Here is a 91754-nt window from a genome sequence, read left to right as displayed (position 1 = left end):
CCATCGCGGCACGGCTGCGGGCCGAGGCGGCGAAGGATGCGGCGAGGCTGGCGAAGAAGGCTGGCAGCGGTGTCTCGTCTCGGTCTCCGTCGGCGATAGCGCGGCGGCCGAACTCTACGTCCGGAACCAGCGGAAAAGTGCCGAGAGCGCCGGTGGTGGTCGGTCGCTCAAACATCGTCGGAAAGCCGATGGCACAACTGCTCCTGGGAGACAGCTGCACGGTAACGATTGCCCATTCGCGGACGAAAAATCTGGCGGACGTGGTGCGTCGCGCGGACATCGTGGTAGCGGCCGTTGGCCGGCCCGAGATGATCAAGGGGGACTGGATCAAGGCCGGCGCCACGGTCATCGATGTGGGCATCAATCGGGTGGCGGCGCCGGAAAAGGGCGATGGCGAGATGCGCCTCGTCGGCGATGTCGACTTCGCCAGCGCCGCCCAGGTCGCCGGTGCGATCACGCCGGTGCCGGGGGGCGTCGGGCCGATGACCATCGCCTGCCTGTTGTCCAATACGCTGACCGCCTGCTGCCGCGCCAACCCCCACGCCCAAGCGGCGTAGCGCGGCGGCCTATGCGTTGGCGCCTCTGCGCGCCAGATCGGACAGGATCGCCAGCGCATCACGGGCGATGGCGGCGACAATTTCTCCCGCCGGCTCGATCTTCTCGATCCGGCCGACGACCTGACCGGCGAACATCGCAAGGCGCTCGAGATCGCCGCTCATCGATTGAAGCGGCGAATCGGTGCTGAAGAGATAGATGGGACGGTGGTCCTCCATCGCGATCGCCTCGCGTGGCAGATCCTCGACCTTGTAGCCGAACAGCCGCTCGCCGAGAGTTTCGGTAAGGTCGCTGGCGATGACACGGACCGGCGAGTTCGGCGGCCAGTTGATGGCGAAGGCGTCGGTATGGATCGTTTCCTCGCAAGATGCCGCCACGACCCGGCGCTTGTGCAGATCATGCGCGAAGGATTCCTGCGTCGCCAGGAAAGCGGTGCCGCAGTGGATGCCCTGTGCGCCGAGGGCCAGTGCCGCGACGAGGCTGGCCCCGGAGGAAAATCCTCCCGATCCGACCACCGGGATTCGCAAAGCACCAGCGACCTGCGGCAGCAACACCAGCGACGAGACGCTGCCGTGAACATGGCCGCCCGCCTCGACCCCCTGGACGATCACCGCATCCGCACCGGCGGCTTCGGCAGCTCGCGCTGCGGCGAGTGATCCGACCTGGTAGAGCACACGGCACCCGGCCCGCTTCGCCGTCTCGATGGCCTCCGGGACAACGTCCCAGAAGAAAATCATCGCCCGGACCTTGGCATCGAGGCAGACCGCCAGCTCTTCCTCGAACAGCACCGGATCCGTCGCCGCCGGAATCAGGTTGACGCTGAACGGCCGGTCAGTGCGCGAGCGGACGGAAGCGATCTCGCGCGCGATCAGCTCCGGCGGCTCGCGCACCATGCCGAGACAGCCGAAGCCGCCCGCCGTCGATACCGCCGCAGCAAGCTCCGATCGCGCGACACCACCCATGCCGGCCTGCAGGATCGGATAGCGGCAACTGATGAGGTCGCAAAGCGGCGTCCGGAGCGCCACTTCGTCTTGGGATATTGCTCGCGAATGGCTCATCTTTCGGCTCCCGAATGGTGGTTTTCCAAGGGCCGCCTAAACCGAACGTTCCTTGCGGGTCTGGCGCCACACAAGATATCCGAGCGCGGTGATGTCGCGTGGCCCGACCCTATGCCGAGCGACGAGTGGATGAACGGCATCCTGAGCCAAAGTGGCGGCGAATGGTACCTCGGGAAGCGCGGTTTCGCGGACACGTTCCTCTACGTGCTGAAACGCTGGATCGAGCAGACACCTTTGTCGATCGAGGGCTATCGGGCACTGAAGGAGCATCGCGCGCGCATGGAGGCCGACGAGGGTGTGCGTCTGGCGCTTAAACGTCAGGACTTGGAGCCAAACGGATGATGCAGGCGGACGATAGGACCAGCTGGGCACCGCTGCCCTATGCCGAACGGTCGGACCTCCGCCCACGATCCGGTCAACGGCAGTCTGCCCAAGGGCTGGAGTCTCGCCGAATGGGAGGAGAGGCGCGAACGCGATCCGAAGGCGGTACGGGTGCGGCCAAGGCGTCGATGGCATAGCACGTCCGGGCCATGCTGGAGTTCCACCGGATGGGCGTGCCGACGGTCGGCTATGGCAACAACATCCGCCAGATGGCGCTGGAGGAGGGCGTCTCCGACGCGTTCGATTTCCCCGGCTTCGTTCCGGCCTACATCCCGCCGCCGCCGTAATCTACGGCGGGAACGAGGCGCTGCGCAACCATCTCGTTAACGCCGAAAGCTTGGGCGAAAAATTGCCCAGTCCTGTTCAGGAGTGGCGCACCCGACAGGATTCGAACCTGTGACCTCTGCCTTCGGAGAGCGTTTCTAGCACCCCGCCGACTGTTCGCTACGATATCCGACAGTACGACAACTAACTGATATAACAGAAGTTATTGTGTTAAGCTTTCCTCTTTGATACGATCCTCCTCGTCACAGCTTTCGATTTTTTGGTGAGTTTTTGGTGAGTTTTCTCGGAGGGCGTCCATGCCGAAGTTGACCAAAACGATCGTCGATCGCGCGGAACCGCAAGCCAAGCAGGTGACGATCTGGTGTAGCGAGTTGAAGGGCTTCGGCATTTTCATTCAGCCGAGCGGTACACGGACCTACTTCGTCGATTACCGTAACGCGGAGGATGTCCGCCGTCGGATGACCATCGGCCGACACGGCATGGTGACATGTGAAGAAGCGCGTAAATTGGCGATCGCCAAACTTGGAGCCGTGGTCAAGGGCGAGGATCCCGCTGGCGAACGCATCACGCGCCGTCAATCGCTGACGGTTCGGGAACTCTGCAAGAAGTACCTCGTAGCTTGCGATATGGGCGTGATCCTGGGCAAGGGGAACCGGCCCAAGAAGGCCAGCACGCTTTATACCGACAAGGGACGGATCAATGGCCATATCATCCCCCTCCTCGGATCGCGCCGCGTCATCGATCTGAAACCGGCGGACATCAAGCGGTTCGTCAAGGATGTGGCGAGCGGGAAAACGGCCAAGATTCGAAAGACCGGTAAGGTTCGCGGGAAATCGATCGTGCGCGGCGGCAACGGCACCGCAACGCGTACGACCGGGCTGCTGGGTGGGATTCTCTCCTATGCTTATGACGAGGGAATCATCGAGAGGAACCCCGCCGAAAACGTGAAGCGGCCGGCGGGCACAAAGAAGACCAGGCGTCTCACCCCGAGCGAGTACCGTCAGCTCGGCGTCGCGCTCGCGACGGCGAAGGCTGAAGGCGAGACGCAACAGCTGCTCGACGGCATCCGACTGCTCGCCCTCACAGGCTGCCGCTTGGGCGAGATCGTCAATCTGAAATGGACAGAAGTGGATGAGGCTGCCGGCGCGCTACGCTTCGATGACAGCAAAGAAGGTGCGTCAGTTCGGCCGGCGGGGAGCGCCGTGTTCGAGGCGTTATCTGCGGTCAAACGCGAGATGGATTGTCCGACGGTCCTGACTCCAGCCAGGCAGGGGCAGTGCTTCGGTGGAATGTCGAAGGGCTGGAAGCGCATCGCCGAACGAGCGGGGTTCGAGGATGTAACTCTTCATACTCTACGGCATTCGTTTGCTTCGGTGGCGGGCGACCTGCATTACACGGAACCGACGATCGCGGCGATGCTCGGCCATGCCGCTGGATCTGTAACGGGACGTTACATCCATCACCTGGACAGCGTTCTGATCGCCGCAGCGGACAAAGTAGCCATCGCCATCGCCGGTTTCATGAACGGAGAAACCCCAGCCACGAAGGAGGAGAACGACGGAGACATTGTACCCCACGCTTTGGCCGAGCGCACATTCGGAAAGGCGGCGTAGTCCGGGGATATTGCCCGACGGCTTCGTTCAAGATCAATGGAATTGCCCGCAGCTTGGCGGCACGCTGACAGGCACAGAGGCACCCGTAGCTCAGCGGGATAGAGCGCCACCCTCCGAAGGCGATGGCCACAGGTTCGAATCCTGTCGGGTGCACCCGCTGCCGCGCGTTCGCAGGCTCCTCTTCCATCCGCCGCAGCTCTCCAGCCCCGCAGAATGCCGCAGTCTCGTGCGGCCTCCCCCATCACCACAGAAATAACTCAGGCTGGTAGGGCGAACAGTGCTTCTATAGAGGGTCTCGACCCTCAACCGCAGGGCCACGATAACATTCTCGACAAAGATCGACCGGGTTCCGCATGATGCGGCCGGCCCTCACGGTACGACTAGCGCACTTTCCCCCTGCGACACGGTCCGTCAGAGCGATTGGAATCTTCGTCCCCCCAATATAGGTCTAGACGACTTTCAGATAGACGCGAGCGGGGAAGCCCCTTTTGAAGAAACAGCGGCGAGAGACCGGCGACCCGAAAGCTCTACCCCCGTCGAGCCTGATCGATCGGATGCGCCAGGAACTTCCGACCATGAAGCGCGCCGACAGGGCTGTTGCCAATGCTATGTTGGAGAACATCGACGCCGCGACCCGCAGCAGCGTGAAAGCGCTGGCCGGTCGGGCCGGTGTCAGCGAACCGAGCGTCATCCGCTTCGCACGTCACATGGGCTGCGACGGGTTCAGCGACTTCAAGATTCGGCTCGCTCAGGATTATGCCATAGGTCGCATGTATCTCTCGGCCGACTACCAGCACCCAGCAAAGACGGGCAGTGACGTTGCCGGCCACGTCTACGAGGCGACAAGCCAGGCCCTTGCCAGCGCCTTCGCCCAGCGGGACCCCGCCGCTCTCGATCGGGCCGCCGATCTTATCGACGGATCTCGACGCGTTTTCTGTTTCGGCGTCGGCGGCAGCTCGGCCAATGTGGCAGCGGAAGCCGAAAACCGGCTTTTCCGACTGGATCTGGCGGCCAGCGCAACCGCGGATGCCTACAAGCAGCGCATTACCGCAGCCACCGCCGGCAAAAACGACGTCTTTCTGATGTTCTCGGTGACCGGTCGTCCGCGCTCGTTGATCGAGAGCGCTCGCTCGGCGAAGCAATGCGGTGCCTCGATCATCGCCGTGACCGCTGCCGGCACGCCATTGGCGGTCGAGGCTGATGTCCTGATCCCGCTCATTGCCTTCGATGAAGAGAAATTCTTCTACATGCCAAACCGTGGGAGATACGGTCAGCTGTTCATCCTGGACTGCCTCGCAACGCTCCTCGGTGGCCGTCGGATGAAGCACATCTCTTCCAAATTGTGGAACGCCCGCACGATGCTAGCCGACCTGAACGGCGAGAGTGAGAACCAGCCCGTCGGCGATTGAAAATGTAGCAATCCGAAAATAGTAACTCCACGACAGGCTGAAATAGCGCCTGGATCAGCTGAAATTTGGTGATTACATACTCGCATTGACAAAGGATGTAGTTTTGGTACAAATTTCGTCTGAACGCAGACGGAGACCTTCGTGGACGGCATCGCTTCGCGCCAGGCGCACATTATCGGCTTCGAGTTTGACGAGGTCATCGTTCCGGCCCACCCCGGCGTCATTAACTCCGAAACTCTCGCCAAGCCGCTGCATATGCTTCCTGTCGGCGGCAAGGAAAGCTGGAGCGTGCAGTTCGACGAACTGCCCAAGCTGATTCTCCGCCTGCATCTTTCCGACGGCACGATCGGTCTCGGCGAGTTCTACCGCGACCATGAATGGACGCGTGTCGAACAGATCGCCGACAATCTCATGGGGCGCTCGCTCGACGAGCTGATCCTGCAGAAGCTGCCGATCCCGCTTTGCCGTGAATATGACGGGTTCGAATGCGCGATCTGGGACGCCTACGCCAAGCAGCTCGGTGTTCCCCTGCATCGCCTTCTCGGTGGCGCATTGCGCGACAAGATCGCAGTCAGCGCCTGGTCCAGTCATCGCACGCAGGACGAGATCGGTCCGTGGGTCCGCCAGTATCAGGATCAGGGCTTCAAGGTCATCAAGTTCAAATGCGACCTCGAGGACGACGTGCCGGGCTGGTGCGCGAGAATTGCCGAGCACGCGCCGGGCATGAAGATCATCTTCGATCCGAACCAGCGCTGGGAAAACCCGGGTAACGCGAGGCCGATCATCCGCGAGATCGAGAAAATCGGCAACGTCCTCGTCCTCGAGGATCCGATCCCGCGCTGGATGATGCTCGACTACAAGGAACTGCGGCGCTTCTCGTCGATCCCGATCGCGCTGCACGTATCGCTCCCGTACATCTATCAAGGGCAGCGCCCCTATGAGGCGATCAACGCCATCGCCCACGGCGCCGTCGACGGGTTCAACTTCAACGGCGGACTGGCAGGGTTCCAGCAGCTCGACCACATCGCCCGTACGGCCGGCCTTTACTGCTGGCACGGTTCCGAGGTCGATCTCGGCATCCTCGAGGCCATGTACGTCCACCAGTGCTCGGCCGCCGCGAGCTGTGTCTGGCCCGGCGATATCTTCGGCCGGATGATCCGGTCGCACGATCTTCTCGATACACCGCTTAAGGTCGAGGCTCCCTTCATCCATGTCCCGGCCGACGGGCCAGGGCTCGGCGTCAAGCTGAGCGAAGCCGCCCTCGAACGCTTCGGCGTCTCCAAGCGCAGGATCGATTGATCGAATGCGCTGGGAACGTCTGACCACACGCGAAATCCAGGACCTGCCGCGAACCATGCCGGTGATCGTTAATGTCGCGGCGATCGAGCAGCACGGCCCGCATCTGCCGCTCGACACCGATGTGGTGATCGGCGGCGCGTTTCTCGACGCACTGGAAAACCAAGCCAGCGACGAGGTGCTGATCCTGCCGCAGGTGAAGGTCTGCTGCTCCGAGCATCACATGGACTTTTCCGGCACTCTTAGCATCGGGCATCGCAGCTTTCTCGACTATGTCGGCGCGATCCTCCAATCCGTCGTCCGACACGGCTTCCGCAATCTGGTGATTTTCAACAGCCATGGCGGCAACCAGGCCATCGGCCAGGTTCTGCTTGAGGAGTTTGGCGCCTCCCATCGTGATTGCCGCATCGCGATGCTGACCTGGTGGCGGCTTGCCGGTCCCGAGATCGCGCAGATCCGCGAAAGCGCCTTTGCCGGTGCCAATCACGCCTGCGAACTCGAGACCTCGCTGATGCTGCATATTGACCCGGAGGCAGTCCGCCAGCCCGACCATCTTCCGGCCATGAGCTACGTTCCGACCCATGACTGGGCCAATGCGGATATGGTCCTGCCGGCCCGCGGCGCGCTGTTCCGCTCCATGGCCGAAATGTCCGACGGGCTGGGCGCCGTCGGCGACGCATCCCTGGCGACGGCGGCCAAGGGCCAGGCGATCATCGAAGCGGTCACCGAACAACTCCTTGCAGTCGTCCGTGACCTGTCGGTCGCGTCTTCCACAGCAGATCTGAAAACCGAAGGAGACTGAGACATGTTGAAGGCATTGGCAAAAACCTGCCTTGCGGCGACGATGGCGTTTGGCGGGCTCGCCGCCTCCGGCGCGGCAGTGATGGCGCAGGACAAGCCCGGCGGCATCATCACGGTCGCGACGATCGGCGAGCCGAACACGCTCGATCCGATGGCCGCGACGGGCGACCTTCTGGGCATGGTCACCCAGCATTTCCTCGAGACGCTCTACACCTTCGACAAGGAATGGAACGTCACCCCGCTGCTGGCGGCCGACATGCCCGAAATTTCCGACGACGGAAAGACGGTGACGATCCCCCTGCGCGAGGGCATCAAATTCCACAACGGCAAGACGATGACCGCGGACGATGTCGTGGCGTCGCTGGAGCGCTGGCTCAAGATCGCATCGCGCGGAAAACTCGTTGCCGACAAGGTGGAGAAGGTCGAGGCGATGGACGCCAACACCGTCAAGATTTCGCTGAGCGCCCCCTTTGGTCCCCTGCCGGCGTTGCTCGCCTTCAACAATTCGGCCGCCGTCGTCCTGCCGAAGGAAACCCTGGCCGAACCGCTGACCGAATTCATCGGGACCGGGCCTTTCATGCTGAAGGAGCGGCGCCCCGATCAGTACATCCAGTTGGTGAGCTTTCCAGACTACAAGCCGCTGGACGGTGAGGCAGACGGCTTCGGTGGCCGCAGGGAGGCACTTCTCGACGAGGTGCGGTTCGTGCCGGTTCCCGACGCCAACACCCGCGTGGAAGGTGCTGTCGCCGGCCAATACGATTTCGCCGAGTTGCTCCCCGTCGAATCCTACGACCGACTGACCGGCCAGACCGAGCCGATGCTGACGGAATCCTTCGGTTGGCCGATGTTCATCATGAACACCAAACAGGGGGTCATGACGGATCAGGACATGCGCAAGGCCGTCCAGGCTCTGCAGAACTCCGACGATTTGATGCTGGCAGCCTTTGGCGAGGAGCGCTTCTTCAAGGTCGACGGTGCGATGTACCCGGAAGGCTATGTCTGGCGCAACGAGGCGGGAGTCGAGGCCTATAACCAGGGCGACGTGGAAAAGGCCAAGAGCCTTGCGGAAAAGGCCGGTTACAAAGGCGAGCCGATCCGCATTCTCACGAGCCGGCAGTATGAGTTCCACTACAAGATGGCCCAGGTCCTGGACGCCTATCTGAAGTCCGCCGGCCTCAATTCCCAGCTGGACGTGGTCGATTGGGCGACTCTCGTGCAACGGCGTGCCGATCCGGCGCTGTGGGACATCTTCATCACCCACAGCCCCTTCCTGCCGGATCCGGCGCTCATCGCGCCGCTGCCGGCAAGCTATCCAGGCTGGTGGTCGACGCCGGAAAAGGAAAAGCTCCTCACGGCGCTCAACACCGAGACGGACCTGGCGAAGCGGCAGACGATCTGGTCCGACATCCAGGGCCTCATCTACGAACAGGCGCCCTTCTACAAGGTCGGCGACTTCGCCGCCCTTGCGGCCAAGTCGCCGAAGGTAAAGGGCTTCGAGGCATCGCCCTGGCCCTATTTCTGGAACGTGTCGATCTCGAAGTAAGCCGACCCCGGCGGATGCCTAGCGTCCGCCGGGTCCTTCCCGATTTCACCGGAAAGCGCGATGGCCAGCTACGTCTTCAAACGGTTCACCGGGATGATCGTCGTCCTCTTCGTCGTGGCGACCATCGTCTTCGTGATCGTGCGCATCGCACCGGGCGACCCGGCAGCCGTCATGCTTGGCCCGGACGCGACGCCTGCCGACATCGCGGCGCTACGCGACCGGCTCGGTCTCAACAGTCCTCTCCTCGTCCAGTTCGGCGTTTATCTCGGCCAGATCCTCACCGGTAATCTCGGTGATTCCATCTTTCTCAACATGCCGGTGCTGACCGCCCTCGGCCAACGCGCCGAGCCGACCTTCTTCCTCACCCTATTCTCGATTCTTATTGCCACTGTCATTGCCCTGCCCATCGGCATCCTGTCGGCCTACCATCGCGGCAGCCTTTTCGATCAGGCCTCGACGACGCTGGCCATGTTCGCGGCAAGCATTCCGAGCTTCTGGCTCGCGCTCATCCTGATCCAGGTGTTTGCGGTGCGTCTGGGCTGGTTCCCCGTCGCCGGCTATGGCGGTCCCGATACGACCCTGTTCGAGCGGCTGCATCACCTGGTCCTGCCGGCTGTGACGCTCGGCGTCGTAAGCTCGGCGCTGATCCTGCGCTTTACCCGTGCCTCGATGCTCGATGTCCTCGATGACGACTACATCCGCACCGCGCGATCAAAGGGCATGGCCGAAACGCCCGTCATCCTCAAGCACGCCTTCAAGAACGCATTGATTCCGATCCTGACGGTCATCGGCATCACCGCCGCCCTTCTGATCTCCGGGGCGATCGTGACGGAAACGGTGTTCGGCCTTCCCGGTGTCGGCAATCTCGTCGTGTCAGCCGTCATGCGCCGGGACTATCCGGTGATCCAGGGTGCGCTTCTCGTCGTCGCCGCGCTCTACGTCCTCATCAATTTCGCCATCGACATGCTGTATCTCGTCATTGATCCCAGGGTGCGATTCTGATGGCCGTTACCGTCGCCGCACGAGGCACCCGAACCGCCGGCATTGCGAAAATCCTGCGCGAGCGCAAACCCCTCGCCCTTGGTGCGGCGCTCCTCCTGATCATCGTCATCCTGTGCGTGTTCGCTCCGGTGTTCGCGCCTTACGATCCCAACAAGCTGTCGATCGCCAATCGCCTGATCGCACCGGGAGCGGACCATCTCTTCGGCACCGATGAATTTGGCCGCGACGTGTTCACGCGGGCGATCTATGCCGGCCGGACCTCCCTGATGATCGGCGCGACTGCGACGATCTTCGCCTCTGTGATCGGCATCGCTCTCGGGCTCGTGGCGGGCTTCTTCCGCCGCACCGATGTCGTCATCGCCCGGGTCATCGACGCGATGATGGCCTTTCCCGACATCCTGCTTGCCATCGCGCTCGTTGCGGCCCTCGGGCCCTCGGCCGCGACCGTCATCGTCGCTCTCGGCATCGTCTACACGCCGCGCCTGGCCCGCATCGTACGCGCCTCCACCTTCGTCATCCGCGAACTGCCCTATGTGGAGGCCGCCCGCGCCCTTGGCGTGCCGACCTGGCGCATCCTCTATCGTCATGTTCTGCGCAACCTGTTGTCCGTCATCATGGTCCAGGCGACCTTCATCTTTGCCTATGCGATGCTGGCGGAGGCAAGCCTGACCTTCCTCGGTGTCGGTGTCAGCCCAGACATCCCCACATGGGGCACGATGATCTCGGCGGGCCGGCAGTATGTCGGTCAGGCCGACTGGATGACCGTCTTCCCGGGCCTTGCCATCATCCTGTCCGTGATGTCGCTCCAACTCGTCGGCGACGGCCTGCGCGACCTTCTCGACCCTCGCCTGCGCAAGGATCTCTGACATGACGCAGATGAACGCGGAACCGATGAACTCGGGACCGGCGCCGGCGTCTTCGGATGCCGTCACGCTGAAGGTAACTGGCTTGAAGACCCATTTCCGGATCGGGTCGACCATTGCGAAGGCCGTGGACGACGTCGACCTGACGGTGCGCCAGGGCAAGACCCTGGCGGTCGTCGGCGAGTCCGGCTCCGGCAAGTCGGTGACCAGTCTGTCGATCATGCGGCTGCTCGCCCCTTCGGCAAGGATCGTCGACGGGACCATGATCTTCAAGCGACGCGACGGCAGCGTCGTTGATCTGGCCAAAGCCAACAATCGCGTGATGCGCAAGATCCGTGGCGGGGAGATCGCGATGATCTTTCAGGAGCCGATGACGAGCCTCAATCCGCTTTACACCGTCGGCGACCAGATCATCGAGATGATCCGCCTGCATGAGACGATCTCGCGTGCCGATGCCCGCGGCCGCGCCCGCCGCATGCTCGAACTTGTCGAGATCGCCTCCCCCGAACGGCGTCTCGACGACTATCCACACTCCATGTCGGGCGGCATGCGTCAGCGGGTAATGATCGCCCTGGCCCTCGCCTGCAACCCGTTCCTGCTGATCGCGGACGAGCCGACGACCGCCCTCGACGTGACGATCCAGGCGCAGATCCTCGAACTGCTGAGTCGGCTGCAGCAAGAGATGGGCATGAGCATCCTGTTCGTGACCCACAATCTCGGCGTCGTGGCGGAGATCGCCGATGACGTCGCGGTGATGTATGCCGGCAAGGTGGTCGAGCAGGCGCCGGTCAGATCACTCTTCAAGACCCCGCGCCATCCTTATACGAAAGGGCTGATCGCATGTATCCCTGACCCGGCACGCGACCGGGACGCAACGGGACAGCGACGTTTGCTCAGCCCGATCCCCGGATCCGTTCCCAGCGTGACCAATCTTCCCCCGGGCTGCGCCTATGCCGATCGCTGCCCGCTGACCATCGAAAAATGCCGCGTGGAGAGCCCGCCGCTGATTGCGGTGGAAGCGCTTCATTCCACCCGCTGCTGGAGGCACGAGGACGTATGAGCGAGACCGATCGGACGAACGGGACGCTCCTGTCGGTGCGCAACCTCGTCAAGACGTTTCACGGCGGGAAGGGGCCCGTACAGGCCATCGCCGACGTCTCCTTCGACGTCAGTCGAGGCAGAACCACCGGGATCGTCGGCGAGTCCGGATCGGGCAAGACGACGATCGGTCGGTGCATCATGCGCCTCGTCGAGCCGACGGGCGGCGAAGCGCTGTTTGAGGGAGAGGATCTCTTCCAGGCCTCGAGCAAGCGCCTGCGTGACCTTCGCAAGCGCCTGCAATTCATTTTCCAGGACCCTTATTCCAGCCTGAACCCGAAAATGAAGGTCGCCGACATCATCGGCGAGGCGATCGACACTCACAGGATAGCCAAGGGCAGCGCCAGGCAACAGATGATCGGCGATCTTCTCGAACGCGTCGGGCTCGACCGCGACCATGATCGCCGCTTCCCGCACGAATTCTCCGGTGGCCAGCGCCAGCGCATCGGCATCGCCCGGGCGCTTGCGGTGCAGCCCGACCTGATCGTCGCCGATGAGCCGATCTCGGCCCTCGACGTGTCCGTTCAGGCGCAGATCCTCAATCTGTTCCAGTCACTTCAGACCGAACTGGGACTGACGCTGGTGTTCATCTCGCACGATCTGACCGTCGTCGAATATCTCTGCGACGACGTGGTCGTCCTCTATCTCGGCCGCGTCATGGAAAGTGGCCGGGCCGAGGACATTTACGGCAATCCGCGTCACCCCTACACGCGGGCGCTGCTGTCGAGCTCGCCGCTTCCCGATCCCCAACGTCGCCGCGAGCGCATCGTCCTGAAGGGCGACATTCCCAGCCCGCTCTCGCCGCCGTCGGGCTGTGTCTTCCGCACGCGCTGTCCCGACGCGATCGACGCCTGCGCAGAGGCGGTTCCGCCGATCGAGGAAGTCGGGGAGCACCATACCGTCGCCTGCATCAGGCATCGAGAGCTGCCTGCCTGGCGGCCTGCACAGAACCAAACGAAGGAAATCGCATGACGCCCGAAGAAAAGCTCGCCGAACTCGGCTTCACCCTCCCGCCTGTGGCCGCGCCGATCGCCAATTTCATTACTCATGTCGAAGAGGGTTCGCTTCTCTATTTGTCGGGTCAGGGCCCGCGCAATCACGAGGGCCAGTTGGCGATCGGAAAGGTCGGCGCAGGCGTTTCCGTCGAGGAGGCCTATGCGCATGCGCAACTGACAGGCCTCAATCTCCTCGCCGTGATGAAGCATGCCCTCGGCGATCTCGGCCGCGTGGAACGCGTGGTCAAGCTTCTGGGCATGGTCAATGCCGACCCGCTCTTCTCGGACCACCCGAAAGTCATCAACGGATGCTCCGATCTGATGGTCGATGTCTTCGGCGACAAAGGGCGGCACGCCCGGTCCGCGGTCGGCTTCGGATCGCTTCCGGGGCAGATCACCGTAGAGATCGAGGCAATTATCAGATTCAGGAAAGACTAAAGTCAGCGTCTTCGAAGCAAAAACCGGCCGGACAACAAGCCGAAGCGACCGGCGTAATCCAACTCTTCAAGCCGATCGGGACACTGCAGCAATGCCGTCAGTCGCCATGGTGCCGCCACCTGAGGGTGAATGGCTACTCGAAACGACGCCCACTCCCTCGACGACGCCTCATTTGTGAATAGGCACCGATGAGGACCCCGTCTTAAATGATTTCAATGCATTGATGTGAATACTATAATTTCATTTCAACTGGGGTCCCCATCGGCGTCGATTTTGAACTTTCCGAAGTTATGTCAACGCGTTGGGGTCATCGGAGGCGGGGTCCCGGTTCCTCGCTTATCCACAATGTGAGTTCATTCTCGACGGTCGCTCCTACCTGACAACAACGCAATGCGATCGGAGCCGGGCACAAATCGATCTGGCTGAGCTTTTTGGGCGATGCGCACGAGGTCGACAAGCGCCGAACGGAGAAAGGGCCAGGGGAACTCCGGACATTCAGCGGAGCTTTCTCCCTCGCGTAAGATGACATCGAGCTTGCCCGCAATGCCGGCAAGTGATGTGGCAGATGCACTCATCAGCGCATCAACCAGCTGTTGTTCGCGGAAGGCTGCGGCCTCTTCGGCCTCTTTGGCGACGGAGTATCCCAACTCGCCATCTGCGGCATCCCAGCGAGCCTGGTGTGCCGTGAGCTCAACTTCCGCGATTGCCCACGTCGCGGCCATCGCCGGATCGCCGCCGAAGGTCTCTTCGATCTGATCAAGGGTATGCACGAAGATCGATCTGCCCTCGTCAGGCAGATCGACCTCTGCACGAGGAAAGCCAATCGTTTCGACCAATCGGGTCTCCAGCTTCTGCTGCTTGCAGCAAGCCTCATAAGTGCGAAGGTGAGCGTCGTTCCATTCGTGCCAGAGCGGCAATGCGACATCCGGCTCGCCGCTATCCCTTGCTGGCGATCTCCTCAATGGATTGGTCGTCCATGCCGCTGCGATCAATGCGGTGCCGGCTAGCAGCATGCGACGGGTGACGGTAGACAGACTCGTGCTAGTCTCAGAATCAGCCATGATCCGAGCTCCCTACAGCTTGGCGAGTGGTCAGGTCGGCTGAAGTGTTGGCGCACTTCGGTCGGCCGCTATCCGTGCAATGAAATTGCAAAGCACGTGCATAGTTATGAACCTGCCGGGATGGAAATTCAAGCCGTAGAGTTGCGATGACCAAGAAGCCATTCACAACACGCCTCGATCCTTCAATATTGGCGTTGGCTCAGCAGCTTGCCGAGACTGAGCGGCGCTCGATCACATCCGTAATCGAATTGGCATTGATTGAGTACGCAGAACGGCGCGGCGTGGAAATCAGTGCGAACAAAAGCGAATAAAGAATGCGCGACAATCTCGTGGCGCTCGGGGCGGAAATCGCGACGCGATCCGAAACCGATATCTTTCTGGCGGCCGGCAGCGCCCGTCCGTGCATCGTCGCCGAGGCGCAGTTGTCGGCTTCGATCTGCGAATTGGTGGCAAACAGGGCGGGCGTGTCGATCGTCGAGCCGGTAACGGCCGCCAATTTCGCGGCGGCCGGAAGGGTCGTCGCGCGGCCCCTGCATCCCGAACAACCGTTCCGTTACGACTTGCTCTTGCCGGCGCTGTGCGAACCCTCGCGTGTGGCGGCGCGGTTTCAGGAACTGGTCGAGGGGCGATTTGCTGCGCTGCTCAGTCACTGAACCATATCCGTTTGCGCATCGCCGATGTCGATTTGACCGCATGCAATGTCATAGGCCCGCTGGTCCAGCGCCAGTTGTCGGGTCAGCCCTGTAATGGCGTTGTTCGGCCGTGGTGTCGGCTACCGCTCCCTCACCGGGATCGAGATAGACGGAGAGGCGCTGCTTCTTCGGTGGCTTCATGCCGGACCACGCGCGTCTTGATGACGGCGATACGCGAACGGCCGGCGAGCCAGCGATTGGCCTGGATGCTGGCGCGCTTGCCCCGCCCTAAATAGGTGCGACGGCCAAACGTGATCCTGCCCGAACGGGAGACGTGCCCGCTGGCTGGAGGATGATCGGATGCGCCCGGGCCGGCTGCGGAACTCGTCTTCGTCGCTCATGTCGGCAATCCCGCACATCGCGCGAAGGCGTTGAATTCACGGCGAAAACGGGAGTATCGCAGGCTGCGCAGAATGCACGCACATCGCGAAATCGTCGCGTAAGTCCCTGAAAATGCTTCCCACAACCGAGGGGCACATCGCGCCCTTTTATCTCGCCATCGTTCGGTTGTGTTGCCTGCTCCTCCTCCCCGGACCGCCATCTGTCCGCCAGAGCACGCCATGCCCCGATCCCGTGCGAACGCTGTCATCGCGGGCCTCCGGATGTATTGCGAGCAACGAATAGCCCCTCGGTGCGTGGCGCAATCACGGTTTGATCGCGCTCCGGGGCTGGCGTTGCTGCGGTATCAGGCGCGCGTTCAGGCTGCGCTGGAGTGACCGTTCTGCTGCTCGCTGACTGCACGACGAAGAGCGGCGCATGGGTCCAGGCGCGCGGATCGGCGGCCGCCACCACGACAGGGGAGACCATTTCACCGCCGACAATCGGAGCGAGCATGGCGACATAGGCGCGCCTTTCTGCGGGCAGCGATCGGCCCGCGAGGGACTCTTCGTAGCGACCGGGACCGGCATTGTAGGCCGCGAGGAAGCCCGGCGAACCGTAGCGGTCGTGCATCTCGCGCAGATACGCCGCGCCGGCCAGGATGTTGTCGCGCGGATCGTAAGGGTTTGATCCGAGCCGATGCCGGACGCGCAGTTCCGCCCAGGTTCCGGGCATGACCTGCATCAGCCCCATAGCGCCAGCCGACGAGATGGCGCGCACCTCACTGCGGCTTTCGACGCGCATCACCGCCCGAAGCCACGCCTCGGGAATGCCGAACCGTTGCGCGGCCTCTGCGATGAATGCGGCATAGGAATCGACGCGTGAAGGGCGTTCGACGGGCACCTCCTGTGCGCTCGCCGAGTGGCAAACCGGCGCGACGAGGAGCAGGCCGGAAAGGAGAAGGGAGGCTGTGCATCGGACGATGATCCTCCCTCCGACGACAGGTTGCGAGCGAATGGCGGGCATCGCTCAGTCCCGCTCGCCGCGCGGTTCCAGTGCAGGCCCCAGGCGGATTTATCGTCGGCCGACTGGAAGAGGTTGGCGCGGATCGGATGACCGAAGGTCGGATCGTCGATCTGCAGCGAGACGTAGTCGCCGGCCTTCTCGCCGGTGCGCTTCCAGGCGGCACCGACTTCCGGGCCGACCGCTGGCCGATCGTCGTCGGAGCCGAGATGGATGCGGAAGTCCGGCGCATTCTCGGCGTCGGAATTGTCAGCCGGCACGAGCACAAGCTCGGCGTCGATGGTGAGCGTGCGGACGCGGCCTGCGTAGCCGCTCTTGGTGCGGCTGAATTGACCGATCAGGGACATGGGTTTCTTCTCAGGTTTGCGGCGGACAAGGTCATGGGCGTGCCGTCACCGCGTCGGCGCGCGCCAGACGAAGCGGCCATCGCCGTCCTCGTCGGTGTAGAGAGGGGTGGCCCGGCCGATCACCGAGCTGGCGGGAAGCGGGCCGAAGTAACGGCCATCCAGGCTGTCGCGGACTTCCCAGTTCATGAGGAGCAGCTCGCCGTCCGCGACCACGCGGCAGCCTTGCCATATCCGCAGTGGTCGCCCGCGACTGTCGTGATCGAGCGCGTCTCCCATCGCGACACCATCGACGATGATCGCGTAGCCCGTCCGGCAGACACGCTGCCCAGGGAGCGCGGCGACGTGTTTCAGAAGTGGGACGCCACGCGGCAGATATCCGCCATCGGAAAGGAATGTGGCGAGGGGTTGGGGGGCTTTCACCGCGACCAGATCGGTCAGGTCGAGTGGCCCGGGAGCGCCTATCGCGTAGAGGCCGACCGGAGTGCTTGCCGGCGCATTCCAGATGAGCTTCGGCGCGAATGAGGCGATCGACACGACGCCGAGCAGCGACAATGGCCAAAATTCTCACCTTCCGATCAAGCAGAATTCAGCCGCTGACTGTGCACAGTGGTTCGAAACACCGTGTCACCATCAAAATTCTTGACGAATGGAAGCCGCGCCAAACCCGTATGATTATGCAGGTCTCGATCTCCGATGCCGCGAGTTTCAAGGCTTTGAACGGCTTTACAGATGCCGCGGTCGCCAACGGCTACGTCCACAAATTCTCAGTCGGACGGACAGTTCTTCTGCGACGCTTCATTGCCGATACGACCGATCTGGTCAGCGATGGGCTCGTCGCCATCAAAGTCGATGGCGCGATGGTGCGGCCGCGCATCAAGAAGAACGCGAAAAAGGTGACCGGGGCCGCTCGGCCGGCCCCGGTCACCTTACTCAGCCGCGATCAGGTCTGACGCGTCCATATCAGCCTCAGTCACTTCCTCATCGTCAACGGCGAGGAAATCCGGCAACGTCGGAGCGTCATCGGCGTCAGGCTGATCGGTAAGATTGGCCAAACGCAGCGGTTCGGGCAGCCAGCCGCTGTCGGCGAGGAGCCGCTCGGCCTCTTTGGCCATGTCGCCCTTCTTGAGATGGTCGATGAGCTGCACCGTCTGCTCGCCCTTGGCCTCGCGCACCGCTTCGAGAATACGCGGCTTGGTATCCCGGGCAAGATAGTTGTCGACCGTCGGCCGCCATCCCTCGTCCACCATGTCCAGCCCGACGGCGCGTGCGAGACGGTCGGCCTGGGCGATCCGTCGCTCGAGCCCCTGTTGCGACAGGCCGCCACCATAGCGGTCAACCTTCTCGTAGAGCGCGTTCACGCTATAGGAGACGCATTGCGCCAGCAGCGCGGAACGACTGGCATCGTCGAGCGCCGCGAGGGTATCCCACAGTGCATTGTCGTCGCTCGGCAAGTCGATGCGCCACGCCTCCTGCCGCTCGGCGATGGCCGCTGCTGATGCGCTGTCCTTCAGATCGGCCGACTGGACCGGAAAGAAGACGTGGCGGACCGACGCCTCCATGCAGCCTGGGCTGCTGTTATGCTGGAAGGTGTCGAACACCAGCTTGTGCAGCAAGGCGGTCATGGCGACATGCGGGTTTCGCGCCACCGCGTCGCGGAGCGCCAGCGTCCGGTGCGCGGTCAGCTCGGTGACGAGGCGGTCCGGCAACGGTCGGATGACATTCTCCTCATCCTCCTCGGCCTCGGCCTGGCCGCCGACGGTGATCACCGCACCCTGGGTGCCGGAAGCGGACTGGTCCGATCCGTCCGGGCCCATGTTGCCCGAGGGATCGGTCTCATCGCCTTCGGGTCCATCGACGGCGGACGCCTCATCTTCGGCCCGGACATAGCCACGATCGACGCGCGGATTGCCGGAGGCATCGACGGAGACGAACGCCCCGGCGCGCGCGACCTCGGCCGCATCATAGAGCGTCGGCCTGCCGTCGAATTCCTCGATCGCGGTCTCGATATCGGCCAGGCGCGCATCGACCTCATCGGCGAGGTCTTCATCTCCTTCATGCTCGGCGTAGAGCCGGTCGAGTTCCTCGACCAAAGCGTCACGAGTGGCTTGCTCTTCGTCGGACAGGCGCGGTGCCACGCCGGTCAGCGGGCGCAATTCCGACGTGTGGCCCGTAAGGGAAGTCGGTCGCGGTCTCGACCCATTTCCAGCCCTCGCCGCCAATCGCCTCGGCCGCTTCGCGGAGTTTCTCGGCAACGAGCATGTCGACCAGACCGACATCCTGCAGCGAACCGCCATCATCGCCCTGGAACAGGTCGCGCAGGATCACCCCGCCGGCCTCCTCATAGGCGGCCAGGCCGATGAACTGCGCGCGGCGGTCGGACGCCCGCACGCTGCTCTCGGTCAGCGCCCGGCGGATCTGATAGGGCTCCTGATAATAGGACTTGGCCAGGCTCTCCCAGACCTGCTCCTGCCGCTCATGGTCGCCGGTGACGGAAAAGGCCATGAGCTGTTCCAGACTCATGCGGTCCTCAGCATAGATCTCGTGCAGCTTCGGAGAAACCGAAGCCAGCCGCAGCCGCTGCTTGACGACCTGCACACCGACATTGCGGGCAACGGCGATCTCGTCTTCGTCGAGACCCTTCATCCGCAGTGTCTGAAACGCCCGGAACTGGTCGAGCGGATGCAGTGGCGCGCGCTGCTCGTTTTCCTCCAGCGAGTCGTCCTCCGGCGTGGTGTTGGCGTCGGCGGCGCGGACCACGCAGGGCACCGGCTGAGCCTTGGTCACGCGCTTCTGTTTGGCGAGAAGTTCGAGCGCGCGGTAGCGCCGCCCGCCCGCGGGCACCTCGAACATGCCGGTTTCAACGCCCTCGGCGTCCAGCACCGGCCTGACGTTGAGGCTCCGCAGGAGGCCACGCCGGGCGATCGACTCGGCGAGTTCCTCGATCGAGACGCCGGCCTTCACGCGCCGGACGTTGGGCTGGGACAGGATGAGTTTGTTGAACGGGATGTCGCGCGCGGTATTGAGCGCGACCTTCTGAACGGCGGTTGCCATGTCGGGATATTCCGCGACGGGCGGCCGAGAGACTCTCTCTCGACCTCCAACCCGTCACGAAATTCCCGACCCTCCTCTTGCTCTACTGGGCCGAAACCCAAGTCACGCGGCTTCCCGGTCGGTCTCGCGCGGGCCAGCCTCACCGGACTTCCCGCCGAGTTGGAAGTCGAGGATGAAGTCCGCCGCCTTGGACGCTGCGCTGGCGGCGCGCGCGATGGCGCGATCGTCCTCGCGCAGTACGGTGAGCCACGAGCCGGTATAGTCAGCATGGCGCACGGTCGGCACAATGCCGAGCGAGGCGCAGCAGAACGCGGCCGTCACCTCGGCGATCAACTCCTCGAACGCGTATTTCTTTGATCCGAACGAACCGCTGAGGTCGCGATCGAGTCGGGAGACATGGCCGCTGGCATGACCCAGTTCATGAAGCGCCGTGCGGTGCCAGTTGATCGGCTCGATATAGGCCTGTGGCGGCGGCACATGCACATAATCATGGGTGGGATCGTAGAAGGCCCGCGCGCCGCCGATGCGGAAATCAATGCCGGTCGCGCGGATCAAGGCTTCGATCTCCGGTTCGATGAGGCCGGGCGGAGGTGGCGGCGCAGCGGTCGCCATATTGTCGGGAAGGCCGTCGCATTGGTCGGTATTGAACACGGTGAAGCGTTTAAGGAAAGGGATCGCGCCGGGCGTCTCGCCGGATTCGGCCGCCCGGCGGCGCTCGTCGTCTGGTGTGAAGCGGTCGGCATAGACGACGGTGGTGCCGCGCTCGCCCTTGCGGACGTTGCCGCCGAGCCCGAGCGTCTGGTGGAAGGTCAGCCAGCTCTGTCCGGTAAAGCCGTGTTCGATAACCGCGCCCCAGAGGATCAGCACGTTGATCCCCGAGTATCGCCGCTGGGTCGAGGCGTTATGCGGCATCGCAAGCGGCGCCTTCGCCGCTGCGGTTCCCCAAGACTGGACCCAGGGGATGCGGCCGGCCTCCAGCTCGGCGATGATCTTGTCGGTGATTTCGGTATAGAGGCTCACCCTGCCCTGGCCGGGACGAGCGCGAGCGGTGGTTCTGGACATCGCGGATCTCTGCGACGGGCGCCGGGAGCCTTTCTCACAGCCCTCAACCCGTCACGGAAAACCCGTCCGCACTCTCACTCTCGATCGACCGACGTCGGCGGGGCGTTGCGGGGCGACAGCCCCGCAGAAGGGGTCGGACGAGACCTTGGCTCGACCGCAGGGGAAGGCTTTCCCCTCCACGTTTCGGAAGGTTCTCGTCAACTCGTCGAAGGAAGGGGAGCCGTTCCCTCGCTGAGGATTGCGAGGTAGCGGCGGTAGCTGAAGACGCGGCCCCGTTTCCGGCCGGTGACTTCTTCCAGGACGCCCATGCGTTCCAGATCGGCAAGCGCCGCGTTCACCGTTGGAGCGGACAGCCCCGTGCGATGAACGATCTGGTTGCCTGTGAGATAGGGGGTCTGCTGGAAAAGGTCGTGGACCCGAAGCGCCGAGCCGACGCGATCGCTATCGGCGGTTATGCGTTCGCGGTCTTGCTTGAACAGCTCGACGATGCGGGTGGCGGCATCGAACGCCTGGTTGGCGGTGTCGGCGACGCCGGTGAGAAAGAATTCGAGCCAGGCCTCCCACGCGCCGTTCTCACGCACCTCCTGAAGCAGCCGGTAATAATCGGCGCGGTGGGTTTTCAGGTAGAGGCTCAGGTAGAGCAGCGGCTTGCGCAGGACGCCGTTGACGCAGAGGTAGAGCGTCACCAGCAGACGGCCGATACGGCCATTGCCATCGAGGAACGGATGGATCGTCTCAAACTGGACGTGCAGAAGGCCGGCCTTGATCAGCGCGGGCAACGGGGATTCTTCCTCGTGCATGAAATGCTCAAGGGCATCGAGACAGACGTCCAGTTCGGTCGGCGGCGGCGGCACGAAAAGCGCGTTGCCCGGACGCGTGCCGCCGATCCAGTTTTGCGATCGCCTGAACTCGCCGGGGTTCTTGGTGCCGCCTCGGCCGCTCTGCAGGAGCCGTTCGTGCATTTCGCGGACGAGACGGAGGGACAGGGGCAGAGCCTCCAACCGCTCCAGGCCGTACATCATGGCGTCGACATAGTTGGAGACTTCGCGGATATCGTCGATCGGCTGACCGGCCTGCGCCTCAGTCTCAAATCGGAGCAGGTCCGAGAGGGTCGATTGGGTGCCCTCGATCTGGGACGAAAGGACCGCCTCCTTCCTCACATACATGTAGAGGAAGAGTTCTTGGCGGGGCAGCAGCATGGTGATGCCGTCGAGACGTCCCAACGCTCGCTCGGCCAGGCTCAAGCGGTCCAGCAGCGTGAGCACGTCGATGGGCGGCACCGGCGGTAACGGCGGCGGAACGAAGGCTCTCACCGTTTCGCCCGCGACGGGCGTCTCGACGAAGCGGCCCAGCCGCGGATTGGGTTCGGGATCGGCCATGTGGGCTATTATGGCGGGAGACTTTATTTAAGCAACTGGCACTTGGCTTAAATAATAAATGGGCTAAGGTAAGCCTACTTAAATAGGAGGTCGAAAGCAAAATGGAGGGGCATGCTCGGCGAGGTCAGGAAGGCCGACGTTCTCTGACGTTCCCCTCTTGTTCCCATCCAGTAGCGAGCGTAGCTGGACCATACGACCAGGATGGAGCTTTACGTGTGGGCCGATAATGAAACGACTCGGGATTTCCTGAACTTCTCCGGGGTCGCCGACACGGTGGCGGAGATCATCGTGCAAACACGCGGACGCCCGATCTCAATTGGAGTATCGGGCGCCTGGGGTATCGGCAAGTCGTCGTTGATCAAGCTTACCCAAGCGTCCTTGGCTGCGCGGCCGCTAAAAGAAGGCGAGCGCGAGTTCATCTTCGTCGAGTTCAATGCGTGGCTCTATCAAGGCTATGACGACGCGCGCGCTGCGCTCATGGACGTGATCGCCACTAAGCTGGAGAAGGAGGCTGAAAAGCGCAAAACCGCCCTCGACAAAGTGGCGGCAATCATGAAGCGGGTACGTTGGCTGCGCGGCGCCAAACTTGTGGCTGGTGACGCTGCAGCGCTCGCATTCGGCCTGCCGCCGGTTGGGATGCTCGGCGGTATGTGGGGTCTTGGCCAGCGCGCGCTAACCGGTGTTGACGAAAGCCTGTTGGACGACGCCCAGAAGAAGGCGCATGATGCGGCAAAAGCAGCCGAGGGGCTGCTCGATCCCAGGACCGAAACGTCTCCACCCAAGGAGATCCAGGCTCTGCGCGACAGCTTCGAGGAGGCGCTTGAGGAACTCAATGTCACCTTGGTCGTGCTCATCGATGATCTTGATCGGTGCTTACCGCCGACGACGATCTCGACCTTGGAGGCGATTCGGCTCTTCCTGTTCCTGAAGCACACGGCCTTCGTGATCGCGGCCGATAACGAGATGATCAAGCATGCGGTCCGCAAGCACTTTGAAGGGGTAACAGACGATCTTCTCGTCACCAATTACTTTGACAAGCTGATCCAGGTGCCTATCCGCGTGCCTGCGCTGGGAACGCAAGAAGTGCGGGCCTATCTGATGCTGCTCTTCGTCGAGAACAGTGATCTAGATGAGAATGTCAAAGAGACGATCCGTGCCGCCGTGTGCCAGCAACTCCGACAAACTTGGCAGGGCAAGCGCGTCGATCGCGCCTTCGTCCAGTCGTTGCACACCCATTTCTCGGACGAACTGGTGGGTAAACTCGATACCGCAGACCGGTTGGCCCCCTTGATGACCACAGCGTCGGGGATTTCCGGCAACCCCCGGCTGATCAAGCGCTTCCTAAACGCCTTGGCGATCCGCATGACGATCTCCAAGGCGCAAGGGGTTGGGGTAGATGAGGCGGTTCTGGCAAAGCTCCTGCTGTTCGAGCGCCTCGGCAATCCAAAGGCCTACGCCGAGCTGATCGCCGCGGCGAGCGCAAGCGACACGGGCCGGCCGGCATTTTTGGCCGAGTGGGAGGTCAAGGCTAACGCTGGCGCGGAACTCACTCTGCAGCCGCCTTGGGACGATCCCTTCGTGCTCGAGTGGCTGACACTTCCCCCCGCGCTTGGCGAATTGGATCTCCGCGGTGCGCTCTACGTCTCCCGCGAACATGCCCCACTCATCACCCCCGAGGACCGCCTATCATCCGAGGCGGCCGAATTGCTTGCCGCCTTGCTGGAGCATCCCGACATGGCGAGCGCCCTGAAGGACCGCCTTGTGCGTGTCCCCAGGGCGGAGACCACGGTGATGATGGACCGATTGCTCGACAGGGCGCGGCAGGAGCAATCCTGGGGCGTCCCACCGATTTTGGAGGCGTGCCTTGCCATGGCTGATGCGGATCCCGCGCAAGGTGCGCGTCTTGCCGCGTTCCTGCGCGACCGGCCGGCGGCGCAGATCGAGCCGAACATCGTTCCCAAGTTGAGTGATCAGCCGTGGGCGGCGGGCCTGTTTAAGGCTTGGGACGGTGGTGATGTGAGCAAGCCCGTGAAGACCGCCATCAAGAAGCGGAGGAATGATGGGAACGTCTCAGTCTAGCGGAGGCCCTGGTGCGGGCGTCCCCATGGTGCCGTCCTGGGTGGATAGCCCACCGCCTGAAGCGCCAAGCGGAGACCCGCCGGCGGAGGGGGATGAAGCGCCCGGTCCGCCAGCAGCCCCGCCGCCGCCCGCACCGCTCGCCCCCGATCGTCGTTTTCTAGGCGTCAGCCGTAGCCTCGGCGAATATGCTAAGACGGGCGACACTCGCGCGATGCGGCGCGGGTTTGGCCATTATGCTCGAAGTGGGTACGGCGGTGCGCGTACCGCCGCACGGCGCATGGGCGGCACCGCGTCGACCGCGGGCGCGCTTGGCGGTGCGCTGGCCAGCCTCGCTGCGGGGCAAGCCGCCACGCCAGGAAGCCCGCTCGATCCGGCACTGCTCGCCGGCCGCTCGGCAGACGAGATTATGGATGCGGTCGTCGAGGCCGTTCGCCCAGTCGACGGCACCCAAGACGCGGAGGCCTCGCGCGCGGCAATCCGCGATGCTCTGTCCGAACTCCTTACGCGCTTTCCGGATGCCGACCTGTTGAAGTTAGTCCCTGAGCAGCGTGAGTTCGCTATTGAGCGTTTTACCGCACACGACGTGTTTCGGCGATTTGACCTCGATGTCGGTCAGAAGATTAGAGAGAAAGCGCCAAGCGCAACCACGGCTCTATCGCGGCTGAAGCAAGCGCGTGATTATGTGAAGGAAACCGTTGCGGCCTCCTTCCGCAAGCTGCGCGATGCTGGGCGGGCCCTGACGGCGGGCCGAATCAGCGAGGTGGTCCGTGACGCCCTGCGGGAGACCTTCGAGGTTTTCGAGGGATACGCTGAATGAGGCTGATCTGCGCGCCAGAGGATTATGCGTTCGCCGAAAGCGATGCGTTGAACGTCGTGCTGTACGGCCAAGCCGGTGCCGCAGAAGAAGGCCGTTCGCCTCGCGGAAGCGCGGGTCAGGCTGCGAAGACCGCGTTTCTGCGCGCACGGTTAGAGGCCGCCCCACGCGCCTGGGACTTTCTGTCCATTGCGCTTGCAGTCGTCACGGCCGACCTCGCCGACTGGCGATCAGAAAGCGCTGATGGCTGGACCCGAGAGTTAGACTTGACGGTAGCCGTCACCGACCCGGTCTTCTGGAACAGCCAGGCTGCGGCGCTAGAAACGGCGCTGAAGTTCCTGTCTACCGACCGGTGGCGGCTGACCTTCGTCGGGGGTGGCATTCAGCCGGCGCCGCCGGGCGACGCGGCGCGGCCGAAGGAAGACTGTGTCGTGCTCCTGTCGGGCGGACTGGACAGTCTGATTGGAGCCATCGATCTTGCCAAAGCGGGGCGCAAGCCTCTCGCGGTCAGCAACATCGTCCGGGGCGACGGCGATAATCAGGCGGCATTTGCCACAGCCATCGGCGGCGGGCTGCGGCACCTCGCACTGAATCATAACGCTACGCCACCTTGGGCGAAGGAACCCTCCCAGAGGGCGCGGTCCCTAATCTTCATCGCCTTCGGTGTGCTCGCCGCCACGGCGCTCGTCGAGTACCATAATGGTGGCGAGGTTCCGTTCTATGTGTGTGAGAACGGCTTTATCGCGATCAACCCATCTCTAACTGGCGCGCGGTTGGGAAGCCTCAGCACGCGAACGGCGCATCCAGAGTTCTTGAACCGGATTCGGGACGTGCTCTCGGCGGCGGGTTTGCGAGTCCGGATAATCAATCCCTACGAAAGCAAGACCAAGGGGGAGATGATGCAGGATTGCTCCGATCAGACCCTTCTCGGAGCGCACGCCATGCAATCAGTGAGCTGCGGTCGCTACAGGGTATTCAACTACAAGCACTGCGGTCGTTGCGTGCCCTGCCAGGTCCGGCGCGCAGCCTTTTTGGCGTGGGGCAAGGCCGACACCACCTATTACAAGTTCGCCGCGCTTGGAAAGAACGACGCCGACCACGCCAACTTTGATGACGTACGGTCCCTGGCCATGGCGATCCAAGAGGTCGGCGCGGATGGCCTGGACGCCTGGCTAGGCTCGGCGCTCGCCTATCCGAGGATGGGCGATCCAAAGCCAATACGTGACCTCGTCGATCGTGGGCTCAAGGAGCTTGCGGCGCTCCACCAGCAGCACGGCGTAAAGTGATCGATTTCCACTGCCACCTCGATCTCTATCCGGATCCGCACGGCGTCGCGCGCGCTTGCTCGGACCGTGGACTTTACGTGCTCTCGGTCACGACTACGCCGTCCGCTTGGTCGGGAACCGCAGCGCTTGCGAAGGACTCCCCCCGGATTCGCACGGCGCTTGGCTTGCACCCGCAGCTTGCACATCAACGCAAGGGCGAGCTGCCCCTCTTCGAGCAGTTGATCGACGAGACGCGTTATGTGGGCGAAATCGGGCTCGATGGAACGCCAGAATTCAAGCGGCACTGGGACGACCAGATGGACGTGTTTGTGCGTGCCCTCAATGTCTGCCGGGCCGCCGGCGGGCGTGTGCTGTCAATCCACAGCCGTCGGGCGGCTACCGCTGTTCTGGATGCGATCGCGGCGAAGCCAGGCGTCGGTACGCCGATCTTGCACTGGTTCTCCGGCAGTAAGCGCGAACTCGCTCGGGCGGTCGATTTGGGCTGCTGGTTCAGCGTGGGGCCAAGCATGCTGCGCGGCCAGAAAGGGCGGGAACTCGCCGCCCAGATGCCGAAAGATCGCCTTCTAACCGAATCGGATGGCCCTTTCGCTCAGATCGACGGCCGTTCGGCTTGGCCTTGGGAGGCGGGCGAAGCGGTCGTGGAAGTTGGCAAACTCTGGGATGAGCCTCCGGAGGCGGTGGAACGGCAGCTGATGGCAAATCTGGCCGAGCTCGGCCGCGCCGCCAGCGCATCGGCAGACATTTGAACTCGCCGGGGTTCTCGGTGCTACGACGGCCGTTTTGCAGGAGCCGTTCGTGCATTCCCCCGAGACTTCACAGATATCGTTGATCGGCTGGCCGGCCTGCGCCTCGGTCTCGAAAGCGAAGCAGGTCGGCAAAGGTCGATTGGGTGCCCCTTATCTGGGACGCGTAAATTAGTCTAGCGAGTTTCAAATCGGTAGCGGACCGACCCGCTTCGCACCACTTTAAAGCGATCGCGCGTTTCTGATGCGGCAGGATTTGACAATGGCATCACGCGCCACCGCGACGGATCAAAAACGAACGGCACATACAGAATGCGGTAGCGCCGCTTGCGCTCCAAGCTCGCGCTGCCGGCGACCTCCAGTTCTCGCGCGCTGAACTCGAACTCGCCACCCTCGTCCAGCGCCGACTTCACCTCGTAGAGCCACTCATTGCGGGTTGTCACGACTTTGAAGTCGTAGCCATGACCATCATAGCCCTCGTCACCCGAGCAGAATGCTGCGCGATTCGACGAAACCCAACACTCATCGCTCATCTCACGCGGATGACGCCGCCTCAGATATTCGCGCGCGAGCCATTCGCTCGCGATCCCCATAGCTTTACGGATCGACTCGGGCGGCTGGTTCTGCCAAGCTTGGCCTTTGCCACCGCCGCCGCCGATTTTCCCCGGTCCGCTGGCACCATCGCGCTGCTCCTGCTTGATCAGCCTCGGCGGTCGACTGCGAGCGTACCACTCTGGCCCGTTCGCAAGGGCAGCATCGGCCAGCCCCTCGAAGAGGTGCGCGAAGTCATCGCCACCGGTATCCAGCGGCATCCCGGCGAACTTGATAGTACGACGATCGACGTCCGCCTTTCGCTTCACCTCGCGTGCCTCGCGCTCCTCATGTTCGAGGTCCGCTGGTTCCAGGCTAAGGGCGGCGAGTTCTTCGCTGGCTGGCATGCCATCGGGCCACGCGGAGATGCGCCTGTAGAGCGCCGGCAACATCCCGGTTTTTAGAATCTCAAAGTCGAGATACCCGGCACCGTCGAGAACACGGACGAGGGGCTGAGGATCAGCCGCGTCCATCAACGATGGCCGATCACGCCCGTTTTTGCGACACCAAGCGCGTATCAACCCTGCCAAGCGTGAATGGCGGGTGTGTATGAGCTTCCGGTTCGAGGCCGAGGTGGGTTCGAGATCTGGGATCGTCACCGAAGGATCGTCAGGACCTAGCGAAGCATCGGCTGCCGTAGAGACGCGAGCGACGACGGTCTCGCGATCAAGCGTCTCAAGCTGCTGCGGCCAGGCGGGGTCGAACGAGATGAACTCCAACCGGCGCAAGGCGACATAGTCCGCAAGGTCCAGACCTTGGTGCCAAGTGCTCGCGTAACGGCGACGGAGACGGTCAAGGAGGGCAGGACGCAATTCCGCTAGGTAGACTTGAAACAGTCGGTAAAAATCTGCTTCGTCGTTGAGCGGCGGGTAGCCGAGCGCGGCGAGCGTTAACCCGTAGGCAGCGAAATCGAAATTCATGCGCCGTCGGATCATGACCTGATCGTCGATATCCTCGACCGCGGCCAAGCATTGCTCGGCCAACTCCGGGCCAAGTTCGCCAGCCAGCCAAGCCCGCAAGTTTAACGACGAACCTAGGCGATCATAGCGCTCGATCAGTCGCTCGGCGGCAACGCGACTGGCGATGTGAGCGATGACAGGGACGAGCGCGTGCACTCGGCGTTCGATTCCACCGCGCGTTGCCGCGAAGTGATCCCGCACAATTGCTACATCACGTCGTATCGCTCTAGCATACTGCTCCTCGCTCGGTCCCGTGGCACCGCCGACAAAACCTTCGCGCATCAGCCTCCCAAGCATCTGCTCAAGAGTGTTTCGTCGTGCGCCCATCAGCTTTGTGAGCGCCGGCGCCGCTTCAATAAGAAGATCTAAGTCTAAATCCCCACCGCCGACTACGACGAGCGTGGGCCATTTTGCATGTGCGACCGGTTGGACGCGGTCGTCACCGCGTGCGGGCACCTCATGGTCGGCGATGACAAGGACGAACCGACCGCATCGTCGCAGGCGCACTTGCCGAAGCCGGCGCTCGAGCTCGTCGGGTGGGAGGGTGCGTAGCTCAAGCGCATCGCCGAGATACTCGTGCGCGAACACAGCGGCGTCAGCGAGCCATGCGAGGCTGCCGGTCACGAGTAACGAGTCGCCTGCATCGACTTCGAAATCGGCACCGTCGATAACGAGGCGAACATCGCCCGCATCCGCGAGACGCGCCGAGAACACCCCAGTTGCCTCAATCAAGTTACGGAGCACCTCCGCGTCAGCCTCGCCAACATCAAGGACCGCTTCACCACGGTCGGCGAGCGCGCGGGCGGCAAACCCTTGGCGTTCACTGGTGACATGGACGACCGGCCTTGCCTGCGCATCGGGCGCGCAAATTTCGAGGCCGCCCGATCGCTCGATGACCAGCGGTAGTGTTGTCGGCAGGATGAGCTTTGCTTCCGCGACATCACCCCACGCACGGCGCAGCTGGTCGCGAAGGTCCCTTCGCTCGGCCGCCGACAAGTCGTCGAGTGCGTCAGCGAGAGAGGCGAGGCGTTGGGGAGCGAACTGCTGCGCGGACCAATCCCTGAGACCGATCCGCGTATCAAAAAGCGTGGCAGGAAGGCTGGCGCGGCTTCCTGGCTCCGCCGCAAAGCGTGCTACGAAGCGCGGGGGGATCTGTCGCGCCGCAGTTGTAGACCAGCTTGCTTCAGGGGGGGCAAACGCGACGTCGTCGCGTCGGAGATTCGCGACCCAGGGGGCGTCATGCAGGAACACTGCAAGTGGGGTCGGCGCCTCGACCTTGTTCCAGCCGCGCCAATGCTCGACTGAAAAAGTGAAGTCTCGCACTCCCTGCTCGCGCACGTAAGCGACCACCAATTCAGATAGGCATTCTTTGGCGGTTTGGGGCAGCACCGAATGCTCCAGTTGGCCCGGCAGGCGCCAAATCTCGCCCCGGAGATGGTAATCGGTCTGGGGATTCTCCAGGAATGTATCTCGCATCCGGGCGGTCCAGCGAGCATTGAGTCCAAGCGCCTCCTTGCCGCTGGAAAACACGTGGTTCCAGTAACCGCTCGGCGTGCCGACCCGTCGAATGTCACCAGCAATCGGTTTCAATCCGTCGCTAAGACCGAGGAGTACCAGGAAGCGGAACCAGTCCTCTTTCCGGTCGTCCGACGAAGCTCGCGGCCATTCGGCGAAGCTCACCAGCAATCGCTCCCGCTGCCCTGCACAGTCGGGCGAATGCGGGCCAGCTTCATGGAGATATTGCTCCAGCGTGCGCCCGAGCGGAGTCCAAGTCGAGGACGGCAGCGCCTCAGACGCGTGATGCCAGCCGCCTAGCGTGGGCAGGAATATACTTGCGCCGCGAAGCGCATCCTCGACCGGCTTTCCGCCGCCGGCCCGCCAGACTTTGAACGACCAGAGCAGCGCCTCGCGACGTTGCAGCTCTGTCGGTGTGTCTCCAAGTGCGCCCTTGATCCCACCCAGTATTTCAACGGGATCATATCGCCGAAGAAGCCCTGCCTTCTCAAACCCTCGTTGGATTGCGTCGCCCAGTTCGATGCGTTCGTGGAGAAACCTGAACTTTCGCGCGAGCGAGGGAGGAGGACTCGGCGGTCCATCGCCCCGGCGGCCTTTGGCGGTCTTGACCCGGACGAATACAGGCGGCGCGGCTGCGACACCCTTGGCTGTCGCAACCAACGGCTTCCCGTCGTTGTCGATGAAGATTTTCTTGCCTTCGAGGGACGCCAGCCTCGTACCGGCAACGGCGAACAAAGTGACGATGTCCTCGTAAAAGCTTCGCCAACGACTAGGGGACCAGCGTCGATCTCCCGTGAGATGCTCGGCTACGGTTTCCGTCCATTCGCATAGAACTTGTTCCGTCGGCGCGAGTGGCAGCGAGACCATTGAGGCAAGTGCTTTCGCACGCGCGATGCGCTCTTCGCCAAGCGCTGGCAGAAGGATATTCGCGCCTGCGATCTCGGCTAATCGAAGCGGCGTTAAGTGGCGAGTTCGGATATCCGGCCACGAGTACAGAGTGTCGAATCCAGCCCATTTAGCATCGCCATCCGACACCACCGGCCAAATCGCGGCGCTAGTCAGCGGCCGCCCCATTCCTGCGAACGCGGCGATAATTTTCTGCATGTGCGGTGCGGACCAGCTGGCTAGGTCGACGGCCGCAGTCTCGGGCAAGTCCAGATTTCCATCGACGATGGCTAGCGCGGCAGCGGCCGCTGTTGACGATGCAGCTTCTAGCAGATGCTTGTTGAGCGGCAGGTCGGCCTTCATGGAGCGCCGATCAATATCCGCAAAGAACGGCGCGTCCACGTGCCCAACGATTGGGGACTTGGACATGTCATCCATCGGCAGGAAATTGAAGAGCCGGCCCGACGCTTTTACGCCGGTTAGGGGTACTGCAACGGAAACGAGCGCGTCGCCGCGCCAGTCAAGCCAGCGCTTGAGCGGCGGTGCTACCGACAAACTAGATTTTACAGCCTCGAGAAGTGGCTGTTTCGACAGCGTTCGCCGTGCGACGAGATAGGAATCCTGGTCGTCGAGCACGATGCGCGATAGCGATACGTCTCCCAAGATCGTATTGGTCGCGAGCGGATCGACCGTTCTCGTTAGCCGCCGATTGATAGTCGGTTCACCACGAGCGGTGATCGACACATCCAAAACGGCAATACGATCGAGGAAGAGAAGTACCGGTGCCTCGGAGTCGACCATGGCGTCGACTTGGCGGCGGGCGAGTTCGATCGCTTCTGGCGACTTTAGGGGCAGGGCAACTACGGTAGAAAAGCCCTCACGAGCGAGCTGCAGCACTGCCCCAGACTGTTCGGCCACGCGGACAGGGACAAGATACCGCGGGATGTTGGGCGCGACATCTTTCGCGATATCTGCCGCGGCACCCAAGCGTACCAGTCCCGCTGCGATCTCATCGAGCGTAGCGAAGCGGAAGCAGTAGCCGCCAAATCGCTCGGCCGACCCCGCTCCATTCGACGAATAGATGCGGACATCGTCGGTCAGCGCCTCGACGCTTCTAAAGCCCAGTCCCTTGTTGCCGATACCCTCGCCGATCTGCTTATCGCTCGTTCCAATGTTGCGGATGGCGTTGAGGTTCGAAGTGCTGAACGGCCTACCCTTATTTCCTACTAGGAGTTCGCTCTGGTCTTCCGCGTCGAGGACTAGTCGGATCGCGATTTCGCCTCGTTCGCCTTGACTGTGGGCATCGTGGGCATTCTGGACGAGCTCGAACAGGACGCGATCACCGTATTGGGTTCCGATCACATCGTTGAGGCTCTTTAGGCTCTCGTAGACCTTGAGGCCGCGATGGCGGGCGTCAAGCGCGTGCGCTAGCTGGGATGTAGCGAGTTCGGCAAGATCTTGGCGAACTTCCTCTGACGCCGGCGAAGTGGTTGCAGACGGATCATTGCCAAAATGAAGTTCGGCCATTTAAGAACCTCAAAGCGCGGTTGGCGGCGTAGCGTCGACACTTAGCCGGTAGGCAAAAATCCAGCTTCGAAATGAGTGCTGGTCCGACTCGGTCAACGGCACCGCCTTCGGCCGTCAGGACCGAATCATCAGTTCGGCCGCAGTGAAGCTCGCGGCGACGGCGTCCTGATAAAGAGCGTCCAGCTTCGGCCCGAGGGCGAGAAGCGCAGCGATGCGCTGGATCATCTGGCGGAGCCAACGGCGCTCGTCTTCGGTCAGCGGTTTGCCGTCGCGCCGGTCGGCCTGGCGATAGCCCAGCCATTTCTTTAGGACGGGGTAGCCATCCAGTTGGTATGTCCAGACGGCCTCCGGGACATGCGCGAAATGGGCTTTCGCGTTGATGAATAGGTCTCCGGTGCGCGCTCCCCAAGTCTGATCCCACGCCTCAGCCGGCAGTTCTGGTTCGAGGAAGGCGCGCGGTGTCCACTTGCCTTTGCCGCCGCCCCAGTAGGTGACGGTCAGCTTGAGATCGTCGGTCGAGATTTGCGCGGCGTCCGCGCGGCGCAGTTGTCCGAGTAGTTTTGCGCGGTCCGGCGTGAGCACCGCCTCGATCACATCGCGCGCATCGCGGTTAGCATCAAGCAGGCGGGCGACTTGCTCCCCAGCATGGACCAGCTTGCCCAATAGTTCGGCATCCTTGGCGATTGCCAGGTGCGCCCAGTCACTCGATAGAGCGCTTTTGTGCTCGGACTGGTAACTGGGCGCATGGAGTGTGGCGAAGGCGACGCGGAACAGCTTGCCGACCAAGGCGCGAGCATCGTCGCCGCTACGCTCGCCAGATAGGCCGAAATGGTCCCGAAGCACTCGCCAGGCCGGTTCGGCGATATTGGCGTCGCGATGAGTGAGCAGGTCGTCATTTACGGTTTCACGAGGAAAAACGACGGAGCCGCGTTCGTACACGTGAAGATTTGCGAGAGTCGTTGCAAATAGAGGTCGCGTTTCGGTTTCTTTACGCGGCTCAGGAACCGTCAGCAGGAACTCGTTGGCCGCCAGGTTCGACTCGTACTCGGGTCGTGGACGGTTCAGCAGCTTGGTGCGCGTCTCGTAATAAATTGTCCTCTGATCCATTGGGAAGGTCAGGAACGACTTCAAGCGCGCCTTCTCAAAGCCCAGCTTGCCGAGAGCCGTCCAGACTGTTTCAGGGTCGTATCCGACGATCGCAGGCTTGCCGTCAGCCTTCTTTGGTGGCGCGAGTTGCGGATAAGCGGTCGACGCAGAAGCGAACGTAGGCTTCTTGATATAATCCGAGAGCCTGTTGGCCAAGGCGTTCTCATCGGTGTCGATTATCGATCCTTCGATGCCTCGGTTGTGGTTTACGCCCTGCACGGTCACCGGAAATAGCTCGTCGAGGGCCGGCCATGCTTCAAATCCACCCTCGATGACGCGCGGCGACAGGCGCCAGCGCCCTTCGGCACTGGGCTGGATGTCTTCATAAAGCGGTGCCGCTGCGGGTGTGCTCGCGAGTCCGCTGGGCAGGCTCGCGATCAGTGCCTGACGTTTCGATGCCGCCGTCCCCCAGAAGTCTCGATAGCGGACCTGCGTCGCTGGAGGCGCGGTCGCTGCGCCGGTTCGCTTGATCCACGTGACAATCGCTGTGCCGGGTTGGATGCCGCGTCGGTCCATCTCGGTCGTGAAGGCGCTGTCATCGCGGGTACCGGCGCCGGGTAAATCCTTCGGGATCATCTTGCCGGTGCGATATTTGTCTCCGTTCAGATTATCGATCCACACGGCATCGAAACTGGACAGCAGGGAACGTCGCATTAGTGGGTGCGAGCGGCCGGTCAGATACGACGAATTCGATATGTACGAGACCACGCCGTATTCCGCAGCGATACCGATCCTTTCTTCGGCAAGACGAATAAAGCGGATATACAAATCATCGAGCAGCTGCTTGCGGACCCCGAACTCCTCGTAGAGTCGGCTGCTACCGCGCTGTTTCATTAGCGGACGGCCGAACCCATTCATCTTGACCGTTCCGTCCTTGGTCGTTTGCTCGACGAGTTCGATACCCTTGTAGTGAGCGACGAGTTCGGCTTCCTCGGCCTGTGCCGCGCCGGTGAAGCGATCGTAGGGCGGGTTGCCCAAGACGACGATGATCCGGGCGTCGCGCTTGACCTGTTGCGAGGCGTCGAATTCTTCGCGCATCTCGGGAAAATTGAGCTTTACGTCGCCGCTGTCGTGCCAGCCCGACAGCGCGTTGGTGAGAAAGATGGCGAGTCGTCGATTGGGGTCAGGCTTGGCCCCGAGTTGCTCGAGTAGAAGGTAAAGCTGAAGCTGGGCGATGGCGAACGGAGCCGTTAGGATCTCGAATCCGATCACCCGTTCCTGAAACGCGGTCGTCAGTTCCAACCCGACGGTGGTCGCGTCGCCCTCGGCGATAAGTTCTTCGGCGATACAGCGCGCTACCTCGAGGAGGTAGGCGCCGGTGCCGCAGCACGGGTCCAGGACGATGACCTCAGGATCGGCGAGACCGCGCGGGCGGCCGAGTTCGGACTTGAGCAGATGATGGACGCGGCGAACCTGGTAGCGGACGATCTCTGGCGGTGTGTACCAGACGCCGAGATCCTCGCGCAGCTTCGGGTCGAAGGCCTCGAGGAAGGGCTCGTAGAAGTAGGTGATCGCGGCGATCGAGGTCTCGCCATCAATGGTCGGAAAGGTCATCCGTCCTCGAAACAACGGGCGATCGACGCGGTTGAGCGTGGCGATGGCGCGCGCAAGATGCGGCTCCAGCCCGAGATGCTTCATTCTTGACGGGTGCCGAATGTCATGAAGCAGCGCGTCGAGGAAAGGGATGGGCAGGAAGCTATGGGCGTCGTCGATGTCGAACGCCACGTCAGCCTCGGCCTGCTTGTCCCAGAGAATCCAGGCGGCGAAGAGCGCGTAGAACACTGACTGCACGAGGGAAGAGCGGAAGAAGCGGGCACCTTTTTCGTCCTCAACGTCGAACGCCAGACCGAGCGCCTGACGATAATCGTCCAGAAGCGGCTTGAGCGGTTTCAGATCCTCAGGGAGCGCGTCCTTGGCATCACGCGCTTGTCGCGCGAGGATCTTGGCGAGGTCGGAAGGCGCGCCAATGCGCGCCAGGTCGGTCACGGCGCGCGTGATGATGCCGACCAGATCAGCAATCGCTTCGGCATCGGCCTTCGGCTTTGCACCACCCGTGACTGCGGCCCACAGGTCGACTGTCTTCTGCAGCACGCGCTTGGCTGGCGGAACTGGCGTTACGCCGTCTCGGACGTAAGCGGGATCGCAAACGAGCAGGCCAAAGCCGCGCACATTGCAAATGAGGACGACGCCGGTCTGAGCAAGATAGCGCCCGATCTGATCCTTTTGCTCGGTCGAGGCCGCGAGATCCTCCAGACTGGTGCTGGCGCGTTTCACCTCACCATAGACCCCTACGAACAATGCGCCGTCGCCCAGCACGAAATCCGGCATGTCGTGGCTGGTGCTGCCCTTCTCAGATGTCCCCGTTCGCACGTCGAAGGGAAGCTTTTCGGACTTGAGAACCGCTGTAAGCAGGGTGCGGATGTCAGGGTAGAAGGTCGTCTCGGTTGACGTCGGGAGCGCCTCAAGATTCCGAGTATCCGAGCAGTAAGTTGTGATCGATTCGGAAAGTGGCGCGGACAAACAGGATGCCTTTCAAAAGAGCGCGTACCACTCGACCTAGATTCGCGTCTGAGGTCAGTCGGACTGGCCGGACAACTCCGGTCGGTCGAGAAGCCGCTCCAAGCTAATGACCAGATTATCTCGGGCGCAAAATTACAAGGGCTTGGCTGAGGATTTTGATCGCGCTGCCAATGTTAGCCAGGCCTTCGCCCGGAGCCCTTCTCTCAATGCGTCCGAGTTTAACTTCCAATCACCGATAGCGGCCAATGAATGGGGCGGAGATAGACCGTCCCACGACGCCGTGAGCGCACTATCGCCGCCCATTCTCCGGTGAGTTTTTGGTGAGTTTTTATTTTTGGCAGCTTGTCCTGCCATGCTAAGTCATTGATTAAATGGTGCACCCGACAGGATTCGAACCTGTGACCTCTGCCTTCGGAGGGCAGCGCTCTATCCAGCTGAGCTACGGGTGCCCGGGTCGCGGGCGGGATCCGGCGAACGGATCAGCATGACCGAAATCTCCCTAACTGATCCAGGGCCACACGGCAAGAAGCGTTGGCGCGTTGGGACGTGGAGCTTGCTCAGAGGTGGCTCGGTTTGTCTGAACAGGCTCGACGGCTTGATAAGTGGGTCGTCTGCCGGGTTTTATGCCGCTGCGAGAAGCGGTTGATTGAAGTAGGCGTGATCGGGAGTTTTCCGGCCCAGGCTCGAATGTCGGCGTCGTCCGTTGTAAAAGTCGAGGTACCGGCCGATCGATGTCCGGGTGTGGCTGACGGTCTCACAGGCCCGAAGATAGACCTCCTCGTATTTGATGGATTTCCAGAGCCGTTCGACGAAGACGTTGTCGCGCCAGGCGCCCTTGCCGTCCATGCTGATCTTGATGTCGCTGGCGAGCAGGACCTTGGTGAAGTCGATGCTGGTGAACTGCGATCCCTGGTCGGTGTTGAAGATCTCCGGCGGTCCGAAGCGAGCCAGCGCCTCCTCCACGGCCTCAATGCAAAAGTCAGCATGCAGCGTGATCGACAGGCGCCAGGTCGGGACGCGACGGCTGAACCTCCCGAGCTTGTCGAGGGGCGACGACTGCGGCAAGATAGACGAAGCCCCGGGGCAATGGGATGTAAGTGATGTCCATCGCCCAGACCTGATTGGGTCGCGTCACCGGCAGCTTTCGCAGGAGATAAGGGTAGATCTTGTGGCCGGGCGCCGGCTTCGAGGGGTTCGGCTTTCGGTAGATCGCCTCGATGCCCATTCGCTTCATCAGCCTCGCGACGTGAAGACGGCCGACGATGATCCCTTCACCGGCGAGGAGATCGCGGAGCATACGGCTTCCGGCGAATGGATACTCCAGATGCAGTTCGTCGATCCGGCGCATCAGCGTGAGGTCATTGTCGCAGACACCTCGCGGTTCGTAGTAAACGGCGCCGCGGCTGATGCCGAGTTCGCGAGCCCGGGCGGCGGTCGGCAGATCATGAGACCGGTCGATCATCGCGTTGCGCTCGCCAACAGTCCGGCCTTGTCGAGCACTTTCTCGGGCTTGCGATCCCTCGAAACTAAAAAAATCGTTGGCCAGCGTCAGCTCTCCGATCTTCGCGTGAAGCGTCTTCACGTCCACCGCAGGCGTAGCCGCAGACGAACGCGCCGGTCCGAAAACCTCGCGCGCTCCTTCCAGAAGCTGCGAGCGCCATTACGTAATCTGGTTCGGATGCACGTCGAATTGCTGCGCCATCGCGGCCACGGTCTTCGCACCGCGCATGGCCACGAGCGCGACCTTGGCCTTGAAGGCAGGACCGTGGTTCCGCCTGGGTCTCTTGCCCATCGTCTCTCCTGATCTCGGCCATCCCGGCCGCCTTCAGGCAGACAATCCACTCAGCACGCTCCACTCAGCACGCTGTCCAATTTTCCCGAGCCACCTCTGCTGGAGGCGGGTGCCAAGCTTTTACCGAAAAAGGCAAAATGCCGCTCGCTCCGCGGCGCCGGCCGGGTTCTCTCTTTCTATCGGCCCGCGACCGGAAGGCTATGTTCGCCACGCCTCGCCTGTCGGAACTCCACATGGATGATTTTCTGCTCTTCGTTCTCGTCGGCGCCGTGGCCCAGGTCGTCGACGGCGCACTCGGCATGGCCCATGGCGTGATGTCGTCTTCAGTGCTGTTCGCCAGTGGCGTGTGCCCGGCTCAGGCCTCCGCGTCGATACATGCGGCCGAGTTATTCAGCACCGCTGCCTCGGACAGTGCGCATTGGGTCAACCGCAATGTCGACCGGCCGCTGTTCTGGCGTCTGGTGCTCTTCGGCGTCGCCGGCTATCCCGGAATGATCGGGGCCTATCTGGTCGCGCGCCTTCAAGAATATCCCCAGCGCCGGTCCCCAGACGCGTCGTGCCTGCGCCGGCCACTTCCTCGATCCTATCGGCGGCGGCGGATGGGCCCCGATCATCACCTCAGTCTTGCCCGGGGCCGCACTGCCGCCGACGCCCAGGGAGTCAGGCGACCGGGCAGGTTTCCAATGTCCGTCAGTCTACGGCGCCCGGCCGCAGCGCCTCGGTATGCTCCATTAACACTGCCTCACAGCCGAGCCCACCGGATCGTGGTCCGGCGCCCGTAGAGCCCACCGTTGCGAAAATGCCGTGGTTCTCGTTGATCCTCCAGCAATCGATCAAGCCCCGGGGAACTGGCTTGGCCTGTCCTGACGAGCGAAAGCCCGGTCGATTACCGAGACGGCACCCACCAGGGAGACGCAAGGATGCCGGGGCACGCGGAACCCGCCTGGCCCTGGCTCCTCTAGAATACGCCGAGGAAGGACAGGATCACGGCGACGACGACCACGAGTCCGACGAGATAGATGATACCGTTCATGGCTGCTGCTCCTTGAGCGAGCTTGAAATGAAGGCCGCATTTCCCGGGCCTCCCACAATCAATTAGGGTGGCGCGGCCGCCGGGCCAGCGCGCCCCGCTCCGGCCGCGCCGATGCAGCGAAGCGGATGGAGCGGGCCGGCGGCCGCCGAGGAAACCACCACCGGCCGACTTGCACCCCCAAACCGCACTTCATATATAGCCGCCAGCCCCGCAGAGCCGACTGTCCTGACGTTCCGGCTCGGCGGTACTTCCAAGAATTTCGGGGGCTGCCCTTGCTGGAATGCCTCATCGAGGGTCCCGGGCGGCTCGCTCAAGAAGGAGAATATTCATGGCGAAGGTAATCGGTATCGACCTTGGCACAACCAATTCCTGCGTCGCCGTCATGGACGGCAAGAACGCCAAGGTCATCGAGAACGCCGAGGGCGCGCGCACGACGCCCTCCATGGTCGCGTTCACCGATGATGGCGAGCGTCTGGTAGGCCAGCCGGCCAAGCGTCAGGCTGTGACCAATCCAGAGGACACCCTGTTCGCGGTCAAGCGCCTGATCGGCCGTCGCTACGAAGACCCGACCGTGGCCAAGGACAAGAAGATGGTTCCCTTCGCCATCGTCGAGGGATCCAATGGCGATGCCTGGGTCGAGGCCAATGGCGAGAAATATTCGCCCTCGCAGGTCTCCGCTTTCATCCTGCAGAAGATGAAGGAAACGGCGGAAGCCTATCTCGGCGAAAAGGTCGAGAAGGCCGTTATCACCGTCCCGGCCTATTTCAACGATGCTCAGCGTCAGGCCACCAAGGACGCTGGCAAGATCGCCGGTCTCGAGGTGTTGCGCATCATCAACGAGCCGACCGCGGCGGCACTCGCCTACGGCCTCGACAAGAACGAGGGCAAGACCATTGCGGTCTACGATCTCGGTGGCGGCACCTTCGACGTGTCGATCCTGGAGATCGGCGACGGCGTCTTCGAGGTGAAGTCGACCAATGGTGACACCTTCCTCGGCGGCGAGGACTTCGACATGCGTCTCGTCGAATATTTCGCGGCCGAGTTCAAGAAGGACCAGGGCATCGACCTGAAGGGTGACAAGCTCGCGTTGCAGCGCCTCAAGGAAGCCGCCGAGAAGGCCAAGATCGAACTGTCCTCGGCCAGCCAGACCGAGATCAACCTGCCGTTCATCACCGCCGACAAGTCGGGGCCGAAGCACCTGACGATGAAGCTGACGCGCTCCAAATACGAGAGCCTCGTCGACGATCTCGTTCAGCGCACCGTCGGTCCCTGCAAGGCGGCGCTCAAGGACGCCGGTTTGACCGCCGCTGACATCGACGAGGTCGTGCTGGTCGGCGGCATGACGCGCATGCCGAAGATCCAGGAAACGGTGAAGACCTTCTTCGGCAAGGAGCCGCACAAGGGTGTCAACCCGGACGAGGTCGTGGCCATGGGCGCGGCGATCCAGGCCGGCGTTCTGCAGGGCGACGTCAAGGATGTGCTTCTGCTCGACGTGACGCCGCTGTCGCTCGGCATCGAGACGCTGGGCGGCGTGTTCACGCGCCTGATCGACCGCAACACCACGATCCCGACCAAGAAGAGTCAGGTCTTTTCGACCGCCGAGGACAACCAGAACGCGGTGACCATCCAGGTCTATCAGGGCGAGCGTGAGATGGCGGCTGACAACAAGTCGCTCGGGCGCTTCAATCTCGAGGGCATTCCGCCGGCACCACGCGGCATCCCGCAGATCGAGGTGACCTTCGACATCGACGCCAACGGCATCGTCAATGTCTCGGCCAAGGATAAGGGCACCAACAAGGAGCAGCGGATCACCATCCAGGCCTCCGGTGGCCTCAGCGATGCCGATATCGAGCAGATGGTCAAGGATGCCGAGAGCCACGCCGAGGAAGACAAGAAGCGGCGGGCGGCCGTTGAGGCGAAGAACCAGGGCGAAAGCCTGGTGCATTCGGCCGAGAAGTCGCTTGAGGACTATGGCGACAAGGTCTCTGAGGACGATCGCGCCGCGATCCGCTCGGCGATCGACGATCTGAAGGCGGAACTTCAGAAGGAAGAGGCCGACGCCGAGACGATCAAGACCAAGAGCGATCGTCTCGCCGAAGTGTCGATGAAGCTCGGCCAGGCCATGTACGAGGCCGCCCAGGCCGAACAGCCGGCCGGCGAGGCGGGTGAGGCCGAGGCCGCCGCCAAGGACGACGTTGTCGACGCCGACTTCGAGGAAGTCGACGGTGAAGAGGACCAGAAGAAATCGGCCTGATGCCTTAGGCCGAGGGTTCCTACGGGGGCTGTTTCGCCATGATCGAGAGCCCCGGCGTCCGCGCCGGGGCTCTCTGCGTTCGAGGGCGGCGCCGGGGCGGGGGGTTAACCAGTTCTCAAGGCTTGGCTTGCAGTGTCGATCGTCTGCGTGCCTATCGAGGGTGGAACGCAGGGGCCCTCGCCATGGCACCTGTCGGTAAGCTAACGATGCTGGCGGGAGCTTGGCCTTGTATTACCGCGTGTTCGACTGCTGGCGGTTTGTCGCCGCGATGCTGGTGATGGCCTATCATTTCCTGTATTCCGCGCCCTATGGCGCCGAGACGGGGACCGAGTTCCTGCACCGGCTTTTACCGCTCCTCGACATGTTCTTCATGATCTCGGGGTTCTTCATCGCCACGCGCTACGCTGATCAGATCCGTTCGGCCGCCGACTATCGCGACTTCATGCGCCGGCGCGTCGCCCGCCTTTACCCGTTACATTTCATCGTCACGATGTTCTTCACCGCCGTCGCGCTGGCGGCCCTTGTCGCGGGGGCCGATCACTACCCCTTCGAGAGCGAACTGGCCGCGTTGCCGCAGACTCTTCTTGCCCTGCATGCGCTCGGCACAACAAGCGATCTCGCGCTCAATTACGTCTCCTGGTCGGTCAGCGCCGAGTTCTTTTCCTACGCCCTGTTTCCACTGATCCTGGTGATGTTTCGCTGGAAGGGGCTGCGTGGCCTCCTCCTGATGCTGGCGGTCTGGGTGGCCGGGCTGGAATATGCCTCCTGGCGCGGCGTCTTTCCGTCGGGGCACTGGACGGGCGCCGACTCGCTCGGGGCCTATCGTGCTTTCGCCGATTTCGTCATGGGGGCGATTATCGCCGTCCTGGTGGGTCGTCGCACGGTCGACATCCGATCGCATTGGCCGGGTCTGATGTTGTTCGCCGCCGCCGTTGCGACGATGATCGGTCAGACGTCGCCCTATCTGACACTGGCCCTTCTCGCCGCCTCGCTGACGGCGACGGCGCTCGCGGAGACCGCCCGGCCCGCCTCGACCGGCGCGCTCGCCCGCCTCATGCCGTTCACCCGCGTCGCCTTCGGCATCTATCTCTGGCATCCCGTCATGGAGTTCCTGTTCCTGACGGTCGTGTGGGATCGCTGGCTGGAGCGGCTCGATATCGTGGATTTCTACGTCTATTGGACGGTGCCGATGGCCGCCACGGTGGCGATCGCCATGCTATCCGATCGCTATCTGGAGCGCCGCTTCGGCAATCTGATCGCCGGGCCGCGGCGCGCATCCCCACCCAAGCCCGCGGGCGTCGCCTCGGCCTGAATGGTAGCGCGAACGCACCGCGCCCTTGATAGGATTCCCACGAGTCGACTTTGCTCGACTGCGGACGTGGCCGCAGCGATGGCGGCGCTTTTCATCCGACCTGCCGCTATGGTATCGCGAGCCATCCGTTCCTACATCGAAGGATCGCGGCGCCCCCGATGCCGGACGCCGGAGGCGTTTGCCCCGATCCGCCCGCCGAAGAACTGATGGAAGCGTGAATGAAGGTCGATTACTACGAAATGCTCGGCGTCTCCCGGGATGTCGACGAGAAGGGACTGAAGGTCGCATTTCGCAAGCTCGCGATGCAATATCACCCCGACCGCAATCCTGGCGACGCCGAAGCGGAAGGGAAGTTCAAGGAACTTGGTGAAGCCTACGAGGTGCTGAAAGACCAGCAGAAGCGCTCGGCCTACGACCGCTTCGGTCATGCGGCGTTCCAGAACGGCAACGGCGCCGCCGGCTTCCGCGGCGATTTCTCTTCGTCCATGGCAGACATCTTCGACGACATCTTCGGCGAGATGATGGGCGGCCGCTCGCGCGGGCGCCAGCCCAGCGGTGGCCGCGAGCGCGGCTCGGATCTTCGCTACAACATGGACATCAGCCTGGAGGAGGCGTTCGCCGGCAAAACCGCCGAAATCGGCGTGCCGACGACAATCCAGTGCGATGAATGCACCGGCACCGGCGCCCGTCCCGGCTCCAGCCCGAAAACCTGTTCGACCTGCGGCGGCATCGGCCGCGTGCGGGCCGCTCAAGGCTTCTTCTCAATCGAGCGAAGCTGCCCGTCCTGTCAGGGCCGCGGCCAGGTGATCGCCGACCCCTGCGGCAAATGCGGCGGCGACGGGCGCCTGCCGGAGGAGCGCAAGCTGTCGGTCAACATTCCGGCCGGCATCGAGGATGGAACGCGCATCCGTCTGGCGGGCGAAGGCGAAGCCGGCCTTCGCGGCGGCCCCGCCGGCGACCTCTACATCTTCCTGTCGGTGAAACCGCACGAATTCTTCCAGCGCGACGGCGCCGATCTGTTCTGCCAGGTGCCGGTGTCGATGACCACCGCGGCGCTTGGCGGGCATTTCGACGTCTCCACGCTGGACGGAAATACAACCCGCGTGAAGGTGCCGGACGGTACCCAGACCGGCAAGCAGTTCCGGGTGCGGGGCAAGGGCATGCCGGTGCTGCGTTCGCCGCAGGTCGGCGATCTCTTCATCCAGGTGACCATCGAGACGCCGCAGAAGCTCTCCCGCCGTCAGCGGGAGCTTCTGGAGGAGTTCGAGGAGATTTCCTCTTCGGAAAATTCGCCGCAGTCGACCGGATTCTTCGCCCGGATGAAGGAATTTTTCGAGCATCTGAGCGAGACCTGAGCGGCGCCGAGGGAGCGAAGGTCAAATCAATTAGTCGACCTTTCCGTCGCGAACTCGTAAGTGAACCGAGCAGCGGGATCATGTCGAAGCCACGGCTGCGATGGGACGGGAGTGTTTGCGAGTGTTGGGAACCCTGGAACCGCGTCCTCCCTATCGTACTCGCGAGCGCCTCAAAGCACTGCGCGACAGGCCACGCTTAAAGGTCAGTGACGAGGCCCGGTTCTTTAGGGGCTGGTTGCAGCGACCCCTGGTCATGGGCGCGGTGTCGCCGTCCTCGCGCGCGCTCGGCATGTCCATGGCGGCCTTCGTTCCCGATCCGGCCCGATTCGACGCCGACTCAAGGGTTCTCGAACTCGGCCCCGGCACCGGCGTGGTGACGCAGTGCCTGATCGACCGGGGCGTGCCGGAAGCCGCTCTGGTCCTGGTGGAGTTTTCGCCAGAGTTCTGTGTCCTGTTGCGGGCGCGTTTTCCGGCTGCGCATGTCATCCAGGGGGATGCCTATGCGCCCAGCCACGCCCTCGACAAGGTTCTCGCCGGAAAACGCCTGGAGGCGGTCATTTCCGGTCTGCCGCTGTTCACCAAGCCGGACGAGAAACGCGAACGGGTCGTCGGCGGCGCCTTGGCCCGGATGCGGCCGGGCGCGCCGTTCATCCAGTTTTCCTATGCTCTCACCGTCCCGGTGAAACCACGCCGGATCGGTGCGCGTCTTGAGACCAGCCAGTGGATCAAGCGGAACCTGCCGCCGGCGAGGGTGTTGGTCTATCGCTCCGCATAGTCGCGACGGGCGCAGTGGGTGAAATCGAGACGGAAGCGTCCATGGCCGGAGACGGGGATGTGAATACGCCGGAAAGCGGTACGGGTAGCAGCGCTGCCGACTGGGCGCGGTTCCTCGGCAATTGGGTGCGGCACCCGATCAAGATGGGCGCCGTTGCGCCGTCGAGCCGCTCTTATTGCAAGATGATGGTACGCCACGCAACGACCGAGCTCGACGGCCCGATCCTCGAGCTTGGCCCCGGCCTTGGCGTGGTGACGCGCACGCTTCTGGAAAACGGCGTCGCACCGGAGCGTATCACCGCGATCGAATATGACCGGGAGTTTGCCCGGATGGTGCGCCAACGGTTTCCTCGGGTGAACGTGATCCAGGGCGACGGCTTCGATCTCGACAGGACGCTGGGCGCACGGCGTGGGGAGAAATTCGCTGCGATCCTGTTTGCCATTCCGATCGCAAATCTCACGCGGGCGGAGCGCCAGGCGCTTTTTCGGGACTATTTTTCCCGTCTTCTTCCCGGCGGCAACGTCACCCAGCTCTCCTATCTCCTCAAGCCACCGGTGGAGGCGGTGCCGGGGGTGTTTTCGGTGTCGGCCTCGCCGAGGGTCTGGCGGAATATCCCACCGGCGCGTGTCTGGATCTATTCGCAGGACCGCGCGGCCCAGACCGGAGCGGCTGAGTCTTGAGCGCCAGGATCCTCGTGATAGCGGGCTCGCTGCGGCAAGCCTCCCACAATCGCAGGCTTGCGGCCGAGGCGGCGCGGATGCTGGCACTGACCGACGCGGTGGTGACGCTGGTCGATCTCGCCGATTATCCGCTGCCGATCTACGACGGCGACCATGAGGCCGACGCCGGCGTGCCTGAGAACGCCAATCTCTTGGCGCAACGGATCGCGGCGCAGGATGGGTTGCTTCTGGTCAGCCCCGAATACAATCATTCGCTGGTGCCGCTCATGAAGAACACCATCGACTGGGTAAGCCGGGTCCGCAAGGTGAACGGGCGACCGATTCAGCCCTTCAAGGGACTGGTGGTCGGGCTTGCCTCCGCATCGCCCGGTCGCTTCGGCGGCATGCGCGGCCTGGAGGCCCTGCGCATCGTGATGCGGGCGCTCGGCGCCGATGTCATTACCCAGCAATGCAGCGTGGCCAACGCGGCAACCGGTTTCGACGACGACGGCCGGCTTGCCGACGACATCGCCCGAACGTCGCTGGAGGCGCTGGTCGACAAGCTGCTCGACACCTCCCGCAGTCTCGGCCGGCACGGCTGAGCGGACGGTACGGCGGGGATATTTTCGGCCGAAGCGGGCATTCCCGTCGAACGGCGATCATCGCGTCCGAGACGATCATCGCTCGCGACAGGGCGCCGGGAAGCATGTCGCGCGACGCGACAGCGTCCAAGGAGGATGAGCCGTGACGGTGAGGAAACAGGCTATCGTCGACCGCCTCCTGACGCGCGGCGGCGGCTCGACCCATGCGGCGGAGATGGGTCTCGATCTCAGCCGGAACGCACCGATGCCGCTGTTCCTCTGGCTGGTTGCGGCCAACCTCTTTTCCGCACGAATCGCGTCCGATCAGGCGCTGCGCGCCGCCAGGGCGCTGAAGGATGCCGGGCTGACCACCGCCGACCGGATGGCCAGGGCGACGTGGGAGCAACGGGTGACTATCCTGAACCGCAACGGCTATGCCCGGTACGACGAAAAGACCGCGCGATTTCTAAAGGAAATGGCCGACCACTGCCTCGCCGAATACGGCGGCGACCTGCGCAAGCTGCGCGAGCGGGCGATGCGCGATCCGGTCGAGGAGCGGCGTCTGTTGAAGGAGTTCAAGGGAATTGGCGATGTCGGGGCCGATATCTTCTTTCGCGAGGTGCAGGTCGCCTGGGAGGAGCTCTATCCCTTCGCCGATAAGCGAGCGCTCCAGGCCGCCGCCAAGCTCGGTCTGGGAGACGACGCGCGGAGCCTGGCTCGCCTCGTCGAGAGGCAGCGGTTTCCCGCCCTGTTGACGGCGCTCGTCAAGGCCGATCTGGACAAGGTTCTCGACGAGGTGGCGGGGGACTGAGCGGCGAGGCTGCCTGGGCTCGGCCCGCGATCACACGTGCTGGCCGCCATTGATGTGGAGTTCGGAGCCGGTGACGTAGGAGGCCTGCTCCGAGCACAGGAAATAGATGACGTCCGCCACTTCCGAGGTCTGGCCCAGGCGGCGCAGCGGGATGTCCTCGATCATCTTCTCGGTGCCCGGCGACAGGATCGCCGTTTCGATCTCGCCGGGGGCGATCGCATTGACCCGGATTCCCGCCGGACCGAAATCATGTGCCATCTCGCGTGTCAGCGAGTTGAGCGCGGCCTTCGAGGTGGCATAGGCGGTGCCGGCGAAGGGATGCACGCGTCCGCCGGCGATGGAGGTGATGTTGACGATCGAGCCCTTGGCCTTGGACAATTCCTTGAACAGGCCGCGGGCGAGCATGATCGGCGCGAAGAAATTCACCTGGAAGACGTCGCGCCAGGCGTGCATCGTCGTGCCGATCGAGTCCAGTCGCGCGCCGCCGTCGCCCTTCGGCGAGATCGCGGCGTTGTTGACCAGGGCATGCAGCTCCGACCCGTTGGTTTCGAGCCGGCGGCGGATCTCCGACACGGCAAAGCCGACGTCCTCCTGATCCGACAGATCGACCCGGATGTGGTCCTCCGGGCCGGCCGGCCATGGGCAGTTATCGGCGAAATCCTGGCGCGAGCAGGTGATCACCCGCCAGCCCTCGCGCGAAAAGCGCTTCACCGTCGCATGGCCGATCCCCCGGGAGGCGCCGGTCAGCACCAGTGTCTTGCGCTCATCGCGCATGGTCTCCGACATGGTTCGGTCCTTCTCCACCGATGATGTCCGATCGTCACGGGCGATCACGTTGCAGTCAACGTCGCCCAGCGACAGCGGCATTCGGTTGCTTTTAGCATGTTCGCTGCGTCATCTAGCGCGCATGTGGGACGCCGGCGCGGAAAAGTTGATGGCGCCGGCGCGAAAATCACGAGGACCGATCATGAGGGCATGGATTGTCGGGGCGGCCGCGCTCGCTTCCGCCGTGTTGGCTGGGGTGTCCGCCAGTGCCGCCGAGCCTGAACCATCCGACTGGGAGGCGGTTCTGGCGGAGGCGAAGGGCCAGAGCGTCTATTTCAACGCCTGGGGCGGCTCGCAGAACATCAACGATTACATCCAGTGGGTGGCCGGCGAGGTTAAGGACCGGTTCGGCGTCACTTTGACGCATGTCAAGCTCGACGACACCGCGAACGCCGTCGCCGCGGTCGTTGCCGAAAAGACCGCCGGCAAGGACGCGGACGGTTCGGTCGACCTCGTCTGGATCAATGGCGAGAATTTCGTCTCGATGCAGGAGAAAGGCCTTCTGGCGGAGGGGTTCGCGACCCAGCTGCCGAACTGGCGCTATGTCGATACGGCCAATCCCAGCGTCACCGTCGATTCCACCGTCCCGACCAAGGGCCAGGAATCGCCCTGGGGCGGGGCGAAGATGGTGTTCTTCACCGACACCGCCCGCTCGGGCCCAGTCGCCGACATGCCGACGGACACCGACGCGCTGCTGGAATGGGCAAAGGCCAATCCGGGCCAATTCTCCTATCCGGCGCCGCCGGACTTCATCGGCTCGAGCTTCCTGAAACAGGTGCTGATCGAACAGGCGGACGACCCGTCCGTGCTCGCGAAACCGGTCGACGAGGCGACGTTCGCGGCGGTGACGGCGCCGCTCTGGGCCTGGCTCGACGCGCTCCGTCCGGCGCTGTGGCGCGGCGGCCGGGATTATCCGCAGAACTATCCGGCGATGAAGCAGCTTCTCGCCGACGGCGAACTCGGCATCATCTTCGCCTTCAACCCGGCCGAGGCGTCGGCGGCGATCGCGGCCGGCGAACTGCCGGACACGGTGCGCTCCTTCACCTTTCCGGGAGGCACGCTCGGCAACACGCATTTCGTCGCGATCCCCTATAATTCGGGAAGCAAGGCGGCGGCGATGGTCGTCGCCAATTTCCTGCTCTCGCCGGAAGCGCAATTGCGCAAGGAAGACCCGCAATATTGGGGCGACCCGACCGTGCTGGCCATGGACAAGCTGCCCGAAGAGGATCGAAAGGCCTTCGCCAATCTGGATCGCGGCGTCGCGACCCTGGCTCCGACCGAACTCGGCCCGGTTCTGGCGGAGCCGGACGCCTCCTGGATGACCCGCATCGAGGCCGAGTGGAAGACGCGCTACGGGAGCTGAGGGGCCCCCGATTGGCCAACGTTATCGGGGGCATTGTCGGATAGGCGGTTGCGACGGGGACTGGGAAAATTGACAGAATTGCTCATTTGTACATAAGTAAGTACACAAGGAGATGGCCCATGTCGCACGTGAATTTCTCGGAACTTCGGGCCAACATGGCCTCCTATTTCGATCGGGTCGAAGCGGACCGCACCGAACTGGTGGTCACGCGGCAGAACCACGAGCCGCTGGTCGTTATGGCTCTATCGGAGTGGGAGGGGATGCGCGAAACGCTCCATCTCCTGAGTTCTCCGACCAATGCCGAGCGCCTGTTACGGTCGATTTCCGAGCTTGATTCGGGTAAGGGAGAGGTCCACGACTTGTCGGAGGAGTGAAGCTTGTCTTCTCCTCCGACGCCTGGACCGAATATCAATACTGGCTAGAAACCGATCGCACCGGCCTCAGCCGCCTGAATGCGTTGATCAAAGACACTATGCGATCACCATTTTCCGGCATCGGTAAGCCGGAACCTTTGCAGGGGCGGCTCCAGGGTTGGTGGTCCCGCCGTATCACCCGAGAACACCGGCTGGTCTATCGGGTGACCGGAAGCGGAACAAGCCAGACACTGGAAATTGCGGCGTGTCGTCTGCACTACGGGCGATAGATCTGACTTTGGACCAGTTACCTCTATCAGCCCACCCGCAACGCGAGCGCAACGATAGGCAACCACGCTCCTCCGGTCTGTTCATTAACCCATACCTGATCGCGCTCCTCCTCGCCGCTCCAGTCGCTGTTGGCCTCGCCGGCGCGATCCTCCCAGCCTTCGGCTATCTGCCGGCGCTTGGCGGGGACACGGTCTCGCTGCAACCGTTTCGCGATCTCCTGAATGAGCCGGGCATCGGTACATCGGTTGCGTTGAGCGTCGCGTCCGGGCTGCTGACGACCTTCGTCTCGGTGGTGGGCGTAGCGATCTTTCTCGCCGCCTTCTTCGGCACGCGCACATTCCGCCTCGCCCGCCAAGGTCTCGCGCCGCTGTTGGCCGTGCCCCATGCCGCCGCGGCCTTCGGCCTTCTCTTCCTGATCGCCCCGTCCGGGCTGGTCTTCCGCCTTGCCGCCGCCGCGCTCGGCTTCGACCGCCCGCCGGATCTTTTGGTCGTCGGTGATCCGCTTGCCCTTTCGATGATGGCCGCGCTGGTCGCCAAGGAAATGCCGTTCCTGCTGCTTGTGGCCTTCGCCGCGCTGCCGCAGGCCGATCCCGAGCGGCGGATGCGGCTGGCCCGCTCGCTCGGCTATGGCCGGATCGCCGGTTTCATGCTGGCGATCTGGCCCTCGGTCTACCGGCAGATCCGTCTGCCGGTCATCGCGGTCGCGGCCTTTGCTTCCTCTGTCGTCGATGTGGCGCTGATCCTCGGACCCTCGACGCCGGGGCCGCTCGCGGTGCGGTTGCTCGGCTGGATGGGCGATCCGGATCTGGCCATGCGCTTTCAGGCTTCCGCGGGGGCGATCTTGCAGCTTGGCGCGACCCTGTTCGTCATTCTGGTCTGGCTGGCGGGCGAGCGCGTGATGGGCTGGGCCTGCCGAGGCTTCGCCCACACCGGTCGGCGCTTCGCCCACGATCGGCTGGCGCGCGATCTCGCCGCGGTGCCGGTCGCGTTGTCGGGGATCGCGGTTTTTCTCGGGCTCGCGATGCTGCTGACCTGGTCGGTGGCGGGCCTCTGGGGCTTTCCCGACCTGTTGCCGCGTAGCTTCGACCTGACCACTTGGCGCCGGGCGCTCGTCGGGGCGTCCGGCCCGCTCTGGACGACCTTCGTCGTCGCGCTGGCCGCTGCCTTGCTGGCGCTGGTCCTCGTCATTGCGCTGCTCGAAGGCCATCGCCGCCGGTTTCCGGCGGTGCGCGGCGGCGAGGTGCGATTGCCCCGGGCGATCGCCGGGTTGCTGTATCTGCCGCTGATCGTGCCGCAGATCTCCTTCGTTTTCGGCCTGCAGGTGCTGATTCTGGTCGTCGGCCTGACCCCGTCGATCCCGCTGCTCGTCGCCGTCCATCTCGTCTTCGTCGCACCCTATGCGGCGCTGGCCCTCGCCGATCCCTGGTTCGCCCTCGATCCCCGCTACGAGCGGGTCGCGGCAAGCCTCGGCCGCTCGCGCATGTCCGTGTTCACATGGGTGCGTCTGCCGATGCTGACCGCGCCGGTGCTGACCGCACTGGCGATCGGCCTCGCCGTCTCGGTCGGACAATATCTGCCGACCGTTCTCGTCGGCGCCGGACGGCTGCCGACCATCACGACCGAAGCGGTGGCGCTGGCTTCGGGCGGCAATCGCCGGATCATCGGCGCCTATGCGCTGCTGCAGACGCTGCTGCCGTTCCTCGCCTTCGCCGCGTCCGGTCTCGTTCCGATCTTGCTCTGGCGTCACCGGCGCGGCATGAGGGCCGGATGATGATGGATGACAGGGGACTTCGGCTCGACGACGTAGAGATCCGGCTCGGCGAGCGCCGGCTGCTGGCGCTGAACACACGCATCGCACCCGGAGAGACGTTGAGTGTCATGGGGCCGTCCGGGTCCGGCAAATCGACGCTCTTCGCGCTGATCGCCGGCTTTCTCGATCCGGCCTTCCAGGCAAGCGGACGTGTCGAGCTGGATGGCCGCGACCTGACCGGGCTGCCGCCGGAGCGCCGTCGCATCGGCCTGCTTTTCCAGGACGCTTTGCTGCTTCCCCACATGTCGGTCGGCGAGAACCTTCTGTTCGCCCTGCCGTCCGCCATCAAGGGCCGCCATGCCCGCCGTCGGGCGGCGGAGACGATGCTGGACAAGGTCGGCCTTGGAGACCATTTCGCCCGCGATCCTGCGACCCTGTCCGGCGGTCAAGCCGCCCGCGTCGCGCTGGCGCGCACGCTCCTGGCCGAACCGAAGGCGCTGCTTCTCGACGAGCCCTTCTCCGGTCTCGATGCCGAATTGCGCGAAACGATCCGGCGCCTTGTCTTCGGCCTCGTCGCGGAGCGAGACATACCCGCGTTGCTGGTTACCCATGACCGCGAGGACGCAGAAGCGGCGGGCGGGCCAATGGTGGAGCTGCCGGCGGCGGGGGAGCCGTGACGCGGCTAGCGCTTCCCGAACTGCCGGTCTCGGCGGTCCTTTCCGACGTCGCCGCCGCCCTGACCGACGCTGGCCGCGCCGTGCTCGTCGCCCCGCCCGGCGCTGGCAAGACGACGCTGGTGCCGCTGCACCTCTTGGGCGAAGCCTTCATGGCCAGTGGCAAGATACTCCTCGTCGAGCCGCGCCGGCTCGCCGCCCGCGCCGCGGCGCGGCGGATGGCTGAGATCACCGGCGAAGCGGTGGGCGAGACCGTCGGCTGGCGCATGCGGCTCGACACCAAGGTCTCGGCGAAGACCCGGATCGAGATCGTCACCGAAGGTGTCTTCACCCGGATGGTCCTTTCGGACCCCGAGCTCAAGGGCGTCGCGGCCGTTCTCTTCGACGAGTTCCACGAGCGCTCGCTGGATGGCGATTTCGGCCTGGCGCTGGCGCTGGACGTCGCCTCGGCGCTGCGCGAGGATCTGCGGATTCTGGTCATGTCGGCGACCCTCGACGGCGCCCGCGTCGCCGCGCTGCTTGGCGACGCCCCGGTGATCGAGAGCGCCGGGCGTGCCTTTCCCGTGACGGTCCGCTACCGCGACCGGCCCGGCACCGAGCCGGTGGAGGACGCGGTCGTCGCCGCCGCGCGGGCGGCGCTGGCCGAGGAGGCGGGCAGCCTTCTGGTCTTCCTGCCGGGCCAGCGCGAGATCGAGCGGGTCGCCGAGCGGCTGGGTACCATCGTCCCCGAAAATGTCGTTGTCGCGCCGCTGTTCGGCGCCATGGACGGCGCGGCGCAGGATCAGGCCGTTCGCCCGGCGCCCGTCGGCACCCGCAAGATCGTGCTCGCCACCGCGATCGCCGAGGCGTCGCTGACCATCGACGGGGTCTCGGTCGTCATCGATTCAGGGCTGCGGCGGCAGCCGGTGTTCGAGCCGGCCACCGGCCTGTCGCGCCTGGAGACGGTGCGCGTGTCACGGGCCTCGGCCGACCAGCGGGCGGGCCGCGCCGGACGCACGGCACCCGGAACCGCGATCCGGCTGTGGCGCGCCGAGCAGACGGCCGCGCTGGACGCCTTCGACCGGCCGGAGATTCTCGCGACCGACCTGTCCGGTCTGGTCCTCGACTGCGCTGCCTGGGGTGTCGCCGAACCGTCGGATCTCGCCTTCCTCGATCCGCCGCCAGCGCCCGCGGTCGCCGAGGCACGGGCACTTCTCACAGAACTCGGCGCGCTCGACGCAACCGGCCGGCTGACCGCGACGGGCGCGGCGATGCGGGGCTTGCCCCTGCCGCCGCGCCTTGCCCGAATGGTCGTCGCGGCCGGCGGTGATGCGCGGCTGCATGCGGCGATGCTCGCCCTTCTCCTCACCGAACGCGGCCTCGGCGGCACCGACACCGATCTCGCCCAGCGCCTGCGCCGGTTTCGCGCCGATCGCGGCCCGCGCGCCAAGGCGGCGCACGGCCTGGCACGGCGGATCGCCGCGACGGCGCGCGAGGCCGCATCCGCTTCCGGCGAGGACGCGCCGGACGAAGCGGGGGCGCTGCTGGCGCTCGCCTATCCCGACCGGATAGCGGTCGCCCGTGGTGCCCGCGGTCATTTCGTCCTCACCAGTGGGCGCGGCGGCGTCCTCGACGAGACGTCAGCGCTGGCCCGCGAAAAATTCCTGGTCGTCGCCGAATTGCAGGGCCAGGCGCGCGCCGGCCGTATCCTGTCGGCCACCGCGCTCAGCGAGGCGGCGATGGAGCGGATCGCCGCCGAACGGGCCGTGAGCGAATTGGTCGTTGCCTTCGATGGAACGGCGCGCGCGGTGCGGGCGCGCAACATCCGGCGTCTGGGCCGCGCGACGCTGTCGGAGGCGCCGCTGCCGGCGCCGTCCGGGGAAGCGACCGCCCGCGCGCTCGCCGAGGGCATTCGCCGCCTCGGCCTGTCGGCGCTGCCCTTGGGCAAGGAGGGCGAGCGGCTGTTGCGGCGCTTGCGGTTCCTGGCCAAGGCCTATGGCCCGCCCTGGCCGGATTTTTGCGACGCGGCGCTGCTTGCCGGTCTCGACGACTGGCTGATGCCCTATCTTCCGGGGGTGACGAGCCTGGCGCAAATCACCCCCGGCGCACTGTCGGAGGCGCTGCGTGGGTTGATCCCGGACGAATTGCGCGGCCGGCTGGATGAGCTCGCACCGTCGCATTTCGAGGCGCCGACCGGCTCGCGCGTGCCGATCCGCTACGACGAAGACCAGCCGGTTCTCGCGATCCGGGTACAGGAACTGTTCGGTCTGACGTGCCATCCGGCGATCGCCGACGGACGGCTGCTTCTGACCATCGAGCTGCTGTCACCGGCCCACCGGCCGATCCAGATCACCCGCGATCTGCCGGGCTTCTGGTCCGGGTCCTGGGCGGATGTGCGGGCGGACTTGCGCGGCCGCTATCCCAAGCACGTCTGGCCTGAGGACCCGGCCGGCGCCGCCCCGACGGCGCGGGCCAAGCCGCGAAAGCGGTGAGCGGCGGGACGCGGCGGCCCTGGCGTCGAGTCCGCGCGCGATGTCTTCGCCCGGTCGTACAGGCCTTCGGCTTCGTTGCGGCCGTCACGAACGCGCAAACGGTCCGGGTTGGCGTCGATCAGCCATGGCTATGGCGATGGTGGAGATCGGGATAATGCGGGTGCTTGTGCCGCATCGGTTCGTGCCGATGCCGGTGTGAATGCGGCTCGCTGACGAGCCCATCATGTTCGTGGGTGTGGTGGAGGTCGTGAACATGGGCGTGCTCGTGCTCCAGGGCTTCATGCGCGTGTTTGTGATCGTGCCGCTCGCTCAGATGAAGCCATAGCCCGAAAGCCATCAGCAGGCCCGCCACGGCGAATTGCGGCGAAATCCCCTCGCCCAGAAGAACGATGGCCAGGGCCGCGCCGATGAAAGGCGCCAGGGAAAAATAGGCCCCTGTCCGCGCCGTACCCAGATGGCGCAGGCCGAGCATGAACATGACGAGGCTCACCCCGACACCGAAGAAGCCGACGGCAGCCCCGGCGATGGCGAAGCCGGGCGCGGGCAGTCCCGCACCGAAGGAGAGGGCGAGGCCCAGATTGACGCTGCCGGCGACGAGGCCCTTGATCATGGCGATTTGCACCGGGTCTGCCGAGGAGAGCTTGCGGGTCAGATTGTTGTCGATTCCCCACGCCAGACACGCCCCGGCAATCAGCAATCCGCCGAGATCGATCTGCAACGCTTGCCCATTCCATGTCAGCAGCACCGCGCCGGCCAGAATGGCGAAGGCGCCGAACAACAGCCGCCGATCGACGTTTTCCCGAAAGACCAGCCACGCGATCGCCATCGTCGCCAGGCCCTCGAGATTGAGAAGCAGCGAGCCGGAAGCCGCCGACGTCAAAGACAGGCCGAACATCAGCAGAAGCGGTCCGACGCCGCCGCCCAGGACGACGACGGCCGCCAGCCACGGCAGATCATCTTTCCGTAAAGGGGCCTCGACCTGGGGCAGTTTGAACGTCAGCCGTCCGAAATGGACGGCAGCCAGCCCGAGACCCGCGCCAAGATACAAGATGCCGGCCAAAAGCCACGGATCGACGGAACCGAGCAGCAGCTTAGAGAGGGGAGCCGACGCGCCGAACAGGACGGCTGAGCCGAGCGCGAGCGGAACGCCGGGCCAAAGAGTTGAACGGTTCTTGCGCATGTCGGAAATATCTCGTGCCCCGTATAGCGGACATCGCGGCTCACGCCCTGTCGCCAAAGCAAGCCTCTTATGGGCCAATTGCTCGGGTGGACTCAAGCTGCGCGGAGCCCTGTGTTCGCGATTCGCCGAAGCCCCGAACGCCTTCTCGCCGCAAAGGACCGTCTCCGGCGATAGGGCGGCCTGCCATTCATCAAATCGGACAGGGGGCTCATTCCACCGGGAAACCGGCTTGGTCCTGCTATCCGATGTCGCGACGCTTCACTGCCCCTGAATTGCACTGTCCACCGTACGAACTGCAACGACGCGTCAAAGGCCGTCGGAAGCTCCCGACGGCCTCGCGGCATCCCTCGAATTGTGGTTGGCCAGGTCAGTCCAGTGCGGCCTTGTTGATGCCACCGACCGCCAGTTCGGTCATCGTGCGGTCGCCATGATAGGTCGCGTCGAGGCACCGCTGCAACTTGTGGGCCTCGTCCGCCAAGCCGAGGCGCGTGGCGAAGGCGACAAGGCAGCCATAGCCGGCGATCGCGTAATGCGCCATGCGTTGATATTGGCTTATGATCATCGCGTCACGCGCGTCGGGGTCGGTGATGTCTTCCTCAATGCCATGGGCGCGGGCTTCCCGGACCAGACCTTCCATGCCCTTGCAGAATTCGGCGCTGGGGTCGGCGCCATGCGCCGCGATGATGCCCTTCAGCGTCTTCAGACCTTCCTCGATGCCCGTGACGCCATGCTCGAGCGCTTGCTTCAGCCCGTCGTCGTGAGCGGCATCGACCAGTTCGCGCGTCACCTTCGCCGCCTGACTGTCCGCACTGTGAATGTCCTGAAGCTGGTCGAGATAGATGTCCTTGAGATTGGCGAGTGCCATGGGTCGATTCCTTCGTTGATTGGGTGAAGGCTAAGCGACCGATGGGTCACGAAGTTCCATCCGTGGGGTGATCCGCTTTGCGGCCGGCCGCGTACGTGTCATGCGGCTCGGCCCACGGGACGACACCTGCCGGCGGACGCTGCTGGCCCGTGCGCTCTTTCAGGCCGCGGGAACCCCCGGCGCACGCAGACCAATGCGCATTTGTGAATTCGTAGCGAAGATGATGCCGCGCCATGACACGAGAAACGGAGGAAAGCGCAATGCTGAGAGAAGGGGGGATGTCGCCCCGAATGGCTGCCGAACGCGGGATGAGGCCCAGTCGCTGCTTCTCGTCGATGATGACAGGTCGTTTCTCTTGCGCATGAGCCGGGAACTCGAACAGCGCGGCTTCGATGTGGTGTCTGCCGACAGCCTCGCGAACGGGCTGGAGCGGCTACGAGCGGGAGCGCCGGCCTGCGCGGTGATTGATCTTCGGCTTGGCGATGGCAGCGGCCTGGACCTCGTCGCGGCTCCGCAGGAGGCGCGCCATGGTGCGCGTTCGGTCATTCTCACCGGTTACGGCAACATTGCGACCGCGGTCGCCGCCGTGAAACTCGGCGCCATCGACTATCTGACCAAGCCGGCTGACGTCGAGGACATCGTGGCCGTGCTTGCGGGCAATGACGAGGCGCGCGCCGAGTCGCTGGTAAACTCGATGTCGGCCGATCGCGTGCGCTGGGAGCACATTCAACGGATTTACGAGCTTTGCGATCGCAACGTCTCGGAGACGGCGCGGCGGTTGTCCGTGCACCGGCGGACATTGCAGCGCATCCTGGCCAAGCACGCGCGGCGCTGACCCGAGATCACCCATCCGGCAGGGCGGCGGTCACCCGAGGACCAATCATCAAGGGGTTGGCTGCCCATTCCGCCTGCAGGAGGCGGTCGGCGGACAGTCGCGCGAAGCGCAGCATCAGCGCCTTGCGCGTCGCCGCCGCCATCTTCTCCTCCGGTGCGTCCCGCAGGATTTCGGCGCCATAGCCGTCCGAGACGATCAGGCCGCAGGTCAACGGAAAGATATCGCCGGGCACGCCCGGATGGGTGGCGAAATAGAGCCGGTCGCAATGCTGCCGGTAGTCCGGCCATTTCCGGTCGACGCGGAAGTCTTCAATCGAGGTCTTGATCTCCACAATCGAAAATTCTCCCTTCTGCGAAAGACAGATCAGATCGGCGCGCCGACCGGACGCCAGGGGCATTTCTGGCAGCGTCGCAACCCGTCGCGCGGTCATCAGCCGCTGGACGCCGCGGCGCACCATCAAGGCGCGCTCCGACTGGCGTCCGTCGGCAAGCGGATCGACGGGAAAGGGTGAAACGAGCGGCATCGTTCATAGATAGCCCGGGCGCATGATCGGCGACAAGCGAAAATGGAAACAAACCAGAAACAAAGGGCCAGGTCGGCGGACATCGCCCGCATTCCGAGCCCACTCGCTGGAGTCTACGCCTCTGCCCGGATCTTCCCCGCGATCTCGTCCAGGATGGGACAGTCCGGTGCCTGATCGCCATGGCATTGCTCGGCGAGATCCGCGAGCGCCCGTTTCAGCGATTTCAGTTCCGCGATCTTGCGGTCGATCTCCGCGATCCGCGAATTGGCGAGGCGTTTGACGTCCTCGCTCTTGCGGTTGGAATCCTCGTAGAGGGACAACAGCCGCCGCGCTTCTTCAATGGTGAAGCCCAAGGAGCGCGAGCGCTGCAGAAAACGCAGCATGTGCACGTCACGGTCACGGTAGCAGCGATAGCCGTTGGTTGCCCTGGCCGGCTTTATCAGCCCCACTTCTTCATAATAACGGACCGTCTTCGGCGGCAGACCCGACAACCGGGATGCTTCCCCGATATTCATGAGACGTCCTCGTTAGTGGCTGCGATCATCGCGAGATCAAGGAGATGTCGCGGTGGCCGGTCCCGTCAACTGTCACCCGGCGGCAACAAAGCGCTTGTTAACCATCCGTGTGCCAGATAGGGCCATTGCTTCAACAACCTGCGGGGCCTATCGAAGAGATGGCTTCAGATGGTCGGCAACCAGACGCGCGGTTCGCACAGCGGCCGTTTCATCCATCGCACCCAACTTGGCATTCGTTATGAAGATCAGACAGATTATCCTCGCAGGCGCTGCCATGCTGGCGGTCGCGACGATGGCGGGGTGCGCGACATCCGAGCGCGCGTCGCTCAGTCCGTCGGGCAATGCGCAGGTCGCCGCCTATGCCGCGCCCGATTCTCTCCCGACCGAAGGCAGTGCCGGCGCGACGACGAAACTCGGCTATGGCGCCGTTGTCGACGAGGGCTATGCGCTGCCCGCCATCCCGACGGACAAGATCGATCCGCAATATCTGCGTCAGCGCGTGTCCTTCGAGGAAGGCCGCCAGTACGAGCCGGGCACGGTCGTCGTCGATACGCCGAACCGGTTTCTGTATGTGGTCGAAGCCGACGGCATGGCGATGCGCTATGGCATCGGCGTCGGCCGCGCCGGATTTTCGTGGGCTGGTGAAGCCAACATTCGTGCCAAACGCTCCTGGCCGAAGTGGTTTCCGCCAGGCGAAATGATCGACCGGAAGCCGGAACTCGAGCCCTATCGCGACGGCATGGATCCGGGCCTGAGCAATCCGCTCGGTGCCCGCGCCCTTTACCTTTACCAGGGTGGCAAGGACACGCTGTTCCGGCTGCACGGAACGCCGGAATGGTGGACCATCGGCACGGCCGCGTCGTCTGGCTGTATCCGTCTGATGAATCAGGACATCCTCGACCTTTACGAGCGCGTTCCCATGGATGCGCGGGTCGTGGTGCGGCAGGGCAAGGAGCGAATGGCGGCGGGTTACGCTGGCGCCTGACTAGCCGCGCGATCGCGGCGCGACAGTTCCATAAGGCGGGGGACCGCCAAGGCCGGATGCTTCGGGGGAGGCGTCCGGCCTTTTTTTTGGGGACAGGCTCTAGTGACGGGTGCGTGTCTGGGCAATGCCATCGTTGACGGCGGGTGAGCTCGATCATTGGCGTTCTGCTCGCATTCAGCGCTCACTGACTGGACTAGATTCGATTTCATCGTGGTTTAGGCGGTGCACCGCGCACCGCCGCGACGAGCAGAAGCCCCAGAGTTGTCGCGTTCAGAATGTGCCAGAGGAAATGCGTCCCGCGTGGCCAATCCGGGCAGAGCGGCAGGTCGACCATTCGAAATGCCAGCGATGCGGTGAAGACCGCGCCGGCGGTGAACACCGGCCAGCCCTGGGGATGGTTCCGCGCGATCAGATGGGCACCGATGGCGTACAAGGCGAGAAGCCCGGGAACGTAGCCGGCCGATGATCCCAGATGTGAGGCGAGCAGCGGCTCGCCTGTCAGGGAGGCCGCGAAAAAGCCGAGCGTGCCGACAGACGCCGCCATCCGGGAGGTCCCTACGAAGCGTCGGAGTGCGAGGCCGAAATAGGCATAGATGAAAATCGCGATGGGAATGACATCGGCGAGGCTCGACCATCGGTTTGCGAAGGTGTGGAACAGAAACGAGCCGGTTCCGATGACCCCGACGAGATAGATGAGATAGAGGCTCGGCCAGTCTCGGGCCGGCGCCCGTCGCCAGTACCAGAGCCCCAACACCGCCGCGGCAAAGAATGCGATGTTGGACGATGCATTGAGCGATTCGGCCCAGAAGCCGGTCCCGATCCGCTCGCAATAGGCGTCGATGGGCGCGGTCAGGTCCATACCCTGGACCATGCCCGGTGTGGCGGGACCGCGCCAGCCGCACCGACGCGATCACCGCCGCCCGATCCGCCCCGCGACTCGACCAGGGGGCGGAATCGGGAAAATTCGTCTAGCGCGATCATTCGTCTATTTGTTCGGGGGTCTTCAGGAGGATGATGCATCATGGCGAGCCTTAATCGCGCAAAATCGTTGCCGAGTATCATCGTGGCGATGACCACCCTATTTGCCGCGCCAGCGTTTGCCGACAGTATACGCACGATAGCGGTCATCGGCTTCGACTATTCCGATTCTTCCGGCGAACCGGCGGATCAAGCCAAGGAGCACATGGCGCGGCTCGCGCTGTTTCGCGAGGAAATCCGTAACAGGGTCGATAGAGACGCGTCGTTCAAGACGATCGAACTGCCCTGCACCGAACGCTCGCGATGCAGCCGCGGGAGCACGTCGGCAGATTTGCTTCTCCGGGAAGCCCGAGCGGCCGGCGCCCACTTCCTGGTGTTTGGGTCGATCCACAAGATGAGCACACTCGTCGGCGCGGGGCGGGTCGACGTTTTGGACGTGGCAACCGACCGTATTCTTCTGGACCGCGTTCTGTCCTTTCGCGGCGACACCGACGAGGCCTTCAAGCGGGCCGCCGCTTTCGCCGCCAAGGACATCCTGCGCACACTGAACGCCAATTCCGGCGAGGACGGTATGGCGGACGACGGTCGCGGGGCTCGCTAACCGGTTGTGGCTACGGTCGCACCTGCGACCACGACATAGCGGGCGAATTTGCCGATCGCGACCAGCACGATGAACGGGACGAGCGGCACCCGCAATGTGCCGGCGATGACGGTCAGCGCGTCGCCGCCCAGCGGCGACCAGGCGAACAGCAGCGTCCAGATGCCGTAGCGATTGAAGAAGCGCGTCGATGCCTCGAGCTGCTTCGGCTTCACCGGAAACCACCGTCGATCCTGAAAGCGCAGCAGGAACCGGCCGCAGAACCAATTGACCACCGACCCCAGTGTGTTGCCGACGCCCGCGACAAGGACCAACAGCCACGGCTCCGCGACGCCTTCAATGATCAGCCCGATCAGAAGCAGCTCGGACGCGCCCGGCAGGATGGTCGCGGCGAGAAACGCGCCCCAGAAAAGGCCGAGGCAGGCCGCAAGGACGCTCAAGACCGGGCGCTTTGCGCAGCCGGTGCAAACGTCGGAACGCCCGCCATCCAGGGGCCTGGATGCTCGGAAGACATCGCCGGCGGGGCCTCGTCGCGCCCGAGAGCGCCGCGCTCGATGCCGATTTTCGTAGCCGACCGATTGAACGGGAGAGCGACTCTCACCATCTGAATACTACCGTGTCGAATTGTCGAAGCCCCCGCGATGCTTGCGCATCGCGGCCATTTTGAAAGGAAGTGACTGCGATGACTTCGCAAGCCTTGATCCGTCCGGCCTGGACGCCCGCGACCATAGCATTGATGGTGGTCGGTTTCATGATTTACTGGCCCCTCGGCCTGGCGATGCTCGCCTACATTCTCTGGGGTGACCGTTTGGAGAGCTTCCGGCGGGACGTCAACCGCTCGACCGACCGTTTCTTCGGCGGACTGAAGCGCACCGGCGCGGTCAACCCCTTCGGCGAGACCCGCACCGGCAACGTCGCCTTCGACGAGTGGCGCGAAAAGGAGCTGTCCCGCCTCGACCAGGAGCGGCGGCGGTTGAACGAGGCGGCGGCCGAGTTCGAGTCCTATGCCCGCGAGTTGCGCCGGGCCAAGGACCAGCAGGAGTTCGACCGCTTCATGGCCGACCGCCAGAACCAGACCAGCGGCCAGACCATAGACGGCCAGCCCGCCTAACCGGCCAGGCAGTGTGCATAATCGACGGCGGCGTTCTCTCGAGCGCCGCCGTCTTTCTGTCGCGTGTCGGCGGGCTCCGCTATAGGGTGGAGTCGAATCGCGGCGGTGCGTCGCTTCGCGGAACGGTGCGTCCTGCCGATGTCTCTTTTCTCCCCCCGACGGACTGGCCGCGCCCCCGCCATCCCCGAGCGTCTGGACCTTGCCGCCGGCCCGGTCCCGGTCACCGTGCGCCGCAATCCGCGCGCCAAGCGGCTGATCCTGCGGCTTGCTCCGGGCGGAACCGGAATCGTCGTCACGGCACCGCAAAAGGTACCGGCGCGGGCGATTGCGGAATTTCTCGAGCGGCATCGCGGCTGGGTGGAGGAACGCGTCGCTCGGGCGCCCGACCGGATCGCAGCAGTGGACGGCGCGACCATCCCGTTTCGGGGCAGCCAATTGCTGCTGGTCCAGGCATCCGAGCGCCGCGCCAGCCGCTTCGAGGCCGTGGAGGGCGAGGCGCATCTCTTCGTCGGCGGCGCGCCCGAGCATTTTTCCCGCCGCGTCGTCGAGGCGTTGAAGCGCGAGGCGCGGCATGATCTGCAAGTTTGCGTCGACCGCCACGCGGCTACCGTGGGTCTGCGTCCACGGGCGATGGCGCTGAAGGACACGAAAAGCCGCTGGGGCTCCTGCACCATCGATCGGCGGTTGGCCTTTTCCTGGCGGATCGTCATGGCCCCGCCGGAGGTGCTCGATTATCTCGTCGCCCATGAGGTGGCGCATTTTCGTCAGATGAACCACGGGCCGGCCTTCTGGGCGCTCTGCCGCGAGCTCTGTCCCGGCATGGACCACGGCAAGAATTGGCTGAAGCGGCACGGGGCCGGTCTGCATGCGATCAGTTTCGGGTAAATGGGTCAACAAAGCGGCGCTGGAAGCGGCTCGCATCCTCTGGACGTTCCATGCCGTCTACGACGTGCCGGCCGCCTGCGACGCGATCGTCGGCCTCGGCAGCTACGACCTACGAGTGGCTGATCGCTGCAGCGAACTCTACCAAAGCGCGATCGCACCGAAGCTCGTCCTGACCGGGTGCTCGGGCAACTGGACGGATGGGCTCTACGACACGACGGAAGCGGAAGCTTTCGCACGACGCTGTATGGCGCAGGGCGTCCCCGAGCATGCGATCCTCGTCGAACCCCAGGCGACCAACATCGGCGAGAACCTGCGCTTCTCTGGTGCTCTGCTCGGGGACCAGACCCACAGCGTCGTGATCGTCACAAAGCCGCAGACGCAGCGTCGCGTGCTGGCGGCTGTTGCGCGACAATGGCCCCGGGTTGACGCTCGGGTCACCGCTCCGCATACCTCGTTCGAAGATCAGCCGACGCGCCACCACCCTCTGGCTCTGTTGATCGACGAGATGGTCGGCGACGTTCAGCGCCTGATCGATTATCCGGCGAGGGGCTTCGCCGCAGCCGTGGAGATTCCCGCGCATGTGATGGACGCGTGGCAGTTCCTGAGGGACGCCGGCTTCGAGGGCCACCCGCCTGAGCACCAATGACACTCTCGACATTGTTGGCCTTTGATGCCACTTCGGGAGTCATGAAACTCGACGTCAAGATCTGCGGCCTGTCGACGCCCGCGACCATCGCGGCGGCGCTGGCGCGTGGCGCCAGCCATGTCGGCTTCGTGCATTTCGCCAAGAGCCCGCGCCATCTCGACATCGCGGCGATGGCGGACCTCGTCGGCTCCGTGGCCAGGCGCGCCGAGACCGTTATCGTCACCGTTGATCCGGACGACGAGCTGGTTGCGCGTTTCGCGACCGAGGTGCGGCCGGACTGGCTGCAATTGCACGGCAAGGAGAGCCCGGAGCGGGTCGCCGCGATCAAGGCGTCCACCGGCCTGAAGGTGATGAAGGCGCTGCCGGTCGCCGAGGCCGGCGACCTTGCCGCGATCGCGGATTATCTACACGTTGCCGACCGTCTGCTGCTGGATTCCAGGCGGCCGAGGGGCTCCAACCTTCCCGGCGGCAACGGAGTCGCTTTCGACTGGCGGATTCTCGCCGGCCTTGACCCGGCTTCGCCCTACATGCTTTCCGGTGGTATCGACGCCGAGAACGTCGTCGATGCCATCCGCATCGCGCGGCCGTCGGGCATCGACGTGTCGTCCGGGGTGGAGAGCGCGCCCGGCGTCAAGGATGTCGGTCGCATTCATTCCTTCTTCGACGCGCTGGATCGTCTCCGTATGGAGGAGCCGGCGAGAAAGGCCCGTGCCTCGTGAACCAGCCGCTGACCCCGAACTCGTTTCGCGCCGGTCCCGACGAGGACGGCCGCTTCGGTCATTTCGGCGGGCGTTTCGTCGCCGAGACGCTGATGCCGCTGATCCTTGACCTCGAGGACGCCTGGAAGGCGGCGAAGGCCGATCCGGCGTTCAAGGCCGAGCTCGACAATCTCAACACCCATTACACCGGCCGGCCGTCGCCGCTCTATTTTGCCGAGCGGCTGACCGAAAAGCTTGGCGGCGCGAAAATCTATTTCAAGCGCGACGAGCTGAACCACACCGGCTCGCACAAGATCAACAACTGCCTCGGCCAGATCCTGCTCGCCAAGAAGATGGGCAAGACCCGGATCATCGCCGAGACCGGGGCCGGCCAGCACGGCGTCGCGACGGCGACGGTCTGCGCCCGCTTCGGCTTTCCCTGTGTCGTCTACATGGGCGCGACCGACGTCGAGCGGCAGTCGCCCAACGTCTTCCGCATGAAGCTGCTGGGCGCGGAGGTGATCCCCGTCACCTCCGGCCACGGCACGCTCAAGGATGCCATGAACGAGGCGCTGCGCGACTGGGTGACCAATGTGGATTCCACCTATTACCTGATCGGCACCGCCGCCGGTCCGCATCCCTATCCCGAGCTCGTCAGGGAATTCCAGAGCGTGATCGGCCAGGAGGCGAAGGAACAAATGATGGCGGCCGAGGGCCGGCTGCCGGACATGCTGGTGGCCGCCGTCGGCGGCGGCTCCAACGCCATCGGCCTGTTCCATCCCTTCCTCGACGACAAGGACGTGGCGATGGTCGGCGTCGAGGCGGGCGGCAAGGGGCTCGACGGCGAGGAGCATTGCGCCTCGCTGACCGCTGGCTCGCCCGGCGTCCTGCACGGTAACCGCACCTATCTCTTGCAGAACGAGGACGGCCAGATCAAGGAGGGCCACTCGATCTCGGCCGGGCTCGACTATCCGGGCATCGGGCCGGAGCATTCCTGGCTGAAGGAAGCCGGCCGGGTCGAATATGTCCCGATCATGGACACCGAGGCGCTGGACGCTTTCCAGATGCTGACCCGTGTCGAGGGCATCATCCCGGCGTTGGAGCCGGCCCATGCTCTCGCGGAAGTCGTCAAGCGGGCGCCGAAGATGGGCAAGGACCAGATCATCTTGATGAATCTGTGCGGCCGCGGCGACAAGGATGTGTTCACGGCGGCCAAGCATCTGGGCGTGGAGTTGTAGGTTCGTGACGAGCATCGTCGAAATCCACGTGACCTGCCCGACGCTCGAGGTGGCGCGCGAACTGTCGCATGCGCTTCTCGACGGCCGGCTTGTGGCCTGCTGCAATATCGGCAAGGAGGTGGACAGCCGTTATCTCTGGCAGGGCAAGAAGGAGCGGCACGACGAATGGCCGTTGACGGTCAAGACCCGTGCCGATCTGTTCGATGCTTGCGCGAAAGCGATCCGTGCGCAACATCCCTACGAGACGCCCGCGATCGTCGGTTTTGCCGTCGAGCATGTGGACGCGGCGACCGCCGAGTGGATCGCCGAAGTGACGAAAGCCTGACATGACCACACGCATCGAAGACCGGTTCCGGGCGCTGTCCGCAGAGAACCGTCCCGCCCTTGTCACCTTCGTCATGGCGGGCGATCCGGACCATGATACCGCGCTTGAAATCGTCAGGGCGCTGCCCGGCGCCGGCGCCGACATCATCGAGCTCGGGATGCCGTTCTCCGATCCGATGGCCGACGGTCCGGCGATCCAGAAGGCCGGCCTGCGCGCCCTGCAGGCCGGCGAAAGCTTGAAAAAGACCTTGGCGATGGTCGGCGCCTTCCGCGAAAGCGACACGACGACGCCGCTGATCCTGATGGGCTACTTCAACCCGATCTACGTCTACGGCGTCGAGCGCTTCGTTGAGGACGCGCTGGCCGCCGGGGTCGACGGTCTGATCGTCGTCGATCTGCCGCCCGAGATGGACGACGAGCTCTGCCTGCCGGCCCTGGACAAGGGCCTCAATTTCATTCGCCTCGCGACGCCGACCACCGACGACAAGCGCCTGCCGGCGGTTCTGAAGAACACCTCCGGCTTCGTCTATTACGTTTCGATTACCGGCATCACCGGCTCGGCCGCGCCCGACGCGGGCAAGGTCGCCGCCGCGGTCGGACGCATCAAGGGCCACACGAACCTGCCGGTCTGCGTCGGCTTCGGCGTGCGCGGCGCCGAACAGGCCCGCGAGATCGGCCGGGCGGCCGACGGCGTGGTCGTCGGTTCGGCGCTGATCAACGCCATCGAGGCGTCGCTGACCGACGGCCGTCCGGGAGCCGGCACGGTGACGGCCGTCACCGATCTGGTGCGCGATCTTGCCGGCGGCGTTCGCGCCGCCCGTCTTGCGGATGCGTGACCGGACGACCATCTGCGAACAACCCTTGTCAATCGGAACAGCCGCGCCGTGAACTGGATCACCAACTACGTCCGCCCCAAGATTTCCAGCCTCCTCGCCGCGCGCGAGGTGCCGGAAAACCTTTGGATCAAGTGTCCGGAGACCGGCGAGATGGTCTTCCACAAGGATCTGGAGGCCAACCAGTGGGTGATCCCATCCTCGGACTTCCACATGCGCATCCGCGCCAGGGACCGGCTGAGGAACTTCTTCGACGACGGCGTTTTCGAGACGATCGAGCTGCCGAAGGTCGCGATCGATCCGCTGAAATTCCGCGACTCCAAGCGCTATGTCGATCGCCTGAAGGAGTACAAGGCCAAGGCTGAGATGGACGACGCCGTGATCGCGGCGCGGGGCGCGATCGAGGGCCTCCCGGTCATGGCGATCGTCCAGGACTTCGCCTTCATGGGCGGCTCGCTGGGGATGGCCGCCGGCGAGGCAATCATCAAGGGCTTCGAGACCGCGATCGCGGAAAACCGGCCGCTGGTGCTGTTCGCGGCCTCCGGCGGGGCGCGAATGCAGGAGGGCATCCTGTCGCTGATGCAGCTGCCGCGCACCACCGTCGCGGTGGAGATGCTGAAAGAGGCCGGGCTGCCCTACATCGTCGTTCTGACCAACCCGACGGCCGGCGGCGTGTCGGCATCCTACGCGATGCTCGGCGACGTCCATATCGCCGAGCCGGGCGCGGTGATCGGTTTTGCCGGCGCCCGCGTCATCGAGCAGACGATCCGCGAAAAGCTGCCCCAGGGCTTCCAGCGCGCCGAATATCTCATGGCCCACGGCATGGTCGACATGGTTGTCCACCGGCATGAACTGAAGGCGACGATCGCGAATTTGGCCAAGCTGTTGACCAAGACGCCCGTCGATATTGCGGCGCGCATCGAGGATGAGCCGGAACCGACAGTCGAGCCCGAGACCGCGCCGTCCGAGCCGCAGCCGGCCGCCTGAATCGGTTTTGCATCCGCTCATGCTCTCGCGTAATTCTCATCCATGACCACGACCTCACTGGCCACGACAGAGATCGAATCCCTGATGCTGAAGCATCCGAAGGGCTTCGACCTGTCGCTCGACCGCATTCGCCGGCTGCTCGCCGATCTTGGCGACCCGCAACACCGTCTGCCGCCGCAGATCCATATCGCGGGAACCAACGGCAAGGGATCGGTCACGGCCTTTTGCCGGGCGATCCTGGAGGCCGACGGCCGGGCGACCCACGTCCACACCTCGCCACATCTGGTCAATTGGCATGAGCGCTATCGGATCGGCCGCTACGGCCAGCCCGGTGCGCTTGTCGACGACCGGCTTCTGGCCGACGCCGTCGTGAGGGCCGCGGCCGCCAATGGCGGGGAAATGATCACCGTCTTCGAGATCCTGACGGCGGTCACCTTCCTGCTGTTTTCCGAGCAGCCGGCCGATGTCGCGCTGATCGAGGTCGGTCTCGGCGGGCGCTTCGATGCGACCAACGTCCTGGAAAAGCCGGCCGCGACCGTGATCACGTCGATCTCGCTCGATCACCAGTCCTATCTCGGCGATCGGGTTGAACTGATCGCGGCGGAAAAAGGCGGAATCATCAAGCCAGGCGTGCCGGTCATCGTCGGCCAGCAGGGCGAAGCGGTCGCTCTCGACGTGCTCACCTCCATGGCCGATCGCGCCAACGCGCCGCTGCTGGTCTATGGCCAGGACTTCTTTGCCTATGAGGAGCATGGCCGGCTGGTCTATCAGGACGATACGGGGCTTCTCGACCTGCCGATGCCGCGGCTTCCGGGCCGCCATCAGCTGATCAACGCGGCAACCGCGATCGCCACGCTCCGCCATGCTGGATTCGGCCCCAGCGACCAAGCGATCGAGACGGGTCTGGCGCAGGTGGAATGGCCAGGCCGCATGCAGCAGATCGCCTCGGGGCCGCTCTATCGCGCCGCCTTCCCCGGCTCCGAGCTCTGGCTCGACGGCGGCCACAATCCCGGTGCTGGCGCGGCGATAGCCGAAACTCTCGCCGACATGGAGGAACGGGTGTCGCGGCCGTTGTTCCTCATTGCCGGAATGATCAACACCAAGGACCCGATGGGCTTTTTCGAGTCGTTCGCAGGGATCGCCCGGCATGTGTTCACCGTGCCGGTGGAAGCATCCGACGCCGGCATCGACCCGAGCGAACTGGCCGAGGCAGCGATCGCGGCAGGGCTCGACGCCGAGCCCTGCGCGACGGTGGAGGAAGCCATCCGCCTGGTCTCGTCGGCCTGGGACAGCGACCGGGCGCCGCGCTTTCTCATTTGCGGTTCGCTCTATCTGGTCGGGGATGTGCTGGCCCAGAGCGGTCTCGCGCCGCGCTGAGAGAGCCGATTTTCGGCGCCCGACGGGCACCGCCTTGGAAGGGTGGCCGCCCCGCAGGACGAGGAGGCCGGTCGATCGTGGCAAGGCAGGGAGAGAAAGATGGAGATCAAGCGTCGCGGGACCGTGCCGACCCGCCGGGTACCGGCGGACTATTTCACCGGCACCGTCTGGCAGGACCCGATCATCGAGGCGCCGGAGCCGTCGCGACTGCGGGCGGTCGTGGTGATGTTCGAACCGGGCGCGCGGACGGCGTGGCACACCCACCCGCTGGGACAGACCCTTTACGTGACCGCGGGTACGGGCCGGTTCCAGACCTTCGGCGAACCGATCCAGACGATCGGCGCTGGCGACGTCGTCTGGATTCCGCCCGGCGAGAAGCATTGGCATGGCGCCGGGCCGGAAACGATGATGACCCACATCGCCATGCAGGAGAGCCAGGATGGCGGCGCCGTCGACTGGCTCGAACACGTCAGCGACGAAGAATACGCCGAAGCGTGAGGATACTCGGTCGGCAACGGTCGGATCGTTTCACGTGAATCGCAAAAAGCCCGGACGATCCGCCCGGGCCTTGTCTGATTCACGTGAAACGCGCGACGCCGAAAGCGTTCAGGCGGAGGCCTTGATCCAGTCGACGAGCTTCGACTTCGACTGGGCGCCGACCTGGACGGACGCCGGCTCGCCGTTCTTGAACATCATCAACGTCGGGATCGAGCGGACACCGAACTGCGCCGCGATGTCCGGGTTCTCGTCGATATTGACCTTGGCGATCCGGACATTGTCCATCTCGTTGGAAATTTCCTCGAGGCTCGGCGCGATCATCTTGCAGGGGCCGCACCACTCCGCCCAGAAGTCGACGACGACGGGCTTGTCGCTCTCCAGAACGTCGGTCTTGAAATTGTTGGTGTCGATCTTTGTCGTGGCCATCAGGCGGCTCCCAAAATCCTTGTTCGAGACACAGGTAGAAGGGGTGGTCGGCCAAATCAAGCCGGCGGTGCATCCTCTTGACGCTGCGTTGCGGCGCCGACGACGGTATCACGCCGTGCGATGACCTCGTCCATGACGCTTTCGTCCACCGCGATCAGCAGCGGCGCCTCGGTGAACAGCAGCGCGGCCTCGATCGCATGGGCCGGATAGAGCGGCTTCAAGAGCTCGCGATAGAGCGCCAACTGCAGGATGTAGGCCGGCGCAACGGCGTCCACGGTCCGGGGCGGCGGGCGATTGGTCTTGTAGTCGACGATCAGGATCTTGGTATCCGTTACCGCCAGCCGGTCGATGGTGCCGTTGACGCGATAGGTTCGGTCACCCAGTGAAATGTCGCCCGCGACAGCCACCTCGGCCCGGCTGCCGGCCGCGAAGATCGGGGCGAATTCCGGCTCCGCCATCACGCCAAGCGCCGAGCCGATCAGCTGATCGTGATCGCGCGGGCTCATCTCGGGGGCGCCAAGCGTCACATAGCGGCGGGCCGCCGCCTCGCGTTCGTCGGGCGCGATGTCGGGCAGCACCTGCAAGAGCTTGTGGACGATAAGGCCCCGGCGAATCGCGAAGGAGGGCTCAGCCGCTCGTTCCCCCAGCACGGGGGAGACGAAGGCCTGCGCTTCGCCAGCCGCCAACTCGTCCGGCACCAGCTCTGCGGCGTCGCCAGCCGAGGATGGCGAGAGCGGCCGTGGCGGCAGGATCTCGGGCGGCAGCGGCGCAAGGTCGATCTGCCGCCCCTCGGTCTCCACCGGAGCACTCGCGGCCGCCAGCTTGTCGCCGGCGCCGCGCGAACCGAAGCGCCATGCGGTGAGTGTGCCCTCCGCATCTATGACTTCTTCGCAATTCTCCCGCAGCGCCGCCTGGACCCGCTGCAGCCAGGAATTCTCGTTCGGACCGCGCACCCCGGCGACGCCGCAGACGACGAGACGGTCCGCCGCGCGGGTCATGCCGACATAGAGCAGCCGGCGGTATTCCTCTTCGGCGCGAAGTTTTTCCGCTTCCTTCAGCCCCGCGATCGCGTCGTTTTCGAGCTCTTTGGCGGCGCGCCATAAAAATCCCGGCGCCTGGTCGGGATAGCGCCCCGGCATGTCCGGCCATTCCATCAGCCGCGCCCCGTGGGCGTGCGAGAACGGCGCCGAGCCCGGATCGACCAGGAAGATCACGGGCGCCTCCAGGCCCTTCGAGGCGTGGGTCGTCATGATCCGGACCTCGCCGCGAGCCTGCTCCATCTCGCGCTTGATCTGCGGTGGGTCGGCAGCGAGCGTCGCGAGTAACGCGTCGAGGCCGGTCTCTCCCGTCTCCTCGGCAGCCAGCGCGAGGTCGAGAAAGGCGTCGATGACCTCGCCGGCATCGGTGCCGAGCCGCGCGGTCAGTCGCGCCCGTCCGCCCTCGGGGCCGAGGATGCGCGCATAGAAGGCGAAGACCGTCTCGAAGCCGGCGCGGTCGCGCAATTCCTCCAGCTGCGCCAGCGCCGCCCGCGCCTTGGCCATGAAGGCGGCCGCCGTTTCCTTCGGCACGAAGTCCGGCAGGCGCGTTAGGCCAGTCTCGCCGCACAGGCGCCGCAGCCCGAGCGACAGCGGTTCGCGCGGCTCCCGCGACAGGGCGAGCGCCATCAAGTCGTCGTCGGAAAACTCAAAGAACGGGCTCTTGAGCACTTCGGCGAGCGACAGATCGTCATCGAAATTAACGACCGCGCGGCCGAGCGCCATCAGATCCTTGACCGCGATATGGTCGGTGATCACCAGCCGGTCGGCCCCGGCGACGGGGATGCCGCCATCCCGTAGGGCTTTCGCCATCGCCTCGACGAAGCCGGAGCGCTTGCGCACCAGGATGATGATGTCGCCCGCCGTCAGCGCCCGCCGCTTGCCCTTGTGGACGATCGGGTCGCCGAGCCAGTCGCCGATCTGCTCGGCGATCCGCCGCGCCAGCCGGTTGCTCGGCGAATTTTCCGGCTCCTCGTCGACCGGCTTTAGCCAGTCGCGTGGCTCCTCGCGCTTTTCGGCCTGATAGACCGGCCAGATCTCGACCAACCCCGGCCCGTCGTCGCGCGCCGTCTGGTGCGTCGGAGGAAGGTCGTCGGAGGATAGTCCCCGGCGGTTGTCGGCGTCGGCAAAAACGCGATCGACCGCGTTGAGCACATCCTTCGCCGTACGGAAGGACTGCGTCAGCCGTACCGCCTCGAAGCTTGCCTGCGCGGCCTGCGCGCGCCCGCTCATCGTCCGCTGCTCTTCGGCGAACTTCGCCGGATCGGCACCTTGGAAGGAATAGATCGACTGCTTCTCGTCGCCGACGGCGAAGACCGTCCGCACGACCTCGCGGCTGCCTTCGCCGGCGAAGAACTCGTCGACCAGCTGTCGCATCACCTGCCACTGGCGCGGGCTGGTATCCTGCGCCTCGTCGATCAGCACATGGTCGATCCCCTGGTCGAGCTTGTAGTGGACCCAGGCCGAGGCCTCGGCGCGGGTCAGCAGATCGGCGGTCCTGACGATCAGATCCTCGAAATCGAGCTTGCCGCGCCGGCGCTTGAGGATGGCGTAGTCACGCTCGAATTCGTCGGCGATGACCAGCGCCGCCGCGCTGGCCCGGAACAGCCGAACCGAGGCGAGGCGGTTTTCCATGGAGAGCACATGGTCCGCGAGCTGCTGAAGGCGGTCGACGAAATCCTCGAAGAAGTCGGTGACCCACTTCGTGGCAACGCTTCCGGGCTTGTAGGGACCGCCGTCCTTCTTCAGGCAGAGCGTTCGCAGCGCCTCGAAGCGCGCCGCGTCGGTTCCGGGATCGAGCAGCGCATTCAGCCGATCGACCAGCTTCTTGTCGGTCGCTTTCGGGCTGGTTTCGGCGACCGTCAGGACGTCGCGGCAAAACGCTTCGTCGAAAAAACCCGGTGCCGGCACGGCGTCGGTCACGATCGCCACTTCGTCCTCGTCCGGCGCAAGGCCCAGCGCCGAGCGCGAAAGGGTGAGGGCGCCATCGAGGCCGCCGGCCGCGTCGATGTGCCGTCGGATCGCGTCGCGCTTGCGGACGATCTCGCCGATCAGCTGATCGAGGCCCCATTCGCCGGCCAGCGACAGGGCTGTGGCGAAGGCCTCGGCGAGCGGGAGCGCCTTATCGGCGTCGCCCTCGGTCCGGCTGGCGCCGGTGATCAGCCGACGGCGGGCCTCGCCAAGCAGCGCCGCGCTGCCGGCGTCGTCGAGCACCTCGAAATGGCCGGGAACGTTCGCTTCCAGCGGAAACTGATGCAGGATCGATTCGCAAAAGGCGTGGATGGTCTGGATTTTCAGCCCGCCCGGCGTTTCCAGCGCCTGCGCGAACAGGCGGCGGGCAGCACGAAGCCGGGCGTCTGACGGCGGTGTGCCGTCGAGCCTGGCCAGTTCCTCCCGCAGCGCGGTGTCCTCCGCCGTCGCCCATGTCGCCAGCCGGCCGAACACCCGTGTCGACATCTCGGCGGCCGCCGCCTTGGTGTAGGTGAGGCATAAGATCTTCGACGGCTCCGCACCTGCGAGCAACAGCCGCACCACTCGCTCGGTCAAAACGTGGGTCTTGCCCGAGCCGGCATTGGCCGACACGAAGACCGAGCGGCTCGGATCGGCGGCGAGCTGTTGCAGCCGGCTGGTTTCGGCGATGCCGACGAACTGGCTCATGCGGGTGCCTCGCCGCTCTCGTCGGCGCCGATCGACCATTCCTGCGACCGTGCCAGATGGTCGTAGGAGCCGGAAAAATCGCCCGCCAGGAACGGCCGTGTGCGCGAGGTGAAGGCTTTCGCCTCGTCGCGGAAGGCGGCGACCAGCGCGCGAAACTTCGCCAGCGCCTCGTCGGATAGCGCGTCCGGGTCGACCGGCTCGCCATTGCGCCCGCCGTCGGTGGCGAGCCGGTCCTCCGTCAGCGCCCGTTCGCGCAGGCGGACATAGACGAGATCGGAAATCCGCGATGCTTGGGTGGCGTCCGCGAAGGCGCCGAGTTTGGCCATCGCACCCTCCAGCGGCAATTGCGGGGCGAAGAGGGCGCGGGCCTGGGACACCGAGGGATTGGCGCCGGTCTTGAAATCCAGGATCTCGACCGAGCCGTCGGTGAGGAGATCGATGCGGTCGGCGAAACCGGTCAGCCGCGTCGACAGATCGGTGAAGTCGAAGCGCCCGCCGGCCTCCGCGTGGCGGGTGGCGACCCGGTCGGCGCGCCCCCGTTCCCAAGCGATGTAATTGTCCGCCAGCGTCTGCATCCGCGGCCACCACACCGCGTCGATGTCGGCCGGCAGCGCCTCGGCGTCGAAGCGCTCGCGGGCAATCGCGAGGAGCCGCGCCACCGCGTCCTCGGCCAGCGGGTCGTTGCCGTCGATGACGAATCGGGCGAGGATCTCGTGATAGAGGCTGCCGCGCTCGGCCGCGTGCGGGTCGCGCATCAGCTCGGGCAGCGGCTCCAGGCGCAGGATCTTGCGCGCGTGGATCGCATAAGGGTCGCGGATCAGCGTCTCCACATCCGTCACCGAATAGCGCGTCGGACGATCCGCCAGCGGCGGTCTGGGTTCCGGCCGGCTCGCGCGGGGCACCGGCGCCGCGACGTCGAGCTGGCGCGCATGGGCGAGGAAGGGCGCGCCCGCTTCCCGCAGCCGCACCGCGCCCTCGTCCCCGGCGAGCGTCAGGATGCGCTGCAGCCAGCGCGAGGCGATCGCCGGGGCGCCGCCGGAGCGGCGCGACCGCGACAGCACGACACGCCTCGCCCCCATCGCCATCCAGAAATCATGGGCGGCGAGGCCGATGCGCCGCTCCGGCGGGTCCAGCGCGATCTCCCGGCGCATCAGCCGCGACAGGAAGGCGCCGCTCTTCGCCCCCGCCGGCCAGCTGCCCTCGTTGAGGCTGCCGAGGAGCGCCGTGTCGACGCTCTGCAGCCGCGCTTCCAGCGTGCCCCAGACGAAGGCCCTGGCGGACAGGCCGCCGCGCGGTTGCACCGTCTGACCGGCGATCAGCGCCGCCATGACGTCGCCGAACTCTCCGGGCGCGAAGCCGAAGCCGGTCTGCGGCGCCTGCACCAGATCGGCGAGGAAATCGGTCAGCGCGCGGCCGGCCTCTTCCGCATAGAGCTCGGAGGCGTCGCCGTCCGCGTCGGCGGCGAGCGCTTCCAGACATCGGGTCAGCGCCACCGCATAGGCGGCGATCTCACGCTCCTCGCCGCCGCGCAGCGCCGTCAGCGGTTCGAGCGCGCGTTCCAGATGATCGGCCATCGTCTGCGCCAGATCGCGTTCCGCCTCGGGCAGATTTTTCACCGGCCGCGCCACGTGGCTGTCTTCCTCGACCGCGGCCCGCCGCTCGCGCATGATCGCGCCGAGTCGCGCCCCGTCCGCCACCCCGACCGAGCCGCGCAGCGCGATCATTTCGATCGCCCGCGCCGCGCGCCGGGCTTCGCCACCGCCGAGGCCGAGCCGGGTGAGCGGATGCTTCAGCAGCGAGACGAGGGCGATCGGATCGCCCGGCGACAACGCCACGGCGATGGTGGTCGCGAGCAGCGTCCCGGGCGCCGTCGCGGCGAGCGGGCTGCCGGCGGAATCATTTGCCGCGATGCCGAAGCGCGACAACTCAGCGACGACGCGGCGGGCGAGGTTGCGGTCGGGGGTGATCAGCGCCGCCGTCGCCTTCGGGTCGGCGAGGGCGTCGCGCATGGCAACGGCGAGCGCCAGCGCCTCCTCGCGGGCATCGTCCGCCTCGATCAAGGCGAGGCCGGCCAGCGCCTCGGGGCCGTGCCGTGCCGCCGCGCCGCTCCACACATCGGTGGTCTCGGCCGGGCGCAGCGCGTCGGCGAGAAACGCCTCGCGCGCCGCCAGCGCCGGATCGATCCCGTCCCCGAGATGATCGACACTATCCGGCGTTCGGGAAAAGCGCGTGAGGATCGTCTTCAAACCGTATTGCGGATGGCCGGGCGCGGCAATGGATGTGGCGCGGGAGATCGCCGCGAAGGTCTCTAGTTCCAGATGCCGGTCGAGGCCGGGCAGCACCAGCGCGCCATCCGGCAGATGCGCAATGGCGTGCATCAGTTCGAGGGTCGCCGGGGCCGTCGCGGTGGAGCCGGCCAGAATCACCGGGCCGCGCGCCCCGCCGCTGCGCAGCCGCTCGGCTTCGGTGCGGAGCCAGGCGTTCTTCGCCGCCGCCTCGCTGACCTGGCCGGTGGCGGCCAGCGCCTTCGGCCAGGCCTCGGTGACGATCGACAGGAAGGTCAGCGTCAGCCGCCACCAGTCGGCGAGGGCGTCGGGCGCGAGCGTCGCCAATTGGGCGAGCGAGGTGCCCTCGGTCTCGACCTCGTCGATGAGCGCGCCGAGATCGCCCGCTAGCCACAGCGCGTCGGCGGCCGAGGCCGGCAGCACCGCGTCTTCGCCGATCAGCGCCTGAAAGGCGCCACGGTCGGTCATGGCGCGCCAATGCCGGGCGAGGCGGGCAAGATGCAGCCGGCGTTCCAGCGCCCCCATCGCCGGTGCCAGCGTCGGCGCGGCATCGGTGAACAGGCCCGCATCGTCACCCTCGCCGATCGGCCGGATGACCGGCAGGATGGCGCTGCCGCCGGCCCCGGCCCCGTCCTCGACTGATGACCGCGCCCCGATCGCCGCCGCGAACTCGGACGCCAGCGCCCGCGCCGCGCGGCGGGTGGGTACGTAGATGGTCACGTCCGCCAACGCCAGCGGCTTGCCGTCATAGCGAAACGAGGGCACCAGCCGGCCGGCAAGCAGCGCCTCGGCCAGCGTGGTCAGGAAGGGCCGGCCCGGCGGGATCGAGAGGATGGTGGCGTCCATGGCGGGACACTAGCGGGGATGGCGGCGATTCGTGAGGGGGTGGGTGAGGGACTTCGGCCGAAGGGTATTTGCCGGAAGCTGGTGCTGGCGATCATGCTGACGAACGTCGGATCAGCACCGAAGCGGACGTTCTTCAGGTGGGTATCGACACATCGCAGAGCCTCACATCGGATATCGGACCTGATAGTTCTATAGTATGACAGTGTCACGCCAGCCGAGACCAGTTTGATGCCCGCTTCATTTCCGCCCGCCATGATCAAGGAGCTTCGCCATCTGTTGGCTTCGGCAATTGCCGAAGTCAAAGCCTATAACGTTCCGGGTTTGTGCCGCCGTTTGAGCCTCGGCGGCGGAGAGGAACAAGAGGCGTTCGCTAGCAAGTACAAATACGCTCACAAGCGGATTGCTGAGGTTTCCCCTGAGCAAGTGGTCGCAGCTTCGCGGCAGCTAATTGCGGAGGAGAACCATTTCGTACTTGCCGAACAGCTGGCTAAAATCGATGAGCTGGGAGGGCCGGCTGTAACCAACTTGACGCGCCGGCGCCTCATCGCACTCTTCGATTCATTTCCTCTCGCTCGCGACATCGAGGATATCGAACTGATTCGCGGGCTCTGGCCAATCGCATCGCTGCGCGCGCCTCATCCTAGCGATGAGGCGTCGCTTGAAGACTATTTTTATCGGCACACTATCCGGAATGACGACATCACGACGCGCGACGTGCTGGAAGCGCTCGGACTGTTGAGCTGCTCCCGCGCCCAGCTGTTCCAGTTCCTCGCCGCCGTTACCGCGCCTGAGGCGCGACCCGAAATTGAACAGGTCGAACTCGCCGAAAAGATCGATGCTCTCTTACGCCACGATGGCTATACGCTCGCCTCGGCGGGGCGGATTTCGGGTAGCCCATTTTTTGCCGTGCGTCTGGCACCGACAGGATCGCCAGCGGACGACAGCATCTCTGCGGTGCTTGCCGCCTTCGAACCGACGCAGGTGCACGCGCGCTGGACTATGGCGATGGAACGGCGTGCATCAGAGCCGTCGGGAGCGATCACTTTAGCCCGCACGCTCTTAGAAGACGTGTGCAAGTGGATCCTCGATCAGGCCGGTGAAACCTGGCAGGAGGTGGACGATCTGCCGGTGCTCTACCGCAAACTCGCGAAGGTCTTAAAGCTCGCACCTGACGGCCACACCGAAAAAGTGTTCAAACAGATACTGGGAAGTTGCCAGTCCGTTGTCGAGTCGCTCGGCGCTCTGCGCAACAAGCTGAGTGATGCTCACAGCCCCGGCCCTAAGCGTGCGCGACCACAAGCACGGCACGCGGAACTAGCGGTCAATCTCGCCGGTGCGATGGCGACCTTCCTGGTCGCGACCTGGGAGGCGCGCCAGAGCGAAGGAGGCGATAAATCGTCGGCGCCGGTCTCTCCTGAGTCAAACGGGAAGATCGAAGGGTAGCGAAGCCGTCGCGCTCGGATACGTTGGCCTGGCGGCTGCGCTTGCGAAAGCGCCAGAGAATGCCGTTGATCAAACTGCGATTGCCGCGCGGTGGCGAACGGCGTGACCAACCTGCCGGTGTCAATTCATCTTGCTTGCAACACGCGAATAGGCATGAAAATTCCCGAGCGATTTTCAAATGTCTGGTTTCGGATTTGCCTTAATTCCTTCGAACGGCGGATACGTGCGCCCCGCCCCTACGCCGCCGCACTCGCGACGAACGCGGCTTCGGCGAGCGGGATCGCCGCCGGGGTGCCGACGGTGATCCACAGGCCGCCGAGGCGCACGCCGAACAGGCGGTCGGCCTCGACGGCGTCGTCGAAAATGCGGTTGAGCGAGAATTTCTCTTCCCGCATGCCGGCGAACACCTGCGGCTTGAGGATCGCCGCGCCCGCATAGATGAAGGGCGACATGTCGCGCTCCTCGACGCGGGTGAGCCGCCCCTCGGCGTCCATGACGAAATCGCCCGGCCCGTCATAGCCGGTCGCCTGGCGCATGTCGGCGATCAAGAGCGAGACGTCCATGCGGGCCGGGTCCCACAGGCTCGCCAGCAAATCGAGATTGTCGCGGTAGCCGTCGATCCAGAAGGTGTCTGAATTGATCACGTAGAACGGCTCGGTGCCGAGCTCGGGCAACGCCTTGACGATGCCGCCGCCCGAATCCAGCAGTTGCTCGCGCTCGTCGGAGATGACGATCTCCATGTCCTTGCGCTTGCGTAAGTGGGCGCGCATCAGGTCGGGCAGGTAATGGACGTTGACGACGACCTTTTTCACGCCGTTGCGGGCCAGGGCGTCGAGGCCGTAATCGATCAGCGCGCGCCCACGAATTTCCACCAGCGGCTTGGGGATGGTCGAGGTGATCGGGCGCATCCGTTTGCCGAGGCCGGCGGCCAGCACCATCGCTGTGGTCGGCTTGAAGGCGGCGGCGGGTTTTTCGATCATGATCGTGTATCCGAGGGTCTGATGGGCCGGGGCGCGGGGTCCTGGTCGAGGACACCCCAGTCCTGGTAAAGGGTGCGGAGCGCGGCCAATGCGGGGTGGCCGAGCGTGCGCCGCAGATAGGCCTTTATGCGCGGTATGTGACGCAGATATTGCGGCTTGGCGTCCCGTTCCAGCAGGCGGACGAAAATGCCGAGGATTTTCGACGCCCGCTGCGCCGCCATGATGGCGTAGGCGCGCTGAAAGCGGTCCGCGTCGAAGCCGCCTTCTGCCTGGCGCAGCGCGACGTAGTGGGCGACCAGCCGGGCTTCGAGTTCCGCCGGGATATCGACGCGCGCGTCCTGGGCGAGCGAGGCGACGTCGTAGGCGGAGGGACCGATGACGGCGTCCTGGAAGTCGATCAGCCCGATGCGCTGGCGACCGGACTGCTCGGGGCGCCAGATGATGTTGGGCGAGTGGAAGTCGCGCAAGACGAGGCTGGTCTCGGCGGCGGCGAGTTCGTCGAACAGCGCGTTCCAGATATCGGCGAAGGCCGCCCGCTCGGTGTCCGTGGCGGGACGGCCTTTGGCGCGCGGCAGATACCAGTCGACGATCAGATCGACCTCTATCCGGAGCGCGCGGCGATCATAGGCGGGCACCGTGTGGACGATCCCGTCCGCGACCGGCATCTTGGCTGGCCATGGCATCGCGTGCAGCTCGGCGAGGCACGCGATCGCGGCCTGGTAGCGCTCGGGCACTGGCCGGCCGGACGTGTCGAGCAGCGTGTCCGATCCCAGATGGTCGATCAGCAGCAAGCCGGCGTCGAGATCGGCCTTGCGGATCGCTGGGGCGGCGAAACCGGCCGCCGCGAGGCTTTGCGCGACGGCGACGAAGGGGGCGACGTCCTCGGCCAGATGGGCGATGCGGCTATAGGGCAGTCCGCCCTGGACCGGCGGCCCGTCCGGCTCTCGCGGCGCGTCCATCACGACCAGCGTTTCGGCCTTGGCCTCGACGATCTCGTAGCGGCGCGTCGAGGCATCGCCGGTGAAGCGGCGGCGGGGCGCCTCGGCAAGGCCCGCGGCGGCGAGGAGGTCGCGGATCGCGAGGCTGCGCAGGATGCGGGCGCCGGCGGTCTCGGACGCGCTGATCGCGGCGATGCGTCCGCCGCCCGGCGCCATGGCGAGTTCGATGACGATGGTGGCCGCCGCAAGGGTGCTCGGCGCGTTCTGCGGCCATTCGACGAGGGTAATGCCGTCGCGGGCGCTGTCCTCGAAGCCGAGCTCGTCGAGCTCGTTGTCGCCGGCGAGGCGGTAGAGATCGAAATGGGCAACCGGCGGCGTCGTCGCGTAGGCCTGCACCAGCGTATAGGTCGGTGAGGGTACGTCGAGGCCCGGATCGTCAGCCAGCGTGCGGATCGCCGCCCGCGCCAGGGTGGACTTACCGACGCCCAGATCGCCGCAGAGGGCGAGGATGTCGCCTGGCCGCAGCGCCAGTGCGAGATCGGTGCCGAGCCGCCGCGTTGCCGCGTCGTCGGCGAGCGCCAGGTGGGCGATCGCGGCGAGCGGCGGGGGAGCGGGGAGCGTTTCGTCGATCATCCGCGGGGCATTTAGGGCGGTCACTCGGCCGCGTCCTCGAATCGCGTCTGCTCCGCATCGATCTCACCGGGTGGCGTCGGTTCGAGCGGGAAGGTGCAGGTGACGGTGGTGCCGCGATCGGGCCCTGAGTCGATGTGCGTCGTTCCGTGGTGTAGTTCGACGAAGCTCTTGACGATCGACAGCCCGAGGCCAGCGCCCGATTGCCGCCCCCCGGCAGGGCTTGCCTCGAAGCGCTCGAACATCCGGTCGATCCGGTCCGGGGCGATGCCGGGGCCGTGGTCGGTCACCGCAAAGGAGATCGTGCCGGCCTCGCGCCGTACCGTCAGGGCGACCGCCGAGCCCGACGGCGCGAAATTTGCCGCGTTGGACAGAAGATTGAACAGGATCTGGGTCAGTCGATGGCCGTCGGCGAGGAATGTCCCGCCGGCCTGGCTCAGATCGACGTCGAGCGTGACCTCGGCGTCCGCGAGGCGCTCGCACACACCGTCCACCGCGTGTTCGACGGTGGCGGCAATGTCGACTTCGGACAGTTCGAGTTCCATGATTCCGGCGTCGACCGTGGCCAGATCCAGAATGTCGTTGACAATCGTCAGGAGCGATGAGGTCGAGGTCGAGATGTAGCCGAGATACTCGCTCTGGCGTTCGTTGAGCGGGCCGGTGTCGGTCGAGCGCAAGAGCGCCGAGAAGCCGATGATGTTGGTCAGCGGCGAGCGCAGCTCGTAGTTCACATGCTGGACGAAATCGTTCTTGATCTGGTTCGCCTGTTCCAGCGCCTCGTTCTTCTCGCGCAGCATTCGCTCGGCTTCGCGGGCGTCGGAAATGTCGGAGAAGGTCAGCATGGTCTGGCCGTTCGGCAGCGGCACGATGCCGTAGGCGATGGTGCGGCCCGACGACAGCGTCAGCTCACCGGTCTCCGTTTCGCGCCCCGCCTCGTCAAAGGCGGTGACCGCCTGGCTGAACAGCGGCCACCCCGCGCCTGGCGCGCTGGCGCCGTCCGCCGGGATCGTCACGGTCGCGAGATCCGGCAGGGTGTGGATACGGGGCCGCGACAGGAGAGTGTCCGGATCGAAGCCGAACATCTCGGCGAAGGCCGGATTCGACAGCCGCAGTCGCCCGTCGCTGCCGAACACGGCGACCGCCTCGCTCAGATAGTCGATGGTCTCGCGCTGCAGCTGGACGGTCGACTTCACCTGGCTTTCCAGTTCCAGCTTTTCGGTGATGTCCTCGAATACCCAGGTGGCGCCACCGCGTGGTTGCGGCGTCGCGATGACCCGCAGCGTCCGCCCGTCCGCCAGATGCCAGAGAGTCTCCGTCGGCTCGGTCGCCCGATAGGCGGCGAGATCCTGATCCTGGATTTCGCTGCGGAACAACTTTTCCGTCGGCAGAATGCCCCGTGTTCTGAGATTGTCGAGCAGCGAAAGATGGTCGGGTTCGGACTCCAGATAGGCGTTGGTGAGGTCGAACAGCCGTTGCAGCGCGGCGTTGTAGTAGGTCAGGCGGGTTTTCTCGTCGAACCGCGCGACCGCCGTCGTCAATTGATCCAGCGTCTCTGACTGGCTGTCGATGGTCTGGCGCAGCTCCATGCGGACCTGTTCGGTTTCCGACACGTCGATCGCGATTCCGGCCGAGCCGAGCGGACCCGACGCCTCGACGACGGCAAAATTCCGGCGGTCGGCCTCGACCACCGTCGACAGCTTGTCGGAGAAGATTCGATCCTCGCCGAGGCGCGCGGCGATCGCCCGGCGATCCTGCTCGCTGAGAAATTCGATCTGCCGGTCGAGGCCGTCGGCAACCGTCCTCGCATCGACTGCACGCGCATAGGCCTCGTTGATCCAGGTCAGACGGCCATCCTGATCGCGCAGCCAGATCGGCAGCGGTGCGGCGTCGAAGAGGTTCTGCATCGTCTCGATCGTCGCGAGCGAGCGGCGTTGGGCGACATCCAGCTCGTGAAGACGTTCGCGCACGCCTTCCAGGAGAACGAACCGGACGACCGCAAGGCCCCCCAGCGTGCTGCCCGTCGCCTCGATCATGCGGCTGCGCTGCAGGTCGATTTCGAGCCGGAAGGGTTCGGCGTCGCTGCGCAGTCGGCCGATCGCTGCGGCGAGGAGCCCCGCGTCCTGCCGCGGCATCCAGTCGGCGAAGGCGAGAAAGCGCTTTTCCTCCGCCGGCGCTCCGCATGTTCCAGGCAGGATGCCGAAGACTTCGGGTTCGCCCGCTCCGGCGTAGACGACGAGCCGTTCTGCGCCGGCCGCCAGAAGCGCTGCTCGCGCGTCGGCTTCGGCGCGGCTTTCGGCTAGGCTCGCGCGCAAGCCGTCGTTCTCGGCGGCGATCGTCACGCGCTGGCGGATCAGAAAGACCGCGCTCAGCATGGCGGCGCCCAGCAGCATGGCGAGAAGTGCGAGATACAGCACGTCGACCGGGCCGAGCATGGCGTCGACGCCGCCGGCGATCGTGTACAATTGGGCGCGGGCGGCCACCGGCGTCAGGATGATTCCCACAGCCAGGCCGGCCGCCGCGGCGATGGCGCCGTCGCTCGGTCCTCTATCATTTGCTACCAGCCCGATGGGATCGGAATCGCTTCTTGTCCGGAAAGCGCCCACGCGCCCGGATCCGAAACCCTCGATCATCTTGTCTGCCCCCGTATGTTGCCGCCGCTTTTCGAGACATGACTTAAGGAAACGCGATCGCACCGGCCAACCGCCCCCGAACCGTCGCGATTCGGCCATGGTAGTTCGTGTAAAATCTTACGCAATCCACAACAAAGCGGTCGGCCAAAAGAAAAAGCCGCCGGGGCGGCTTGCGTCCCGGCGGCTGTTCTGAGCGTCTTGACGGCCCGGCGGCTGTCAGTAACGGTAATGCTCGGGTTTGTAGGGTCCCTGCGGCGTTACGCCGATATAGGCGGCCTGCTCCTCGGAGAGGACGCTCAACCTTGCGCCGAGCTTGTCGAGATGCAGCCGTGCAACTTTCTCGTCCAAATGCTTCGGCAGCACATAGACTTCGTTCTTGTACTGTTCGCCCTTGGTAAAGAGTTCGATCTGCGCCAGCGTCTGATTGGTGAAGGACGCCGACATGACGAAGCTCGGATGCCCGGTGGCATTGCCGAGATTGAGCAGCCGCCCCTCGGACAGAAGCAGTATCCGCTTGCCGTCCGGAAAGGTGATCATGTCGACCTGCGGCTTGATGTTCGTCCATTTCAGATTGCGCAGCGCGTCGATCTGGATCTCATTGTCAAAATGGCCGATATTGCCGACGATCGCCATGTCCTTCATGGCGCGCATGTCGTCGATGCGCACGACATCCTTGTTGCCGGTCGTGGTGATGATGATGTCGGCGGTCGGCGCCGCATCCTCGAGCGTCACGACCTCGAAGCCGTCCATCGCCGCCTGCAGGGCGCAGATCGGATCGACCTCCGTCACCTTGACCCGGGCGCCGGCGCCGACGAGCGAGGCCGCGGAGCCCTTGCCGACGTCGCCATAGCCGCAGACCAGGGCAACCTTGCCGGCCATCATCACGTCGGTCGCGCGGCGGATGCCGTCGACCAGCGATTCCTTGCAGCCATATTTGTTGTCGAATTTCGATTTGGTGACGCTGTCGTTGACATTGATCGCCGGGAACGGCAGCAGCCCCTTCTTCTGCAACTGGTAGAGCCGGTTGACGCCGGTGGTGGTCTCCTCGGTGACGCCCTTAATGGCATCGCGCTGGCAGACGAAGAAGCCGGGCGTCTCGGCCATGCGCTTCTTGATCTGCGCGAAGAGGATCTCCTCCTCCTCGTTGCCGGGATTGGACAGGACGTCTTCGCCGGCCTCGGCGCGCGCGCCGGTGAGGATGTACATCGTGGCGTCGCCGCCATCGTCGAGGATCATGTTGGAGGGCTTACCGTCCGGCCACTGGAATATCTTGTCGGTATAGGTCCAGTAGTCCGTGAGGCTTTCGCCCTTGACCGCATAGACCGGCGTGCCGGTTGCGGCGATCGCCGCCGCGGCCTGGTCCTGGGTGGAGAAGATGTTGCAGGACGCCCAGCGCACTTCGGCGCCGAGCGCCTGAAGCGTTTCGATGAGCACCGCAGTCTGGATCGTCATGTGCAGCGATCCAGTGATCCGCGCGCCCGTGAGCGGCTTGTCGGCGCCGAATTCCTCGCGGCAGGCCATCAGGCCCGGCATTTCCGTTTCGGCAATGTCGATCTCCTTGCGGCCCCAGTCCGCGAGCGAGAGATCCCTGACGACGTAGTCGTTGGCGTCGGCCATGTGGCGTCCATTCGTGCTGGAAAAGGATATCGTGCCGGAAGCGAACTCCCAGCGTTCTCGGCGACGCCATAGCAGGGGAGGACGGTTGCGGCAAGAGGACATAAACATTTGCTTATGTCTTGATGGCGTCGCGGCGTTTTGACGTCGCGGCGTTTCGCGGTAGCTTGGCCCCTGGGATATCGTCGGGGAGGACGGCCGCATGGGCGTGAAGATTGCGGCGCTGGCTGTGGCCATGGCCGCCACGGGTGTGACGAGCGTCCAGACGGCCGTGGCCCAGACCGTCGCTGCCCAGATTGTTCCGGCGCAGCGACCGGCGGCAAGGGCGGACGCCAAATGGCCGGACGGGCTTCTCGCCTTCGCGCTTCCCTACTCCCCCTATCTGTTCGACCTTGTCGTCTATGCGGGCCGCAGTGTCGCCGAGATCACCTATGGCACACGCCGTTACGATCCTGTGATGCGGTCGCTGGTCGTGACCGACCTTGAGATTCGCCGTGACGCCCTCCAGGCCAGCATCGGGCAGATCCGCGTCTCCGCGGACGAGGCCGTGTATGAGAACGTTGCCGTCGACACGCGGGCCCTGCCGCTCGATCCCACGACACGCGCGGTCCTGCGCAAGCTGGATCGGGAGATATTGACGGGGGATGTGGCGCTGAGCGGCCGGATGGATGCGGCGGCGGCCGATTACGATCTGAGCGCGTCGCTGCGGATCGAGGGCGCCGGCACGTTGGAGATCACCGCCGAACTCGAAGGGTTCCATATTCTCGCACCGCTCGAGGGTTTCGACGACGCCGCGGCGGGCGGCAGCCCAAAACTCGCGGGCCGGCTGCGATCGGCCCGGATCGCCTTCGCCGACGCGGGTCTCGCGTCGGTGCTGTACGAGGTCTTCGGCGGGCAGCAGGGCATGACCGCCGAGCAGGCCCGCGGCACGGCCTCGATGATGGCCGGAATTGGCGTGACAGCGCTATTTTCCGAGCTTCCGGGGGGCGCGAGCCCGCGCCTTCGGGAGATGGCGCGCGGCTGGTCGGCGACAATCCAGTCGTTTCTGATTCAGCCGGACCGGCTCGAAGTGTCGTTTTATCCGGCATCGCCCCTCGAGCTCACCCGCCTAACGCAAGGGGTAATTGGCGCTGAGGATATTCTGGCGCTGAACCCGGCGGTGGTGGCGGGAGCGTCGCAAACCACGGCGCTCGTCGATCCCGCGACGATCACGCTCGCCCCCGACGGACCGATCGAAGCGGTCCTGCCGGCGGCCGAGGCGCTCATCGAGGGCCGGGGTGTTCCGCAGGATATCGCCCGTGGAGTGACGCTCCTCCTGCCGGCGGCCGGTTCAGACAACCGGGCGGCGATCGGCCTTCTCGCCCGTGCCCTGGCGCTCGATCCAGGCGTTGTGATCGCGCAAGAGCAATTGCGCGGCGCTTATGTCGCGGTGCTCCTGGCCAGGGCGGACCGGCTGACCGGCGAGAACGTCGGCATCGATGCGCTCCGCCGCCGGCTGAGCCCTGACGAACTGGCGGTGGCCGAGGACGAGGCCTTGCAGCGCTGGCGGCGGACCAAGATCGGGGAATCGCAGCGCCAGATCGAGATCGGCGCGTTCGAGGCGCATGATTGGCCGACGATCCGTCGCCTGGCCTTTGCCTACTACGAAGGCGCGACGATGCCGCGCAACCTGATGCGCGCCTATGGCTGGGCGTCGATCGCCGCCGCCGGGGGCGACCGACTCGCCGCCGGCCTGCGCGATAATCTGACGGCGGCGGTGAGCGAGGGCCGGATCGTGTTGCCGATGGAGCGGGCGCGCAAGGCGACCGACGATCTGTGGCGGCTGATCGTCTCCAAACCGTCGGCCGATGCCTCCGATGCCGACACGAAACAGCCCGACGGGAAAGCGCCGGCTGCCGCGTCGCCGGGTTCGCCGGCCGCGTCCCCGGATGGGGCGGCCGAGGCAACGCCCGATACGGACGCTGGCGCCAATACGGCAGAGCCTTCCGCTCTGGCCAACTAGGCAATGCGTGACGCCGCTCAGGCGGACTCCCCGAAGCGATCGGCGACGAGCGCTTCGATCGCATCGAGCGCGGCTTCGGCGTCCGCTCCTCGCGCCGCCACTTCGATCTCCGTTCCCTGGCTGGCCGCCAGCATCATCAGACCCATGATCGACTGACCGCCCACGATCAGGCCGTCGCGCGAGATCGTCAACTCGGCGTCGAAGGCCTCGGCGGTCTGGACGAAGCGGGCGGAGGCGCGGGCGTGCAGGCCGCGACGGTTGACGATCGTCAGGATGCGCGGCGGTGGCGCTCCGCCGGTGCCCTTGCCACGGGCTGGCGCCACCTCGACAGGCGGGGTTTCCGCCCCGGCGACCGCCTTCGGTGTCTCGCGCGGGTCGGAATCGTTGAGGCGTCGCATCATCATTTTCCGCTGAGCACGCGGCTTGCGACATTGATGTATTTGCGACCGGCTTCCTGTGCGGCGACGAGTGCCTCGGCAAGCGGTTTGTCCTCCCGCACGCTGGCCAGTTTGATCAGCATCGGCAGGTTCACGCCCGCCAGCACGTCGACATGGGTCCCATCCATCACCGAGATGGCGAGATTGGAAGGCGTTCCGCCGAACATGTCGGTGAGTATGATCACCCCGTCACCGCGTTCGGCGCGGGCGACGGCCTCGACAATATCGATGCGGCGTTGCTCCATGTCGTCCTCGGGGCCGATCGAGATCGTCTCGAAAGCGTCCTGCGGACCGACCACATGCTCCACCGCGTGCCGAAATTCGTCGGCGAGCCGGCCGTGAGTCACGAGCACCAACCCGATCATGCGCGCAACGCTTGGATTGCCTGGCCCGACATCTGATAACTCCCTAAAATCGGCGACCGGTTTCACCGGTCGCCATGACCTGGCGACGGCAGGCGCATCAGCCTCCGGTCATTAGCGGGCGCATCTTGTCATCCTGCCGCCGATGCGCAAGTCAAATGATAACGCATACCCGCAGGAATCAGTCGGTGAACGTCACCGATCATCGACCAGCGGCGCCATGACGAGGGAGACGAGGATGTCAGCGCCGAAGGCGGCATCGCGCGCGGGCAGGCGGGCATGGCGCACGTTCACGTCGAAAATCGCGGTCGTGCCGTTCTCCGGCAGGCGCTCGATTACCGCCGGATCGCACAGATCGATGACCAGGCCGAGTACGGCGGAAGCCACGGTCTCCTCGTGCAAAATGCCGATTCCCGAGACCTCGATCAACCCGCGTAGAGTGGCCGGAGCGCTCAGAACGATGCCGGCGTCGCTACGCGCCACAACGACCCGGTCGTCGGCCACGAGGCGGGTGTGAAGGCCGAGCGAGGCGCCGCGTCGCAAGGCGGACAGGCAAAGAGCCGATTTGCCGCTGCGCGCCGGGCCGCGAACCAGGATACCCAGACCGCCGATCGTGATCGCGCAGCCGTGAAGATTGACGGCCTGGCTCATTCGGCCGGCAATGAGACGATGAAGCGAGCGCCAGCAACACCGTTCGGTGCGTCCTCGTCCTCGATGTTCTCCGCCCGCAGCGTACCGCCATGGGCCTCGACGATTTGCCGGCTGATCGACAGGCCAAGGCCGGAGTTCTGCCCGAATGCTTCCTCGGCCGGACGGTCGGTGTAGAAGCGCTCGAAGATGCGGTCGATGATCTCGGCCTGGATGCCGGGGCCATTGTCCTCCACCGTAACGACCACGCGCTGGCCGCGCCGGCGCACCAGGATGTCGATCCGGCCATTGGTCTCGGGGACGAAGGAACGGGCATTCTCGATCAGGTTGGTGAACACCTGACTGAGCCGCAGATCATGCCCAGTGACGACATAGCCGTTTTTCATCGAAGCCGGCAGCTTCTGCTTCTCGAACGTGATCGTCACGGCGCGGCGCGCCCGAGAATTGCCGCGTGCGCCCTCGACCACCGAGCGCAGAAGCGCGGCGAGATCGACTTTCTGGGCGATCTGTCTAGCCAGTTCGGCGTCGAGGCGCGAGGCGTCGGCGATGTCGGTGATCAGTCGATCGAGCCGCCGGACGTCGTGCTGGATGATTTCGAGCAGGCGCTCGCGGGAGGTCTCGTTACGGGCCAGCGGCAGGGTTTCGACGGCGCTGCGGAGCGAGGTCAGCGGATTTTTCAGTTCGTGGGACACGTCGGCGGCGAAGGATTCGATCGCATCCATGCGCGCATAGAGCGCCTTGGTCATGTCGCGAAGGGCGGTCGCGAGATTGCCGACCTCGTCGGCGCGATCGCCGAAGTCGGGAATCGCCGCCCGCTCGTCGACACCGCGTCGAACACGGATCGCGGCGGCCGACAGGCGCCGCAGCGGCGTCGCGATGGTCGAGGCGAGGAGAATGGACAGGACGATCGTTACGATCGCGGCGACCGCGAAGACCCGGACGATCGCCATGCGCTCCGCCTGGACGATCTTGTCGATGTCGCCGCCCTGGGTCGACAGGAGCAGCACCCCGAGCACGGCGCGGAAGCGCTGGATCGGAACCGCCACCGACACGATGAGTTCGGCGCTCTCGGTGGCCCGTACGACCGTGGCGGGACCGCCGGTCAGCGCGTTCATCACCTCCGGATAGGCGGCGCCCGATCCCCCCGGCGTCTCGCGATAGATCGGCAGGTCACTGCGCTGGAACAGGTGACGGAACCAGTTGACCGCGGCCTCGACGAAGGCCGGCTCCTCCTGGGCCACGGGCGGCAGATTATAGCGCAGGATCTGGCCGCGCGAGTACAGATGCCGGGAATCGAGGATCAGATTGGCGTCGCGATCGTAGAGCCGCGCCCGCGTGCGGGTCGGCGAGATCAGCCGACGCAGCAATGGCGCGACGCGCTCCGGATTGATCGGAAACTCCAGGCTGTCGGTGATGTCGGCGCTTGGGGCCAGCGTGTCGCCGGCCTGCAGTTCCAGGAGGCGCTCCGGATCGAGGGTGATCGAATTGGTCTCGACCGTCGCCGAGGACGCGATGGCGCTGGCGATGATTTCGCCCTGTGTCAGCAGGCTTTCGACACGCGCGTCGATGAGGCCGGCCCGGAACTGGTTGAGGTAGAGGATGCCCGAGACGAGGACGATCAGCGCCACAAGGTTGAGGAAGACGATGCGTCGCGTCAGCGAGGAAAAGATCGTATGGCCGAGCAAGCGCCGCGCTTGATAGAGGACGCGCCGGATGAATGGCAGCCGCCGCAGCCGTGTGCGCAGGATCGCCTCGCGCCGCCGCCCCTTCGGCCCGACATCGCCGCCGCCTTCGTCCTCGTGAGGCTCGGTTATCGAGACCATGCGCGCCTCAAGCTTCGCGGAAACGATAGCCGACGCCGTAGAGAGTCTCGATCATGTCGAAATCGTCGTCGATCACCTTGAACTTCTTGCGAAGCCGCTTGATGTGACTGTCGATCGTGCGATCGTCCACATAGACCTGTTCGTCATAGGCCGCGTCCATCAGGGCATCGCGGCTCTTCACCACGCCCGGCCGCTGGGCGAGCGAGTGGAGGATCAGGAACTCGGTCACCGTCAGCGTGACCGGCTGGCCCATCCAGGTGCAGGTGTGCCGTTCCTGGTCCATGACCAGCTGGCCGCGCTCAAGCGAGGATTCGGGCGTCGGCGCGCCGGTCTTGGCGACGCCCTCACGCGCCGCTCCCCGTCGCAGCAGCGCCCGCACCCGCTCGACCAGAAGCCGCTGCGAGAACGGTTTGCGAATGTAGTCGTCGGCGCCCATCTTCAAGCCGAAGAGTTCATCGATCTCCTCGTCCTTCGAGGTCAGGAAGATCACCGGCAGATCGGACTTCTGCCGCAGGCGCCTGAGCAGTTCCATGCCGTCCATCCGCGGCATCTTGATATCGAAAATCGCCAGATTGGGTGGGCGCGACTGCAGGCCTTCGAGGGCGGATGCCCCGTCGGTGTAGGTCTCGACCCGGTAACCCTCATTCTCAAGCGCGATGGAAACCGACGCGAGAATGTTCCTGTCGTCGTCGACCAGGGCGATCGTAGGCATTGCGGTACTCTCCATTTTCCACCCTCCCCACGACATCGCTGTCGTTTGAAGCGCCCAGCTGTCTCGCCGGTTGCCGACGGTCTTGTGTCCGGCGGCAGGGCTGTCCCTTCTGGGAGAAGGCCGGTCGATCCGGACCTCCCCGCTGATGGCGCGATGGTATCGCCCATCTGCGGTAAATGTGGCGGAATGACAAAATTACAAAGCCGCGGGAGTTAAAGTCGACAGGTCGAGCTCCGGGTTGCGCGTCACTGTGCGAAAAAAATCGCCGACATATCAAACGATTTGTTGTGCGGATCGAACCGATTAGAATGGCGCATCGTCAACCTAAATCGATTAACATCCTGTTTCAATTAAGCATTCCCGGATGAATCGGGTTGATCGGCCGGCCCTCGGGCAGTATCAAGCGGGTCTATTGCGAGACCGCTTGCTGAGGAGCGGCCGCACGGCATGGGAGATGACGGGTGGACGAGATCGGCACGCGCAACGCCAATAGCGGGATCGAGACGACGGGGTTGTCGGATCTGTCCTCGGTACGCTGGAACCTCAAGGAAGCGGAACTGGTGGAGACCGCCGTCA

At 64.7% G+C, this 91754-nt stretch carries 74 protein-coding genes, 2 tRNA genes and 8 pseudogenes (1 of these 84 only partly in view); 51 read left to right on the top strand and 33 right to left on the bottom strand.

What is annotated here, in order from left to right; translation table 11 throughout:
• Positions 1 to 152: 152 nt before the first annotated feature.
• Positions 153 to 557 (top strand): annotated as a pseudogene (locus ING15_RS05850) (bifunctional methylenetetrahydrofolate dehydrogenase/methenyltetrahydrofolate cyclohydrolase); the annotation flags it as partial.
• A 9-nt stretch (positions 558 to 566) separates the two neighbouring features.
• On the opposite strand, the gene ING15_RS05845 reads toward ING15_RS05850, so the two are convergent.
• Positions 567 to 1613, bottom strand: coding sequence for an NAD(P)H-dependent flavin oxidoreductase (locus tag ING15_RS05845; RefSeq protein ID WP_206453827.1), 1047 nt, complete (start codon positions 1611 to 1613; stop codon positions 567 to 569).
• Here ING15_RS05845 and ING15_RS19425 point away from each other — a divergent pair.
• From ING15_RS19425 to ING15_RS05780, 13 genes and pseudogenes are all read left to right on the top strand, one after another.
• A complete protein-coding gene (locus tag ING15_RS19425; RefSeq protein WP_232845585.1) occupies positions 1605 to 1955 on the top strand; it encodes a glutathione S-transferase family protein in 351 nt (116 codons plus the stop codon). The genes ING15_RS05845 and ING15_RS19425 overlap by 9 nt on opposite strands.
• Before the next feature lie 51 nt (positions 1956 to 2006).
• Positions 2007 to 2272, top strand: a pseudogene (locus tag ING15_RS05835) (urocanate hydratase); the annotation flags it as partial.
• 303 nt (positions 2273 to 2575) lie between these two features.
• The gene (locus ING15_RS05830) at positions 2576 to 3892 is read left to right on the top strand and encodes a site-specific integrase (RefSeq protein ID WP_206453826.1); all 1317 of its coding nucleotides are present in this window, start codon (positions 2576 to 2578) and stop codon (positions 3890 to 3892) included.
• 79 nt (positions 3893 to 3971) lie between these two features.
• Positions 3972 to 4045 (top strand) — tRNA-Arg (locus ING15_RS05825).
• A gap of 401 nt (positions 4046 to 4446) precedes the next feature.
• Positions 4447 to 5301, top strand: coding sequence for a MurR/RpiR family transcriptional regulator (locus ING15_RS05820; RefSeq protein ID WP_269812731.1), 855 nt, complete (start codon positions 4447 to 4449; stop codon positions 5299 to 5301).
• 141 nt (positions 5302 to 5442) lie between these two features.
• On the top strand, positions 5443 to 6600 hold the full coding sequence (locus tag ING15_RS05815) for a mandelate racemase/muconate lactonizing enzyme family protein (RefSeq protein ID WP_206453824.1): 1158 nt from the start codon (positions 5443 to 5445) through the stop codon (positions 6598 to 6600).
• Between the two features lie 4 nt (positions 6601 to 6604).
• Positions 6605 to 7399 carry a creatininase family protein gene (locus ING15_RS05810; RefSeq protein WP_206453823.1) on the top strand — a complete coding sequence of 265 codons (795 nt, stop codon included), beginning with the start codon at positions 6605 to 6607 and terminating at the stop codon, positions 7397 to 7399.
• A 3-nt stretch (positions 7400 to 7402) separates the two neighbouring features.
• Complete coding sequence (locus tag ING15_RS05805; protein WP_408628676.1) at positions 7403 to 8941, top strand: ABC transporter substrate-binding protein; 1539 nt, start codon at positions 7403 to 7405, stop codon at positions 8939 to 8941.
• Positions 8942 to 9001: 60 nt separating this feature from the next.
• Positions 9002 to 9943 (top strand): ABC transporter permease, encoded by a 942-nt coding sequence (locus ING15_RS05800; protein WP_206453822.1) that lies wholly within the window; start codon positions 9002 to 9004, stop codon positions 9941 to 9943.
• Entirely contained in the window at positions 9943 to 10809 is an 867-nt protein-coding gene (locus ING15_RS05795) for an ABC transporter permease (protein ID WP_206453821.1), read from the top strand. Before ING15_RS05800 ends, ING15_RS05795 begins: the two co-directional genes overlap by 1 nt.
• Position 10810: 1 nt before the next feature.
• Entirely contained in the window at positions 10811 to 11866 is a 1056-nt protein-coding gene (locus ING15_RS05790; protein ID WP_408628675.1) for an ABC transporter ATP-binding protein, read from the top strand.
• Entirely contained in the window at positions 11863 to 12876 is a 1014-nt protein-coding gene (locus ING15_RS05785) for an ABC transporter ATP-binding protein (protein WP_206453820.1), read from the top strand. Before ING15_RS05790 ends, ING15_RS05785 begins: the two co-directional genes overlap by 4 nt.
• Positions 12873 to 13337, top strand: a complete 465-nt coding sequence (locus ING15_RS05780) for a RidA family protein (RefSeq protein WP_206453819.1) — start codon at positions 12873 to 12875, stop codon at positions 13335 to 13337. The genes ING15_RS05785 and ING15_RS05780 overlap by 4 nt, the downstream gene beginning before the upstream one ends.
• 353 nt (positions 13338 to 13690) lie before the next feature.
• On the opposite strand, the gene ING15_RS05775 is transcribed toward ING15_RS05780, so the two are convergent.
• Complete coding sequence (locus tag ING15_RS05775) at positions 13691 to 14398, bottom strand: hypothetical protein (protein ID WP_206453818.1); 708 nt, start codon at positions 14396 to 14398, stop codon at positions 13691 to 13693.
• Between the two features lie 146 nt (positions 14399 to 14544).
• Between ING15_RS05775 and ING15_RS05770 the strand changes: the two genes are divergently transcribed.
• Complete coding sequence (locus tag ING15_RS05770; protein ID WP_206453817.1) at positions 14545 to 14709, top strand: hypothetical protein; 165 nt, start codon at positions 14545 to 14547, stop codon at positions 14707 to 14709.
• A 3-nt stretch (positions 14710 to 14712) separates the two neighbouring features.
• The gene (locus ING15_RS05765; RefSeq protein WP_206453816.1) at positions 14713 to 15051 is read left to right on the top strand and encodes a LysR substrate-binding domain-containing protein; all 339 of its coding nucleotides are present in this window, start codon (positions 14713 to 14715) and stop codon (positions 15049 to 15051) included.
• On the opposite strand, the pseudogene ING15_RS19420 reads toward ING15_RS05765, so the two are convergent.
• From ING15_RS19420 to ING15_RS05750, 5 genes and pseudogenes are all read right to left on the bottom strand, one after another.
• Positions 15048 to 15152: pseudogene (locus tag ING15_RS19420) on the bottom strand (3-oxoacyl-ACP reductase); the annotation flags it as partial. The gene ING15_RS05765 and the pseudogene ING15_RS19420 sit on opposite strands and share 4 nt — an antisense overlap.
• 50 nt (positions 15153 to 15202) lie before the next feature.
• Positions 15203 to 15431: pseudogene (locus tag ING15_RS19415) on the bottom strand (type VI secretion protein); the annotation flags it as partial.
• 244 nt (positions 15432 to 15675) lie between these two features.
• A complete protein-coding gene (locus ING15_RS05760) occupies positions 15676 to 16434 on the bottom strand; it encodes a lytic transglycosylase domain-containing protein (RefSeq protein ID WP_206453815.1) in 759 nt (252 codons plus the stop codon).
• Positions 16434 to 16778 (bottom strand): annotated as a pseudogene (locus ING15_RS05755) (DUF736 domain-containing protein); the annotation flags it as partial. The gene ING15_RS05760 and the pseudogene ING15_RS05755, both read right to left, overlap by 1 nt.
• Before the next feature lie 45 nt (positions 16779 to 16823).
• On the bottom strand, positions 16824 to 17330 hold the full coding sequence (locus tag ING15_RS05750; RefSeq protein ID WP_206453814.1) for a S26 family signal peptidase: 507 nt from the start codon (positions 17328 to 17330) through the stop codon (positions 16824 to 16826).
• Between ING15_RS05750 and ING15_RS05745 the strand changes: the two genes are divergently transcribed.
• Positions 17330 to 17728, top strand: a complete 399-nt coding sequence (locus ING15_RS05745; RefSeq protein WP_206453813.1) for a hypothetical protein — start codon at positions 17330 to 17332, stop codon at positions 17726 to 17728. The genes ING15_RS05750 and ING15_RS05745 overlap by 1 nt on opposite strands.
• Here the strand turns inward: ING15_RS05745 and ING15_RS05740 are convergent.
• From ING15_RS05740 to ING15_RS05730, 3 genes and pseudogenes are all read right to left on the bottom strand, one after another.
• Positions 17705 to 19829, bottom strand: a pseudogene (locus ING15_RS05740) (ParB/RepB/Spo0J family partition protein). The gene ING15_RS05745 and the pseudogene ING15_RS05740 overlap by 24 nt on opposite strands.
• A 102-nt stretch (positions 19830 to 19931) precedes the next feature.
• Positions 19932 to 20891, bottom strand: a complete 960-nt coding sequence (locus ING15_RS05735) for an ArdC family protein (protein ID WP_206453812.1) — start codon at positions 20889 to 20891, stop codon at positions 19932 to 19934.
• Positions 20892 to 21088: 197 nt separating this feature from the next.
• Positions 21089 to 22270: a Fic family protein gene (locus ING15_RS05730; RefSeq protein ID WP_206453811.1), complete on the bottom strand. Its 1182-nt coding sequence runs from the start codon at positions 22268 to 22270 to the stop codon at positions 21089 to 21091.
• A 213-nt stretch (positions 22271 to 22483) separates the two neighbouring features.
• Between ING15_RS05730 and ING15_RS05725 the strand changes: the two genes are divergently transcribed.
• Genes ING15_RS05725 through qatD form a run of 4 tightly spaced genes read left to right on the top strand, consistent with a single transcriptional unit; the run spans position 22484 to position 27195 of the window.
• The gene (locus ING15_RS05725; RefSeq protein WP_206453810.1) at positions 22484 to 24349 is read left to right on the top strand and encodes a KAP family P-loop NTPase fold protein; all 1866 of its coding nucleotides are present in this window, start codon (positions 22484 to 22486) and stop codon (positions 24347 to 24349) included.
• The gene (gene qatB / locus ING15_RS19835; RefSeq protein ID WP_332873777.1) at positions 24327 to 25166 is read left to right on the top strand and encodes a Qat anti-phage system associated protein QatB; all 840 of its coding nucleotides are present in this window, start codon (positions 24327 to 24329) and stop codon (positions 25164 to 25166) included. The genes ING15_RS05725 and qatB overlap by 23 nt, the downstream gene beginning before the upstream one ends.
• Positions 25163 to 26449, top strand: a complete 1287-nt coding sequence (gene qatC / locus ING15_RS05715; RefSeq protein WP_206453808.1) for a Qat anti-phage system QueC-like protein QatC — start codon at positions 25163 to 25165, stop codon at positions 26447 to 26449. Before qatB ends, qatC begins: the two co-directional genes overlap by 4 nt.
• The gene (gene qatD / locus ING15_RS05710; protein WP_206453807.1) at positions 26446 to 27195 is read left to right on the top strand and encodes a Qat anti-phage system TatD family nuclease QatD; all 750 of its coding nucleotides are present in this window, start codon (positions 26446 to 26448) and stop codon (positions 27193 to 27195) included. The genes qatC and qatD overlap by 4 nt, the downstream gene beginning before the upstream one ends.
• A 173-nt stretch (positions 27196 to 27368) precedes the next feature.
• Here the strand turns inward: qatD and ING15_RS05705 are convergent, their stop codons facing one another.
• From ING15_RS05705 to ING15_RS05690, 4 genes and pseudogenes are all read right to left on the bottom strand, one after another.
• Entirely contained in the window at positions 27369 to 32669 is a 5301-nt protein-coding gene (locus tag ING15_RS05705) for a sacsin N-terminal ATP-binding-like domain-containing protein (protein ID WP_206453806.1), read from the bottom strand.
• Positions 32670 to 32783: 114 nt separating this feature from the next.
• The gene (locus ING15_RS05700) at positions 32784 to 36335 is read right to left on the bottom strand and encodes a type ISP restriction/modification enzyme (RefSeq protein ID WP_206453805.1); all 3552 of its coding nucleotides are present in this window, start codon (positions 36333 to 36335) and stop codon (positions 32784 to 32786) included.
• A gap of 372 nt (positions 36336 to 36707) precedes the next feature.
• Positions 36708 to 36784: transfer RNA gene (locus tag ING15_RS05695), tRNA-Arg, on the bottom strand.
• Positions 36785 to 36956: 172 nt separating this feature from the next.
• Positions 36957 to 38127, bottom strand: a pseudogene (locus tag ING15_RS05690) (IS3 family transposase).
• 233 nt (positions 38128 to 38360) lie between these two features.
• On the opposite strand from ING15_RS05690, the pseudogene ING15_RS05685 reads away from it, so the two are divergent.
• The 8 genes and pseudogenes from ING15_RS05685 to ING15_RS05650 all read left to right on the top strand — a co-directional run.
• Positions 38361 to 38775, top strand: a pseudogene (locus ING15_RS05685) (sulfite exporter TauE/SafE family protein); the annotation flags it as partial.
• 665 nt (positions 38776 to 39440) lie between these two features.
• Positions 39441 to 41414 carry a molecular chaperone DnaK gene (gene dnaK, locus ING15_RS05680; RefSeq protein WP_206453804.1) on the top strand — a complete coding sequence of 658 codons (1974 nt, stop codon included), beginning with the start codon at positions 39441 to 39443 and terminating at the stop codon, positions 41412 to 41414.
• A gap of 226 nt (positions 41415 to 41640) precedes the next feature.
• Complete coding sequence (locus ING15_RS05675; RefSeq protein WP_232845581.1) at positions 41641 to 42726, top strand: acyltransferase family protein; 1086 nt, start codon at positions 41641 to 41643, stop codon at positions 42724 to 42726.
• Positions 42727 to 42944: 218 nt separating this feature from the next.
• Positions 42945 to 44081, top strand: a complete 1137-nt coding sequence (gene dnaJ / locus ING15_RS05670) for a molecular chaperone DnaJ (protein ID WP_206453803.1) — start codon at positions 42945 to 42947, stop codon at positions 44079 to 44081.
• A gap of 235 nt (positions 44082 to 44316) precedes the next feature.
• Complete coding sequence (locus ING15_RS05665) at positions 44317 to 44856, top strand: class I SAM-dependent methyltransferase (RefSeq protein WP_232845580.1); 540 nt, start codon at positions 44317 to 44319, stop codon at positions 44854 to 44856.
• A gap of 41 nt (positions 44857 to 44897) precedes the next feature.
• Positions 44898 to 45536 (top strand): class I SAM-dependent methyltransferase, encoded by a 639-nt coding sequence (locus tag ING15_RS05660; protein WP_206453802.1) that lies wholly within the window; start codon positions 44898 to 44900, stop codon positions 45534 to 45536.
• Positions 45533 to 46117, top strand: coding sequence for an NADPH-dependent FMN reductase (locus tag ING15_RS05655; protein WP_206453801.1), 585 nt, complete (start codon positions 45533 to 45535; stop codon positions 46115 to 46117). The genes ING15_RS05660 and ING15_RS05655 overlap by 4 nt, the downstream gene beginning before the upstream one ends.
• Before the next feature lie 142 nt (positions 46118 to 46259).
• Positions 46260 to 46907 carry a hypothetical protein gene (locus ING15_RS05650; RefSeq protein ID WP_206453800.1) on the top strand — a complete coding sequence of 216 codons (648 nt, stop codon included), beginning with the start codon at positions 46260 to 46262 and terminating at the stop codon, positions 46905 to 46907.
• 30 nt (positions 46908 to 46937) lie between these two features.
• On the opposite strand, the gene ING15_RS05645 is transcribed toward ING15_RS05650, so the two are convergent.
• Positions 46938 to 47693 (bottom strand): SDR family NAD(P)-dependent oxidoreductase, encoded by a 756-nt coding sequence (locus tag ING15_RS05645; protein WP_206453799.1) that lies wholly within the window; start codon positions 47691 to 47693, stop codon positions 46938 to 46940.
• Positions 47694 to 47874: 181 nt separating this feature from the next.
• Between ING15_RS05645 and ING15_RS05640 the strand changes: the two genes are divergently transcribed.
• From ING15_RS05640 to hrpB, 6 genes are all read left to right on the top strand, one after another.
• Positions 47875 to 49095, top strand: coding sequence for an ABC transporter substrate-binding protein (locus ING15_RS05640; protein ID WP_206453798.1), 1221 nt, complete (start codon positions 47875 to 47877; stop codon positions 49093 to 49095).
• Positions 49096 to 49214: 119 nt separating this feature from the next.
• A complete protein-coding gene (locus ING15_RS05635) occupies positions 49215 to 49469 on the top strand; it encodes a type II toxin-antitoxin system Phd/YefM family antitoxin (RefSeq protein ID WP_206453797.1) in 255 nt (84 codons plus the stop codon).
• Positions 49466 to 49738, top strand: a complete 273-nt coding sequence (locus ING15_RS05630; protein ID WP_206453796.1) for a Txe/YoeB family addiction module toxin — start codon at positions 49466 to 49468, stop codon at positions 49736 to 49738. Before ING15_RS05635 ends, ING15_RS05630 begins: the two co-directional genes overlap by 4 nt.
• An 8-nt stretch (positions 49739 to 49746) precedes the next feature.
• The gene (locus tag ING15_RS05625) at positions 49747 to 51510 is read left to right on the top strand and encodes an ABC transporter permease (RefSeq protein ID WP_332873776.1); all 1764 of its coding nucleotides are present in this window, start codon (positions 49747 to 49749) and stop codon (positions 51508 to 51510) included.
• Between the two features lie 2 nt (positions 51511 to 51512).
• A complete protein-coding gene (locus ING15_RS05620) occupies positions 51513 to 52166 on the top strand; it encodes an ATP-binding cassette domain-containing protein (RefSeq protein WP_408628678.1) in 654 nt (217 codons plus the stop codon).
• Positions 52163 to 54634: an ATP-dependent helicase HrpB gene (gene hrpB / locus ING15_RS05615; protein WP_206453795.1), complete on the top strand. Its 2472-nt coding sequence runs from the start codon at positions 52163 to 52165 to the stop codon at positions 54632 to 54634. Before ING15_RS05620 ends, hrpB begins: the two co-directional genes overlap by 4 nt.
• Positions 54635 to 54752: 118 nt before the next feature.
• Here hrpB and ING15_RS05610 read toward each other — a convergent pair whose 3' ends face one another.
• Positions 54753 to 55814: a DMT family transporter gene (locus tag ING15_RS05610; protein WP_206453794.1), complete on the bottom strand. Its 1062-nt coding sequence runs from the start codon at positions 55812 to 55814 to the stop codon at positions 54753 to 54755.
• A 367-nt stretch (positions 55815 to 56181) separates the two neighbouring features.
• Positions 56182 to 56679 (bottom strand): YciE/YciF ferroxidase family protein, encoded by a 498-nt coding sequence (locus tag ING15_RS05605; RefSeq protein WP_206453793.1) that lies wholly within the window; start codon positions 56677 to 56679, stop codon positions 56182 to 56184.
• Between the two features lie 223 nt (positions 56680 to 56902).
• On the opposite strand from ING15_RS05605, the gene ING15_RS05600 reads away from it, so the two are divergent.
• Positions 56903 to 57514 (top strand): ActR/PrrA/RegA family redox response regulator transcription factor, encoded by a 612-nt coding sequence (locus ING15_RS05600; protein ID WP_206453792.1) that lies wholly within the window; start codon positions 56903 to 56905, stop codon positions 57512 to 57514.
• A gap of 7 nt (positions 57515 to 57521) precedes the next feature.
• Here the strand turns inward: ING15_RS05600 and ING15_RS05595 are convergent, their stop codons facing one another.
• Positions 57522 to 58037, bottom strand: a complete 516-nt coding sequence (locus ING15_RS05595) for an MmcB family DNA repair protein (protein WP_206453791.1) — start codon at positions 58035 to 58037, stop codon at positions 57522 to 57524.
• A gap of 113 nt (positions 58038 to 58150) precedes the next feature.
• Positions 58151 to 58552, bottom strand: a complete 402-nt coding sequence (gene cueR, locus ING15_RS05590; protein ID WP_206453790.1) for a Cu(I)-responsive transcriptional regulator — start codon at positions 58550 to 58552, stop codon at positions 58151 to 58153.
• A gap of 238 nt (positions 58553 to 58790) precedes the next feature.
• Between cueR and ING15_RS05585 the strand changes: the two genes are divergently transcribed.
• The gene (locus tag ING15_RS05585) at positions 58791 to 59537 is read left to right on the top strand and encodes a L,D-transpeptidase (protein ID WP_408628674.1); all 747 of its coding nucleotides are present in this window, start codon (positions 58791 to 58793) and stop codon (positions 59535 to 59537) included.
• A gap of 205 nt (positions 59538 to 59742) precedes the next feature.
• Here the strand turns inward: ING15_RS05585 and ING15_RS05580 are convergent, their stop codons facing one another.
• Positions 59743 to 60396: a ceramidase domain-containing protein gene (locus ING15_RS05580; protein ID WP_206453788.1), complete on the bottom strand. Its 654-nt coding sequence runs from the start codon at positions 60394 to 60396 to the stop codon at positions 59743 to 59745.
• Positions 60397 to 60558: 162 nt separating this feature from the next.
• On the opposite strand from ING15_RS05580, the gene ING15_RS05575 reads away from it, so the two are divergent.
• A complete protein-coding gene (locus tag ING15_RS05575) occupies positions 60559 to 61116 on the top strand; it encodes a DUF2380 domain-containing protein (protein ID WP_206453787.1) in 558 nt (185 codons plus the stop codon).
• Here the strand turns inward: ING15_RS05575 and ING15_RS05570 are convergent.
• The gene (locus ING15_RS05570) at positions 61113 to 61553 is read right to left on the bottom strand and encodes a YqaA family protein (RefSeq protein WP_206453786.1); all 441 of its coding nucleotides are present in this window, start codon (positions 61551 to 61553) and stop codon (positions 61113 to 61115) included. The two genes, ING15_RS05575 and ING15_RS05570, sit on opposite strands and share 4 nt — an antisense overlap.
• A gap of 242 nt (positions 61554 to 61795) precedes the next feature.
• On the opposite strand from ING15_RS05570, the gene ING15_RS05565 reads away from it, so the two are divergent.
• The 10 genes from ING15_RS05565 to ING15_RS05520 all read left to right on the top strand — a co-directional run bounded on the left by ING15_RS05565 (position 61796) and on the right by ING15_RS05520 (position 69710).
• Positions 61796 to 62224 (top strand): DUF2852 domain-containing protein, encoded by a 429-nt coding sequence (locus tag ING15_RS05565; RefSeq protein WP_206453785.1) that lies wholly within the window; start codon positions 61796 to 61798, stop codon positions 62222 to 62224.
• A gap of 132 nt (positions 62225 to 62356) precedes the next feature.
• The gene (locus ING15_RS05560) at positions 62357 to 63109 is read left to right on the top strand and encodes a M48 family metallopeptidase (protein ID WP_408628677.1); all 753 of its coding nucleotides are present in this window, start codon (positions 62357 to 62359) and stop codon (positions 63107 to 63109) included.
• Positions 63090 to 63755, top strand: coding sequence for a YdcF family protein (locus ING15_RS05555; protein ID WP_206453783.1), 666 nt, complete (start codon positions 63090 to 63092; stop codon positions 63753 to 63755). The genes ING15_RS05560 and ING15_RS05555 overlap by 20 nt, the downstream gene beginning before the upstream one ends.
• A gap of 41 nt (positions 63756 to 63796) precedes the next feature.
• Entirely contained in the window at positions 63797 to 64474 is a 678-nt protein-coding gene (locus ING15_RS05550; protein WP_206453782.1) for a phosphoribosylanthranilate isomerase, read from the top strand.
• Positions 64471 to 65691 (top strand): tryptophan synthase subunit beta, encoded by a 1221-nt coding sequence (trpB, locus tag ING15_RS05545; protein WP_206453781.1) that lies wholly within the window; start codon positions 64471 to 64473, stop codon positions 65689 to 65691. The genes ING15_RS05550 and trpB overlap by 4 nt, the downstream gene beginning before the upstream one ends.
• A 4-nt stretch (positions 65692 to 65695) precedes the next feature.
• On the top strand, positions 65696 to 66016 hold the full coding sequence (gene cutA, locus ING15_RS05540; RefSeq protein WP_332873775.1) for a divalent-cation tolerance protein CutA: 321 nt from the start codon (positions 65696 to 65698) through the stop codon (positions 66014 to 66016).
• A 1-nt stretch (position 66017) separates the two neighbouring features.
• A complete protein-coding gene (gene trpA, locus ING15_RS05535) occupies positions 66018 to 66851 on the top strand; it encodes a tryptophan synthase subunit alpha (RefSeq protein WP_206453779.1) in 834 nt (277 codons plus the stop codon).
• 48 nt (positions 66852 to 66899) lie between these two features.
• Positions 66900 to 67835, top strand: coding sequence for an acetyl-CoA carboxylase, carboxyltransferase subunit beta (gene accD / locus ING15_RS05530; RefSeq protein ID WP_206453778.1), 936 nt, complete (start codon positions 66900 to 66902; stop codon positions 67833 to 67835).
• Between the two features lie 42 nt (positions 67836 to 67877).
• Positions 67878 to 69212 carry a bifunctional folylpolyglutamate synthase/dihydrofolate synthase gene (locus tag ING15_RS05525; RefSeq protein ID WP_206453777.1) on the top strand — a complete coding sequence of 445 codons (1335 nt, stop codon included), beginning with the start codon at positions 67878 to 67880 and terminating at the stop codon, positions 69210 to 69212.
• 99 nt (positions 69213 to 69311) lie between these two features.
• Positions 69312 to 69710 carry a (R)-mandelonitrile lyase gene (locus tag ING15_RS05520; protein ID WP_206453776.1) on the top strand — a complete coding sequence of 133 codons (399 nt, stop codon included), beginning with the start codon at positions 69312 to 69314 and terminating at the stop codon, positions 69708 to 69710.
• Between the two features lie 108 nt (positions 69711 to 69818).
• Here ING15_RS05520 and trxA read toward each other — a convergent pair whose 3' ends face one another.
• From trxA to addB, 3 genes are read right to left on the bottom strand one after another with little or no spacing between them, the layout of a single operon-like run.
• Positions 69819 to 70136, bottom strand: a complete 318-nt coding sequence (trxA, locus tag ING15_RS05515) for a thioredoxin (RefSeq protein WP_206453775.1) — start codon at positions 70134 to 70136, stop codon at positions 69819 to 69821.
• 56 nt (positions 70137 to 70192) lie between these two features.
• On the bottom strand, positions 70193 to 73828 hold the full coding sequence (gene addA / locus ING15_RS05510; protein ID WP_206453774.1) for a double-strand break repair helicase AddA: 3636 nt from the start codon (positions 73826 to 73828) through the stop codon (positions 70193 to 70195).
• Positions 73825 to 76959 carry a double-strand break repair protein AddB gene (gene addB, locus ING15_RS05505; RefSeq protein ID WP_206453773.1) on the bottom strand — a complete coding sequence of 1045 codons (3135 nt, stop codon included), beginning with the start codon at positions 76957 to 76959 and terminating at the stop codon, positions 73825 to 73827. Before addB ends, addA begins: the two co-directional genes overlap by 4 nt.
• A 228-nt stretch (positions 76960 to 77187) precedes the next feature.
• Here addB and ING15_RS05500 point away from each other — a divergent pair, with 228 nt between their 5' ends.
• The gene (locus ING15_RS05500; protein ID WP_232845578.1) at positions 77188 to 78402 is read left to right on the top strand and encodes an abortive infection family protein; all 1215 of its coding nucleotides are present in this window, start codon (positions 77188 to 77190) and stop codon (positions 78400 to 78402) included.
• A gap of 236 nt (positions 78403 to 78638) precedes the next feature.
• Here the strand turns inward: ING15_RS05500 and ING15_RS05495 are convergent, their stop codons facing one another.
• From ING15_RS05495 to ahcY, 4 genes are all read right to left on the bottom strand, one after another.
• A complete protein-coding gene (locus ING15_RS05495) occupies positions 78639 to 79382 on the bottom strand; it encodes a nucleotidyltransferase family protein (protein WP_206453772.1) in 744 nt (247 codons plus the stop codon).
• Positions 79379 to 80953, bottom strand: coding sequence for a tRNA (adenosine(37)-N6)-threonylcarbamoyltransferase complex ATPase subunit type 1 TsaE (gene tsaE, locus ING15_RS05490; RefSeq protein WP_206453857.1), 1575 nt, complete (start codon positions 80951 to 80953; stop codon positions 79379 to 79381). The genes ING15_RS05495 and tsaE overlap by 4 nt, the downstream gene beginning before the upstream one ends.
• A 20-nt stretch (positions 80954 to 80973) precedes the next feature.
• A complete protein-coding gene (locus ING15_RS05485) occupies positions 80974 to 83553 on the bottom strand; it encodes a PAS domain-containing sensor histidine kinase (RefSeq protein WP_332873774.1) in 2580 nt (859 codons plus the stop codon).
• A gap of 243 nt (positions 83554 to 83796) precedes the next feature.
• Entirely contained in the window at positions 83797 to 85197 is a 1401-nt protein-coding gene (ahcY, locus tag ING15_RS05480; RefSeq protein WP_206453771.1) for an adenosylhomocysteinase, read from the bottom strand.
• A 199-nt stretch (positions 85198 to 85396) separates the two neighbouring features.
• On the opposite strand from ahcY, the gene ING15_RS05475 reads away from it, so the two are divergent.
• Complete coding sequence (locus ING15_RS05475) at positions 85397 to 87196, top strand: hypothetical protein (RefSeq protein WP_206453770.1); 1800 nt, start codon at positions 85397 to 85399, stop codon at positions 87194 to 87196.
• A gap of 17 nt (positions 87197 to 87213) precedes the next feature.
• Here ING15_RS05475 and ING15_RS05470 read toward each other — a convergent pair whose 3' ends face one another.
• From ING15_RS05470 to ING15_RS05450, 5 genes are all read right to left on the bottom strand, one after another.
• A complete protein-coding gene (locus ING15_RS05470; protein WP_206453769.1) occupies positions 87214 to 87594 on the bottom strand; it encodes an HPr family phosphocarrier protein in 381 nt (126 codons plus the stop codon).
• A gap of 2 nt (positions 87595 to 87596) precedes the next feature.
• The gene (locus ING15_RS05465) at positions 87597 to 87998 is read right to left on the bottom strand and encodes a PTS sugar transporter subunit IIA (protein WP_206453768.1); all 402 of its coding nucleotides are present in this window, start codon (positions 87996 to 87998) and stop codon (positions 87597 to 87599) included.
• A 192-nt stretch (positions 87999 to 88190) separates the two neighbouring features.
• Positions 88191 to 88646: an HPr kinase/phosphorylase gene (locus ING15_RS05460; RefSeq protein WP_206453767.1), complete on the bottom strand. Its 456-nt coding sequence runs from the start codon at positions 88644 to 88646 to the stop codon at positions 88191 to 88193.
• The gene (locus ING15_RS05455; protein WP_206453766.1) at positions 88643 to 90466 is read right to left on the bottom strand and encodes a stimulus-sensing domain-containing protein; all 1824 of its coding nucleotides are present in this window, start codon (positions 90464 to 90466) and stop codon (positions 88643 to 88645) included. The genes ING15_RS05460 and ING15_RS05455 overlap by 4 nt, the downstream gene beginning before the upstream one ends.
• Positions 90467 to 90473: 7 nt before the next feature.
• On the bottom strand, positions 90474 to 91178 hold the full coding sequence (locus tag ING15_RS05450) for a response regulator transcription factor (RefSeq protein ID WP_206453765.1): 705 nt from the start codon (positions 91176 to 91178) through the stop codon (positions 90474 to 90476).
• A gap of 461 nt (positions 91179 to 91639) precedes the next feature.
• Between ING15_RS05450 and ING15_RS05445 the strand changes: the two genes are divergently transcribed.
• Positions 91640 to 91754: the 5' portion of a phosphoenolpyruvate carboxykinase gene (locus ING15_RS05445; RefSeq protein WP_206453764.1), read on the top strand. The gene runs 1496 nt beyond the window's last position; the window shows 115 of its 1611 coding nt (coding positions 1-115); the start codon lies at positions 91640 to 91642; the stop codon falls past the right edge of the window.

The organism is Aurantimonas marina, assembly GCF_017183135.1.
GTDB classification, from domain to species: domain Bacteria; phylum Pseudomonadota; class Alphaproteobacteria; order Rhizobiales; family Rhizobiaceae; genus Aurantimonas; species Aurantimonas marina.
The sequence above is the reverse complement of the archived record's forward strand: the minus strand, read 5'-3'. Positions and strand labels throughout refer to the sequence as shown.

Excerpts from the sequence above, each read along its gene's own strand:
- ING15_RS05450 (WP_206453765.1), bottom strand. The coding sequence starts at position 91,178 with ATGCCTACGATCGCCCTGGTCGACGACGACAGGAACATTCTCGCGTCG.
- tsaE (WP_206453857.1), bottom strand. The coding sequence starts at position 80,953 with ATGATCGACGAAACGCTCCCCGCTCCCCCGCCGCTCGCCGCGATCGCC.
- dnaK (WP_206453804.1), top strand. The coding sequence starts at position 39,441 with ATGCCTCATCGAGGGTCCCGGGCGGCTCGCTCAAGAAGGAGAATATTC.
- ING15_RS05460 (WP_206453767.1), bottom strand. The coding sequence starts at position 88,646 with ATGAGCCAGGCCGTCAATCTTCACGGCTGCGCGATCACGATCGGCGGT.
- ahcY (WP_206453771.1), bottom strand. The coding sequence starts at position 85,197 with ATGGCCGACGCCAACGACTACGTCGTCAGGGATCTCTCGCTCGCGGAC.
- ING15_RS05635 (WP_206453797.1), top strand. The coding sequence starts at position 49,215 with ATGTCGCACGTGAATTTCTCGGAACTTCGGGCCAACATGGCCTCCTAT.
- ING15_RS05525 (WP_206453777.1), top strand. The coding sequence starts at position 67,878 with ATGACCACGACCTCACTGGCCACGACAGAGATCGAATCCCTGATGCTG.
- addB (WP_206453773.1), bottom strand. The coding sequence starts at position 76,959 with ATGGACGCCACCATCCTCTCGATCCCGCCGGGCCGGCCCTTCCTGACC.
- ING15_RS05705 (WP_206453806.1), bottom strand. The coding sequence starts at position 32,669 with ATGGCCGAACTTCATTTTGGCAATGATCCGTCTGCAACCACTTCGCCG.
- ING15_RS05600 (WP_206453792.1), top strand. The coding sequence starts at position 56,903 with ATGCCGCGCCATGACACGAGAAACGGAGGAAAGCGCAATGCTGAGAGA.
- ING15_RS05660 (WP_206453802.1), top strand. The coding sequence starts at position 44,898 with ATGGCCGGAGACGGGGATGTGAATACGCCGGAAAGCGGTACGGGTAGC.
- ING15_RS05500 (WP_232845578.1), top strand. The coding sequence starts at position 77,188 with ATGCCCGCTTCATTTCCGCCCGCCATGATCAAGGAGCTTCGCCATCTG.
- ING15_RS05645 (WP_206453799.1), bottom strand. The coding sequence starts at position 47,693 with ATGTCGGAGACCATGCGCGATGAGCGCAAGACACTGGTGCTGACCGGC.
- ING15_RS05790 (WP_408628675.1), top strand. The coding sequence starts at position 10,811 with ATGACGCAGATGAACGCGGAACCGATGAACTCGGGACCGGCGCCGGCG.
- ING15_RS05555 (WP_206453783.1), top strand. The coding sequence starts at position 63,090 with ATGCGATCAGTTTCGGGTAAATGGGTCAACAAAGCGGCGCTGGAAGCG.
- cueR (WP_206453790.1), bottom strand. The coding sequence starts at position 58,552 with ATGAATATCGGGGAAGCATCCCGGTTGTCGGGTCTGCCGCCGAAGACG.
- qatC (WP_206453808.1), top strand. The coding sequence starts at position 25,163 with ATGAGGCTGATCTGCGCGCCAGAGGATTATGCGTTCGCCGAAAGCGAT.
- ING15_RS05455 (WP_206453766.1), bottom strand. The coding sequence starts at position 90,466 with ATGGTCTCGATAACCGAGCCTCACGAGGACGAAGGCGGCGGCGATGTC.
- ING15_RS05780 (WP_206453819.1), top strand. The coding sequence starts at position 12,873 with ATGACGCCCGAAGAAAAGCTCGCCGAACTCGGCTTCACCCTCCCGCCT.
- ING15_RS05820 (WP_269812731.1), top strand. The coding sequence starts at position 4,447 with ATGCGCCAGGAACTTCCGACCATGAAGCGCGCCGACAGGGCTGTTGCC.
- ING15_RS05495 (WP_206453772.1), bottom strand. The coding sequence starts at position 79,382 with ATGATCGAAAAACCCGCCGCCGCCTTCAAGCCGACCACAGCGATGGTG.
- trxA (WP_206453775.1), bottom strand. The coding sequence starts at position 70,136 with ATGGCCACGACAAAGATCGACACCAACAATTTCAAGACCGACGTTCTG.
- ING15_RS05575 (WP_206453787.1), top strand. The coding sequence starts at position 60,559 with ATGGCGAGCCTTAATCGCGCAAAATCGTTGCCGAGTATCATCGTGGCG.
- ING15_RS05830 (WP_206453826.1), top strand. The coding sequence starts at position 2,576 with ATGCCGAAGTTGACCAAAACGATCGTCGATCGCGCGGAACCGCAAGCC.
- ING15_RS05760 (WP_206453815.1), bottom strand. The coding sequence starts at position 16,434 with ATGCCCGCCATTCGCTCGCAACCTGTCGTCGGAGGGAGGATCATCGTC.
- ING15_RS05845 (WP_206453827.1), bottom strand. The coding sequence starts at position 1,613 with ATGAGCCATTCGCGAGCAATATCCCAAGACGAAGTGGCGCTCCGGACG.
- ING15_RS05565 (WP_206453785.1), top strand. The coding sequence starts at position 61,796 with ATGACTTCGCAAGCCTTGATCCGTCCGGCCTGGACGCCCGCGACCATA.
- dnaJ (WP_206453803.1), top strand. The coding sequence starts at position 42,945 with ATGAAGGTCGATTACTACGAAATGCTCGGCGTCTCCCGGGATGTCGAC.
- ING15_RS05785 (WP_206453820.1), top strand. The coding sequence starts at position 11,863 with ATGAGCGAGACCGATCGGACGAACGGGACGCTCCTGTCGGTGCGCAAC.
- ING15_RS05580 (WP_206453788.1), bottom strand. The coding sequence starts at position 60,396 with ATGGACCTGACCGCGCCCATCGACGCCTATTGCGAGCGGATCGGGACC.
- ING15_RS05550 (WP_206453782.1), top strand. The coding sequence starts at position 63,797 with ATGAAACTCGACGTCAAGATCTGCGGCCTGTCGACGCCCGCGACCATC.
- ING15_RS05805 (WP_408628676.1), top strand. The coding sequence starts at position 7,403 with ATGTTGAAGGCATTGGCAAAAACCTGCCTTGCGGCGACGATGGCGTTT.
- ING15_RS05620 (WP_408628678.1), top strand. The coding sequence starts at position 51,513 with ATGGATGACAGGGGACTTCGGCTCGACGACGTAGAGATCCGGCTCGGC.
- ING15_RS05605 (WP_206453793.1), bottom strand. The coding sequence starts at position 56,679 with ATGGCACTCGCCAATCTCAAGGACATCTATCTCGACCAGCTTCAGGAC.
- ING15_RS05745 (WP_206453813.1), top strand. The coding sequence starts at position 17,330 with ATGGCCAAAATTCTCACCTTCCGATCAAGCAGAATTCAGCCGCTGACT.
- ING15_RS19425 (WP_232845585.1), top strand. The coding sequence starts at position 1,605 with ATGGCTCATCTTTCGGCTCCCGAATGGTGGTTTTCCAAGGGCCGCCTA.
- ING15_RS05520 (WP_206453776.1), top strand. The coding sequence starts at position 69,312 with ATGGAGATCAAGCGTCGCGGGACCGTGCCGACCCGCCGGGTACCGGCG.
- ING15_RS05475 (WP_206453770.1), top strand. The coding sequence starts at position 85,397 with ATGGGCGTGAAGATTGCGGCGCTGGCTGTGGCCATGGCCGCCACGGGT.
- ING15_RS05595 (WP_206453791.1), bottom strand. The coding sequence starts at position 58,037 with ATGCCGCTCGTTTCACCCTTTCCCGTCGATCCGCTTGCCGACGGACGC.
- ING15_RS05810 (WP_206453823.1), top strand. The coding sequence starts at position 6,605 with ATGCGCTGGGAACGTCTGACCACACGCGAAATCCAGGACCTGCCGCGA.
- ING15_RS05775 (WP_206453818.1), bottom strand. The coding sequence starts at position 14,398 with ATGGCTGATTCTGAGACTAGCACGAGTCTGTCTACCGTCACCCGTCGC.
- ING15_RS05470 (WP_206453769.1), bottom strand. The coding sequence starts at position 87,594 with ATGCGACGCCTCAACGATTCCGACCCGCGCGAGACACCGAAGGCGGTC.
- ING15_RS05585 (WP_408628674.1), top strand. The coding sequence starts at position 58,791 with ATGAAGATCAGACAGATTATCCTCGCAGGCGCTGCCATGCTGGCGGTC.
- ING15_RS05640 (WP_206453798.1), top strand. The coding sequence starts at position 47,875 with ATGAGGGCATGGATTGTCGGGGCGGCCGCGCTCGCTTCCGCCGTGTTG.
- ING15_RS05610 (WP_206453794.1), bottom strand. The coding sequence starts at position 55,814 with ATGCGCAAGAACCGTTCAACTCTTTGGCCCGGCGTTCCGCTCGCGCTC.
- addA (WP_206453774.1), bottom strand. The coding sequence starts at position 73,828 with ATGAGCCAGTTCGTCGGCATCGCCGAAACCAGCCGGCTGCAACAGCTC.
- ING15_RS05465 (WP_206453768.1), bottom strand. The coding sequence starts at position 87,998 with ATGATCGGGTTGGTGCTCGTGACTCACGGCCGGCTCGCCGACGAATTT.
- ING15_RS05730 (WP_206453811.1), bottom strand. The coding sequence starts at position 22,270 with ATGGCCGATCCCGAACCCAATCCGCGGCTGGGCCGCTTCGTCGAGACG.
- ING15_RS05735 (WP_206453812.1), bottom strand. The coding sequence starts at position 20,891 with ATGTCCAGAACCACCGCTCGCGCTCGTCCCGGCCAGGGCAGGGTGAGC.
- ING15_RS05800 (WP_206453822.1), top strand. The coding sequence starts at position 9,002 with ATGGCCAGCTACGTCTTCAAACGGTTCACCGGGATGATCGTCGTCCTC.
- ING15_RS05795 (WP_206453821.1), top strand. The coding sequence starts at position 9,943 with ATGGCCGTTACCGTCGCCGCACGAGGCACCCGAACCGCCGGCATTGCG.
- ING15_RS05770 (WP_206453817.1), top strand. The coding sequence starts at position 14,545 with ATGACCAAGAAGCCATTCACAACACGCCTCGATCCTTCAATATTGGCG.
- ING15_RS05765 (WP_206453816.1), top strand. The coding sequence starts at position 14,713 with ATGCGCGACAATCTCGTGGCGCTCGGGGCGGAAATCGCGACGCGATCC.
- qatB (WP_332873777.1), top strand. The coding sequence starts at position 24,327 with ATGATGGGAACGTCTCAGTCTAGCGGAGGCCCTGGTGCGGGCGTCCCC.
- trpA (WP_206453779.1), top strand. The coding sequence starts at position 66,018 with ATGACCACACGCATCGAAGACCGGTTCCGGGCGCTGTCCGCAGAGAAC.